Below are 87,246 nucleotides of genomic sequence, written 5' to 3' on the forward strand. Positions count from 1 at the left end.
GGTGAGCTGCCGGCGGTATACCTCGCCAACCTCCTGTTTGACGACCGGATGCGTCTTGCCCCATACGACGTACAGCGCGTCCGGATGGCGGGACACGACGCTGCTCATGGCCTCGATGGCGTATTCGATGCCTTTGCCCGGGCTCAGGAAGCCGAACGTGGACACGATCTGCCTTCCGGCGTAGCCGTACCGGCTTTTGAGCGAATCACGCGATTCGGCGGACAGGCGAGGTACGCCGTGATGATACATACGGATCTTGTCTGCAGGAATGCCGTATATATGGCGAAGATCGGCCACCGTGCTCTGCGCCATCGTGACCGAGCGATCGCTCCATTCGCCCAGCAGCGAGACGATGCGGCGTTGGGCGGGGCTCGGAGCGGTCAGCACGGTATGGAAAATGACGATAAAAGGGATCGTCAGCCGCTTCGCCAGCTCCAAAACGTATTCTCCGCACTCGCCGCCATAGATGCCGAATTCATGCTGGATGACGAGAAGGTCGACATCCGAACGATTGAGTTCGTGCGCGATTCGGGCATATTCGCTTTTGTTCTCTTGCTCGAAGCTCATCATCACGTTTTTGCCATACGCATAAGCGGAATTGTTGTTGACCGCAATGACGCGCGGCGCACTAAAATCTTCTAATAGACCGAATTCGTGGATGAGGTCATGGGTGAAGGTTGCAAGACCGCATTCACGCGGAAGATACGTTCCCAGAAAAGCCACGTTGATGTTTTTGTTCGTTTTATTTTGCAAACAATTACCTCCTGATTTAATAATTAATTCCAAAAAATGAGCAATAAAAAAAGAAATAAAGATGGTCTTCATTTCTCGACGTAATGAAATATAAGATTGAGGGGGAGGGGTCAGAGGAAGTGGTTGATTTTCGGTTAACGACATGATATCATAAAATATTTTGGAAAATTGTTCTCCTATCAACAATAGCATCGTAAAGTGTATCTGTCAATTCGGGCGTCGCGGCTTCATTGACATGACATTTGTCACATCGCATCATGACGCTTGTGACTTATAGTGCCTCCCCTCCGGCGTTTACAATGAATATAACGTCGCGGCACTCCTGTCCGTCGGACGTTCACCGAGGGGGAATTGTGCATATGAAACACGCAAGCGAGATCGCCGAACTCAAAAAAAGCATGCTTCCTTTTGAAAAAACGGACGCGAAGTCCAGCATCCGGCAGCTGATCAATACGCTGGGACCGCTGCTTTTGCTATGGTACGCCGGCTATGCCAGTCTTGCCGTATCTTATTGGCTCGCCCTTCCGATCCTGATCGTCGCATCGGGATTCGTCATACGCACCTTTATCTTGTTCCACGACTGCTGTCACGGCTCATTCTTCAAGAGCAAGCGGGCGAACGACATCCTGGGCACGCTGCTGGGCGTGTTGACGCTGGTACCGTACCGGCAGTGGAAAAACAGCCATGCGAAGCATCACGCCACAAGCGGCAACCTCGACAAAAGAGGGGACGGCGACATCTGGATCCTCACCGTGGACGAATATGCTTCGGCTCCTTTGTGGAAGCGCCTGGCCTACCGTTTTTACCGCAATCCGGTCGTCATGTTCGGGCTCGGACCGGTCTTCGTCTTCATGCTGCAATATCGCTTTAATGCGAAAGGCGCGCGGCGCAAGGAGCGCCTGAACACTTATCTGACCAATGCGCTCATCGTCTCGCTCTATGCGGGCATGATCTGGGCGATCGGCTGGGAAGCGTTCGTCCTCGTGCAGGGGCCGATCTTCTTCTTCTCGGGATTGCTCGGCATCTGGCTCTTCTACGTGCAGCATCAGTTCGAGGATTCTTACTTTGAAAACGATCCGGACTGGAGCTACGTGCAAGCGGCCGTCGAAGGCAGCTCGTATTACAAGCTTCCCCGCGTCCTGCAATGGATCACGGGCAGCATCGGGTTTCATCATGTGCATCACCTGAATCCCAAGGTTCCCAACTACAATCTCGAAAAGGCGCATCTGGCCACGCCGCCGCTTCAGCGCGCCGCCACGCTTACGTTGGCGACCAGCCTGGAATCGTTGCGATTCCGCCTGTGGGACGAGGAGAACAAGACGTTCGTCGGCTATCGCAAGATCAAGCGGCCGGCCGTCGGCTTGCATGCTTCCGGCGCGGTATTGAAGAAGCCGGCCAGAGCCGGGGGTAAATAATTTTTGCATCCGGCCGGATTAGGCTACAATGAGAGGACGACGAACAACGAGGGAGGAGCGGGGTCCGTGCAAAAGTGGTATCACATTTTCCAGCGGAGCACGGGGCTCAGCCCGTATATATGGGTCGTCTTTTACATCCTCCCTTTTTATTTCGTGTTCCGCTCCTCGACGATGTACCACGCGCTGATCGGCATTTTTATGATCGTCGCGTTTTTTGTTTGTTATTTGCTATCGTTCAGTTCGAAGGGCTGGCTCGTTTATTTTTGGACCTCCGTGCAAATTTTATTTTCGATCGCGATGACGATGATGTTCGGATACGTCTATTTTTCCATTTTTACCGCCTTTTTCATCGGCAATATGCAGCGGAAGGCCGGCTTCATCACGCTGTACACGGTCCATTTGGCGATGACGCTGCTGTCGGTCTACGTCGGCTATATGCATGCCAACGCGGTGTTGATCGAGCAGGCGCCGTTCGTGTTCGTCTGCCTGATCGCGGCGACGCTGCTGCCGGTAACGACCTACAACCGCAACAAAAGCGAGCTCCTGCAGGGAGAACTCAACGACGCGAACAAGCGGATCTCCGAGCTCGTGAAGCTGGAGGAGCGCCAGCGCATCGCGCGGGACCTGCACGACACGCTCGGGCAGAAGCTCGCCCTGATCGGGCTCAAGAGCGATCTGATCGCCAAGCTGATCCGCAAAAACCCGGACCGGGCGGAAGCCGAAATCGACGACGTCCGGCATACGGCCCGCAACGTGCTTAAGGAGCTTCGGGAACTGGTGACGCAAATGCGCGGCACGCACGTGGAGGAAGAGATCTTCCGCCTGCGGCAGATTCTGATGGCGGCGGACATCGAATTCACGTTGACGGGCGATCCGAAGCTGGCGAATACTTCGCTGCTCAACGAGAACGTGGCGTGCATGTGCCTCAAGGAAGCCGTGACAAACATCGTCAAGCACAGCAGGGCTACCGCCTGCGCCATCGAGATCGAGCAGACGGCGGCCGAGCTGCGCATCCGCGTGCGGGACAACGGCGTAGGTCTCGGCACCGGCGCATCCTTTCATAGAGGGAACGGGCTTCGGGGAATGAAGGAAAGGCTTGAATTCGTGAACGGGTCTCTGGAGATCGCGTCGCGGGAAGGTACGGAGGTCGTCATCAAGGTGCCGAACATCTTGATTCAGGCGAAAGGGGAGGCGCAGCCATGATTCGAATCGTCATCGCCGAAGACCAGCGGCTGCTGCTCGGCGCGCTGGCGTCCGTGCTCGATCTCGAGGAAGACATGGAGGTAGTCGGCAAGGCGGAGAACGGCGTGGAAGCGCTGCGGCTCGTCAAGCTCTATCAGCCGGACCTGTGCGTCATGGACATCGAGATGCCGCTCAAGAGCGGATTGGAGGCCGCGGAGGAGCTGAAGGGCTCCGGGTGCAAAATCGTCATCCTGACCACGTTCGCCCGGGCGGGCTACTTCGAGCGGGCGGTGAAGGCGGGCGCGCACGGCTACCTGCTCAAGGACAGCCCGAGCGACGAGCTGGCCGATTCCCTGCGGACGATCATGTCAGGCCGCCGAATCTACGCCGCCGAGCTGGTCGACGAAGCGTACAACGAAGAAAACCCGCTCACGGAGCGGGAAAAAGAAGTTATCGGATTGATGGCCGACGGCAAAAACACGAAGGAAATCGCGAGCGAGCTGTTTCTGTCGAACGGCACCGTCCGCAACTATATCTCCGTCATCCTCGACAAGCTCGACGTCAGCAACCGGATCGAGGCGATCAAGCGGTTCAGGGAGAAGGGCTGGTTCAAGTGACTTGAGCCTGGCAAGAAGATACGAGCCCCCGGCCGCCTCTCTCGGTCCTTCTCAGTCCTGCTCCTCGCTTGCGACCGCCGCGTCCCGGATCTGCTCGAACGTGAGCGGCGTATAGTCCCAGTGCTCGACGCAAACGTTGAAGTAATTTTTACCCTCGTACTTCTGGCCGTGGATATGCCCGTGGACGTTGACGTACGGCATATGCTTGTTCATGTACATCGGCTCGTGCGAGAGGAAGAAGAAGTCTTTGTAAATGATCGGATACTCGCTTACCTGCTCGAATCCCGCCTCCAGCCACCAGCTCCGCGACCGCCCCCGGTCGTGATTGCCCAGGATCAGCGTCTTGCGGCCAAGCAGCCGGGACACGATCTCTCGCGTCCGTTCCAAATTCAAAAACGAAAAATCCCCCAAATGAAAGACCGCATCATCCTTGCCCACCGCGGCATTCCATCGTTCGATCATGACTTCCGTCATCTCCTCGGCGTCCGCGAAGGGCCGGGACTCGAAGTCGATAATGTTGCGGTGTCCGAAGTGATGATCGGAAATAAAAAATGTTTGGGTCATCGGCAGCCCCTCCCCTTCCTCAACGATTCGACGATCCTTTAACGATTCAAGGCTTTTTTCCGCTTTTCGTCCGCAAGCCGCTTCGCGATCCAATCCCGAATCGCGGCCAGCACGGGCTCGCGCGCCAGTTCGTTGTGCAGCTCGTGCTTGTAGCCGTGCCATTCCCGGTAATCGCAGAGGGGGCCTGCCCTTTCCGCGAACTGCCGGCTGGCCGCGACCGAGGTGACCCGGTCGTCGTCCCCGTGCATGAGCAGGGTGGGCACGCTTAGCTCGTCGGCGTGCTGGATCGCCCACGGTCCAGCGCGCTGTACGCCGAAGAAGAAACGCGCCGTGATGTGGCCATGGCCGAGCGGATCGCTGCGATATCGCTCAGCCATGGCGGGATCGGTCGTCAGGTGTTCGACTTTCATCGGCCGTTTGTTCGTGAAGCCCGGGTAGAGCCGCTCGACCAGCCGTCCGATGACGACCTGCGCCTGCGGCGGCGCGAACGCCAGCCTAAGCCAGGGGCTGCCGATGACCGCGCCGACGACGTTCGGTTTACGCCGCAGCAGGTAGTTCAGCGCCACGTTGCCGCCCATGCTGTGCCCGTACAAAATGACGGGGACGCCCGGATATCGCCGCGCAGCTTCGGCGAACAGCAGATTCACGCCTTCGAGCAGCCCCTCGTAGCTGGGCGTATGGCCGCGCTTGCCGGCGGTCCGGCCATGTCCGCGCTGGTCGAAGCCGAGCGCCGCGTATCCCGCTTCGTTCAACATTGCCGCGACGTGATCGTAGCGCCCCATATGCTCGCCCATGCCGTGCACGAGCAGCACGACGGCGGATGGCGCCTGCGCTTCCGTTCGTTCTGTGGCGCCTCGTTCGTTTGTTCCGCCTGCCGTCCACTCGCCGGCCGCCATGACGGTTCCGTCGGACAATGTCCTGGAGAAAGGTTGAAAGGTCACGGAGAGTCGCTCCTTCGCTCAAAAGTCGCCGGTGCATTTGTTCTATTATATGCCGACGCATGCCCGGGAAGGAAGCGGTTCGTCAATCGTGCCGGATTCTAGAAGAGGGCTCGCCTCGCTAGAGTACGCACCAAAGAAGCGAAACAGCGTTAGAGCGCCGCTGTTTCGCTTCCAAAGGGAGCCAGGCTTCCAAGAATAACGCTTAAGATTGGAGGGGCTATCCCGCCCGGGAGACCTCGGCCTGACCCTCGTTTAAACGAGGCGCCGGCGCGCGCACGCCGCGCAGCTTGTCCAGGCGCATCCATGCATAGGTGAGCGCCGCGCATTGCGCCAACGCGAGGCAGGATAGCAGTACCTCTTGCAGGACTACCGGGTTTGCGTTGGTCCATCCGAATACGAGCAGGTCTAGCTTGATTAGCAGCGTATGGCCGAAAAAGGTCACGAGACTGAACCGGTTGAGCAGACGGTGATGCCGCCTGACCGCATCCCACCGTATGCGCGCGATGCCATAGAACATCAGGATCGAGGCCGGCAGCGTCGAAAAGGCAAGCCTGTAATCGTCGCTCCAGTCGGCCGTTTCCCATAAAAAAGCCGTCTCCGCTGCGGCCAGCAAGCCGGTCAGCGCGAGCAGCGGACGAACCGGCAGCCTTTTGAACGCTTCCTCACGTCTTGCGAGCAGCACGCCGGCACCGACGAAGACGAGTCCGAAGCCGCCGTAGTTGACGAGCGCCTTCGCCGCCATATGCGCGCTTTCAGATCCGAACAAGTCCGGCCAAGCCGCTCTGACCAACCCGCTCGGCGTGCCGGCGAGGCATTCCGCTGCCGCAAGCGACAGCGCGGCGTACCCGATCAGCTGCCGTTCGCGCCCGGCGGAGACGAGGGCATAGGATACGAGCATGCCGAAGATCAGCGGCGGGATAAACCAAAGCTGCTGGTAAGCCCCTTCGACGAAAATCCGCAGCGCGACCCTTTTTCCCAAGGCCAGCAGTCCGCTCGCGCTCGTATCGCCGTGCAAAATCGCGCCCGCGATCTGTCGCCCCGTGTTGAGCAGGCACAATAGCCCGTAAACGATCGCGATCCGCGACACGTACCGTTTTACGTAAATGCCCGCATGCGCCGCCCGCGTCCAGCCTTGATAGGCGAGGAAGCCTGCGATGAGGTAGAACCCCGGCACGACGGTGCCGAACGATAGGCCGGCAAACGACAATTGCCGGTTGTCCAGCGTCGACATGAGGGGCAGAAACAGCTCGTGGGAGAAAACGACGAGGATGCAGCCCAGCACTTTGAACAGCGTGATGCCGGGATAATAATTACGCATTGAGCCTGCTCTCCGCTGGTTCTCCGAGTTGGGCGAGCGCAAGGCCGCGTACGTCCGCCACCGCGACCTTGCCCGTAGGCGACATCGGCAGGCTGGGCACGAAAAGGAAGTGCGCGGGAATCTTGAAGGCCGACAGCATGCCGGCGAGGTCATGCCTGATCTTCTCGGCGACGAGCGTCGCGTCGCGGCGAGGCACGATGCAGGCGCAGATCCGCTCGCCGTATTTATCGTCCGGCACGCCTACGACGAACGCCGCTTCGATGCCGGGGAGCTTCAGCAACGCATGCTCGATCTCGACGGGCGATATCTTTTCCCCGCCGCGGGAGATGATGCGCTTGATTCGTCCGGTGACGATCAGGTGGCCGTTCGCGTCCAGATAGCCGAGATCGCCGGAGCGGAACCATCCGTCCGCCGAAGGCCCGGCGTCCTCCGCATCCGACAGCCCTGCGTAACGCATGACCCGGTGGCTCCGGATGCGGATCTCTCCTTGTTCCCCGAGAGGCATCCGAACGCCTGTCGCGGCATCCACGATCGCCACCTCGACGTTTTTGTCCACCTTGCCGGCCAGGCTGTATTCGCACGCCATGAATTGCTGCAGGCCGATGAACCCGCTCACCAGCTTCGATTGCATGAACAGGCCGTAGAGCGGCGACAGAATCGGATGCGGCTTGCGGTCCGTCACGCATACGCCGTTCGCGACGGCGCCCGCTTCTGTCGAGCCATAGCTGACCATGAAAAAGTAGATATGCAGCTCGCGCGCGATGCGCTCGAGGACGCGGCGGTCGACGGCGGACGACGTGAAGACGAGCCCGAGCAGGCTGCGCAAGTCGTGCTTGTCCCTCGCTTCGGACGAGAGCATCTGCTCGATCATGAACGGCGTGCCGATGAGGACCCGGCATTTGAAGCGTTCGACGAAGGCGAGCGCGCTGTTCGGGCTGTAGTGGCTGAGCATGACGATGCGGATCGAACAGGCCTTCAAGGCGGTGAAGATCGTCCCGAACCCGCCCATATGGTACAGGGGCAGCAGGCTCATGACGCACAGCTTGCGCGTCAACCGGTCCGTCACGCGGATCAGCGCGGCGGAGGCAAGGCCTGTCCGCTTGGGCGATCGGGCGGCGGTCAAAAAGGATGCGGTGGAGCGGAGCACGCCCTTGGGTTTGCCGGAGGTGCCGGACGTATACAGCAGCACGAGCGGGTCGCGGATGTCGCGCCCGGCGGCGGCATCCCTGAACGCCTGCGGTCCGGCCTTCGGCGCTTCGTCGGCCATCTCGGAGTAGGCGCGGAAGGGCGCGCGGACTTCGGCCCGATCCGTGAGCACGAACAGATGCCGCGGGACCGGGCATTCGGCTTGGTTGCCTTGCGCGCCTCCCGTCTCCGCAAGCAGCTCGGCGACCATCGTTATGTAGGATTGGCGCTGGCCCTCTTTGTCCATCAACAAAGCAGCCGGTTTGCAGTCGGCGAGCAGCGCGCGGAGCTCTTCTTTTTTGCTGTATGTATTCAGCGGGACGGCGACGGCCCCGATGCAGGCGGAAGCGAAGATCAGAAGCACGAGCTCGATGCGTCCCTGCATGAGCAGGGCGATTCTGTCTCCCGGACGTATGCCGAGCGCGAGCAAACCCTCGGACAACCGTTGGACTTCCTCGCGGATCGTCCGCCAGTCGTAATGCTGGTCGAAGCTCGGGAAGCTGAACGCGATGTCGTTCGGCGAGCGTCTGGCGCGGCTTTGCAGCAATTCGGGAACCGTGTCGCGCGGCGCCGCCCATGCCCTGTCCTTCATAGGGCGTCCTCCTCATCGTTTGTGATACGAATAGTATACATAACGTTACAATTGGTTGATATAGGAAAATGAAGATGTGCCGGCATCCGACGGAATCTCCGTCTAACGGCGCGGAAACGACAAAAAAAGCCGGGACGGCCGTTGGGCAACGGTTCGTCTTCGGCTTATAGCGGGCTGGCACGGGTCAGGCGAGCGCGGTGCTGCCTCGAAGGGCGGAGGGAGAGACGCCGCAATAGCTCTTGAACAATCGGCTGAAATAGTAGATATCGCTAAAGCCGTGCTCGAGCGCGATCTCCGATACCGTCTTGTTCGTATATCGCAGGTCCTGCGCGCAGCGGCCGATCCGCACGAAGTTTACGTAGTCGGTGACCGAGCGGCTGGTAAGCTCCTTGAAGACGCGGCTGAAGTGATAGCGGCTCATGCCGGCGATGCCGGACAGCGTCTCCACGTCGAGCCGCTTGGCATAGTTCTCTTCGATATGCTGCAGCACGGGCTCGATGCGGGTCAGCCGCCGGATGCGGGAGGCGAGCTCGCCTTCGGGCATGCTTTCCGCGACGTGTCCGCGCAGCATGACCGCGAGCAGGCGGTACAGGCAGGACTTCACCGAGAGCTCATAAGCGATATCCTTTTTTTGAAATTCGCTGATCAGCTCGTCGAGGCTCTCCTTGATGGCCGAATCGCCGGCGATCAGGTTCGCGAAGCGGATGCGGGAGCGGACGATCGGCGTGATGAACTTCGTCTCGGCCGAGTCCAGCCGGTGGCTATGCAGCAGATCGGGGTCGAAAATAACCGCATAATAAGTCAAACGGTCCGACATGCACACGCCTTGATGCAGATCGGCGCAGTTCACGACGATCAGGTCTCCCGGACCGACGTCGTAGCTGTTGGCGTTGCACGTGATGCGCGCCGAGCCTTCGATGATATATAGGAATTCCATATGCTCGTGCCAATGCGGATAAAAAGCGGGCGTGCCCACGCGCTCGTATCGGCAGATATGGAGCTTGAGCGGAAATTGGGGATCGGGCATATCCATCGGCTCCAGCAGATCGGGATTGCGGTCCATGCGGCGGCACCTCCGTATCGCACAATATTACAAATCGCCAGCATAGCTATTCATGGCTGGCCTGCTCTATTCATTTTATAGTACAGGTAGACAAATGAGTAGAGGGAGGCAATACCTGTGAAAAAGCTGGGCATCGGCGTTATCGGCACGGGCTCGATCTCCGAATCGCACTTGAATGCATACGCGGCCAACAAGGACGCGACGATCGTCGCGGTCTGCGACCTGAACCGGGAGCGCGCGGACAAGGCGGCGGCCAAATACGGCGCTTCGAGCGTCTATACGAATTATCATGACCTGCTGGCGAATCCGGAAGTGGAAGCCGTCAGCATTTGCACATGGAATCATACGCATGCGGAGATCGCGATCGCCGCGGTCAAGGCGGGCAAGCACGTGCTCGTGGAAAAGCCGCTTAGCATGACGGTTGAAGAAGCCGAAGCCGTGCGCGAAGCGGTCCGGTCGACCGACCGCATTTTGCAGGTAGGCTTCGTCCGCCGCTACGATGCTAACGCCCAACTGGCCAAGCGCTTCACGGAGCAGGGAGAGTTCGGCGAGCTTTATTACGCGAAGGCTTCGCTCATCCGGCGTCTCGGCAATCCGGGCGGCTGGTTCGCGGACAAGGACCGCTCCGGCGGCGGCCCGCTGATCGATATCGGCGTCCACGTCATCGATCTGTCCTGGTATCTGATGGGCCGTCCGAAGGTGAAGTCGGTTAGCGGCAACGTATACAACAAGCTCGGCAACCGTTCGAACGTCAAGGGACTGTCCTTCTACCAGGCGGCCGACTACGACGCTTCGCGCAATACGGTCGAGGATCTGGCGAACGCGCTCATCCGGTTCGAGAACGGCGCGTCCCTGCTCGTCGAAGTAAGTTACGCGCTGCACGCCAAGAGCGACGAGTCCGCGGTCCGGCTGTACGGCACCAAGGGCGGGTTCGAGATCGATCCGGAGCTGACGATCGTCTCGGAGCGGCATGACACGATCCTGAACGTGACGCCGCAGGTCGACAGCCTAAAGTTTAATTTCCAGCAAGCGTTCCAGTCGGAAATCGACAGCTTCGTCGCTTCGGCGACCACGGGCACGGAGCCGCTGAGCCCGGTCGAGGATGGTCTCACAATGATGCGGATCCTGCGCGCGATCTACGAATCGGCTGAGCAGGGTAAAGAGATCGAGCTTTGATTCGCGCGATTGCGGGCGGCAACATGCATATGAAGGAGCGAATGAAATGAAGCTTGGACTCAGCACGTATAGTTTGTACCGCGCGATCGAATCGGGCGAGTTGACGGTGACGGGCGCGATCGACTGGATGGCGGAGCAGGGCTGCGAGCACGTCGAGATCGTGCCGATCGGCTTCGACATCCGGACGCCCGGATTGATCGACGAGATCGTCAGCCGCGCCGCGGCCGCGGGGCTCGAGATCTCGAACTACGCGGTGGGCGCGAACTTCGCGGTCGACGAAGACGAAGCGTACGAAGCGGAGATCGAGCGCGTCAAGGGCGAGGTCGATATCGCGCGCGCGCTCGGCGTGAAGAAGATGCGGCATGACGTCGCGTCCCGCCAAGGCGCGTCGGTGGGCCAATTCTGGCGCGAGCTGCCGAGACTCGCGGATGCTTGCCGCCGCGTCGCGGAATATGCGGCATCGGTCGGCGTCGTGACGAGCGTGGAAAATCACGGCTACTACATGCAGTCGAGCGAGCGGGTGCTGGGCCTGCTGGCGGAGACGAATCATCCGAACTTCCGCCTCACGCTCGACGTCGGCAACTTCATGTGCCTGGACGAGGATCCGGCGGCGGCCGTCCGGCGGTCGATCGGCGAAGCTTCCATCGTGCACCTGAAGGACTTTTACCTGCGGCGCGGCGACCAAGATCCGGGCGAAGGCTGGTTTAAGACGGCGGCCGGCAACTACCTGCGCGGCTCGATCTTCGGCCAGGGCGACATCGACGTGCGCGAGGTGCTGCGCGTCGTGAAGGCGTCCGGCTACGACGGCTATCTGTCGCTGGAGTTCGAGGGCATGGAAGAGTGCAAGCAGGGCTCGCGCATCGGTCTCGCCAACGCGCGGCGCATCTGGTCGGAAGTATAGGCTCGAAGGGTAAGGCAACTTGAAAGAGAAAGGGGACATACACGCATGGTGCAAATCGCGAATCCGATCGGCGTCATCGTCGACAGCTTCCGGGTCGGCGTGCGCGCCGGGCTGCTGAAGGCGAAGGAAATCGGCGCCGAGGGCGTGCAGATCTACGCGGTGGAAGGCGAGATGGATCCGGACAAGCTGGATGCGGCTGCGAGAACGGAGCTGCGCGCGTACGTAGACTCGCTCGGCCTGCGCATCTCCGCGCTGGTCGGGGATCTTGCCGGACATGGCTTCCAGGATCGGCGCGAGAACGGCTGGAAGGTCGAGAAGTCCAAGCGGATCCTCGACCTGGCGCTGGACCTCGGCACGAACGTGGTGACGACGCATATCGGCATCGTGCCCGAGGACGAGACGAGCGACGTGTACGCCGCGATGCACGATGCGGTCGAGGAGCTTGGCCGCTACGCGAGCGAGCGGGGCGCCTTTTTCGCGATCGAGACCGGTCCCGAGACTTCGGCGCGTCTGAAGGGTTTCCTCGACAAGATGAGCACGAAGGGCGTTTCGGTTAATTTCGATCCGGCCAACATGGTCATGGTGACCGGCGACGATCCGGTGCAGGGCGTCTATAACCTGCGCGAGTATATCGTGCATACGCACGCCAAGGACGGCATCAGACTTCAGGAGACCGATCCTCGCAACATCTACGGCGCGCTCGGCTACGAAGCGATGTCGCACGAGAAGCTGGCGGAGCAGGGCGAGTCGGGCGAATACTTCCGCGAGGTGCCGCTCGGCGAGGGCGGCGTGGATTGGCCCGCCTACCTGCAGGCGCTGCAGGATATCGGCTACGAGGGCTTCCTGACGATCGAGCGCGAGGTCGGCGCGAGTCCGGAGCGCGATATCAAGCTGGCGGTCGACTTTTTGAAGCAGTATCGCCGGTCGAACTGATCAAGGAAGCCGCCCATACGAGCAGGGGCAGCAAGAAACCGGTCGTCAAAGCATAAAAGGGCCATATCTCGGAAGCGAAGATTCTGAAGTAGACGATATTCGGATAAACCACGATCGACACCATGAGCACGATCATGGCGCATGGCACGATCAGGGGACGGTACGAATTCATTTTGAGCAGCTGTGCCAATCCTAACAGCGAGGCGTAAAAGCACAGCACGAGCTTGAAAAAAATCGTCAAAAACCAGATGATCGCGACCAAGACTTCGATTCGCTGCAGAAATTCGCCGACTTGAATTTTCTTGGCCAAGGTGTAGCTGGGAAAGGTATGTCTGGACGTGAAATCCCAGCCAAGGACGAAGACGCATAGCATGGTAATCAAAACGAGGACGGTGCCGCCGATCAATGCCCCTTTGATCATGGCGGCCCCTCTTCGATCCGGCTTGCCGACGTAAGGATAAATCATCAGAAAGACGACCAACTCCAAATAGGGAATGCTGATCACGGACAGACTTCCGCGAACGATCGTTTTTACGCCCGATTCGAACACGGGCTGGATGCGGTCCATTTCGATTTGCGGAAAAAGAAAGACGATTAGAAAGAAGAGAAGCATCAGCACCCACGGCAGAAAGATTTCCGCCGATCGGGCGATGACTTCCAAACCCAAGCCGACGCCCATCGCGATCGCGATCAGCAAGATGAAGTGCACGGATTCAATCGGAGTCTCCGGCATCACGATGGTCGTAATGAAGTCGCCCACGTTGCGAAGAACGAGCGCGGACAAGAGCAAAAAGAAAGAAAAGAACAGCAGCCCGACGATTTTTCCGACCCATTTACCAAGCAGGCGTTCGGTATACTCGATAAGGGTCAGATCGGGATGCCGAGACCCGAGCGCGTTGTAAAAAGCCAGAAGCGGGATGCCGGCGGCAACGCCGACGATGGCGGAAATCCAACCGTCCTGCATCGCCGCGGCGGTCAGCGCGGACGGTACGATCAGAATCGCGCTTCCCAGGCTGAAGAGCAAGGTTAAAATCGAAAATTGACGCGCGTTGATTTTTCCCTTTTCGATCATCCGCGGACCTCTCCTTTCGTCTTCCTAAGATAGCGCGGACAAGATGAACTTGCTCGCGGGCTTATACACGGCGCCGATCCAATCCAAGGGGTCCGGAATCGGCACGTGCGCGCTTCTGAGGATAAATAAAGTCGCGGCAAAACCGAGCAAGCACGCGGAGATGGACAGATCTTTGAACTGTTTTCGGCGATAGAGCCTGACATATTCGAAGCGGACGACGCAGGCAGCCGCGGCAAGCACGATCCAGACCAATTCAGGAATCCTCCATTCGTTCAAGAAACGATTCGACCACGGAGCCTGTACGGCGAATCTTCGCGTTAACGGTGACGTGGACGGGAAGATGAACGAATTCTTCGTCCCAGCGGTCCTTCAGCCGACTCCAAGTCCTGAAGTCCGCGCGATGAATGGCCGCTCCGAATCCGAAGATGTCCGACTTGTAATCTTTAGCCCGCGCGATTGTCGCTTCCATGCTTTCCTCGATCGCATCGCTTAGTTCTTTCTCCAGGCGGGGAATCGCGCGAGGCGTATTCAAGTTCATCGCGCACTCCACTTCGCCGATATTTCCCTCCGCGTTCAACCGCACGTCGATCTCGGGCTTTCCGTCTCTGATTTTCCCTTTGATGCGATGGCTCGTACGGATGAGTTCTACCGCGAGCTCGCCGCCTTTCGGACAAGGGAGCCGGACAATGGTGCTTTTGAGGCTGCCCCGAATGTAGTTGTAGCCTTTGCTTTGTTCGTCGTCCAGCCAGCCGACGAGTTTGTCTTTGCGGAACACGGCAAGGCCATGATACTTCAGCGTGGCGGGCGGGCGGACCGTTTGCAGATTCGCGTCCGTTCCTCCGATATTTTCGTTTCCTTCGATGACGATACCGGCCAACACGGGGTCTTTTCCTTTATCGACTAGGTCGTAGATCAATTGATGCAGATCGACCCGGGCGGTGATTCCCCAATTGCGCTGGGAAGCTTGGAGGGAAGAGAACATTTTGTCCGTCGGAATCTTCTCGAGCGGCGTCAACACCTGGAGGATCTCGCTCGCCGTTCGTTCGCGGGCTACGATGATATAAAAATCGGTTCTCAATTCATGGTCTCTGGATAGACCGTCCAGGAGCTTCGCGATTCCTGCCCGCGCCAAGTCTTCTCCGATGACGAGAATGCGCAGATGGGACGAATAAATTTTTCTGGGCGTGGTGGTCGTTAAAGCGCGAATCGATTCGAATAGCGTATTTCCGGTGGCCTGCTGAACCGTCACGACCGGCACCCGCCCCCCGCCTCCTTGTTTGTCGGCGATCTCGCCGGCGTTAACCAATTGTACGGACACGCGGTACCGGTCTCCGCGCGCGTCGAATCCGAAGGCGGTGGCGATCGAGAGCTCATTCAATTCTTTTCGATTCCAGCATCCCGGCAAAGCCAGGAGCGCCGCGGCCAGAAGCAGCAGCTTCAACCCCTTGTTCAGCGTGGTGTTCATGCCGGCATCGCACCTCCGATCGTTAAGTCGCGTCAAGGAGCCGGTTTCCGCGGCGGTCGATCCTTTTCCCGCACGAGATTGCCGTCGCTGGAATAGCGCGGACGGGTGAGCATCGCCCAACGCGGGAATCGAAAAATATTGTCCTTCTGATCTTCGACGATAAAAGGGGCGAACGGCGCCATGTAGGGAACGCCGAACGAACGCAAGCTGCATAAATGCAACACCATGACGATGGCGCCTACGAGAATGCCGTACAGGCCGAAAGAGGCGGCGAGAATCATGAACGGGAATCGGATCATACGGATCGATATTCCCATGTTGTAGGAAGGGATAACGAAATTCGAAATGGCCGTAATGGACACGACGATGACCATCGCGGGTCCCACCAGTCCGGCTTCCACCGCGGATTGCCCGATGACGAGCGCCCCGACGATGGATACGGCTTGACCGACCGTCCTCGGCATCCGTACGCCGGCTTCCCGGAGGATTTCGAACGTAATCTCCATCAGGAGCGCTTCTACGAACGCCGGAAAAGGGATGCCTTCCCGCGCCGCGATGACGCTAAGGAGCAGCGGAGTCGGAATCATCTCCTGGTGGAACGTCGTCACGGCGATGTAAGCGGCAGGTCCGAATAAGGCGATGAACAAGCACACGTAGCGCAGGATGCGAAGCAAGCTGCTGATATCCGCGCGCTGATAATAATCCTCCGGCGTCTGGAGAAAATGCGTAAACAAAGCCGGAACGACGAGGACGAAAGGGGTGCCGTCCACCAAAATGGCAATGCGGCCTTCAAGCAGCCCGCCGGCTACCGCGTCGGGCCGCTCCGTATTGAATATGGTCGGGAAAGGGGTATAGGTCTCGTCTTGAATCAGTTCTTCGATATAACCGCTCTCGAGAATCGAATCGATCCGAATCCGATCCAGCCGCATCCTGACTTCGTTAACGGTTTTGTCGTTTGCGATGCCCTTGATATACATGATCGCGACATCGGTCTTGGTGACTTCGCCGATCCGCCTGGTCTCCATCCACAGGTTGGGATTTTTGATTTTCCGCCGAACGAGCGCCGTGTTCGTCCGCAGCGTCTCCGCGAATCCTTCGCGTGGTCCTCTCAGCACGGCCTGCGAAGCAGGCTCCGATATGTTTCTATCCTTGGCGGCGCCGGTGCCGGCGGCGATCGCTTCGGACGCGCCGTTCAACAAGATGCAGGTATCTCCGGATAATATCGCGTGATAGAGCGTGCTGAGATCGGAGACGCCGTTGATCTGGCCGATCTTCAACAGATACTGGCGAATGAGCTGCACAGGCTCGACGTCTTCGGCGGATTGCAGGATCTCCTGCATGTCGCCGCTGTCCGCGAGCAGAGATTCCAGGAGCTCTTTGGGATCCGCCAGTCCGTCTATATATACGATCGCAGCCGGGTGCGGACGGCGGTTCATCATGATCGCGAATCTTCGAATCACGAGATCCGCGCTGCCGCCGAGCGCGTTTTTTACGGTCCGCAGGGTATCGTCGAGACTGCGGGACAAGGGAGCGGGCGGCTTGCCGCCGTCGCCCGCCGGTCTACGGGAACCGAGCCCCTTTTTAAGCAGCTTTTTGATCGGGTATAAGAAAGAGACCATGCGCACCGCCCGTTAGATGTTTTTACTAATATCTCCACAATCTTTTTTTTAAAACGCGATTAGATCCGCTGTCCGCGGCTTGCCGGATGATGGCTCCGGGGGTTGCGATTCCGAAGGAAAAGGAGATAATAAGAGAATCGAAAGGGTTCGCATAGATGGGAGAGTCGGAATGGGCGCAAGCGCAGAGCAGCCGATCATCCGCTTCGAGCGGGTGAGCAAACGGTACGAGGACGGGGAGACCGTCCTGAAGGAAGTGAGCTTCGAGATCCGGCGGGGGCAATTCTATACGCTGCTCGGGCCGTCGGGCTGCGGCAAGACGACGATTCTGCGGCTCATCGCGGGGTTTCAGGAGCCGTCCGCGGGCGAGATTTATTTTGACGGGAAAGTGATCAACCGCGTGCCCGCCAACGAGCGGCAGGTGAACACGGTGTTCCAGGATTACGCGCTGTTCCCGCACCTCGACGTGTTCGAGAACGTCGCGTTCGGTTTGCGCATCAAGCGCATGAAGCAGGCGGACGTCGAAGCCAAGGTGCTCGAGGCGCTTCGCTTCGTCAACCTGAAGGGCTACGAGAAGCGGCAGATCACCGAGCTGTCCGGCGGCCAGCGGCAGCGGGTGGCGATCGCGCGCGCGATCGTGAACGAGCCGCAAGTGCTGCTGCTGGACGAGCCGCTGTCGGCGCTCGACCTCAAGCTGCGCACCGAGATGCAGTACGAGCTGCGCGAGCTGCAGCGGCGGCTGGGCATCACGTTCATCTTCGTCACGCACGACCAGGAGGAAGCGCTGGCGATGTCGGACGAGATCTTCGTCATGAAGGAAGGCACGATCCAGCAGAGCGGCACGCCGACGGACATCTACGACGAGCCGATCAACCGCTTCGTGGCGGACTTCATCGGGGAGTCGAATATCGTGGCGGGCCAGATGGTGCGCGACTACGAAGTCCGCTTCGCGGGACGCACGTTCGAATGCGTGGACGGCGGCTTCCGGCCGGACGAGCCGGTGGAGATCGTCATCCGTCCCGAGGATCTCGAGATTACGCCGCCTGAAGCCGGCAAGCTGGTCGTGAAGGTCGACTCGCAGCTGTTCCGCGGGGTTCACTACGAGATCATCGGCTACGACGACGCGGGCAACGAATGGATGGTGCATTCGACGAAGCGCGCGACGGTCGGGGACCGGGTCGGACTCGGCTTCGATCCGGAGGCGATCCACGTCATGCGCTTCGGCGAGACCGAGGAAGAGTTCGACCGGCGGCTGCTCGCGTATGAGGAGAGCGCCAATGAACGCTAAGCGCAACGTCTACCTGGCGCCGTACCTGGCCTGGATGGCGCTGTTCATCGTCATTCCGATCGCCCTTATCGTCTACGATTCCTTCTTCGACATCGACGGCGGCTTCACGTTCGGCAACTACGAGAAGTTTCTGACGCCGATTTATTTGAAAATGACGGTCAGCTCGATCTGGTACGCCTTCCTGATCACGGCGTTCTCGCTGCTGATCGCCTACCCGGCCGCCTACGCGCTCACCAAGATGAAGCATAAGCAGCTGTGGCTGCTGCTGCTCATCCTGCCGAGCTGGGTCAATCTGCTGCTGAAGGTGTATGCCTTCCTCGGCATCTTCGGCACGTACGGCTTCGTCAACGGCGCCCTAGAGGCGCTCGGAATCGGCCGCCAGCAGATCCTGTTTACCGACTTCAGCTTCGTGTTCGTGTCCGTGTACATTTTTATCCCGTTCATGATCCTGCCGGTCTACAATGCGCTCGAGGACCTGAATCCGTCGCTCGTATTCGCGGCGCGGGATCTGGGGGCGTCCGGCTGGACGACGTTCCGCAAGGTCGTCTTCCCGCTGACGACGGACGGCGTCAAGGCAGGCTGCCAGGCCGTGTTCATCCCCGCGCTGTCGCTGTTTATGATCACGCGGCTCGTCGCGGGCAACCGGGTCATCACGCTCGGCACCGCGATCGAGCAGCATTTTCTGGTCACGCAGGACTGGGGAATGGGTGCGGCCATCGCCGTGTTCCTGATCATCGCCATGGTCGTCATCATGCTGCTGACCGGGACCGGCCAGGCGGGGAGGGTGAGACGATGAGGGCGGCAAAACGCTGGCAGTCGGCCTATCTGATCGTCGTGTTCGCGGTGCTGTACGCGCCGATCGCTTACATGATTTTTTACTCGTTCAACAGCGGCGGCACGATGCACGGATTTGAAGGCTTTACGCTCGAATATTACGGCGAAGTGTTCCAGGACGCGCGCCTGCTCATCATCGTGCTGAACACGGTCGTCATCGCGCTGCTGTCGTCGACGATCTCGACGATTCTCGGCGTGGTCGGGGCGCTTGCCATCATGCGGACGCGGACGAGGCGCTCGCGCAACGCGCTGCTGTCGATGAACAACGTGCTCATCGTCAGCCCGGACGTCATCATCGGCGCGTCGCTGCTCGTCATGTTCACGATGGCCGGCATCCGACTCGGCTTCACGTCCGTACTGCTGTCGCACATCGCGTTCAGCGTGCCGATCGTCGTGCTCATGGTGCTGCCCAAGCTGCAGGAGATGAGCCCGACGCTCATCGACGCGGCGCGCGACCTGGGCGCGACCGGCTGGCAGGTGCTGTTGCGGGTCGTCGTGCCGTTTATCAAGCCGGGTATCTTCGCCGGATTTTTCATGGCGCTGACGTACTCGCTCGACGACTTCGCGGTCACCTTTTTCGTCACCGGCAACGGCTTTTCCACGCTGTCCGTCGAGATCTACTCGCGCGCGCGGCAGGGCGTCTCCCTGTCGATCAACGCGCTGTCGGCGCTCATCTTCCTGTTCACGCTGCTCATCGTGCTCGGCTACTACGTGATGAACCGCCGCAGCGCGAAGCGCCTCGGAACGGGGGTGCCGAGATGAACAGCCTGGTCCGGACGTTCATCGCCGTCCTCGTCATCGCGGGCGGCCTGCTATTCGCGATCAACAGGCTCAATTCTTCGCAGGGTTACTCGGGCGCGGATACGCTGACCGTGTACAACTGGGGCGATTATATCGATCCCGATCTGCTGGACAAATTCAAGGAAGAAACGGGCATCAAGGTCATCTACCAGACGTTCGACTCGAACGAGGCGATGATGACCAAGATCGAGCAGGGCGGCACGACGTTCGACATCGCCGTTCCGTCCGACTACGCCATCGGCAAAATGCGCGAGGAAAACCTGCTGCTGCCGATCGACCATGCCAAGCTGCCGAATCTTGCCAATATCGATCCCCGTTTCCTGGACCAGTCGTTCGATCCGGGCAACGTCTACTCGATCCCCTACTTCTGGGGAACAGTAGGCATCGTGTACAATCCGGAGCTGGTCGGCGACCTGACGTTCGACAGCTGGGACGATCTGTGGGACCCGTCGCTTCGCAACAATATCCTGCTCGTCGACAGCGCGCGCGAGGTCATCGGGATGGGGCTCAACAGCCTGGGCTATTCACTGAACGATACGAATGAGACACATCTGCAGGAGGCGCTCGCCAAACTCAAGAAGCTGACGCCGAACGTGAAGGCGCTCGTCGGGGACGAGATCAAGATGCTGCTCGCGGGCGAAGAGGCGGCGGTCGGCCTCGTCTGGTCGGGGGACGCTTCGGAGATCATGGACGAGAACGACAAGCTCGACTACGTCATTCCGAAGGACGGCTCGAACCTGTGGTTCGACAACATGGTCATCCCGAAGACGGCCCGCAACCTGGATGGCGCGCTCAAGTTCATGAACTTCATGCTCGACCCGGAAAACGCGGCGCAGAACGCCGAATACGTCGGTTACGCGACCCCGAACGCCAAGGCCATCCCGGTCCTGCCGGCGGAGATTGCTGAGGACAAGCGGTTCTATCCGGAGCCCGCATTGACGGACAAGCTTGAAGTATACGATAATTTGGGCAAGCGGATGCTCGCCCACTACAACGAGCTGTTCCTCGAATTTAAAATGCACAAAAAGTAAAGAATTGGGTATAAAAAGAAACGCGGAACCCTACGCGGAAGGAGCGGATGATCGATATGAGCGAAAAGTTGGAAAAAGCGACGTTTGCAGGAGGCTGCTTCTGGTGCATGGTGACGCCGTTCGACGAGCTCCCGGGCATTCACGGGATCGTATCCGGCTATACGGGCGGCCATATGCCGAACCCGACCTACGAGCAGGTGTGCTCGGAAACGACGGGACATCAGGAGGCCGTGCAAATCACGTTCGATCCGGATCTATTCCCGTATCGCAAGCTGCTCGGCATCTATTGGCAATCGGTGGACCCGACGGACGGCGGCGGCCAGTTTTTCGACCGCGGGGAGTCTTATCGTCCGGTCATTTTCTACCATAACGAGGAGCAGCGGCAAGCTGCCGAGGAGACGAAGGCCGAGCTGGACGCCAGCGGGCGCTTCGACAAGCCGATCGCGGTGACGATCGAGCCCGCCTCCGAATTTTACCCGGCCGAGGACTACCACCAGGATTACCATAAGAAAAATCCGCTCCGGTACAAGATGTACCGCAAGGGCTCCGGCCGCGACGCCTACATCAAGCGGCACTGGAACACGGACAAGGATAAGGAGGCGCTGCGGTCGCGCCTCACGCCGCTGCAGTTCGAGGTGACGCAGAACAACGCGACGGAGCATCCGTTCCGCAACGAGTTCTGGGACAATCACCGCGAGGGGCTGTACGTGGACATCGTGTCCGGCGTGCCGCTCTTCAGCTCGAAGGACAAGTTCGATTCCGGCTGCGGCTGGCCGAGCTTCGCGAAGCCGCTCGAGTCGGGCGGCGTCCGCGAGGAAGAGGACCTCACGCACGGCATGGTCCGCACGGAGGTGCGCAGCCGCGAGGCGGACTCGCACCTCGGCCACGTGTTCAACGACGGCCCGCGCGAGCTTGGCGGCCTGCGCTATTGCATTAATTCCGCCGCGCTGCGCTTCATTCCCGTCGAGGACCTCGAGAAAGAGGGCTACGGGCGGTACAAGAGCGTGTTCGGCCAAGCGTGATCCGCTGTCTGCGCATGATCGGGACCGTTAAGCAGTTTTCGCTGCCTAACGGTTCTTTTGTTTAGAAAAACTTTATAAATCCTTCAGCTAAATTACAAGCTTGAGCGACGGGGCTTTTTTTATACTAGAAGCTAAACGGATAAAAGGGGAATGCCGGATGAATGCCGCTCAAATTCTGATCGCGGACGACGACCGGGAGATCGCGGACCTGATCGCCATCTATCTGCTGAACGAGGGCTATCGCGTGCTGAAGGCGGCGGACGGCCGCGAAGCGCTGTCGCTGATCCGGTCGGAATCGGTCCAGCTCGTCATCCTCGACGTGATGATGCCGGAGATGGACGGGCTCGAGGTTTGCCGCGCGGTGCGCGCCGACGACGCGGTGCCGATCTTGATGCTTAGCGCGAAGGCCGAGGACATGGACAAGATCATGGGGCTCATGACCGGGGCCGACGACTATATGGTCAAGCCGTTTAACCCGCTGGAGCTCGTCGCCCGGGTCAAGTCGCTGCTCCGCCGGTCGTTCGGATTGAACGCCAGGCTGCGGCAGAGCCGCGAGGACGACGATATCCAGATCCAGTCGCTTCGAATCAACAAGAATACCCACACCGTCATGGCAGAGGACAAGCATATCAATCTGACCTCGACGGAGTTCGATATTTTGCATCTGCTGGCCAGCCACCCGGGGCAAGTGTTCAGCGCCGAGGCGATCTTCGAGGCGGTCTGGAAGGACAAGTTCCTGGAGTCCAACAACACCGTCATGGTGCACATCAGCAATCTGCGGGACAAGCTGGAGCACGCGCTGGACGGCGCCAAGCCGATCCGGACGGTGTGGGGAGTAGGTTATAAAATTGAACCCTAACCCGCTGTTCGGGCTGCGCTTCAAGCTGCTGATCCTGGTCGCGCTCAGTCTCGGGTTCGCGGGCGGTACTGCGATGCTGCTGTACGTCCTTGCCGTCCAATTCGATATTACGATCCTGAATGCGCTGGCATGGTGGTTTTACGAACGCTTTGGCAGGTCGATCACGCTCGCGTTGGCGATTCTCGCGCTGTTTATCGTCTATTTGTTCGTCTTCAGCCATGGCACCATCCGTTATCTGCTGCGGATCACGCAAGGGGTGGGCGAGATCGCCGAAGGTAAATTCGACAGCCGCATCCCCGTCCGGACGGGCGACGAGCTCGGCGTGCTGGCGGATCGCATCAACCGCATGAGCGAGCAGCTTAAGCGCTCTATCGAGGAAGAACGGCGGACGGAGCGGGCCAAGACGGAGCTCGTTACCAACGTCTCCCACGATCTGCGAACGCCGCTCACCTCGATCGTCGGCTATCTGGGACTGATCGAGCAGGACCGCTATCGCGACGAGGTCGAGCTGCGCCACTACACGGGCATCGCTTACGACAAGGCGCTGCGGCTGCAGGGACTGATCAACGACCTGTTCGAATATACCCGCACGAGCGGCGGGATGCCGCTCCGGCTCGCGCCGCTTAACCTGGTCGAGATGCTGGGGCAGCTGGCCGTTCAGTTCCGGCTTCAATTCGAGCAGGCGGGGGTCGAAGGCGCTGCGACGTTCGCGGAGAAGGAGCTGACCGTGGCGGCGGACGGCGACAAGCTGGTACGGGTGTTCGAAAATCTGATCGACAACGCGATCCGTTACGGCAGGGATGGCGGCAGGATCGACATTCGGGCGCGGCGAGAAGGAACGGAGGCGGTGGCGGAGATCGTGAATTACGGCGAGCCGCTGCCAGCCTCGGCAATCCCGCTGCTGTTCGACCGTTTTTACCGGCTGGAGCAGTCCCGTTCGCGGCATACCGGCGGATCGGGCCTCGGGCTCGCGATCGCCAAAAACATCGTCGAGCTGCACGGCGGCTCGATCGCGGCTTCCAGCGGCGAGGGGGGCACGATTTTTGCGGTTCGGCTGCCCTTGATGAGGTAGGTGCAAAGTGAAGGATTAGGTTGGTACTAGCAGCGCCGGGTCGAAGTTGACCCGGCGTTTTTTCGGTTCCGGAAAAGCGCCGTTCACAAGGCTTTGTTTTCGGTTGATTGCTCCTTTTGACTCCGATAAGCGCCGAATTGAACGAATCGACGCAAATTGAAGTGTACATGAACGCGGGAGGAGGCTAAATTAAGGCTGCAGCGGTCGCATAAGCATCGCTCCCCGTCGTCCTCGGGACGCGGGACGCGCAGCATTCGTTACAAAGGAGATTGCAGGATGAAGAAGCTGAAAGTCGGGATTATCGGCGTTGGAGAGATCGCCCAAATCATTCATTTACCGATCTTGCAATCGCTGCCCGAGCTGTACGAGATCGTCGCCTTATGCGATATCTCTCAGCGGCTGTTAGACGTAATGGGGGAGAAGCACAGCGTGAAAAACTTGTACACAAACGCTTCGGATATGCTCGACCAAACCGGGTTGGATGCCGTATTCGTACTGAACAACATGGAGTATCATACGGAATGCACGGTCGCGGCGCTCCAAAGGAATCTTCATGTATTCGTGGAAAAACCCATGTGCGTAACCGAAGCGGAAGCTCGCGACATCATCCGGGCGCGGAACGCGTCGAGTGCGCAGGTGATGGTCGGCTATATGCGAAGGTTCGCGCCGGCTTACCTGCGCGCGCTGGAGGAGGTACGGGCACTGGGTCAGATCAATTATGCGCGCGTACGCGACATGATCGGGCCGAACGCGTACTTCACCGGTCAGTCGGGCATTCATGTATACCGGTTCGGCGATATTCCCGCCGAAGCCGTCAAGGATCGCAAGGAGAGAAATACAAGGCTGATGCAGGAAGCGATCGGCGAAGCCTCCAATGAAGACTATGCCGCGTACGGTCTGCTTCTTGGCTTGAACAGCCACGATATATCCGCGATGCGCGAGATGCTCGGCATGCCGATACGCGTGAAGGCGGCTTCTTCCCGGCAAGGCGGCAGATTCAAGAATGCCATCCTGGAATACGACGGCTTCGATGTCATGTTCGAGACCGGCGTGGACCAGCAGGGACGTTTTGATGCCCATATTGAAGTGTACGGCGAGCGCCGATCGGTTCTGGTTCAGTACGATACGCCGTATTTGCGCCAATTGCCGACGACGCTGCGGATTCGGGATACGATCGGGGATGCGCTGGAGGAGACGGTCGTCCGCCCGACGTACAAGGACGCATATACGTGCGAGCTCGAATACTTCCATGAGGTTGTCGCGAATGGCTTGGCTCCGAAAACGACGCCGGAGGACTATCTGCAGGATCTGACGATTATCAAAATGATCGCGGATGCGGTCCGGCGAGGTGCGGAGCGATGAGAGAGACGGGGGCGCGCGACGCCCGGCAGATGGATTCGAATATGAGAATCGGCGGGGGCGTCGCGCCGGACCTGGACTGGCTGGCCGTACCCGGCGCGCCCTTCCGCGTGACCGGATTGCCATGGCTGGAACAGGACGGCGTCTTCCGGAGGCTGCCGGTCCGGCCGAGCCATGCGATCCGTCCGGAAGTGGACCGGCTGGCGAATTTTACGACAGGGGTGCAGGTCCGGTTCAGGACGGATTCCCCGAGGCTGTACGTGCGGGCGAAGCTGGCGGACAAGTACAGCATGTACCAGCTGGCGGCGACGGGCCAATGCGGGATCGATTGTTATATCGGCGGGCTTGGCGATCAAAAATACATCAACACGACGCGCTTCGACTTCACCCAAACCGAGTATGTCTCCGTCCTGTTCGATGCTCTTCCGCGCGAACTGCGGGACATAACGCTCAATCTGCCTCTGTATCAAGGCGTGGAAGCGTTGTGGATCGGCGTTGAACCCGCTTCGAAGATGGCCGAATTCCCGGGCTTCCCCACTGACAAAAAGGTGCTGCTCTATGGCACCTCGATTACGCACGGCGCCTGCGCGACCCGTCCCGGCATGGCCTACCCTAATATTTTAAGCCGGATGTTCCCGCTTGAATTCGTCAATCTCGGTTTTTCCGGCAATGCGCAGGGAGAGCCCGAGCTCGCCCATCTCATCAGTCAGATCGCGTCTCCGGCCATGCTCGTTCTGGACTACGAGGCGAATACGCCGAGTACGGAGCGGCTAAGGGAATCGCTGCCTGAATTCATCCGGATTTACCGCAGCCGCCATCCCGCAGTGCCGATTCTCGTACTGTCGCAGATTCGCTTGGCTATGGAGTCGTTCGACGTCGCCGTGGCTTCCCGCCGCGACGAGCGCAGGCGGATTCAGCGAGAAGAGGTCGAGCGGCGCCGGCTGGCGGGAGACGGTCACATTCATTTTGTCGACGGCACGGATCTGCTCGGAGAGGCGGATCAGGACTGTACGACGGACGGCATCCACCCTTCGGATCTGGGTTACGACCGCATCGCAAGCAGACTTCGGCCCGTACTGGCCGGGCTGCTCCATCCAATCGTTGAAGCATAAAAGGAAGGGGCTGCTGTTATGAGCCGGTCCGAGACAATCAAGAGACTCCGGCGGGTTACGCTCGAAATGAGCTTAAAGCCATTCACAAGCATGGCGCTGCCGGCGATCGAAGCGGTATGCGAAGAAGCGATCCGTCAATGGCTGCCGCTGATCGACATGGCGGACGGCTGCTCGGTGCTGCTATGGGTTGCCGACGGCAGCGAGATTTTGGAGTGGGACGGCAACGGGGAGCGCGCGATCGAGTGGGGGCGCTATATCGGCTTTGCGAACGAGGACCGGTTCGGGCATATCCAACCGAACGATCCCCGGATCGCCAAGCTTTACCGGCCCGACGCCTGCGAGATTACGTACGATAACTTGCGGACGATCGTGGCGGCGTTCAAGCGGATCGCCCGCGACCGGTTCGGCGTCTCGATGGAAGTGGGCGCCACCTTCGACGCCGGGCCCGAGTTCGCCTACTCCGACTTTAAGTATACGCGGCATCCGGAGATCAACCGCGCGAAGCTGGGGGGCAAGGAGATCGCGCTCAAGGCCGATTATACGGTCGTCTGCACGTGGTCGGAGCTTTGCGGGGATTCGGTCGCCTATGCCGCCTATCCGGACGGCATTCCCGAAGGCACCCCGTTCGGCGAATTTCTCGGCCGGCAATGCGCGAGCTTCCTCCCCGCGCTCGGGTTCGACTATATTTGGTTCTCGAACGGCTTCGGGTTTTCCTATTTTCCTTGGACGTACCTGGGAGCGAACTACGACGGCACGTCGATGCCGACGGCGGACTACCGCGAACTGGCGGACCAAACGCTGTCGTTCTGGGAACATTTCAAGCGGGAATGCCCGGGTTATCGCACGGAAGTACGTGGCACCAACTTCGGAACGGGGATGGATCTGGCCAAGGACTTCATTCCGCTGCAGGAGATGTACCGCAGAAATTATATCGAGCTGCCGCCTCCGAATTCGCCGTGGGGCGCGCTCAACTTCGATTTCGGCCTGGAGATCGCGTCCTATATGTCCCGCATCGCGGTATTGCCGGGCGAGACCTACCCTTATCGCTTCTATCCGAACGATCCCTGGTTCTGGCAAAATCCCTGGTGGGATCTGTACGACCGGGAGCCGCACGACATTTATTGCCCCATGTCGGTCGCCCGGATGAATAGCGACGGCGAGCTGGAGAATCCGGGCATCGTCGAGCTGCTGACGATCGATACGGAGAAAGGCGAACTGAACGCGGATTGTCCGGCGGAGGTCATTCCCCACTTGCGCAGGGCGATCAAGGACTATCCCGATCAAGCCGGCATTCTCGCCTGGCTGTATCCGTTCAGCGAGTACCATGCCTCCGTCGAGCGATCGGCGGAAGCCGCCAAGTCGATCTTCTTCGAGGAATGGTTCGTGCGCAACGCGGTGAACGAGGGAATGCCGCTCAATACGGTACTCAGCACGGACGACTTGGCGGCGATGCAGGACGGGGCGCTGGGAAAGCTGCGGGATACGATCTTATGGACGCCGGCCTCCTGGCTGACGGGGGCGAACGCCGCAAGCCTGGCCGCTTTCATCCGGGAGGGCGGCAGAGCGATCGTTTACGGCAGCGTCGTAGACCCGGAGCTCCAGCAGCTGCTGAATCTCCGGCAGGATGCGGGAATCCAGGGCGAGATCGCGCTCTCCTGCGCGCTGCCGCAGGATCGATTGTCCGAGACGACCGAGTCGACCGCCGTTTTCCTGCACGATCCGCAGATCGGCGGAGGCGCGCTAGGCGAGGTACTGAACGATGCGGACGATCCCGGCACGAAGGTATGCGCGACCGGCATTCAAGGCGATCAGGTGCGCGTCCTGGCGCTGACGCGTGAACTGCCGGCGTGGAACGGCGGCAAGATCGGATGGGTTCGCGGCTCCTTGCCCTTCGAATCGGGCGCCGTATCCCATCTGCCGAACCGGCAGCCCGAGCGGTTCAAGGACATCTCGGTGCTGGCAAGGCAGCTGCTTGCCGAGTTCGGGTATGAACTGCAGCAGGTCAAGCAGTCGGAAGCGGATAAGCCGGCGCTCTTGTTCGTGACGCGCAGCGACAATGGCTTTTGGTTTACGGGCTGCCGTCAGGACACGTCCGTGACCCTTCGCCTGCGCTTTCCCGAAGGGGTACCGGCGATTATCGGGCAGACGACGAGGGCGGGGGAAGGCGCCGCGCCTTATGCGCCGGACCGCACCTTCCACGACGAATGCCGCGTCTTCGTCAAGCAGCGCGAGACGACCTCCGTCTCCTGCCGGGAGCTCGCGCCGGGACCGACGCCGAAGAAGAGCTCGGAGCGGATGCTCTTCGTCGCCGGTCTGCGGGAAGCGCAGGTGACGATCTACCCGCCGCTGGCAAACCTTCGTGCAGGAAGCGTAGAAGTGCGGGGAGAGTCTGCGTATCTGGATCTTACGGACTGCATCCGGGGCGATCGGCTCGTGTTGACGAATATCAGCGGCGCGATCGAGATCACATGGTAGAACTGGTAGAGATAATAGATATAGCAGAGAAGGGGGAAATCGAGTGAAGCACAAGTTTGCGGTGCAGCTGTACACGCTGCGCAAGGAATGCGAGCGGGATTTTCCCGAGACGCTTCGAACGCTCGGCCAGATGGGCTGGGCCGGCGTTGAAACGGCCGGTTTGCACGGCCATGACGCAGCGGAGATCGCGGAGGTGCTGAGAGAAGCGGGACTGAAAACGGCGGGCATGCATATTTCCGTCGAGCGTCTGCGCGCCGAGCCGGACAGCGTCAAGGCGGAGGCGAGACAGCTCGGCACCAACCGGCTGATCTGCCCGTCCGTGCCGCATGAATGGCGCGACGAGCAGGGCTATATCCGGTTGCGCGAGGAATTGAACGCGGCTGCGCGCGAGCTGCGGGACGAGGGGTTCACGGTCGCGTTTCACAACCACGCCTTCGAATTCGAGACGCGCGTCGGAACGACGGACGCCCTGTCTTATCTGCTCGATCCTGCGGCGGACAACGCCATATTGGCCGAGATTGATGTATACTGGGTGAGCAAAGCCGGAAAAGACCCGGCCGCATTCGTGGCGCCGTATCGCGGTCGCATGCCGACGATGCACCTGAAGGACATGACCGCCGACGAACGCAGAACGTACGCCGAGATCGGAACGGGCCTGATCGACTTCGAGCCCTTGCTTCTATGGGGGGAGCGCAGCGGCGTGGAATGGTATGTCGTCGAGCAGGATATCTGCGAGGGCGACGCGCTGGACAGCGTGCGGATCAGCCTGGACAACCTGCATGCGCTGGCCGACAGGCTGGGCGTCTAGACCGTTATATTAGATCAAAAGCAAGGGGCTGGCGGATGCCGGTCCTCTTCGGCATTTGGCACGCAAGGCAGCGAAGACGATCACCCCTGCCTCGAAGAAGGAGAGGAGATTCCCGCATGAAGCGATTCGGGGCTAAGGCTTACTATATCAAAATGCTGCTATGGATCAGCATGGCGATTCTGCTCATCGTCGTCGTGCTGTCCGCCGTCGTCTACATCAACGCCCAGAAGCTGCTCGTCAAAAACGAGTATGCCTCCAATCAGAAAATACTGTATCAAGTCAAATACAATATGGAATTCATGGATCAGACGATAGCGAGCCTGTGCCAGTCGCTTTATTTGAACAGCGACGTAGCCGCGGTCATGTACGCCAGACAGGAGAATATGGTCGAGGTTGCCAACAGGCTGAACAAAGTCACCAGCTCCGTCACCTCGGCCAATCCGTATATTCATTCGCTCACGATCTACAACCGGAATCTGGATCAGACGTACAATGCGGGGAGACCTTTGTTTTTTGAAGACCGGCTGCTAGGCGAGCTGTACGATTCGGACCGGCTGCTGCCCAAGATGAAGCCGATTTTCCGCAACATTCAGAAGCTCGTGAACGGGAAGACCGAGCCTGAGTACGTATTCTCCTATATGATGTACGAGACATCGGCGAGCGATCAGAAGCCGGACGGCGTCATCGTGGTCAATGTCCGGTCCGAATGGCTGCTCGACAACATCGGCGAGATCAACATGATCGACAAGCGCAAGGGCGACAATATATTCATTATGGACCAGGCCGGCGAGTACCTGGACGACGGTACGGGCGACCGGGAGATCATGAAGTGGCTGAAAAGCGACTTTGCGGCCTACCAAGCCGCGCATCCCGACGCCGATTCGGAAGGTTTTTTTCAGCGCAAGCACGGGGGCAAGCCGTATTTGATCACGTATTCGAACGTCGACGGCGCCGGCATGACGCTGCTCAAGACGCAGCCGGTCCTTGAAGTTTATCAATCGATCGACAGACTCCGGACCAGCATTCTGCTCATTACGCTGATCGCTTTGCTGCTGGCGTTCGTCGTCTCCATCCTGATCTCCCGGACCATTTACCGGCCGATCGGCAATCTGGTGAACGCGGTGAAGCAGAACAGGCCGGGCAGAGCGGTCGAGGCCGAGGTCGGCGACGAGATCTCTTATTTGAATACCGTTTATCGGCAATCGATGGAGGAGTTGAATCTTTTTTACAAGGAAAAAGATCAGTACAAGGATGTCATGAAGCATTATTGGCTGAGCCGGCTGCTCGCCGAGCGCTTTTCGATCCCGGAGCCCGAGCTGGCTTCCTTGTTCAGGGAGATGAGGATCTCCTTGCCGCCATCGGGCGCGTATGCAGTCTGTTTATTGAAAATCGACAACTACAAGGAATTCCAGCAGTTTTTCTCCGCTCGGGACAAGGAAACGATCCGGTTCGCCCTGATCAATATCGCCTCGGAGATCGTGGCCGGCAAGTATGCGAACGAAGGCATCGACATGAAGGAAGATCATGTTCTGCTGATCGTGAGCGTACCGGAGGAGAGCCCGGACTGGCAATCCGGACTCGCAGCGCTGATGGCCGAGGCGCAGGACAATTTCTCCCGTTTTTTCAAGGTGACGTTCACCGCTTCGATCAGCGGCAAGGCCGAGGCGCTCGGCGGATTGCACGCGCAGTATACGCAAGCGATGGACCAGTCGATGTACCGTCTGCAGTTGGGCCATGGCTCCGTCATCACGCAGGAGCGCCTCCGGGGATGCGCCGACAACAAAAAAACGGGTTACTCCAAGGAATTGGAAGATTGGCTGATGGAGACGATCAAGTCGGGCAACGTCGCCGCGATGCGGGACGTGCTGGCGAACCTGTTCGAGGAGATGGCGGCGCTGAATTATCACAACGCCCTGATCTCGATTCTCCGCCTGGCGGATGCCGTGATCGAAGGGCTGGACAAGGCAAAGGTGACGGCAGCTCCCTCTCTGCAGAAGGCATCGATCGGCAGGCATATCCTGGAGAAGGAGACGATGGCCGAGATCGAGCGTATCGTCTGGAGCGGCTTGCAGGACTCGTTCAATAAGGAGACGGCCGAGGATGCCGAAGCGCTCAACTACTTTGTCGTGGACGCCGTGACGGAATACGTCCATCGCAATTATCAGGATCCCTCCCTGAGCCTGTCCTCGATCGCTTCGATGATGAAGATCTCCTCGCGAAGCTTAAGCAAGATCTACAAGGAAGCGACCCAGCTGTCGATCGCGGATCTGATCAACGGCGTGCGCCTGACCAAAGCGGCGGAGCTTCTGATTCAGGAAGACTTGAGCGTGTACGAGATCGTGCAGAAGGTGGGCATCACGAACGAGACGTATTTTTTCAGCCTCTTCAAGAAGAAATACAAGATGACCCCCAAGGAATACGCGCTGCAGCGCAACGCGAACCAGATCAACTAGTCATGGCGTCATTTGGAGTTCTACTGAAAAAAATCCGCTTGAAAAGCAAGGTACAGTCCCATGGGAAGCTCAGGGACCGTACCTTTTTTGCATGGCATTCAAAGCTTGCGGGACCGGTCGATGCCACGCCTCTATAAAAGAAATCCGATAAGATGGTCTTTGGGGAGATTAGAAAGTATGAATATGGGCGGCAATTGCGGAATGTTAAACGCGACACGCTTTCGGCGTACCGCGGCTTTATGGAGGGGGCGGGCTAAAAAACTGCATCTGTACATGTATTTTCTAACGGCTCGCGCCACTCGATGGAATGCCTGCTAATGTGCAGGTAAATGCAATGCGCAAGCAATAAATCCGGAAGGTGGAAGGAAATAACTGCATTTTTGCATCTATCCCATACAAAGGACGCGAAGTTGGCGAAAAAAGATGTATTTTTGCAGGCATTGCGGCGAAAGAACGACGCTGGCAGCGATACGCTGGTCCGTTGAAAGGCAGTCGAAGCCATCGTTAGGCGTTCCGCGCGCGGTTCTACAGCGACCACCGCACCTCCGCGACCACCGCACCTCCGCGACCACCGCACCTCCGCGACCACCGCACCTCCGCGACCACCATCTTGCACCGCATTCCTTTTGCTTGAGGCTTCGGGAAAACGCATATTGCTCCGATCGGAGGCTTCAACGCCGGTTTTTATAGGAAAATGCCGTTTTTAAAATATACATTCCCGCCTTCCGCGCCTAAAGTTGGCTTATCACGACAAGCAATGCGAAAAGGAAGTGCAGGACGCATGATCAGGGCGATCAAAAAGAACTTCGGATTATCGATGTTGGCGCTGCCGGGATTTCTGCTCATTATTCTCTTTAACTACGTGCCCCTGTACGGCATGCTGCTGCCCTTCAAGAGCTACCGCTACAATCTGGGCATCTGGAACAGCCCCTGGGTCGGCTTCGAAAATTTCGGCTTCCTGTTCAACGGGGACGTGCTCTACCGGGTGCTAAGGAATACGCTCCTCTACAATATGACCTTTATCGTGCTGGGCACCACGCTGTCGGTGACGATCGCGCTGCTGCTGTACGAGCTCAGCCGCAGATTCGTCAAAGCGTATCAGACCATTCTGTTTATCCCTTACTTTATCTCCTGGGTCGTGGCGGGATTCGCCTTCCGCTCGCTCTTCGATATGGATTACGGCGTGATCAACAGGCTCCTGGTCACCTTGGGCAAAGAACCGATCCTCTGGTACAGCGATCCCAAGTACTGGCCTTACATTCTAGTGGCAGCCGCCGTATGGAAGGGACTCGGATACGGTTCGGTCATCTACTACGCCGCGCTGATGGGAATCGATTCGGAGTATTACGACGCGGCCAAGATCGACGGGGCGAGCAAGTTCCGGCAGGCGATCTCGATCTCGGTGCCGATGATCAAGCCGATCGTCATCATGATGGTCATCCTGCAAATCGGCAGCATCTGCTACAGCGACTTCGGGCTGTTCTACAACGTGACGCTCAATTCGTCGCTGCTCTACAAGACGACGGATGTCATCGATACGTTCGTCTACCGGTCGCTGATCGACATGGGCGACATCGGGATGGCATCGGCGGCGGGCTTTTTCCAATCCATCGTCGGCTTCTGCCTCGTGCTCACGACCAATTATATCGTCAAAAAAATCAATCCGGAAAATTCTCTTTTTTAAGGAGTGCAGCCATGAACGGTTCCGTATCGGCCCTCAAGCGGAGTCAACCGACCGCCGGGAAAATGTTTATTCATCTCGTCTTTATCCTTTTGTGCGTGGCCAGCCTGTTTCCGTTTCTCGTCATCATCGGCACGTCGTTTCAGAGCGAGAACGACATCGTCAAATTCGGGTATTCCGTCATTCCGAAAAACTTCACGTTCGACGCTTACCGCGTCATCCTGCACGAGCCCAAGGTGCTGTTCCAATCTTACTTCGTCACGATCGCGACGACCGTCATCGGCTCGATCGTCGGGATGTGGGTCACGACGACGTACGCCTACGCCATCTCGCGCAAAGACTACCGCTTCCGGTCGTTCCTCGCCTTCTTCATCTTTTTTACGATGCTGTTCCACGGCGGGATGGTGCCTTCGTACATTCTGATGGTCAAGTGGCTGGGACTGAAGAACAACATCCTCGCGCTCATCTTGCCCTATCTGATCAGCGGCTGGTTCGTGCTGCTGATGAAGGGATTTCTCCAGACGATCCCGGAGGCGGTCATCGAATCGGCGAAGATCGACGGCGCCGGCGAGCTGCGCATCTTCGCGCAGATCGTCATTCCGATCTCCAAGCCGGCCTTGGCGACGTTGGGCTTGTTCTTCGCCCTCCAATATTGGAACGACTGGTGGCTGACGCTGCTCTACGTCGAGCATGACAACCTGATGAAGCTGCAATATTTGCTCATCCGCGTTTTGAAAAATATGGAGTACTTGAACTCTGCTGAAGCCATTCAATACGGACTCGTCAAACCGGGCATGCTCGTGCCTTCCTTAAGCGCAAGAATGGCGATGTGTATTTTGGCTGCCGGTCCGATGCTGCTCGTGTTCCCGCTTTTTCAGAAATATTTCGTGCAGGGCTTGACGGTAGGCTCGGTTAAAGGGTGATAATTACAGCCGTAGAAGATGGGATGCTACGGCTGCTGATTATAAATGAAAGGCAATAGACAAGGGAGGCAATCCGAGTGAGTCCGACAAACCTGAAGAAAGCAAAATGGCTTGGAACGAGTACTTCCGCCATGCTGGCGGCGGCGATTATCGTAAGCGGTTGCAGTTCGAAGGAAGAGGGATCTTCAAGCCCCTCCGCAAGTTCGAGCGCAGGGGAGAGCGCCAGCCCGAGCGCCAGTCCGAGCGGCAGCACGCCTGCTTCGCAGCCGGCGGACACCGGCGGCGATACCAAGGACTTCGTCAAGCTCAGCTGGTATATGCCGAAGCCGATCGACAACATGAAGGATCAAGCGGACGTCGAAGCGGAAGCCAACAAGATCATCAAGGAGAAGCTGAACGCCGAGCTTCATCTCAATCTGATCGACAATGCCGGCTGGGAAGACAAGATGAAGCTGATCTCCGCGGCGGGCGAGCCTTACGACATCGTATTCTCCACGTTTTCCTCCAATCGCATCAGCGACAATGTGCAAAAGGGCGCCTTCCTGCCCCTGGATGAGCTGCTGCAAAAGTACGGCCAAAACATCCTGGCGAAGGTCGACCCTCGCGCCTGGAAAGCGGTCACCTACAAAGGCAAGATCATGGCGATCCCCGCACAGACGCCCTATGCGCCAGCCGGCGCGCACGTTTTCAAGAAGGATATGGTGGAGAAGTACAAATTCGACTACAAGAGCGTCAAGAGCATCAAGGATCTGGAGCCGTTCCTGGCCGAGATCAAGAAAAACGAGCCGAACATGATCCCGCTCCTGGCTACGGCCAACGGTACCGCGGCGGGCGTCAGCTTGTACGATTATACGACGATTACGCCCGGCATCTCCTACAGCGAGAAGGACGGAAAGATCGTCAAGATTCTGGACGTTCCCGAGAACAAGGAGAACTACCGGACGATCAACGATTTCTACAAAAAAGGCTATATTGCCAAGGACGCGGCCATCAAGACGGACTACCTGGCCGAGGCCAAATCGGGCAAGTATGCGGTCATGCGCGACTCGGGCGGTTATACGGAGGACGGCTCGAAGTCGACGGCGACGTACGGCTTCCCGACGGTGGAGACGCTGGCAGGCTATCCGACGATCTCGACCAACTCGATGACTTCCGCCGCGACGGCGATCAGCGCTACCTCCAAGAACCCCGAGCGGGCGATGATGCTGCTCAACGAGATCTGGGGCGACAAGTACCTGCTGAATACGCTGGCCTACGGGGTCGAGGGCAAAAACTATACGGTCAAGTCCGGCACCGTGAAGGACGACAATCCGACGATCGAGGCGACGACCGGCGCGGACCAGACTTGGGCGATCTGGCACAACTGGCTTGGACCGCTGTGGGATCAATGGGATTCGAACTGGAACTCCACCGCCGCGCTCGAAGCGATGAAGAAAAACAACGACAACGGCAAGGCGTCGGGCATCCTCGGCTTCATCTTCAACTCGGAGCCCGTCAAGACGGAGATCGCCCAGGTGAGCGCCATCCAGAAGGAGTCGAATCCGATCCTGACGACCGGCTCGATGCCTGACTTCGAGAAGTACTATACCGATCTGCAGCAGCGTCTGAACGAAGCGGGCATGGACAAGATCATGGCCGAAGCGCAGAAGCAGTTCGATGCCTGGAAGGCGGAAAACAGCTAAACGGAACAATACGGAACGGAACGGTTAGGCAAGGCGGCCCTGCTTCAAGCAAGTCGGGCCGCCTTTTTTATAAGCGCCTGTGCTTCTAATCGAATGCAAAGGGGAATCGATGTTGATGAATCCATGGAGAAACGGATGGACGGCTTTCTGCGCGGCACTGCTTGTATGCGTTTTCTTAATTGTCGCTGCACCTCGTTCCGCGTCGGCGAATACCGCGCCGGAGGGGGCCGCTTACCTGGTGGACGAGGATTTTGCGTTTCTCTCGAACCTGGTGCCGGGGGAGAGCCAGCCGTCCGGCTGGGACATCCGCGCTGCGGGCGGCGCGCTGACGAGCATTTATAACAACACGTTAAAAATCAGCGATGCCAGTACGAAGCTTCCCGTATCGATGAGCCGCAAGTTCCCGGCCCAGAGCGAAGGGACGCTGACGATGGAGTTTCGTTTCAGGCCGTTCAGCGTCATGGGCGGCTTGCATTGCCAGCTGCTCGGCGACAACACGCCCGGCGTCAGCATCGCGACCAGCGCCAGCGGGAGCAATCTCGTGCTGGAGACGTCCGGAGGCGGTACGGTGACCTTGCAGGCGTATGAAGCCAATAAAGAATATGGCGTCAAGGTCATTGCGAATCTGTCCACGCAAAAGGCGGATGTCTACGTCAACGGCATCCTGCGGGCGAGCGCCCAAAATTTTGCGAACGCGGTGTCCGCGCTGAACCGCTTCCAGCTGACGACGGGCGTCGCTTCGACGGGCGACTTCTTCTTTACGCCGCTTCATATCTATAAAGGCTACGCGGTCAACGAAAGGCTGCTGTCGGTGACCCCTGAATCGGGTAACTTGCCGCAGGATTGGACGGCCGCCCTTAACGGAGGCACGATTAAGGTCGCCGAGATGCTCAGCGCCCCGAAGCCGGACGTCAATAGCTTGAAGATCGATGCGTCCGCCTCGACCGGCAGCATGACGCTTGGGAAGAGCTTCGCCGCCATCTCGGGCGATCTGACCGCGGAATACAAGATTTTTATTCCCGCGAAAACGGACGGCCTCGCGGCCGAGCTCAGAAGCGGAAGTACGACGGCGCTCAAGCTGTTCACCTCCAACGGGAAGCTGTCGTACGAAGCCGCAGCGGGAACGCCCGTGGAGCTGTACGACTACAAGGCGAATCTGTGGTATCGCCTTAAGGTGGTTCTGAAGCCGGCCGCGCACAAGGCCGACCTGTACATCAACGGTAAATTGCAGGCAACGGACGTGAATATCGCGGCCGGCATCGCTTCCGTCGACGGTATCCGGTTCTCCACCTCCGCCGCGAACAAGGGCTTGATGTGGATCGACGATATCCTTGTTTATGCGAATACGCCGGAGCCTGCGGATTATGTGCCCGCGCCGGCAGTCGTGAGCACCGGCGATCAGCTCGTCGGGGTGCAGAGCTGCCCGATGTGGCGGGAAGGGCATCATCTGGGCTGGGACGTGATCAATCCGTTCCCGGACCGGACGCCGTATCTGGGCTTCTACGACGAAGGCAATCCGGAGACGGCGGACTGGGAGATCAAGTGGATGCTCGAGCACGGCATCGACTTCCAGATGTCCTGCTGGTTCAGGCCGATCGGGGGAGAAGGCGCGCCGATCAAGGATTCCTACCTGTCCGATGCGCTGGACGACGGCTACTTTAATGCCAAGTACAGCAATATGGCGCACTTTGCCATCATGTGGGAGAACCTGAACTCGGCGGCGAAGGACATCGCCGATTTCCGCGACAATCTGGTCCCCTACTGGATTGAATATTACTTTAAGGACCCCCGGTACTTGAAGGTTGACGAAAAGCCGGTGTTCACCATCTATAACTACGATCAATTCGTCAAACTGGCAGGCGGCACCAAAGAGCTAGCAAAGGATTTGATGGATGATCTGCGGGACGCGGCGCGCGATGCCGGCGTCGGCGAGTTAACCATTCTGAACGTATACAACGGTACGAACGCCCAGGATCTGCAGAACCGCAAGGCCGCGGGCTTCGACGGCGTCTACGCCTATTCGTGGGGCTCCTTCGGCGGGCATCCCGATTTTCAGAAGCTCAAGCTGACGCTGGAAAACAACGCCGGCGTGATGGACGTCATCCCCGGCCTCAGCATGGGCAGGGACGATACCGCCTGGGGGCTGAGCTCGGGGTATTATGCGACCCCGGCCGAATTCAAGTCGCTGGCGCAGTGGACGAAGGACACCTATATTCCGTCGCTGTCGGCGGGCAATCTAGGCAAGAAGCTCGTCATGCTGGACAACTGGAACGAATTCGGGGAAGGCCATTTCATCATGCCGGCAGGGCTCGCGGGCTTCGGCTACGTGGATGCGATCCGCGACGTATTCGCGGGCGTCAGTACCCATACGGATGCCGTGCCGACCGCAACGCAGAAGGCGCGAATCAACGTCCTGTATCCGGAAGGACGCGTCGTGCAGAACCGTACCTTGACGCCTCCGGCGATATCGAGCAATTCGGTCGCCTCGTGGGAATTCAACACGCCGGGCGACAGCGAGGGTTGGAGCGTGCTGAAGCAGATCGACGCGGTGAGCGTCGCGGGCGGCACCTTCACCGGTACCACCAACAACACGGACCCGGGCATCATCTCGGCGGACCATCTGGGGATTAAGGCGGAGGACGCGCCTTATCTCAAGATCCGGATGAAGAACAGCGCGAACGACATCGACGGCAGAGTGTTTTTCACGACGGAGCTGGACGGGGACTGGAACGAGACGAAGGCGATGGGCTTCTACGTGAAGCCGCAGGACGACGGATACACGGATTATTACGTGGAAATGTGGCGGAACAAGAGCTGGACCGGCAATATCCGGCAGATCCGGATCGATCCGATCTCGGCGATCGGCACGATCAGCATCGACTATATCCGGGCAGTCGCGGACGATTCTACGGACATCAAGCTGTATATCGACGGCAAGCGGAAAAACTTCAGCCAGCCGGCGCTCGTGCAGGACGGCGTCGTCATGGTGCCGATCAAGGATATCTGGCTGCAGCTCGGCGTCAGATCCGAGTGGGACGCGGCGAATCAGAAGTTCATCGCAGTCAAGGGAGGCAGCGTCTACGAATTAACGGTCGGCAGTACGACGGCGCTCAAGGACAATCAGTCCATCACGCTCGAACACGCGCCGGTGAAGCTGGCCAACGGAACGGTGCTCGCGCCGCTCTCGTACCTCAAGCAAGCCTTCGGGGCGACCTTGAAGTGGGACGCGGCCGCGCAGAAAATCCAAATCTATCCGGCAGGCGTCGTCTGGGACTTTGAATTCGGAGACGACTGGACGGCGAACGGGCGCATCGCCGGCGGGCAGGCGCTGGGCGGCCGATTCGGCGGCACCTCCTTGGGCGTATCCGGCGGGGTAGAACCTGCGGTCGAATCGCCGGATCAACTGGGGCTGGACGCGTCCACGATCAAGCGGGTCCGCGTGCAGCTCGGCAACCAGACGACAGGCTCGCAAGCGAAGCTCTATTATACGACGGACGCCGATCCCGTATGGAATGCGGCCAAGTCGTTCTCGACCTATATCCTGCCAAGCGATTCGACGCTCCGCGAGTACGTGTTCGATACGAGTTCCGCGGCAGCCTGGACAGGGACGATCAAGCAAATCCGGGTCGTGCCTACGCTGTCGGCCGGCAGCTTCAGCGTCGATTCCGTGCAGCTGGATACGGCAACCTCGCTGCCGATGCCGGGCGCCAACCTTGTCGCGGATCCCGGCATGGAAGGAAGCACGATTCAGGCGCGCGTGCAGAACGGCGCGCTGGGTCTGGACGTCACGCAGTATCACAGCGGCCATCAGTCGCTCAAGGTCGTCAAGGACAGCCGTTACGGCAGCGCTTCCTTCCCGATCGCCGTCACGCAAGGCCAGGAATACCATTATTCGGTCTGGGCGAAGCTCGCGAAGGCGCCGACGCTCACCGAACCGCTGCGGCTTTGCTTGCAGTATACGGTTGACGGCAATACCAAGCAGATGATCATTTACACCAGCGCCGGGCTCTCCGCCGATCAATGGACGCAGCTGCAGGGCAACTACACGATCGCGGAGACCAGTCCCATCTCCAATGTGCTGCTTTACTTTTACACGGAGATCGACGGCACCAACCACGACTACTATCTCGACGATGTCGAAGCGAGGCTCGTGACCTACTCGTCCAGTCCGACATGGACCTATGCGACGGGACTGAGTATCAACCCGACGACGACGATGAACATGGGCGAGACGAAGACGCTCGTTCCGACGTTCCAGCCCTCGAGCAGCGTCAATAACCAAGCGCTGATCTGGAACTCCGACAATCCGGACGTGGCCGTCGTAGACATCAGCGGCACGGTGTTCGCGAAGAAGACGGGAATCGCGAATATTACGGCCAAGGCCATCGACGGCGGATTCACGGCGACGACGGCGGTGACGGTGGCGCTCGGTTCCGGGCAGCCCGCCGGGGCGGTGCTGGGAAGCAATCTCATTCTCAACCCCGACATGGAGGGTGCCGCGATTCCTTCGTCTTATTACGGCTCCAGTGCGGGCGTAGCCTTGACGACGTCGGAGCATCGCCTGGGGACGCAGTCTTTGCAGGTGACGAAGCTGAACAACAACAGATTCGCGTCGTTCTTCATGCCCACATCGATCGAGCAGGGGAAGACGTATTATTACTCGGCCTGGGCCAAACTGGATGCAGCACCCGCGCAGCCTGCGCTGTTCCGGATTTGCCTGCAATATAAGGTGGACGGCGTCGGGAAGCAGATATATATATTCACCAGCGCGCCGCTGCTCAGGGGGGGCTGGACGCAAGCATCGGGCTTTTGGAAAATCGATGAGCCGGGGACGGTCAGCGATGTCCGGGTATACCTGTATACGGAACAAAGCGGTCCGGTGCAAACCTTCTACGTCGACGATATCGAGGTTCGTCCGGTCCTTGCAGACAGTACCCCGCCGGTCACGACGGCCGCGCTGAATCCGTCGGCGCCCGACGGTCCGGGCGGCGCGTATAACGGCCCGGTTACGCTGACGCTTGCGGCATCGGACAGCGTGTCCAGCGTCGCGCAGACCGTGTACAGCGTCGATAACGGGACGACATGGGCCCCGTACACGGCGCCGCTGGCGTTCGGCAAACAGGGCTCGTATACGATTCTTTACAAGTCGACCGACCTGGCGGGCAATGCCGAGACGCAGCAGAGCGTAAGCTTCAGCCTGGCCGCGACGGTGACCACGGTCTCCCTGCAGGATAGCGCGGGACAGCCGCTGAGCGGCGGCACGGTCAAGTATTACGACGGCAGCTGGAAGGACTTGGGGACGACGGACGCCTCGGGGCAGGCGACGAAGGCGCTGCCGGAGCGGAGCTATATTTTCTCCGTGACCTATCTAGGCACGACCAAGCAGTTGACGCAAAATACGGCGACAGGTCCCGCGTCCGTCGTCTTCCAGACGGTAAAAGCGAAGGTGCAACTCAAGGACAGTCAGGGCAATCCGCTGAACGACGCCGTCGCGAAGGTATATGCCGGAGGCAGCTGGCAGACGATCGGCACGACTGCGGGCGGCGAAACGACGAAGGAGCTGCTGTCGGGCACGTATACGTTCGGCATTACCTATGACGGCGTGTACAAGGAAAAGAGCCAGAACGTTGGCGACGATCCGGCCGTGGTATTCCAGACGGCGAGCGTTCTCATCCAACTGAAGGATGCCGGCGGCAGCCCGGTGAACGGCGGCACGGCCAAGGTGTATGCGGGCGGCAGCTGGCGGACGATCGGCAGCACGGCGGGCGGCGAGATCCGCTTGGAACTGCTGCCCGGCTCGTATACGTTCGGCATGACGTACGGAACGGCGCTCGCGAACATCGTGAAGGATATCGGGACGGATCCGACCGTCGTGTTCCAACTGCCTTAATCGTATAAGAACGCAAGAGGATGCTCCCGCCGGACCCTGGCCATGCGCGTCGGTCCGCGTCGGAGAGCATCCTCTTTTTGGGGAGGAAGATTGAAAATGAGAAGATCGATAGAGCTGACAGGCGCTTGGCAACTGAAAGGCGAAGGCATAGACCCTTCGGGAAAGGAAGCGAGCATCGCGATCGATGCGCAGATTCCCGGTCATGTGCACCAGGATCTGCTCGCGGCGGGCCTGATCGCGGATCCGGGTTACCGCAAGCAGGCGGACGATTGCCAGTGGGTGGAGCATTGGCGGTGGACGTACAGCCGGACGTTCGAGCTTGAGCGATTGGAGCCGGGACGTCCCCTGCTGGAATTCGAAGGGCTGGATACGTTCGCGGAAATCGAGGTGAACGGCGTCCGGCTCGCCCGGACCGACAACATGTTCGTCCGCTACCATTTCGACGTGTCGGGGCTGCTGCGGGAAGGCACGAACGAGCTCGTGGTGCGGTTCCGGACGGTCGCGGAAGGGCTTGCGGGCAAGTCGTACGCCGGTCTCGGCGCAGCCTTCACGAACGAGCGGCTGTTCGTCAGGCGCATGCAATGCACGTTCGGCTGGGACTGGGTGGGGCGCCTCGTCAGCTACGGCATATGGCGGCCGGTTCGTCTCGTGTTCGAAGACGTGGCGGCGATCGACGATCTCTTCGTGTACACGAACGCTTTGGACGCGCGAGGCGCGTCCCTTGCCGTCGCGGTCGAGACGCGCAGCCGCGCCGAAGAGCCGCTGCGGCTGTCGCTTGCGATAGAGGGTCCGTCCGGCGGAATCGTCTGGCAGGCCGAGCGCCGGCTGAACGGCGGCAAGCTGGAGCTGACGGCCGATCTGACGGAGCCGGAGCTGTGGTGGCCGGCGGGGTACGGCGGCCAGCCGCTGTATACGCTCGTCGCAAAGCTGTACGACAAGTCGGGATTGCTCGACGAGCGTTCTCGCGCGTTCGGCATCCGGACGGTGCGCATCGAGCAGCTCGCGGACCGGACGGGAAGCGCAGAGGCGCGGATGACCGAAAAGATTCGCTCGCAAGTCATGATAGGGGATGCGAACGCCGACAATCCGGACGGCATGGTCTGGGAGGCGAACGGCGACCGCCCTGGCAGCGGCTTCCGTTTGCTGGTCAACGGCGTTCCCGTCTTTTGCAAGGGAGCCAATTGGGTGCCGTGCGATCCCTTCCCCTCGCGCGTTCCGGACTCGCGGTACGAGCACCTGCTCCGGCTCGCCCGAGATGCCGGCATGACGATGCTCCGCTGCTGGGGCGGCGGCATCTACGAGCCGGAGCCGTTCTGGGACTGGTGCGACCGGCTCGGGATCGTCGTCGTCCAGGACTTTATGATGGCATGCGGGACTTATCCCGAGTCGGACCGGGATTGGAAGGCATCGCTGACGGTCGAGATCGAGGGCGTCATCCGTTCGCTGCGGAATCGTCCCAGTCTCGTCTGGTGGAACGGCGACAATGAAAACGGCATGTTCGCAGCCGAGGATGACTCGGATTATCCGGGTCGGAGCATCGCCGAACGAATCACGGGCCGGCTGTGCGCCGCGCTCGATCCGTCCAGACTGTTTCAACCCACGAGTCCTTTCGGCGGCAGCACCAACAATTCGTTTACGATCGGCACCGCGCACTATACGGGGGCGTTATTCGAGATGTTCGACGTGTTCCGCAATACGGATTTGCGCGACTACCGCTCTTACTTTGCCGGCCTGTTAAGTCGATTCTGTCCGGAGTTTCCGATGTTCGGCACGCCGGAGGTTCATACGCTGCGGCGGATGATGAACGACGAGGATCTGGCCGATCCGGCGTATGACATGCTCGAATACCATACGAAGAATCATCCGGGGCTAAAGGATTTCTCGCTCTTCCGTGCGCTCGAGACGCTGGCCGACAAGCTTGCCCCGCCCGCCGCGTCGAATGTCGAGCAGATCCAGCGCATGTCGTTCGTTCAGCACGAGCTTACCCGGCTGATCTTGGAGGCCTACAGGCGCAACCGGCATTACGCGGGGGGCATCCTGTTCTGGATGTATAACGATTGCTGGCCGGCGAGCGGCTGGAGCCTGGTCGATTATTACGGGTACCCGAAGGGCGGGTATTACGGATTCCGAAAAGCGGCCCGGCCGGTGATCGCTTCGATCGAAAAAAACGCGGCGGCCGGGACGTACGATTGTTGGGTATGCAGCGACAAGCCCGAGGAGATCCGGGGAACGGGGATGCTGCGCGTGCTGAAGCTTGACGGCTCGGCCGAAGACGCCGAGGTCTGGTCCAGGACGTTCGACTTCGGGGTGGAGGCGGGCGCTTCGGCAGTTGCTGCGGGGATTCCGGCGGCTGAGATGGATGCGCTGCTCGATCATCGCCACGTGCTGGTCATGGATATAGCCGGCGACTTTGGCGGCGATCGCTGCATCTATTTCGCGGGACTGCCGGCGGAAATGAAGCTCGCGCCTTCCGGTTTGCGGATCGCGTCCCGTGCAGGCGGGCCTGAGGCCGGAAGCGTGACCGTCGCGGCGGACCGCTATGCCAAAGCCGTACTCCTGCATGGCGCGTTCGTCTTTTCGGACAATTACTTCGATCTGCTGCCGGGAGAAAGCAGGACGATCGAGTACCGTAGTCTGAAGGCAGCGACCTATGCCGACGAACCGGGAGCCAAAGCAGGAGACGCGGGCGCGGGAGCCGAAGCGGGTGAGGAATCGGCAATCGAAGCGGGAGACGCGGGAGTCGAAGCAGGCGAGAAATCGACAATCGAAGCGGGCGAAGCGCCGGCGATCGAGCTGATCGCCTGGAACTGATTCGGCGCCGAAGCGGCGATACAAGGGCTATCGCGCAAAAGTACACGATCGAGAGCCGCACCTGTTCGTCGTTCCGCCTATCGCGCAAAAGTGCAGGATTTTTACCCGAAACACCCGGGTTCTCGCTTAAAGAAACGAGCTACCGTGCACTTTTGCGCGATAGATCGCAAAAATACGCCATACCGGCCTTGGATGATGCATTTTTGCAGGATAGCACTAGTGCCGGATCGATACCGATCCGGTTTTTTTGGCGCGATGACGCATGGCGGTCCGAATCGTTCGTAAGGTAGGGAAGCGGACGGCAACGGCCGCCATCGCGATGGAAAACGCGCAAACCGCGGCGAAGTGAATGAGGCTGTTGCCGATCAGCCATGGCTGCAGCCCCGTCGCTTTGGCGGCGCCGCGCACGAGCACGATGGCGAGCGGATGCAGGACGTAGATCCACGCGCGTCCCTCCCGAAGCGTACGGTTCGCCGGCCCTTTATAAGGGAGAGCCAGCAAGAGTAGAAAATAGGCGGCAGGCACCGCAAAAACGTACATGCTGTCGTGCCGCGGAATGTCGCCCGCGCGCAGCCAGACCGCCTCCGCGAGCATCGCGGACAGCGAAGCAAGGAACAAGATCGCATGCGCGAGCGGGCGTCTGACCGTTCGCGGTCGCCTTGCGACGGAGGCGCCCAGCGCCAGGTAGATCGGCGCGAAAAACAGGCCGTTGCGCGTATAGTCGAACGCGCGGAACATTCCGTTATACCATCCCGTCAGGACATCGCTGCCTGCGAGGAAGCTGTAATAGCTGTCGCCGAACAGTCCGACGGCATACAGCAAGCAAGCGACGGTAATGACCGCGGCCGGCTTCAGCGCGCGGTACAGTCCGTGCAGCATGGCGATGCCGATCATCAGCGCAGGCAAGTACCAGAGGTGGTAGAAGGTGCCGTCGAACGCAAGGTCCCGCAGCAACGAAAGCGTGCCGAACTTTGGGGAAGAGAAGTAACCATTGTATACGTTGAGCGGCACATAGAGCAGGATGGCGATCGCGTACAGTCTGGCGATGCTGCCGAGATAGCGCCGAAGATGGCGCCGGTCGGCGAGCGGGTCGCCCGTCAGCTTGCGGAAGTAGAAGAAGCCGGAGGTCATGAAAAAGATCGGTACGGCGATGCGGGTGAGCGCGCCGTCGACCAGAAAGTCCGCGGACGGGCCAAAGACGGCGAATGGGCCCGTATGGTTGGCGATGACGAGCAAGGCGGCGACGAACTTCAGCCATGACAGTCCGAGGAAATCCGTTTTGGCGGAAGTAGCCGATGTAGCCGATGTAGCCGATGTAGCCGATTTAGCCGACAAGGGACCGCCGCCTTTTGCCGCTGAAAGCCGTCACGATCAGGCCGCCCGCGTTGTCGCCGGACAGACGGTAATAATCGCAATCCGGAATCGGTACCTCGATAAAGCTGCCGTCGCCGATGGGGACGTAATAGATTTCGACGCGCTCGCGTTCGTCTTCGATGGCGAGCCGTTCTCCGCCGAACGAATATCGACGCAGCCGCTCGATGTATTCTTCGAGGCACAGATTCTCCCGTTCCATAAGCTCGGCGTGCGGGGCCCCGACGTAGCGGAAATGCCATGGCTCGCAGGCGATGCCGGTGAGGGCCTCCTTGCCCGCGCGGTATCGCTGGACGAAGCCGTGCTGCGCGGCGAGCCGCTTGAAGTCCAGGCAGGCGCCGCTATCGGGGAAGTCCGGCGCGATGAAGTCGAGCTCGCCGCCGCCCGCAAAGCCGACGTCCACGGCGAGTCCGGTCTGGTGCTCGCTGCAGCCGGGCCAGGCGACATACGCGGCCGTATACTGCGGCCCGTTGTCCCGAAGCGACGATTCGTAAATTTCAGTCTGCTCGGCCGCCGTCCGATACGCGCTCACCGCCACGATATCCGCCGTGCCGCGGCAGGCCGCCAGCAGCTCGCTTAGCCGGGCGAGCGCCGTCGTTTCCAGAAGCATTCCCGGCGCGAGCGCGCGCATCGCGGGATACGCGTCCAGATCCGCCAGCTTGTCCGCGGGGACCGGCTCGCGTACCGGATGCTGCCGATTGACGAGGATGAGATGGCCTTCGCGGACGGCCGCGACATCCACTCTAATCAGGTGATGATTGCGAACCTGCAGCTCCGTCAGATCACGGTCGGCTCCTGCCGCTGCGGTTGAAAATAAGCGTTGTTCCATGGACAGCGAACCTCCTTTGCGCTTGCGTATATTTTGGCGACGCGCTCCGTCAGCGCCGTCGTGATCGCTTGCGACGGGCCGTCGATATGGGCGGCCAGCTCGGCGAACGAGACGCGCTCGCCGCCCTGGCGACCGATCAGCGTCACCCGGTCCCCGGGCGCGCAAGGTCCGGGCAGCCGGAGCATCAGCTGATCCATGGAGATCTTGCCGACGATCTCGGCGCGCTGTCCGCGCACCAAGGCGGCGGCGCCCTGCATCCGCTGCGACCAACCGTCCGCATAGCCGATCGGGACCGTGCCGATCCATTCGTCGGCGTCGGCGCGGTAGGCGTTGTCGTAGCCGATATAGTCGCCCCGCCGCACGCGCTTCGCCTGCATGAGCGTACTGTGCAGGCTGAGCGCCGGCTCCAGTTCGACGGGCGGCGCGAGATGTCCCGGATAAAAGCCGTACATCGCGGCGCCGATCCGCACCATGTCGAGCGCCAGGCCGGGGAACCGCAGCGCCGCGACGCTGCCCGCGCAGTGATAGTGACGAATGGCGATGCCGCTAGCCTTGCTGCGCTCCATGAGCGCCGCGAATTGACGGGCTTGCCGCTCCAAGTATGCCGTATCCGCTTGCCCTGCCGTCGCGAAGTGCGTATAGAAGCCGTCGACGTCGATGTCCGGGGCGGCGAGCCACGGGACCAGCGCGTCCCACTCCGCCTCCGTCCGGAAGCCGATCCGGCCGAGCCCGGTGTCCGCCTTGACGTGGACGCGCAGCTTGCGGCCGGCCAACGAAGGCACTTGCCTTCGAAGCTCCCGGAACCATTCCGCGCCCGTGACAGTGAGCATGAGATCCTGCGCCAGCGCCAGCTCGACCTGCTCCGGGCGGATCGGCGTCAGCAGCAGGATCGGGAGCGTAGCGCCTCCGGCCCGCAGGCGCAGCGCTTCCTCGAGAAAGGCCACCGCCAAATAATCCGCTCCCGCCTGTCTCGCAGCCTCGGCGGTCTCAAGATCGCCGTGTCCGTAGCCGTTCGCCTTGACGACGGCCATCAGCTTCACGCCCGCGGGCAGCGTGCCGCGAATGGCTCGCAGGTTGTCCGCGATGCGGCCGGGCTCGATCTCCGCCCACGTCTCCCTCAGCATGTGCTTTTCCTCACGTATTGGAGCGTTTGCCTGGCTTCGTGTCGAGCGAACGCATAATCGATCAGCCGCTCGATCAGCGCCGCGTATGTCGTGCCGTCCGTCCGCTCCCACATGACTGGATACATGCTGGCGGACGTGAAGCCGGGCAGCGCGTTGATCTCGTTCAGATAGAACAGGCCGTCCCGGTCCAGGAAAAAGTCCACGCGGGCAAGCCCTTCGCAGCCGAGCGCCCGGTAAGCTTGCAGCGCCAACGACCGGACTTGTCCGATCAGCGCTTCGCTCACTTCGGCCGGAATCGACATGCGCAGCTTCGGATCCGAATACTTGGACGCGAAGTCGAAAAAGCGGTGATCGTGAATGAACTCGCCCGGAAGAGAGGCGATCGGCTCTTCGTTTCCCATGACCGCCACCTGAATCTCCCGTCCTTGCAGCTCGCGTTCAACGACCAGCTTGGCATCGTACCGGAAGGCCTCCGCGATGCCGGCCAGCAGCTCGCTCCGATTGTCGCAGCGGCTGATGCCGATGCTCGAGCCAAGCGATGCCGGCTTAACGTAGCAAGGATAGCCGATCTCATCCTCGAGCATGCCGATGCAGCCTTGCTCGTCCGCCAGCCATTGTCCGCGCAGAACGACCCGATGGTCGACCTGGCGGATGCCTGCCTGCGCGAGGACCTCCTTCGACATCGCCTTGTCCAGCGTGAGCGCCGCGGACAGCACGCCGTTTCCTACGTACGGCACGTTCAGCATTTCAAGCAGACCTTGCAGCGTTCCGTCTTCGCCGAAGGATCCGTGAATCAAAGGCAGGACGACCTTTTTGCCGGGCAGCGACAGCTTGCGGAGCAGGATGTCGCCGATCGAGGCGGCTTCGCTGTCGTGGGACGGCTCGGCGAGGAGACGCTCCGCCGCTTCGATGCCCGAGAGGCCCTGCGCGTCCGGCGCGCACCAGCGTCCATCCCTGGCGATATAGATCGGATGCAGCTCGAACTTGGATTCGTCGACCGCGCCGAGGACGGTGCGGGCGGTTTTTAGCGAAATCTCGTGTTCGACGGACTTGCCGCCATACAAGACGTACAGTTTGGTTTTCATCAGATGACCTCCGGTTCGCGATTTTCTTCGATGTCTACAAGATAACCGCCAACTTTTAAAAAGGTTGAAACGAAAGTTTAAGGATTGCTTAAGATTGCTTGAAGCGGGGACCTTTCTTTAAGTTGGATTCGCGGCGTGCGCGCGCTGTATAATAGGGAGGTTGGCGCCGCTTGACGCGTTCAAGCCGCGCCCCGAATCCAATCGCTAACGGAGGTTTGCCGCTCCATGAACAATTTTGAATTGTACAATCCAACGAAGCTGGTGTTCGGCAAGGATACGGTCTCGAAGCTGGGATCGCTGGTCGAGCCGTACGGCAAGAAGATCCTGCTCGTCTACGGCGGCGGCAGCATCAAGAAGTCGGGACTTTACGACCGCGTGCTGTCCGAGCTTGCGGCCATCGGCGCGACGGTGCATGAGTTGCCGGGCGTCGAGCCCAATCCGCGCCTGTCCACGGTACATAAAGGCGTCGACATCGTTCGCGCCGAAGGGATCGAGTTCATCCTCGCCGTCGGCGGAGGCAGCGTCATCGACGCGGCCAAGGCGGTGGCGGCGGGCGCGAAGTACGCGGGCGATCCGTGGGACTTCACGATCGGCAAGGCCAGGATCGAGGACGCGCTGCCGCTCGGCACGGTGCTGACGCTGGCGGCGACGGGCTCCGAGATGAACGGCAACGCCGTCATTTCCAATTGGGAGACGAAGCAGAAGCGCGGACTGGGGAGCAAGCTCGTCTATCCGCGCTTTTCCATCCTGGATCCGCAGTTGACCTATTCGGTCCCGCGCGATCAGACCGTGAACGGGATCGTCGATATCATGTCGCACGTGTTCGAGCAATACTTCACGTTGACGGACGGCGTGCCGCTTCAATCGCGTTTCGCGGAATCCGTGCTGTTGACGGTCATCGAGAACGGCGAGAAGGCGTTGGCGAACGGCGAGGACTACGAGGCGCGCGCCAACCTGCTGCTGGCCGGTACTTACGCGCTCAACGGCACGCTGCCGAACGGCGTCGTCACCGACTGGGCGACCCACGGCATCGAGCACGAGGTCAGCGCCATCTACGACATCGCGCACGGCGCCGGTCTCGCGATCGTTTTCCCGAACTGGATGAAGTACGTGTACGACGCCAAGCCCGAGCGGTTCGCGAAGTTCGCCGAGCGGGTATGGGGCATCGATCCGTCGGGCAAGTCGGCGGATGAGCTCGCGCTGGCCGGCATCCAGGCGACCCGCGACTACTTCACGCGCATCGGCGCGCCGGCTACGCTCGGCGAGCTCGGCATCGGCGCAGAGCAGCTGGACCGCATGGCGGACGAGGCGGTGCAGTTCGGACCGATCGGCTCCTTCAAGAAGCTCGAGAAGGCGGACGTGAAACGAATTCTCGAGATGAGTCTGTAGGAGGCTGCGGCATGGCGTTGAAGTGGGACGGACATACGCATACGAAATTTTGTTATCACGGCAGTCCCGCTGAGTCGGACGCGTATCTGGATCGCGCGATCGCGCTCGGCTTCGTCCGCTATACGCTGAGCGAGCATCCGCCGCTGCCGGACCGGTACGTGGACAATCCGAAGCTGATGGCGGAACTCGCGATGCCCGAGCGAGAGCTGCCTGAATATATGGCATACGCCGCCGAGGTCAAGGCGCGCTACGAGGGCCGCATCGAGGTCGCCGTCGGACTCGAGATGGACTATCTGCCGGGGATGACGGACTATTCCGACCGGCTGCTCGCGCCGTGGCTCGGCGAGCTGGAGGATATCGTCGTGTCCGTGCACTATTTGCCGGGCAAGGGCGGGATGCGCTGCATCGACTTTACGCCTGCGGACTTTGCCGACGCGTTCCTGGCGCATTACGGCTCGATGGATGCCGTCGCGGACGCTTATTACGATGCGGTGGAGGGCGCGATCGGCTGGGCTGCGACGCTGCCGAAGTCGATCCGCAGGCGTATCGGCCACGTCAACCTGATCCGCAAGTTCCATCGCGAGCTGCCGCCGATGGACGAGGATCGCGCGCGGGCGCGGCTTACGGCGCTGCTGCCGAAGCTGAAGGCGGCCGATCTCGCCCTCGACGTGAACGTGGCGGGCTTCCGCAAGCCGACCTGCGGCGAATCGTACGTGCCCGAGTGGCTCATCGATCGCTGCATCGCCGAAGGCGTCGGGCTGGTGTACGGCTCGGATACGCACAAGCCGGAAGAGGTCGGCGCGGATTGGGAATGGTTCGAGCGGGCGGTCGCCAAGGGCGGCGCACGTTGAGCGATTAACTAACGAAGGACGCGAATCCGCGAGGGTTCGCGTCTTTTTTACCGGATACGTTTCAAATGAGCTAAAGCCGTTAAACCTGGCGTAAACGGTTGAACTACAAGCCGTCAATCGATTATGATGGTTCCAAATCCCGGACGGAGTGTTGCGCATGAACCCAGAGACAGGCGGAGACCGGCTGGCCCGCATGATCGACACGGCGAAGATGTATTACGAACTGAATTACAGCCAGCAGGAGATTGCCGAGCGGCTCGGGATCTCGCGGCCGACGGTGTCCCGTTTCCTGCAACAGGCAAAGGACGAAGGCTACGTCCGCATTCAGATCGTCGATCCGCGCGAGAGCAACGACTCGCTCGCCGTCGGGCTGGAGCGCAAGTTCAAGCTTCGCAAGGCGGTCATCGTACCCGTGCCCCAATACGAGGATAACGTCGTTAAAAAGTACCTTGGCGAAGCGACGGCCGCCTATTTGCACGAGACGCTGGAGGACGGCGACACTATCGGCGTGACCTGGGGGACGACGCTCTACGAGGTCGCTTGCCGGCTGCGGGACCGGCAGCTTAAGGACGTGCGGGTCGTGCAGCTTAACGGCGGCGTCAGCCATTCGGAAACGAACACCTACGCGTACGAGATCGTCCAATTGTTCGGCAAGGCTTTTCACACGGTGCCGTACTTCATTCATCTGCCCGCTATCGTCGACCATGCGATCGTGCGGCATACGATCGAGGCGGATCGGCACATCGGCCGCATCCTGGCGCTGGGCAAGCAGGCGAATATCGCCGTAATCACCGTTGGTTCGCCGACCGACGATTCGGTGCTGATCAAGGCGAACTATTTTACGGAAAACGACTTGGCCCTGATCAAGGAGCGAGGCGCCGGCGACCTATGCTCCCGTTATATCGATCGCGAAGGCAATCTCTGTTCGGAGGAGTTGAACCAGCGGACGATCGGGATCGAGCTCGAGGACCTGAAGCACAAGGAGTGCTCGGTGCTCGTCGCGGGCGGTCGCAAAAAGGCCGAGGGCATTTACGGCGCTTTGCGGGGAGAATATGCCAACGTGCTGATTACGGATCAATATACGGCCCAATACTTGTTGGAGAGATAATACGAAGGAGATGGACTGACATGACGATGAACGGGACAAATAGGGCGAACCCATCCTCCGATTCGCTAGCCGCTTATATCGACCATACCGCGCTCAAGCCGGAAACGAGCCGCGACGATATCGTTCGACTGTGCGAGGAAGCGAAGCAGTATCGGTTCGCGACCGTCTGCGTGAACCCTTATTGGGTCAAGACTGCGGCCGCTCTGCTGGCCGGATCGGGCGTAGGAATCACGACGGTGATCGGATTCCCCCTGGGGGCGACCAGCACGTTCGCGAAAGCTGCGGAGGCCCGGGACGCCATCGCCGCGGGCGCGACCGAGATCGACATGGTGCTGAACGTCGGCGCGCTGAAGTCCGGGCTTTACGAGGAAGTCGAACGCGACATCGCACGCGTGGCCGAGGCTTGCGAAGGCGCGGCTGTGCTTAAAGTTATTCTTGAGACCGGCCTCCTGGCGGACGAGGAAAAAGTAAAAGCGTGCGAGCTTTGCGTCGCGGCGGGCGCGGACTTCGTCAAGACGTCGACGGGCTTCGGTCCGGGCGGCGCGACCGCGGACGATATCGCCCTGATGCGGCGAACCGTCGGGCCCGATATCGGCGTGAAAGCGTCCGGCGGCGTGCGCGATGCCGCGACGGCACGCGCGATGATCGCGGCCGGCGCCACTCGCATCGGCGCGAGCGCCAGCATCGCGATCGTATCCGGCGGCACGGGCGGAGGGTACTGAGAACGAGGCGTGCGGATCGATTTGATCGAATCCGCCGAACGTTATGATGGAGCACGGAATCGCCGCATTGGAGCGGAGATTCCGTGTTTTCTGTTTTCGTTATTTATTTCGTATGGTAATGTTGTATGCGAGTTCCATTTTCTGTTTGAGAACTGGGAATAGGAGGCGATTATGATGAATAATGCGGCCTACAAGGTAGAGATCGAGTTGTTTTTGACGGAGACGGAGAGTTTGAAGGCGCAGATACATAGCCTCAGGACGGAGAATAATATTCTAAAAGCCGAGAAGGACCGGCTTCTATCGGAGATTGAGCACCTGAAATCGGAAAAGGAACAAATGCATGCCCGGCTGCTGGAGAGTGGACGTAGGCTGCTGCTTAGTGGCATAGATGCAGCGGAGGTTGCGCGCATTACGGGCTTGTCGCCGGACGAGCTGGAAGCTTAGTTCGTCACGATCGTTTGTTATAGCGTCATTCGACAGGCTGCTCAGGCAGCCTTTTGCTGTTCAGTGTCATCGGCAACCACGGACACCTGTTGTCGGACCTAGGATCCGCTATTTTCGGATTTATCGACTTACTCCTGGGCTAACGGACCGTACGTCCGTTAAATAGCTTAAAACGACCTCTGACGCCCCGTTTTTCCTCAAATAGCGGCGCCTCTGTCCGCAATAACTGTTTTTTGCCCACTTCCGGCGCAAATAGCGGCTCCTCGGTCCAAGATAACCGCCACCTTTCCAGTCATACCGATGCCAAAGTTCACCTTAAACGCCTCACATCCGCGTTTTTCGTAGTTAACGCCTCCCCTGCTCGCCTTACCCGCCCCCAACAAGCATAGACGACCCGCCAAGCCTGCATATACAATGGCATCAGGCCTTCTTCATGTGCGTTATTACGCAAATCGTGCGCCGTCCCACGGACTTTTCGCAAACGCATACACGGGGACGAGGCCGATCCGCCATACTGGAGGAGCCGACAGACGACGGGAGGTCCCGCATTGAAGCTTCATCTGAAGAATCCGCTCACGAGAATGAAGGTCAAGCAGCAGCTGATCCTGCTGTTCCTGCTGCTGGTCAGCCCCGTGTTCGCGCTGAACTGGTACGCCAACGCGAGAGCCGAGGACATTCTGAAGCAGCATGTGACGAGCGCGTACGCGGAGCTGAACAAGCAGAACCTCGCGCTCATGAACCGCGACATGGACACGGTCAGCCGCGTGATGACGACGCTGATCCAGCATTCGGTCATCCAGTCGCTGAACCCGATGAGCGGCGATACCGCCGACCGAGTGCGGCAGTACGCCGACGCCGACAAGCTGCTCTCCTCCTATTCGATGGGGATGAACGGCGGAGAGGCCGTCTATTATTACTTATACGCCTACGATCCGAACAACCGTTACGAATTCGCGCCGACGCCTTCCTCGAAGTTCAAGGCGGTGGGCGGCGTCTACTTTTATAACGATCAACAGAAGCCCGAATGGATCGACGAGATTTTGAGCAAACGGGGCAAAGGTTATCTTCGCATCATGAAGGATCTGGGCTCTTCCTCCAGGCCGGATACGCTCGCTTACGTGCGAGCCGTGTACAGTACGAGTCAGGGCAACCAGGTCGTCGGCGTGCTCGTCGCCACGAACATCAACCGCAAGCTGGTCGAGTCGATGCGGACGGTCTCGCTGCCCGACAAGGGCGAGATTTACTTGACCGATTACGAGGACAGAGTGCTGGCTTCATCGACCGGTCCCATCGGGGATCGGCTCGCGCTGCCGGCGGAGCTTCGCGCGGGAGATGACGTCGAAGGGCAGTCCAACGTGATTACGGACGGCTATATCTATGTGCAGAGCTATCAATATTTGACGCAGCAGAAGCTGATCTACAAGATCCCGACGCGCTCGCTGCTCCAGCAGCAGAATGAGTTGAAGTTCGTCATCCAGCTGATCTCCATCGTCTACTTCGTCTTTTGCATCGTCGTCATGGCGTATTTCTGGCGCTCGCTCCTGACGCCGCTTCAGCGGCTCGCCGTGTTCACGCGGTCGTACGTGCCGGGCAAAAGGGTACCCGAGCAGGCGGCGATCGACCGCAACGACGAGGTGGGCGTGCTCATGCACTCGGTGTACGGGATGGCGGGGAGGCTCAACTCGCTCATCGAGGACCGCTACCTGATGGAGATCAAGCAGAAGGAGGCGCAGTTGCAGCTGCTCTACCAGCAGATTAATCCGCATCTGCTATACAATACGCTCGAGAGCATCTATTGGAAAAGCACGCTCGAGGGGCAGTCCGAATCCGGCGAAATGATCAAGGAGCTGGCCCAATTAATGCGAATCGGGCTGAGCCGCGGACGCGACCTGATCACGCTCGAGGAGGAGCTGGCGCATGCGAAGGCGTATACGAGCCTGCAGCAAAAACGCTACGAATACGGCTTTTCCGTGACCTGGGATATCGACGAGCGGACGCTCGCCGACCTGATCCCGAAGATCGTGATCCAGCCGTTGATCGAGAACGCGATCCTTCACGGCGTGCGGAATATGGGGGAGGACGGCGAGATCGCGATCAGTGCGAGATTGGCCGATGGCGATGTCGAGATCAGCGTCGAGGACAACGGCTACAAAGAGACCGACTACGAAGCGATCGCCCGCCTGCTCGAAGGCGATAACGGGAGCGAGGGAGCCGGCTACGGCATCCGCAACGTGCAGCAGCGCATTCGCCTGCAGTTCGGCGCCGAATACGGGTTGGCTTACCGGCCTCGCGAAGGCGGCGGTACGGTCGCGAGCATCGTGCTGCCGGCTAAGCGCGAGTTATAGAAGGGGGAACGGGGATGTACAACATCTTGATCGTCGACGACGAGCCGCTCATTTGCAAAGGCCTCGGCAACCTGCTGCTGTCGTCGGGATTGAACATCAAGGAGATCTTCTTGGCGGGCAGCGGCCACGAAGCGCTCGATTACTTGCGAATGGAAAATATCGATCTGCTGATCACGGACATTCAGATGGGCGCGATGAACGGCATCGAGCTTATGCACCAGGCGAAGATCATCAAGCCTTGGGTGCAGGCGATCGTCATATCCGCGCACGAGACGTTCCAATACGCGCAGCTCGCCATTAAGCTGGGCGCCAAGGATTATATCATCAAGCCGATCAAAAGCGAACAGTTCCTCGATTCCGTGCGCGAGGTGCTGCTTCATATGGATAAGCCGCTTCCCGCGGAAGGGGACCTGCTTTCCCAGCTTCGCGAGCATTTTCGCATGGAGGCACCCGGTCCCCATCGGACGGAACGGCTGAACGCCGTTTTATCCGGCGTGGAGGCGGTTCCCGAAGAGGCGGAGCTGGCGCGGCTTGGGCTTGCGGGACCATACTTCGCCGTCGTCAAGGTCAAGCTCGATCCCGATCGCGAGCAATCCGGCCGCCGCTACGGCGAAGGAGACGAGCCGCTGCTTCAATATGCCGCGCTCAACATCGTCAGCGAGCTCCTCGGCAAGGATTGGAGCTACGACGCCTTTTATACGCCCGGGATCGAAGTCTCCGTACTGATCCAATGGGACGACGAGAGCTTCGGCGACTCCAGCGTCGACAAGATCAACCAGCTCGAGCTGATCGGCCGCAGCCTCCACCACAACATTTCCAAGTACCTGAACCTGCCCTGCGTCGTCGGCATCAGCCAGATTCTTAAGGGAGCCGCCTTCCTGCCCGCGCTCGGGGAGCAAGCCCGCAAGGCGATCTTGTGGAACCGCGAGCACAAGGACCATCACGTGTTTTACTACGGGGACTTCAAGTGGAGCCTATTCGGCAAGGAGCCGACCGAGGAAGAGTGGACGGAGCAGAACAATCAGATCGTGGAAAAGGCAATGGCCTACATCCAGCAAAATTTCGCGCAAAAGGGCCTGACCCTGCATGAGGTGGCACAGCGGAATCACGTCAGTCCGAACTACTTAAGCTACCTTTTCAAGAAAAACACCGGCTTCAACCTATGGGAATACGTCATCAAGCTCCGGATGGAGGAAAGCAAGCGCCTGCTGCAGCAGACCGATCTGCGCCGCTACGAGATCGCCGAGCGGGTGGGCTACGAATCGCCGGAACATTTTAGCAAAATATTCAAGAAATACTATGGAATCTCGCCGAGCGAGCTGAAGAAGTAAGATCACTCACGATCCGAATAGATACGCACATATTCAGCGGGGGGCCCTTTTTCTACAATAAGGAGGAGGCACAAAAAGAAAGAGGGAGACCGTATGAATCAGACAACCGCCGTAGCCAGCCCGCTGAACGCGGATACGACCAAGCCGCGGGGCCGATGGAGGAAGCATGCGTGGGGATATGCCTTCGTGCTGCCGGCCGTCGCGATTTTTCTGCTGTTCCTGTGGCTGCCGATCGTCAAGGGGATCGTGTTCAGCTTTTACCACATCGACTTCGTGAAGGGCAATTCCTACGTCGGACTCGACAATTACAAGCTGATCTTCAAGGACCCCGACGTCGGGACCGCCGTGAAGAACACGCTGTATTATATGTTTTTGTGCATCGTCATCGGCTTCTGGGTGCCGATCCTGTTCGCCATCTCGATCTCCGAGCTGCGCCGCTTCCAGGGATTCGCGCGCATCGCCGCCTATCTCCCTTACGTCGTGCCGGTCGTCGTACTCTATGGCTTGTGGCGCTGGCTGTACGATCCGGTCGGCCCGTTTAACGCGGCGCTCGAGAAGGTCGGCATCACCCCGATCAGCTTCATGACCGACAAGAGCTGGTCGATGATCTCCATCGTCATCATGGAAACGTGGCAGCAGTTCGGATCCGCGATGCTGATCTATCTGGCCGCGATTCTGAGCATTCCCCGGGACTGGTACGAGGCGGCCGAGATCGACGGCGCCGGCGTCTGGCGCCGCATCTGGCATATCGCGCTGCCGTCCATCCGCAACCAGATCGGGCTCATGCTGCTGCTGCAGCTGATCGGCACGTCCCAAGGCTACCAGTCCCAGCTCGCCATGCTCGACGGAGGCCCGAACAACGCCACGCTGACTTACGCGCTCTACATCGTCAAATATGCGTTCAATAGCTTCAATTACGGCGTCGCATCGGCGCTCGGGGTGCTCATGTTCCTTGTCCTCGGCGTGCTGGCCGTCATCCAGCACCGGCTGTCCGCCAAAGGAGGGAATGCGGCATGAAAAGCGCTGAACGCGGCATCATCTCCAGCTACGACATGAAAAAGCCGCTGAACAAGGCGGTCTACATCCTGATGTGCATCGTCGTCGCCGTCATGTGTATAAGCATGCTGTACCCGATCGCGACCGCGCTCTTCAACGGGCTTAAGGCCAACGTCGAGGTCAACTCCTTTCCGCCGCACTTCCTGCCGCAGGAATGGCACTTCGATAATTATAAGAAGGGCTGGAGCTTCATCGATCTCCCGCTCTATCTGAGAAATACGATGCTCATCTTCGTCGGCAACATGGTCGTCACGGTCGTCGTCATCGGATTCGCGGCGTTCAGCCTGTCGCGGCTGGATTGGCCGTACCGCAAAGCCGTCTATTACTTCTTTCTGGCGACGCTGTTCATCCCGCCGACGACGTACATCATCCCGAACTTCATCAATCTGCGCGACCTGCATCTGATGAACACGTTCTGGGCATTCTGGCTGCCCGCCGGCGCAAACGCGTTTTACCTACTGCTGCTCAAGAGCTTTTTCGACGGCATCAACCAGGAGCTGTTCGAGGCGTTCCGCGTGGACGGCGCATCCGAGCCGCGCGTCTTCTGGCAGCTCGCCTTCCCGCTGTCCCTGCCGATCTTCGCGACGCTGGCCATTTTCGTCTTCGCCACGTCGTGGAACGACTGGTTCTGGCCGAGCATGGTCATGGGGGGAGAGCACTATCCGCTTGCGACCGCGATCAAGAAGTTCGTCATCGACGCCCGGCGGCTCGACCTGAACATCCGGTTCGCCATTCTGACGATGATCATGATCCCGCCGATCGCCATCTTCCTGATCTTCCAGCGCTTTATCGTGCGGGGCTTGCACCTGGGCGGCGTCAAGGGGTAAGCGATGCGTTGGAAAGCGTATGCTTGGAGCCCGATCCGCGGGCGTTATGCATCCGTCGGCTAAGGGCGCGATTTAGGCGGATGCGAGGCGCGTATGTGCGGTTCTACGCAGGGCGAATGTGCGATTTTACGCACATCGCCGGATCGTAAACCTGCACACGATCGAAGTAGGAATGCACATCGCGCCGGTGCAAACGCCTCCATTATGATGAGCGTGTAACCAATTCATACCTATCGAAAAGGGGAGTTACCATGCGCAAGACTTCAATGACCCTGGCCACGCTGGCCGCCTCGGCGCTGCTGCTGTCCGCGTGCGGCGGCAATAACAACAACAATGCTTCGAGTTCCTCGTCCGCCGCGCCGGCATCGTCTTCGGCCGCGCCGACCGCCGAAGCCAGCGGCAGCGCGAGCGCCGCGCCCGCCGACGATCTTACGCAAAAGAAAGTGACGATCAGCATCTACTACCCGACGCCGGACCTCGTGGAGAAGCGCGCGCTTGAAGACGACAAGATCAAGCGTTTTAACGAAGTGTACCCGAACGTCACGATCGTCAAGAGCGACTGGCAGTACAACCCCAACGAGATCGGCATGAAGATGGGCGCGGGCGAAGCGCCGACGCTGTTCAACACGTACGCCACCGAAGGCAAGTTCCTCGCCGAAAAGGGCTGGGCGGCCGACATCACCGACCTGTTTAACGGCTATCAGTACAAGGACCAGATGAATCCGATCCTGCAGGATCAGTTCATACTCGGCGACAAAGTGTACGGCATCGCGCAGCAAGGCTACGTGACCGGCACCGTCGTCAACAAGAAGCTGCTCGACGGCAAGGGCGTCGCTGTACCGTCCTACGATTGGACTTGGGACGACATGCTGAAGACGGCGCAGGCCGTCGCCGATCCGGCCAAGGGCATCGCGGGCATCGCGCCGATGGGCAAGGGCAACGAGGCCGGCTGGAACTGGACCAACTTCCTGTTCGAAGCGGGCGGCGAGATCCAGAACGTCGCGGACGGCAAGGTCACTTCGGCGTTCAATAGCGACGCGGGCGTCAAGGCGATGGACTTCTATAATAAGCTGGCATGGGAAGCCAAAGCGATTCCGAAGGATTGGGCGCTCGGATGGGGCGACGCCGTAGGCGCATTCGCCCAAGGACGCTCCGCTATGGTCATCGCCGGTCCGGACGGTCCCGTCGACCAGGCGCTGAACCAAGGCGGCATGAAGCCTGAGGACGTGCTCGTGTACCCGATGCCGGCGGCCGAAGCCGGCGGCAAGCACACCGGCGTGCTCGGCGGCGACTTCCTCGTCATCAACCCGAACGCCACCAAGGACGAGCAAGCGATCGCGTTCCAATACGCCGTGTTCGACTACTTCTCCGACAAGGGCCTCGCCTCCGTCGAAGAGAACATCCAGGCGCGCAAGAAGGACAACAAATACTTCATCCCGCCGGTCATCCAGTACTTCAAGGACGACTCCGAGTACGGCCAGAAGGTCAAAGCCGTCTACGCCAAGTACGACAACGTGTACCAGTACAACGCCGACTCCCAGGCGCTGCTTGACGGCAAGCCGGAAGCGCAGTACAACACGCAAGACTACTACGCCACGATGACTAACGTCATCCAGGAAGTGTTCTCCAAGAAGGGCACCGACGTCAAAGGCCAACTCGACGTCGCCGCCAAGACGATGCAGTCCAAGTTCTACGACGCCATCAAAGTCGAATAGTCGGTGAGACCATGCGCCGCGCGGGCCTATGCCTGCGCGGCGTTTTCTGCCCTTTGCGCGTGCTGGCTCCGCGGCCAAAGTAACGTTCAGCAGCGTCAAATCAGCTCCGGACCCCGGTTCCGCGGCCCAAGTACCGTTCAGCAGCGTCGCATTAGCTCTAGCCCTCGGCTCCACAGCCCAAGTAACGTTGTGCAGCGTCACATTAACACCGTTCCCCAGTTCCGCGGCCCAAGTAACGTTATTCAGCGTCAAATCAGCTCCGTTCACCGGCTCCCTGGCCCAAGTAACGTTCAGCAGCGTCACATTAGCTCTAGCCCTCGGTTCCGCAGCCCAAGTAACGTTGTGCAGCGTCACATCAACTCCGTTCCCCGGATCTGCGGCCCAAGTAACGTTCAGCAGCGTCACATCAACTCCGGTGCACGGTTCCGCAGCCCAAGTAACGTTGTGCAGCGTCAAATCAGCTCCGTTCACCGGCTCCCTGGCCCAAGTAACGTTCAGCAGCGTCACATCCGAAAAACAACTTGAACTCTTTCGCAAACTGCTTTATTCTTTCAATTAAAGAGGAAAGCAAAGCCTGAAGCACAGGCCGTTCGTACCGGGTTTAACCGGGCGGGCGGCCTTTTTTATTACTTTGGCGAGGGGCGATAGGATGGTTATCGATTCGGTATTCGAAGCGGCCTATGACGAGATGATGTCGCGAGCCGTTCAGACGAGTAGCGGGGAAAGGAGGAGAAGATTGATCGAAGGCAGTTTTACGAACGAAAAGTTGCTGCTAAAAAGCGTGTGGTGGCCCGCCAAGGGCAATCTGAATGATCTGCATTCCGAATACGAGTTGACCGATTACAAAGACGGCCAACGATTTGCGGACTTCGCTTATATATTGCCGGGCTTCTACCGAGGGCTGCTTCTGGAAGCGGACGCTTACGGTACGCATTTGCGCGACGTGAGTCGCTATCGATACGGAGATAATTTGGAGCGACAAAACCATCTTCTCATTGACGGATGGCATCTCCTGCGTTTCAGCAGAGACGATATGCTCGAGAGACCTAAGCGGTGCCAACAAACTTTGTTAACGGCCTTGGCCGCTTGGGGTTATGGCGATTCGGCGCAGTCTGTCTCCCTGAATCTGTACGAGCATGCCATTCTTCACTGGTGCGGGAAACGAAAAGCTTCCTTCAAACCGATCGAAGCGCAATCTGCACTTAAAATCGGGTATTACACTGTCGCGCACGCGTTGCGGTCTTTGGCCTCGAAAGGTTACTTGCAGGCGAAAAGCTCCCCAAGCGGGCGATCTACGAGCTATCACGTCATGCCAAAAACAAATAAATTGCACTAACTAGACGCCCAATTCCGTAATCCTGCACATACATTGCGTAGCCTGGGTAATATCAGTTCAATACGGCTCTTGATATGATGAATTCATCTTAGAAAGGCAGAGGTGTCATGAGCATGTTGAATAGCGAACAGATTCATCCCGATCACGTGGGGACGGGCCAGACCGCGGACAAGCCGGCGCTCGTGCGCGTCGGCAAGCTGACCGCTGCCGAACCGCTTGGCCAGCAAGGCGTCGTCTTCCGCGGAGAAAACGCGAACCTTGCCCTGATCGCGACCGCGGAGGGTATTTTAAGGCTGAAGTTGTTTTTCGGCGACGGGGATCCGGCGCTGGACGCGACGCCTGCGATCCTTCCGCTCGCGCCGACCGGCGGATTCGCGCTGTCCGAAGACGCGAGCGCTTACACGGTAAAGGCCGCTGGCTTGCGCGCGGTCGTCGCCAAGGCGCCGTTCGGCATCCAGGCGTTCGACGGCGATGACCGGCCGCTCGCCAGCGTGCTCGGCATCGAATGGGACGGAAAACGCTCGCAGACGATCGCGCTGGCGATGGAGGAGAGCTCACACTTTTACGGCCTGGGGGAAAAGACGGGCTTTCTCGATAAGCGGGGCGAGCGCTACGAGATGTGGAATAGCGACGTCTACGACCCGCACGTGCCGGATATCGAAGCCCTGTACCAATCGATCCCGTGGAGCATCCATTTCAAGTACGATCGCCCCGTCTACGGCGTGCTGCTCGATAATCCGGGCCGCACGGCGTTCGATATGCGTACCCGCAGCGATCGCTATTTGATCTCGGCGGAGACCGGCGCGCTTGACCTGTACTTGCTGGCTGGACCGACGCTCAAAGACGTCGTCGCGAGGCTCGCCGACCTGACGGGCCGCACGCCGCTGCCGCCGAAGTGGGCGATCGGTTACCAGCAATCGCGTTACAGCTACATGAATCAGGAAGAAGTGCTGAAGGTGGCGAGGACGTTCCGGGAGAAAAAGATTCCCTGCGACGTCCTGTACCTGGACATTCATTATATGGACGAGTACCGCGTGTTCACCTGGGATCCCGTCGCGTTCCCGCGCCCGAAGGAGATGATGCGGGAGCTCGCGACTATGGGTTTTAATCTCGTCCCGATCGTCGATCCCGGCGTTAAGAAGGACCCGTCCTACCGGCCTTACCGCGAGGGCGTCCACAACGGTTATTTTTGCCGGAAGCTGGAGGGCGAGATCTTCGTCGGGCCGGTGTGGCCGGGCCCGAGCGCATTCCCGGACTTTACCGACGACCGCGCGTCCGCTTGGTGGGGCGACTTGCACGTCCATTATGTCGAGCACGGCATCAAGGGCATCTGGAACGACATGAACGAACCGTCCGTCTTCTGCGAGTCGAAGACGATGGATCTGGACGTCGTCCACGCGAACAACGGCAACCCCAAGACGCATGGCGAATGGCATAATCTATACGGCATGCTCATGTCGAAGGCCACGCACGAAGGCATGAAGCGTCATCTGCATGGGGAGCGGCCTTTCGTGCTGACGCGTGCCGGCTATACCGGCATTCAGCGTTATGCGACGGTGTGGACCGGCGACAACCGGGCGTATTGGGAACACCTCGCGATGAGCATTCCGATGGTGCTTAATCTGGGCCTTTCGGGCGTCGCTTTCGCGGGACCCGATATCGGCGGATTCTCTCACCATACGACGGGCGAACTGCTGGCTCGCTGGACGCAGGTAGGCGCGTTCACCCCGTTTTGCCGCAATCACAGCGCCATCGATACGATCAGGCAGGAGCCCTGGTTGTTCGGGGAAAAGGTGGAAGACATCTGCCGCAGCTATATCGGTCTACGGTATCGGCTCATGCCGACGCTGTACTCGTTGTTCTACGAGGCGTCCGTCTCGGGACTCCCGATCGTGCGGCCGCTGCTCATGGAATACCCGGACGACGCGACCGTCTATAACCTGTGCGACCAGTTCCTCTTCGGTCCGCACGTTCTGATCGCGCCGATCTTGCGTCCCGGGACGTTCTCGCGCGCCGTTTATTTGCCGGCAGGCGTCTGGTTCGACTACTGGACGGGCGAGCGCCACGTAGGCGGCCGCTGGATCCTCGCCGAAGCGCCGCTTGAGACGATGCCGATGTACGTCCGCGCGGGCGGGATCCTTGCCGAGCAGCCGCTTGCGATGTATGCGGACGACACAGCCGCGCGGTCAGAGCCGATCACGCTGACCGTATATGCGGGAGGAAACGGGCATTTCCGTCTGTACGAGGACGACGGCAGGACGTACGCATACGAGCAAGGAGCGTACCGGCTTCGCGAATTCAGTTGGTCGGAGCAAAACGGCGCCGGCACGCTGCGCTGCGAGTTGTTGCACGACGGCTCGCCGCACGACCGCGAGAAGGAGGAGTCGGGGACGAACGCTGCCAAGCGGACACTTCGGATCGTCGTGCGGCAAATGTCTTCAGCGCCTGCGCAGGCGACGGCATCGGGCGCCTCGCTGCGCGAATGGACTTACGACGCCGAAGCCCGGCAGGTTCACGCTGTCGTCGAAGGCGCGACGGACAGCTTCGAGCTGCGGTTTTTCTAAGAAACGCGGCATCTGACGAATTGGCGGTGCGTACGCTCGATATGCCGAATACATGTTAACGAACAGACGGTCTCCGGCACTTCAGCCGGAGACCGTCTTCCTTTAGGTCGGAAACTTTTGGCGTACATGCCGCGTCTATTTCTAATAACAGGATATATACGGAAAGGGTGGGATTGGATTGTCGATCGTATTAAGAGGGTTGCCGCACGCGCTGCTGGCCGCAGTGCTTCTTCTGCCTGCAGGCGGCATCGCTTCAGCCGCTGCGCCGACGACCGCCGCCTCTTTTGCCGCTTCCCCGGCGGCCGCGTCGAGCATCGCCGCAGCCAACCCGACCGCCTTCGTTCAAGTCGCGGCAGGCGAGTATTACTCGACCGCCCTGCGCGCAGACGGTACGGTCTGGGCTTGGGGACGTACGCTGTTCGGCGAGCTCGGCGCGCTGGAGTCCCGCGTCACGAGCGACATCGACAGGCCCGTCCGTCTCTTCGGGCTCCCGGCGATCGCCGCGATCTCGACGAACGGCGTCGGCACGCAGACGGGCGTCGCGACGGACGGTACCGTCTGGGAGTGGGGCTCGAGAGGCGCGATACAGGGCGGCACGACGCTGCCGACGCCAATCCCGGGCCTGCAGGACGTGAAGGCGGCCGTACCGGGATTCGCCCTCAAGAAGGACGGCACGCTCTGGAGATGGACCTACGAGCCGCAGGCAGGGGACAAGCCCAAGATCGCCGTCGCGCAGGTCGCAGGGACATATCGCTTTGCGAGCATGACCGCCAAGGGCGACCTTGTCTATGCGATCGACGGCGCAGGCGCCGTCTGGGGCTTTGGGGCAGTCCGGAAGCACGACGGCAGCGGATTTGCGCCTTTGACCCCGGCGCGCCTCGCAGGATTCCAGGCGATGAAGCAGCTGTCCGCCTATCAGGATCGGCTCGTCGGCGTCGATACGTCGGGCCGGGCGTGGCAGGCGCAGTTGGACTTCGATGCGCTGTACCAGCAGGCTAAGGCTGGACCCGTTAAGCTGAAAAGCAAGCCGACGCGTCTTGCGTTGACGCTCAAGGCCGAAGAAGCAGAGATCGCGTACTTTGGCTCCGTGCTGATCCGGACGACCGGCGGCGACGTGTGGACGACGAACGGTTGGCTGACCGGCAAGGCCGGCAAGATCGGCGGTTGGTCCGGCATTCGCGAGATCGCTGCGGGCTACCATCATGGCCTGGGGATCGATTTGCTCGGCAGGCTGTGGGGCATAGGCGGAAACCAGTGGTTCGAGGCCGGCTCCCCTAACGTGAACGACGCACGGATGCTGTACAAGCCTGCGCTAGTGTTGCCTGCGATCGGCGTACAGGTCGACGGCAAGCCGCTCGCCTCTGGCTATCCGGCGGCGATGGCGGCGGGTCGCGCCTACGTGCCGCTAAAAGATACGGTGCGCGCGCTCGGCGGGACCTTCAAAGCGGCGCAGGACGGCACGTATGAGATCGCGCTCGGCGAGGCCGCGGCGGTTTTCCGGTTCAGTGACCTGCAAGCGACGATCAACGGCTCGCCGGCGACGCTGGCGGGCAAGCCGTATACGTCCGCAGGCGCGGTCATGGTGCCGGCTTCCTTGTTCAAGCAGCTAGGGTTAGCGGTCGTCTGGAATGCCAAGTCGAGCGAGCTTAGCTTGAACAAAGCTTAATGCAACGAAAACGAAAAAGAAAAGGATCAGGCCTCCTAACGGGCCCGATCCTTTTTTAGTAACAATGTGACTAACAGGTTCCACATGGCTTCCTTACAGCTTCGTCACCGTATAACCGTCGTTTTTCATATGCGTGACGATCCCGTCGTTGCCGAGCATATGGGCCGCGCCGACGACGACCATGCGGGTGACGTGATCGTCGTCGTTCAGGTAGCCTTCGATCTTGCTCGTCATGGTCAGGTTCCGGTCGATGACCAGCGCTTTATAATACTCCTGATCTTCCGCGGACGCTTTGATCATCTCGAGGAGCGCATCCTCGTCTCCCGTGACCCACATGCGCGTGAGCGCGTCTATCGCGGCGCCTCCTTGGGAGCTTGGGAGATTATAGCCGCCGATCGCCTCCTTCAGCTGCGCTTCCTGAAGGGCCGGGGAAAAGCGGTCGAACATGTCCAGCTGGCTCTCCGCCGACTCCAGCGGGACGATCAGCTTGTTGTCCTCGGCGGCTTTCCCCATGAAGTACGCGTCGATACCGAGATTCGCCTGGTATCCATCCTCCTCGCTCTGCAAGGAAGGGAGCGTTTGAGCGACGACCCACGGCTCGTATTGATCGAACGCCGTTACATCCAACTGGTTCGCCTTCAGGATGTTCACGAGCGCTTGATAGGTCGCGGCGGAGATATGGTCCTTCAGCGTCGTGCCGTCCTTATAGACGCCTTTGTCTTCGACCAGCTTCTCCATTGCCTCCGAGTCTACTTTTGTCATATCGACCTCGACGCCAAGATAGCTCGACGCCTTGTAGGCGGCCTCGATCTCGGGGCGAAGCGGATACATCCGCGCTTGGGCGACGTGAATGGACCCGAGCAGGTAGACGACGTTGCCGTTCTTCTCCGCCTTCCACAGGAACCCCGTGCTGCCGCCGGGCTGACCGGCCTGCGCCAGCGCCACCGCGTTGTTTTTCGCGTCCCAGGTCACCTTGTAGCCAACCGCTTCGGCTACGAAGCGCAGCGGGACATAGGTCGTGCCGCGGATGACGCGCGGGACCGCGTCGAGCTCCTCGACGACGCCGTTTACGACGGCCGTGTCGTTGCCGACTTGCAGGGCGAAGGATAACCCGCTTTTCGTTCCCGTTACCGTTTGATTTTTGCCGTCCCAATAGAGATTGACGCCGAGCTTTTCAAGCAGCGGCCGAAGCGGCACGAGCGTCGTGCCGTTTTCTACCATCGGCGCGCCTTGCTTGAACTGAACGGCCGCGCCGTCCATCCAGATGCTGACAGGTTTGGTCGCGGCAGAGGCCGCTCCCGAAAAGACGCTTACCGCCAGGATGAGAGAGAGAAAGAGAGCTCCGAACTTTTTCAATTGTGCAACACTCCTGTTCGTCGAATTGGCGATTGCCGGGTTTGAAACGATCATGATAAATCTTTAATCCTATCTGAATGTATACAAAAATAGGAAATATGAAACAGAGGGCGCGGGAGTCGTCGGTCCTCGGACATGGTACGAATGTGCAGTTGCGCTCGCCGAGCCGCCGGGTAAGAGCTATTAAGCAACTCGCTGGCAACTCGCCAAGCTACCAGCCGGTCATCGCAAAAGAAGAATGCGATCGACGGCATGGACGTTAAACCACGGCAGGAGGAAACCGATATGCAATGGCAGGGAAGAAGAGGCAGCGCGAACGTGGAGGACCGGCGGGGCATGAGCGGCGGCGGCAAGCTCGTCGGCGGCGGCATCGGCGGCATTATCGTGCTGGTGATCGCGCTGCTGTTCGGCGGCGGAGACATCGGCAGCATTCTGAATAATATGACGGGCACGACGACGAGCTCCGTCAGCGATACGCCTTATCAGGGAAGTCAGGAGGAAGATGAGCTGGCCCAGTTCGTTTCGGTCGTGCTCGCCGATACGGAGGACGTATGGACGCAGCTTTTCGCGGAAAAGGGATTAAAGTACGAGGATCCGACGCTCGTCCTGTACAACGACAGCGTACAGTCGGCTTGCGGCACGGCGGGGGCGTCGGTCGGTCCCTTCTATTGTCCGGGCGATCACAAGCTGTATATCGACCTCGGCTTCTACGACGAACTGAAGACGAAGTTCCAGGCGCCCGGCGACTTCGCCATGGCTTACGTGATCGCGCACGAAGTCGGGCACCACGTGCAGACGCTGCTCGGCACGACGAATATGGGCGCGAAGCAGAGCAACTCTCAATCCGTGCGCACCGAGCTGCAAGCGGACTACTTCGCGGGCGTGTGGGCCCATCATGCGCAGGACATGAACGTGCTGGAGCAGGGAGATCTGGAGGAAGCGATCACGGCGGCCAGCTCGGTCGGCGACGATACGCTTCAGAAAAAGGCGCAGGGCTACGTCGTGCCCGAAAGCTTCACGCACGGCACGTCCGCACAGCGCATGAGGTGGTTCCAGAAAGGTTTCGACAGCGGCACGATCGAAGGCGGGGATACGTTCAGCGCCAAAAACTTGTAGGCCGTACTTTATGAATGAAGCCGCCGGGCTATCCGGCGGCTTTCTGGCGTTGCGACGGCGCCGATAAGCGCAAATGGGCGCTAACGCCGGCTCCGAGGCGCACGCGGCTGCGCCGATAAGTGCAAATGGGCGCTAACGCCGGCTCCGAGGCGCACGCGGCTGCGCCGATAAGTGCAAATGGGCGCTAACGCCGGCTCCGAGGCGCTCGAGACGGCGCCGATAAGCGCAAATGGGCGCTAACGTCGGCTCCGAGGCGCTCGGGATTTCGCCGATAAGCGCAATAGGGCGCTAACGCCGTCCCCAGGGCGCTTTAGGCCGCGCCCGACAAACTTTCCGCGCACGCATGACCGCCAACTTCGTAGTTTTGCGCCTAGAACGCCCATAAACGCACATCGTCATGGAATCGTTTTCATTTTACGATGAGGTGGATTCCATTATATGGGGAGGCCACCAGACCATGTCCAGTTGGAAAAAATGGCTCGCGGCGTGTTTGACGGCGCTGCTGATGCTGACGTCGGTTCCTGCGTTCGCGGCGGAGATCGCGCAGCAGGAGCCGCAGGGCTTGCAGGAGGCGAACGCGGGAGGCGCAGGCGCCGCGACGCCGGCCTACATACGCATCAAGAATAAATGGCAGAGCAACTATTTATACGAAGGCTCGGACGGCATCGTTCGTTACGGGCGGACGGCGCTGGACGACGCTTCTTCACAATGGCGGCTCGAGCCGGCGCCCGATGGGACGCGCATCCGGAACCGCGCCACCGGCCACTATATCACGATCGCCGAGACGGCGAAGCGAAGGGACGCGCTCGTCGCCCGCGAGATCGGCGTCAGCACCGCTGCCGATCGGTGGCTCATCGAGGATGCGAGCCGGCCGGGCTACAAGGTGATCAAGAGCGCAACGGCCGACGCAAGCGCCAACCTTGTCATCCACGAAGAGGATCAGCTTGGCTATGCCGAAGCCAGCAATGACATCAATATTACGTACGAGAGCCCGCAATGGATGTTCGAGCCCGCAGAGACGCTGCAGCCGGTGCTCATCGTAAACGAATTCCGAGCAGGGCAGCTCCTGTACGAGACGGCCAACCCGGAGGAGGGGCGCACGAATAACGTGGTCGCCTTCGGCAAGATCGATCCGACGGATCCGAAGGCGCATTGGTACGTGGAGGTGGAGTCGGGCGAAGCCGGAGCGGCGCAGACCGTGCGTCTTCGCAACCGGGCGACGGGCGACTATATCGAGCAGTTCGACGCGGACAATTATTGGCGCAGAATCGAGACGGCCCCGGCGTCGGCGTCCGCGGCGCAGCGATGGACGATCGCGCCGGCCGCGGCGGAGAACGGCGATCCCGTGCCGGGATACGTCTCGATCTCGAGCGCGGGTCATCCCGCCTACGTGCTGAATACGCAGTTCGAGGACACGTACGCGCGGTCCAACGATTGGTCGAACGCGGGGCGGAGCAACGCGCATTGGAAAATCGCGCCCGCCTACGACGTCAAGCCGGTCCGCATCGTCAATTACGCGGCGGCGGACGTCGGCACGGACTATCTCTATGAAGGAGAGGGCGGCCTGCTGAAGCACGGCGCGCTGGCGGCTGGCAGGGAGGACGATCCGGCTTACCAGTGGATCGTAGAGGACCAGGACGGCAAGAAGCGCATCCGCAATGCGGCGACGGGCGGCTATCTGGCGTCCGGCGATCCGCTGGCGGTAAGCCCAGCCGCGTCGGTGACGTCGGCGGTGTACCAATGGCAGCTCGCGCCTTCGGACATGTACGACGACTACTTGAACATCGCCGCCGCGGACGGCTCGGGCCTGCTGCTGCTCCAGGACGGCGTGCTGCGCACTGGCGCCTCCGATCCGGATGCCGACGCCGCGCAATGGCTGTTCGAAGATCCGTCCGCGCGGACCGACGGATCGCCGCAGTACGTGCGCATCCAGAACGAGTGGAAGCCCTTCGTCTGGTACGAGGACGACGGCGGGGACTTGAAGTACGGCAATCCGCGCGCGGACGGCCGGGACCAATGGCTGATCGAGAAGTATCAGGGCCGCAAGCGAATCAAAAACCGCGCCACCAGCCATTATGTCAACCTGCAGAATATGACGGACGGCCATATCCGCGTCACCGACGTCATGGACGACTGGACGAGCGCCATTTGGGTCGTCGAATCGCTCGCAGGCGGCTCCAAGCTGATCTATAACGTGGCGGACCGGGTGAAAAACCAGGAGGTTCAGAAGCTGGTCAACCTGCAAAACCTGAACAAGTACGCCGAGTACGCCCAGATCAACCGGAACTGGGGCAGTCCGCACTGGACGCTGATCCCGGTCGACGACGCGGGCCCGACGCACCTGCGTTTTACGAACAAGCAAGGACAATCGCTCTATGAGGAAACGGAGGGCGAGGCGGCAGGCAAGGTACGCTACGAGGATCTGCCGGACGCCGACATGCGCGCCGTTTGGTACGTCGAGGATGCGGGCGGAGGGGCGAAGCGCCTGAAGAATGTCGAGACGGATCATTATATCGCGATGGAAAACATGGCGGGACACGAGTCGGAGGATGCCCCGAACCTGCCGCTCGGCACGGAAGCGGTCGTGTATGAGTCTTGGGGAAGCGCCAAGTGGTATCTGGAGGCGGCGTCCGAAAGCGGGTATACCGCGATCCGCAGCGGCTGGGCCGGACACTACATTTACGCGGACGGCGCGGGCGGCACGAAGGTGAGCAAGATCGTCAAGTCGGGCGGCGGCGACTTCGCCGACAGCGCGCTGTTCAAGGCGGATCCCGTCGAGCTGACGCCAGAGCTGCCCGAAGGCTACATTCGCATCCAGAATGAAGCGAACGGACAGTATCTTTACGAAAACCGTGGCGGCGTCGTTCTGTACGGCAGCATCGCGGACAACAACGGGTACGGCCATTGGCGGCTCGTCCGGCAGGATGGCGCGACCCGCATCGAGAACCGGGCGACCGGACACCTGATGGCGCTGACGCCGGATTACCGGTATATCGAGAGCTTGCCGGCCGCGAACACTGCGGATGCGGCCGCAGACTGGTCGATCGAGGCTTCGGCCGCGTCCGCAGGAAAATGGTTGATCCGCAATCTGGCAGCCGGCTATGACGACGAGTACGTCCATAGTGACAACGCTGCGGGCTACACGGAGCGCGGACTCGTGCCCGTCTCGTTCGGGACGGCGCGGTGGAGCTTCACGGCGGCGCCGGCGGAGTACGAGACGCCGGATGACGACGGCACGGCGAATACGGACACGGCGACGCCGGTATTCGACGATACCGCCTACACGCGGATCGGCAGCGGCGGTGCCTGGCTCGCGGAGCGCGGCGGGACGATCGCGCTTGCGAATGAGGGCGGCGCAGCCGCGCAATGGCTGCTGCAGGACTTCAACGGGCGCAAGCTGATCAAGAACCGGGCGAGCGGACGGCTGCTGGCGCTGGATCAGGCGGGACAGCCGATCGCCGCGGCGGAAGCAACGCGCGGTGAGGCAAGCTCGCAGTGGGAGGTCGTCGAGACGCAGGGGCGGCTGGAACTGCGCAGTGCCGCGGATCGCGCGGGCATGCTGCTCCATGCGGACGGCGCCGCCGTATATGGGGACGCTGAGGAGGCCGCGCAAGGGCGTTGGACTTATGAGCGCTTGCCGGGCGATGTCGTGTACGAGGCAGAAAATGCATTTATGGGCGGAGGCGTCGCTGCCCATCAAGATATGGCCGGCTATGCCGAAAACGGGTATGCATCCGGGTGGCAGGCGGACGATTCCGCGGATGCAGGCAGCCCGCACGCCAAGCTCGCCTTCACCGTCAACGCGCAGGCCGCCGGGGATTACGACGCGGTCGTACGCTACGCCAGTCCGGGCGCGTCCGCGCCGTCGACGCTCGGCGTCGCCGTCAACGGCCTCGCCGCTGCAACGCTCAGTCTATCGCCGACGGACGCAGGCTGGTCGACGGCGACGCTGCTGCTAACGCTGCGCCAAGGGCTGAACACGATCGCGCTGGCGCCGGCGGAAGGGTCCGCAGCTCCGGCAGCCGCGTTCGCCGTCGACTCGCTCACGCTGAAGAACAGCGTCGCGCCGGCGTATCGCGGCGCGACGACGCCTTACGCGACCTACGAGGCGGAGGACGCCGAGACGAACGGCGAGCTGCTGCGCGCTTCCCGGTCGTACTACGATCCCGCCTCCGAAGCATCCGGCCGCCAGGCCGTGAGGCTGAGCGAGACCGGCGACTATGTCGCGTTCACGCTGGCGCATCCGGCCAATTCGATCGTGCTGCGCTACTCGATTCCCGACAGCGCGAACGGCGCGGGCCGCACCGAGACGCTGGGGCTGTACGTGAACGGCCAGTTCAGGCAGAAGCTGACGCTGACGTCCAAGTACGCTTGGGAATACGGCAGCTATCCGTGGTCGAACGATCCGACGCAAGGCAGCGGGCACCGCTTTTTCGATGAAACGCACGCCCTGATCGGCGACGTGCCCGCAGGCGCGAAGATCGCGCTGGTCAAGGACGCCGACAGCCAATCTCCTTTTTACACGATCGATCTGGCGGACTTCGAGCAGGCGGCGGCTCCGCTGCGAATGCCCGAGGGCTACCTGTCCGTGGACGGTTACGGGGCCGCGCCGGACGACGGCATCGACGATACCGCCGCCTTCAAGCGGACGATGGAAGCCGCGAAGGCCGAAGGCAAGGGCGTCTGGTTCCCCGCCGGCGAATACGAGCTGCGGGACGGCCTGCTCGACCTGGACCGCATCCAGATCCGGGGCGCGGGCATGTGGCACACGCAGCTGACGGGCGCCAAATTCTTGGGCAGGGGCGACGATATCGGCGTCTACGACCTGCTCATCGACGGGGATATCAACGTGCGGGACGACGAGGCGATCACCAACGCGTTCCACGGCGGCTTCGGCCCGGGCTCCGTGCTGCAGAACGTATGGATCGAGCATACGAAAGCGGGGCTGTGGCTCACCAAAGTCAAAGACGGCGAGGCATATACGCACGGCCTGCATATGGTCGGCTTGCGCATGCGCAACCTGATGGCGGACGGCATCAACTTCAGCGTCGGCACGACGGACAGCATGCTCGAGCAGAGCGACGTCCGGTACCCGGGCGACGACGGGATCGCGATGTGGTCGACCGACGGGCGCTCGAGCGTGAACAACACGGCGCGTTTCAACACGGCGAGCCTGCCGTGGCTGGCCAACAACATCGCCGTTTTCGGAGGCACGGACAACCGGATTCAGGATAACGTAGCCAAGGATACGATCGTAAACGGCTCGGGCATAACGGTGTCCACGCGGTTCAACCCGCTGCCTTTCGCGGGGACGACGGTCGTCGAGCGCAATACGCTCATCCGCACGGGCAGCTACGATACGGGCCTGCAGACGAATCTGGGCGCATTTTGGCTGTTTGCCGATACGAAAAACATGACCGGCGACATCGTTCTGCGCGACAATACGGCGTTGGACAGCACGTATGCGGGCGTCGTGGTCAATGGGACCCAGGCGGTCTCGGGCGGCAGGCTCCTCCTGCAAAATCTTGTGCTCGACGGCGCCGGCACGGCCGGCGTGCAGGTCGCGCCGACCGTCACGGGCGGGGCCGAGATCGACAATGTCATCGTTCGCGGCGCGAGAATCGCGGACGTCGCGAATGCTTCTGCGGGCTTCGCCTTGCGGGAGGTCAACGAAGGCTTCGCGTCCGCGGCCAAACCGTTCGCTGCGACGGCCGAGGGCGGCTCGCTGAACGGCTTCGCCCTCACCGCCGGCGCTTCGCTGGCGATCAAGGTGACCGATGCCGCAGGCAAGGACGTTACGGCGCAGTCGACGTTCGCGACGGAGCAAGCGACAATCGCGGCCGCGGATGCCGCCGGCGCGCTGACCGGCATAGCGGAGGGCGAGACGCGCCTGCGCATCGCCTATGGCGGAGCCGAGCGGACGTACACGGTTAACGTAGCGTCCGCGCAGGCCGTCAACCCGCCGGCTAGCGGCGGGGGCGGCAACGGCGGCTCTGCCGGCAGCTCGCTCGACGCCGCGGCTGCGGCCAACGACGCCAAGCTAAAGGCTGCGACAGAGAAGGCTATCGCAGTATTCGCAGCGGCGGACGGCACCGCGCCGTTTACCGCGCAGGCGCTGCTCGCGGCGGCCGCGAGCCAACCGGACTCAGTCTTGACGATCGCGAGCGGCGACGCTACGTATCGGTTCCCGCTGTCGCTGGCAGCGAAACTCATCAAGGATCGCGGCTTCGATCAAGATCCGAAGGCGCTGTGGATTTTCGAGATCAAGACGCTCGAAGAAGCGGCTCTGCCGCCGATCCGGGAGGCGGCTGCGCTCCAGGGACTTGCGCTGGTCGCGGCGCCGGTCGAATTCGCCGTCATGCTTCGCGGCGGCGGCAAGTCCGAGACGATCGCCGACTTCGGCGGCGTCTACGTCGACCGCACGTTGAAGACGCCAAAGCGTCTTGATGAAGCGTCGGTCACGGCGGTCGTCTACCGGCCGGGCGAGGCTGGCGCCGGAACGTTCGTCTACGTGCCGGCGCTGTTCCAAGCCGACGGCGACGGGGGGACGATCGTCACGATTCGCAGCCCCGGCAACAGCGTGTACGCCGTCGCGTCCCATACGGCCTCATTCGCCGATCTGGCGAATCACTGGGCCAAGCAGGAGATCGAGCGGATGGCGTCGAAGCTTATCGTCAAAGGCATCGGCGGCGAAGCGTTCGGACCCGGTCGCAGCATCACGCGGGCCGAGTTCGCGGCGCTGCTCGTCCGGGGGCTCGGTCTCCGGGATCCCGGAGGCGACATTGGCTTTAAAGACGTGCTCGGCAACGCCTGGTACGCGGCGGAGGTGCGCACGGCAGCCGCATACGGTCTCGTTCGCGGCTTCGGGGACGGCAGCTTCCGTCCGCAGGCGACGGTCACCCGCGAAGAGATCGCGGTCATGGCGGCGCAGGCGCTGAAGCTGGCCGGCGCGTCCGCCCTGACGGACGGCGGGACGAAGCCGGCTGCCGCGTTCCAGGATGCGTCGGACGTTCATGACTGGTCGGCCGACGCGGTTCGGACCGCATCCTCGCTCGGCATCGTGAAGGGGCTGCCGGACGGCGGCTTCGCGCCGCGCGCGACGGCTACCCGGGCGGAAGCCGCCGCGATGCTGAGCCGCACGCTGCAGGCGGCCGGGCTCTCGAACGCGGCCGATTAACGGCATCGCCCGGCAACGCCGAACAACGCAAGCCGAATCGTAACAAAAACTCGAATCGCATCGTCAATTAGATTTGAACGCGGGAATGCGCGTCTTCGCTCCGAAGCGGGGATGCGCATTTTTGCCGGTTAGCGGACGACTGCGCCTTCACGGGCGCCGCGGCCGTCCGGGCGCCGCGCCGCTGGCGCGAGAACGAACAGATCGTCGGGGGGAAGCATGAGGAGAACGATAGGGGTATGGGTGTTGGCGCTGGTGATCGCCATGCTGGGCATCGCAGGCGGGTTTTCGGCCGCGCACGCGGAAGAGGCTGCGGCGCTCATTCGCAACGGCGGCGCCGAGAGCGCGGCGGGCGGGAGCGGGCAGCCGGACGGCTGGACGCAGGACGTATACGCGGCGGACGCGAACGGCACGGCGGTCAGCGCGCTGACGGTCGGACAGGACGGGGGCCATAGCGGCCAAGCCTATTTGAGCGTCTCCAGCGCAGGCGAGAACGACGCCCGCTGGATTCAGGCCGTACCGGTCGAAGCCGATTCCGTCTACAAGCTGTCCGGCTGGATTCGGGTCGCCGGCGGGCTCGCCGACCGCACGGGGGGCAACCTGTCCGTACTCGGCATCGCGGCTCCTTTCCCGGCGATCGGAGATTCCCAGGGCGAATGGCGCCAGGTCGAATGGTACGGCAAGACGGGTGCGGATCAGACGAGCATCACCGTCGCGGCCCGCCTCGGCAGCTACGGCAGTCTGAACAGCGGCCGGGCTGACTTCGACGACATCGCGCTCGAAAAGCTGGCGGAAGCCCCGGCCGGCGCCGTCGTCATTCCGCTGTGGCCCGAGGCCTACGACGGAGCGGCGGCAGGCGGCGGAGGCGCAAGCGCCGGTGGAGGCGCAGGAAGCGGGCACGGCACCTATACGGCCATGATGTTTTTGCTGGCCGCCGCGTACGCCGCCTTGGCCTGGGGGATCGTCGCCTACTTGCGCCGCGCGGGAGATGCACGGTTGCCCGGAGGCGGCAAGGCGCGCGAAGGCAAAGGCGCCGTCCTGCTGCTTTTCGCGGGCGCCTTGCTCATTCGCGCGGCTTGCGCGCCGATCATGCAAGGGCATCCGATCGACGCCCTGGACTTTTATTTTTGGGCGAATCATGCGTACGAGGCAGGGCTTCACGGCTTTTACACGGCGGATATATTCGTGGACTATCCCCCGGGCTACATCTACGTGCTCTACGTCGTCGGCCTGCTGCAGAAGCTGATGCACATCGGCTACCCGTCCGCCGGATCGTCGCTGCTCCTCAAGCTGCCGTCGATCGCGGCCGATCTCGCGGCTTCGTACGTCTTGCTCCGCATCGCGCGTCCGCGTTTCGGCGCCGCAGCGGGGACTGCGATCGCCTCGCTGTATCTTTTCAACCCGATGGTCTTCCACAATTCGGTCGTGTGGGGCCAGATCGATTCGTTCCTCGCGCTGTTCATCTTGCTGGCCGTATGGGCGATCGCGGAGGGCAAGCTTCCCTATGCGACGGCCGCCGTCGTCGCCGCCGTGCTGATCAAGCCGCAGGCGATCGTCGCCATACCGGTGCTGCTGCTGGCGCTGGCCGTTCGGCGCAGCCGCAGGGCTTGGGGCGAATCGCTGCTGTACGGCGCCGCCGTCTTCGTCCTGCTCGTACTGCCGTTCTCCATCCATCAATCCCCGGACTGGATCGCCGATCGTTACAAGGCGATGTTCGACAGCTATCCGTACGCGACGCTGAACGCCGCCAATCTATACGGCCTGCTCGGACTGAACGGCGTCAACGTATCGGCCGCGATGGCGTTCTGGAGCAATCTGTCCGTCGTGCTCATCGTCGCTTATGTCGTCTGGTTGGCCTGGCGGCATCGCAAGCTTGACGTCGCGTCGCGCTGGACGTACCTGGCGTACTTGACCTTCCTGCTCGTGTTCGCCCTCAAAACCAGCATGCACGAGCGTTACGGCTACCCGGCCGTCGCGCTTGCGCTGCTCGCGTTTATCCTACTTAAGGACCGCCGCTTGCTGTGGATGTTCCTCGGCCTTACGTTCACGCATTTCGCGGATGCGGCTTACGTGCTCTACTTCGGGCTGGACAAAAACTATTACCTGTCGGCAACGGATGGCTTTTTCCGCTTCCTGTCGCTCGTTAACCTGGCGATCTCCGCATACGCCGTCTATGTCGGCTGGACGCTGGACAAGGGCAAGGCGCTGGCAGCCGCGCCGGCCGCAACAGCGGTCTCCGCAAATAGCGGCAAAGGCGGTGCGTCTTCCAAAAATGTATCGTCCAAAATTGCGGCATCCAAATCGACGCCTGCCAAAACCGCCTTCGAGACCGCCGTGCCGGCGAAGGGCGCCAAGTTCTCCCGGCTCGACCGCCTGCTCGTCGGCGGCTTGACGCTCGTCTACGGCATCATCGCGCTCGTCAACCTCGGCACGATGCGCGCCCCCGAATCCGGCTGGACGCCGGCGGCGCCGGCTAGCGCGATCGTGTACGACTTCGGCGAGCCGCAGGCCGTCGCCTCCGTCATCTGGTTCGGCGGGACGCGCGACGAGGGGCGCGCGGAGGACAGCACGATCGAGCTGTCGCAATCCGCTGACGGTACGAACTGGACGAGCGCCCTGTCGTTCGCGCTGAACGGCGGCTCCGTTTTCCAATGGAAGGAACAGCCCGTCGCCATCAACCAGCGGTACGTGCGCGTCTCGGCATCGAATCCGGGCTGGACGCTGTACGAGCTGTCCTTCCGCGACGCGGAGGGACATGGCTTGACGCCGGCCAAGACGAGCGAAGGCGGTACCGCGCTGCTCGACGAGCCGGGCGACGTGCCGAAGAAACCGTCCTATCTCAACAGCATGTATTTCGACGAGATCTATCACGGCCGCACGGCGTACGAGTTCCTGCACCATATCGAGCCGTACGAGACGACGCACCCGCCGCTCGGCAAGGGGCTGATGGCGCTCGGCGTCTCCCTGTTCGGCATGAATCCGTTCGGCTGGCGGATCATGGGCACGCTGCTCGGCGTCGCGATGGTCCCGCTCATGTATTTGCTCGCCAATCGGATGTTCGGCCGCTCCGAGTTCGCCTTCGCGGCGGCGTTCCTGCTGACGTTCGACTTCATGCACTTCACGCAGACGCGCATCGCGACGGTCGACGTTTACGGCGTTTTCTTCATTCTGCTGATGTATTTGTACATGTACAAGTATTACGAACGGGCGCTGGCGGGAGAAAGCTTCCGCCGCGTCGCCGTGCCGCTCGCGCTGGCGGGTCTCTTCTTCGGTCTCGGGGCTGCGAGCAAGTGGATCGATATTTACGCGGGAGGCGGACTTGCGGTGTTGTTCGCGATCACGCTATGGCGGCGCCGGGCGGAGCATGCGTTCCTTATGCGCGCAGTGCTGTGGTGCGTGCCGTTTTTCCTGGTCGTGCCCGCGCTGATCTACACGGCGAGCTATATCCCGTTTTTTCTCGTACCGGGCCCGGGGCATGGCTTCCACGACATGCTGACCTATCAGAAGTTCATGTACAACTACCACGCGCATCTCGTGGCGACCCATCCGTTCGCGTCGAGCTGGTGGGCGTGGCCGCTGATGGTCAAGCCGATCTGGTATTACGGCGGCGCCGTCGAGGCGGACCAAGTGTCTAGCATCGTGGCGATGGGCAATCCGGCCGTTTGGTGGATTGGCATCGCCGCAGTCGCGGCCGCGATCTTCCTGCTCTTCAAGGGCCGGGCGCGCGACCCGCGGCTCGTCTTCCTGCTGATCGGTCTGGCCGCGCAGTACCTCCCTTGGGTCGGCGTGTCCCGCTTGACGTTTATCTATCATTTTTTCGCGAGCGTACCCTTTGTGATCCTCCTGATCGTTTACGTATTGAAAGAAGGCAGGGATCGCGGGCGGCTGACGCGCGGCCACGTCTACGGCTACCTTGGCGCAACGCTGTTGCTGTTCGTTCTGTTCTATCCCATCTTGTCCGGCATGACGGTGGACAAATCGTACGTCGTTCACGCGCTCCGCTGGTTCGATTCCTGGATTTTTAACGGTTGAGGAGGCGAGGAAGCGGATGATGACGGATAAAACGAACGGCGGGAGCGGAGACGCGGGAGGGCTATCGTACGACAGTACGGACCGCGCCCGATGCCCGCTATGCGACGGACCGAACGGCTGCGCGATCGAAGCGGGACGGGAGGCCGAGTCCTGCTGGTGCATGCGCACGGCAATCGGCGAGGACGTTCTGGCAAGCGTGCCGACGCCGCTTCGGGGCGTAGCTTGCATTTGCCAGAAGTGCGCGACGCGCAGCAGTACTCGTTGAGCCGCGGCGGCCGATCGCATTCCTGCGATTAAGCGACAGGGGGAGATCGTCATAAAGCTTTTAATCCTGGGCGGTACCGTTTTTCTAGGCAAGCATGTCGCGTTGTCCGCGCTACGGGCCGGACATGAGGTTACCTTGTTCCATCGTGGACGCAGCGCTGCCGGCGATGGCCCTGACGGGATCGAGACGTTGATCGGGGACCGAGACGGCGACTTGTCGGCGCTCGCGGGACGTAAGTGGGATGCCGTCGTGGATACCTCGGGCTATGTGCCGCGTATCGTGCGCCAGTCGGCACTGATGCTCGGCGAGTCTGTCGATCGTTATATTTTCGTTTCCAGCAAATCGGCTTATGCCGATCTGAGCCGGCCGGGCGTTAACGAGTCTTGGCCGACGCTGCGACTTCCGGAGGAGGAAGCGGACAGCGAGGACGTGCAGCGCTACTACGGCGCGCTCAAAGCGGCCTGCGAGGCGGAGCTGGAAGCGCTGATGCCGGGCAAGCTGCTCGTCGTGCGGCCGGGATTGATCGTCGGACCGGACGACCCGACGGACCGGTTTACGTACTGGCCGTCCAGAATCCGGCTTGGCGGCGAGGTGCTGGCGCCGGGCGATCCCGATGCGCGCGTCCAGTTTATCGACGTCCGCGACCTCGCCGATTGGATCGTTCGCATGGCGGAAGCGAGGGCTTCCGGCGTCTATAACGCGGCAGGTCCGGAGAGTGCGATCGGCATGATGGATTTTTTGAATGCCTGCGTTCGGACGTTGAACCGGGACGCGCGCTTGACTTGGGTGAGCGACGGCTTCTTGCTGGAACGAAGTGCGGGCCCTTGGATCGAACTGCCCCTGTGGATACCGCCCGAAGGCGAAACCGCCCCGTTCGCGCACACGATGTCGGCGGACTCCGGCAAAGCCTTCGCCGCAGGACTCGTCTGCCGTCCGATCCAAGAGACGATCCGCGATACGGCGGAATGGGATGCGTCGAGGCCGGCAGGATTAACGCGCCGCGCCGGCATGGCGCCCGAACGCGAGGCGGCGCTGCTCAAAGCCTGGAAAGACCGAGGCGCATAAAAAATGCTGTCCGGCCATGAGAATGGCCCGGACAGCATTTTTTGTTTTTAAGCCTTGCCGCCTGCTTGCTGTGCCCGCTCCTCCGCGAGCCGAAGATCCTGGGGCGGCCGATGTCCGCGCTGCAGCTCCGGGATGGACAGCCCGAAGTCCATCTGCAGGTGCGGATAATCCGGGAAGCTCTCCCAATCGCCGCCCCAGGCAAAGCCGAGCCGTTTGGCGATCCCGACGACTTCCATCCAGTCGGATTTCCCGTTGCGATTGCCGTCGTATTCCATATCCCAGAGCACGTCGCCATCCTTTGCGCGGATCGCGAAGTCGATGGCCAATCCATAGTTATGGTACGATTGGCCGCCCTTAGCATGGGTCACGATGGCGCCGGGAGCGCTCCGTCCCTTGCGATAGAGCGCGTCCTGCTCCGTCTCGCTGCGAAAGCCGTCCGTAATCGCGATTCGTATGCCTTGCGTTGCGGCCTCGGCCTTCAGCGTCTTCATCTTGGCAGAAACGAGCGGATGCAAGGCGACGACCGGAGGCACTTCGCGCCAGAGCTCGGCAGGCAGCAATAATTTAACGGCAGGCAAGTTCGCGACCACGATCAGCGCGGCGGCGATGCAAGCGGCCAGCAGCAGGCGACCTCGCCGGCGGGAGGGAGAAGCTCGCCTTCTCGCCAGCGATGCCCCGGAGGGTTCCAAGTTCATGTTTCCCTTCCTTTCGAATCTATCTTTTCTTCCTATTATTCTCCGATATGCGATTCGTAATCCTATCTTTTTATTATAGACGTGCGTAGGGATGAATCCCAGCCTTGTAAGGGGCAACTGGCATCCTATGTCCGTTATATCTACGAATACGACGGCCCGGGAGACATCAAGGTACCGCCTCACAAGCTGCGCAGAAGGGCCCGGTTTCCGGCTTTGCTGACGGTACCTTCCGCCCTCTGGCGACGATTAACAGGGCTGAGCTGGCGGCGCTCCTTGTCCGGGCAGCCGGACTGCAGGGACCATCAGATGTCGAGAGTTCTGCTCCGTCCTTTAGCGATGCGGACCAGATTCCAAAATGGGCGGTACGCTATATAGCGATCGCTGTGGATGAAGGATTGTTGCAAGGCGTGAGCTGCAATCGCTTCGACGCGACGGGTATCGTCACGAGGGCGCAAGCGGCGGCTATCATGAGGTTATTAAACGACTTTGCGTTCGCCTCGGGGCAACTTCACATCGTGCCTTACAAGGGACTTTCCAATGGTAAACATGCGACGAAAAGGGTGTCAAATCCGTTAAGATTTCATTAAGAGTACGCCGAAGAATCGGTTGCTATAATTCCTCCGATATGGAAGCGATTTGTCCATTCGATTTATTTTGATACGGCCAATTCAGCCCTGTATATCGACAACCAGCTGCTAGCAAGCGGCGACACGGCCGAGGTTAGCCTGACAGGCGCAAAAAAATCCCGACAAAAATATACCCGAAAGTAAAAAGGCTCATGTTTCTCGCGCCGCTCTCCTTCACTATGATGAGCATGAGAATTCACATACAAAGGGGAGACGACGATGACTAGATCTTTTTCGCCGCCTTCTCGGACGCTCGTTCCCGAAGGTTTCGCATCGCTCGAGCTGCAGCCGGGACAGTCGGTACGATTTGACTTCGGCTTAAAGCGGGCGGGATTGCTGCATGTGGAGCTAAGCGCGGAGACGCCGGCATGGAATCGAATCCGATATACGTATGCGAGCGACGAGAGACAATTCTCTTCGCTCTACCGGTGCTTCGAGGATGAGGGGGGGATCGCGGGCAGGTTCCCGTCGTACGTCCGCATGCGCCCCTACGGTACGATCGACATGTTCTCGGCCATCGGCAACGGTGCGCGCGTCGTGGAAAAGGATTTGACTGCACTTCGGTATTTCGAGCTGGACAAGTGCGCATTATATCGTCAACGATCGGACGACAGGCGACGGCGCGACTTTGAAAATCATGAAAAATAGCACGCAATTGTTGACAGCCTCCGTAGGATCCGCGAATTATGCGGCCGAGACAGCGAGCCATAGCGTCACAGTAAGCGTTAATGCAGGCGATGCAATTTACTTCCATGTTAATGCAAACGCCAACGTAGCCGGCGGGGAGTCGGTGTGGTGGAACCCGGCGATCTCGTACTAGGCCGTTTCAAGACTTTATGAGACATAAAAATCGCAAAAACCCGGGAGAGGCTCACTTTTGAAGTGGCTTCTCCCGGGTTTTTAAGCTCACCCGATCGGACGTATCGTAAAGCTGTACTCGTACTGCTTACAGGACTGCTACCCTTTCAAACAAAGGGAAGCTGTCCTTTTAAGCTCGTACGAGCTTCCGCTTTTCGGGAGAAATCGCCGGCAGTTGCATGATCGAATGTTCCCTTCGCACCAACCCTAAAATCTAGCAACCTTCACCTGAAATCTAGCGGATATCTTATAGGTCAGGTTTCTTCATATAATAATTATAAAGGTCGCGGACCGGTGGAAACGCTTTGCGGAAGAACATAAAGGGGGATACCCTATGGAATTGCGCCAGCTTGAATATTTTATTCAAATTTGCAAATCGGGGAGCTTCACCAAAGCGAAAGAAGAATTAGGCGTGACGCAGCCTGCGCTAAGTCAACAAATCCGGGTTTTGGAAGACGAGTACAATATTCCATTGTTCGATCGGGTGAGTAGGGGAGTTGAAGTAACGGAAGCGGGAAAAATTCTGTTGAACAAGGGTAACGCCATTATGAACCTTCTTGAAGAGGCGCGAAATGAAATATACGGCCGAAACCATAAATCCAGAGAAACGATTTCTATCGGATGCTGCCCTGCTGAACTTGAATATCTCGCTCCTTACTTCATGAGATTCCACCAAAAGTACCCGAATATTTTATTGAAAATTATCGAAGCGGAAGATGCCGGAAATGAAGTTTTGGAACAAAGCGTAGACATTGGAATCACCGCGCATCCGATACCCGCTCACGCTTCTGTCATTTCAACTCATTTATATAGACAAGATATGGCGCTATTGGTTCACGCAGACCATCCTTTGGCCGATAAATCTTCGATCCCTTTTCGATCTTTGAAGCACATGAATTCGATCATGTTCCGAGAACAAAACAAATCATTAATTGAAATGTATGGTTTCTCTTGCGGGTTTACCTTGAAGTCGATCATAGAAACGTCCTCCACATCCGTATTGATTCATTGGGTTTGTCGTGGACTAGGCGCAGCGCTTATACCGGCGTCTTTGCTCGATAGTCTAAGAGACGATTGTTTGCGTATCGTAAAAATAGAAGGCCGTGTTCCTAGCTGGGATATCTCTCTTGTATATCTTCATTCCGTTACGATGAGGTCCGCTGCACGCCTGTTCATTGAAGAGATCGATTCATATCTAAGAGAGGGTGAGGCGAATCTTTCATGTTCAGGCAATTAGCGTGTTTTATTCAAATTTGCAAAGAAGGAAGCTTTACGAAGGCTGCAGAAGTTTTAATGATTTCTCAACCTGCTTTAAGTCAACAGATCCGTTTTCTAGAGGTCGAAGTAGGAACCCCTTTGTTTGAGCGATTCGGTAGAGGGGTGAAGATTACGGCCGAGGGAGAAATCCTTTACGAAAAAGCGCTTTCCGTGATGAGGCTCGTTGAAGAATCGAAGAAAGAAACTTACGAGTTGCGCAATGCGCAGGCTCGGGAAAATAAACTTTCGATCGGCATCTCGCCTATGGACTTTTCCAGTTTAATACCCCGTTTTTTGAAATTTCATGAACAGTATCCTGATATGAAGTTGAAATTTTCTAGTTTAGAAAATACGTCACAGCAATTATTGAATAATCGTATCGATATCGGCATAACCGACAATCATGATCCGAACAAAGAAATCCATACGATGCACCTATATAAAGAAGAACAAGCGTTGGTCGTTTATGCCCATCATCCATGGGCAGATCGAACGTTTGTTTCTTTTCATGAGCTAGGAGATTTACAATCTTCCTTACTTGTTGGCGATCTAAGTATAATCGAGCATCTTCATCCATTCAGCGATAAGATCGCCAAATCCTTGCAATCAAAGTTTGAGTCAAATTCCACGGCCATTCTTCTTTCTATGGTACAGCAAAAGATGGGAGTAGCTATTTTACCTGTTTCTTTAATTGAAAACAATACGGGTCAGCCATTGAAAATGATTCGTCTTGTAGATCCAACGCCTGTTCGCGAGATCAAGCTTATTTTTAGAAAGTATCATTATAATAATCCTTCCGTTCAGAAATGTATCGATTTTTTTCTGGACCGATCATAACTAGAACCTCGTAGCAAATGAAATGGACCTCTGTCAATAAAGTAGACGCTCTCTAAGCTCACTTGTCCTTCTTGTTATAAAACTGGGTTCTGAATTGTTCTGGAGATAGGTAATCCAAAGAGCCATGAATTCTTTTACGGTTGTAGAAGAGCTCAATGTACTCAAACATCGCTTGCTGCGCCTGCGCCTTGGTCCTGAATTTCGTACAGTAAATAAACTCCTTTTTCAGCACGCTGTGGAAGGATTCAATGCAGGCATTATCGTAACAATTTCCCTTGCGGCTCATGCTCGCTTGCATGCCAAGTTGTTCTAGACGACCTCGATACGCATCGGAAGCATACTGAGAGCCTCGGTCCGAATGATGCAGTACGCTCTCGGAAGGTTGCTCGGACGCGTGAGCCTGTTCGAGTGCAGCCAGCACCAGGTCCGTCGTCATGCGGTCTGAGAGCTTCCAGCCGACGATGCGGCGGGTGTACAGGTCCATGATGCTGGCCAGATACAGACGGCCTTCCCGGCAAGGGATGTAGGTGATGTCGGCCATCCATACTTCATTCGGTAATGTCGTCTTAAACTGCTGATTCAGCACGTTAGGCGCAATCGCCAGGTCATGGTTGGAGTCCGTCGTGTTTACACGAAACTTCCTGGATACGCAGGATCTGAGGCCATGCTCACTCATGATCTGTCCCACCAGACGCTCGGAGACGATCCAGCCTTCGTTGCGCAAGATCCTCGTGATTTTAGGGCTGCCATAACGGCAATAGGAGTCGGTAAAAATCCAAGTGATACGCAGCAGAAGCGCTCTCCGGCGTTTTTGGTAGTTCGTCTCCTTGAGTTTTTCATTCATCCATTTGTAAAAACCGCTCCGAGAGACATTCAGTACGGCGCACATCTTCTCCAGTCGAAACTCGGAGCGGTGATCTTCGACAAACTGGAACCTTAGTTCCTTTCTTTGCTGAAGATGTGCATGGCTTTTTTTAAGATGGCGATCTCTTCCTTGAGATCTTCGATCTCACGCTCTTGAGAAGCAATCTGTTTTTCCTTCTGACGAATCGTTTCCCGATCCATGAGGGGCTCATTTTCAAACTTACGATGCTTGGTCATCCACTTCCTCAGCGTGCCGGCGGGGATGTCAAGTTCCTCTGCGATCTGGGGAATCGACTTCGTCTGTTCCTGAATGAACTTTACCGTTTGTTCGATGAACGCTTCGCTGTAATGTTTCCGCATCTCGCCCATGTAGGACACCTCACGTGATTTTTGTTTATTATCTCATGAGCTTAAGAGGTGTCCACTTTGTATTCTAGTTGCAAA

General features: G+C 59.9%; 62 protein-coding genes and 1 pseudogene (1 of these 63 only partly in view). 45 read left to right on the top strand and 18 right to left on the bottom strand.

Annotated features, from left to right (window positions below):
- On the bottom strand, window positions 1–753 hold the 5' portion of the coding sequence (locus tag BM235_RS09655) for a glycosyltransferase family 4 protein (RefSeq protein WP_255374265.1). It extends 432 nt beyond the left edge of the window; the window shows 753 of its 1,185 coding nt (coding positions 1–753); it begins with the start codon at window positions 751–753; the stop codon falls past the left edge of the window.
- A gap of 359 nt (window positions 754–1,112) precedes the next feature.
- On the opposite strand from BM235_RS09655, the gene BM235_RS09660 reads away from it, so the two are divergent.
- The 3 genes from BM235_RS09660 to BM235_RS09670 all read left to right on the top strand — a co-directional run bounded on the left by BM235_RS09660 (window position 1,113) and on the right by BM235_RS09670 (window position 3,967).
- Entirely contained in the window at window positions 1,113–2,168 is a 1,056-nt protein-coding gene (locus tag BM235_RS09660) for a Delta(5) desaturase DesA (RefSeq protein ID WP_090112065.1), read from the top strand.
- 66 nt (window positions 2,169–2,234) lie between these two features.
- Entirely contained in the window at window positions 2,235–3,371 is a 1,137-nt protein-coding gene (locus BM235_RS09665) for a sensor histidine kinase (RefSeq protein WP_090112290.1), read from the top strand.
- Complete coding sequence (locus tag BM235_RS09670) at window positions 3,368–3,967, top strand: response regulator transcription factor (RefSeq protein WP_090112067.1); 600 nt, start codon at window positions 3,368–3,370, stop codon at window positions 3,965–3,967. The genes BM235_RS09665 and BM235_RS09670 overlap by 4 nt, the downstream gene beginning before the upstream one ends.
- 51 nt (window positions 3,968–4,018) lie before the next feature.
- On the opposite strand, the gene BM235_RS09675 is transcribed toward BM235_RS09670, so the two are convergent.
- The 5 genes from BM235_RS09675 to BM235_RS09695 all read right to left on the bottom strand — a co-directional run bounded on the left by BM235_RS09675 (window position 4,019) and on the right by BM235_RS09695 (window position 9,630).
- A complete protein-coding gene (locus tag BM235_RS09675; RefSeq protein WP_090112068.1) occupies window positions 4,019–4,531 on the bottom strand; it encodes a metallophosphoesterase in 513 nt (170 codons plus the stop codon).
- A gap of 38 nt (window positions 4,532–4,569) precedes the next feature.
- A complete protein-coding gene (locus tag BM235_RS09680; protein ID WP_255374266.1) occupies window positions 4,570–5,472 on the bottom strand; it encodes an alpha/beta hydrolase in 903 nt (300 codons plus the stop codon).
- Between the two features lie 217 nt (window positions 5,473–5,689).
- Complete coding sequence (locus BM235_RS09685) at window positions 5,690–6,790, bottom strand: acyltransferase family protein (protein WP_090112070.1); 1,101 nt, start codon at window positions 6,788–6,790, stop codon at window positions 5,690–5,692.
- Window positions 6,783–8,567, bottom strand: a complete 1,785-nt coding sequence (locus BM235_RS09690) for a class I adenylate-forming enzyme family protein (protein WP_090112072.1) — start codon at window positions 8,565–8,567, stop codon at window positions 6,783–6,785. Before BM235_RS09690 ends, BM235_RS09685 begins: the two co-directional genes overlap by 8 nt.
- A 184-nt stretch (window positions 8,568–8,751) precedes the next feature.
- On the bottom strand, window positions 8,752–9,630 hold the full coding sequence (locus BM235_RS09695) for a helix-turn-helix transcriptional regulator (protein ID WP_090112074.1): 879 nt from the start codon (window positions 9,628–9,630) through the stop codon (window positions 8,752–8,754).
- A gap of 117 nt (window positions 9,631–9,747) precedes the next feature.
- On the opposite strand from BM235_RS09695, the gene BM235_RS09700 reads away from it, so the two are divergent.
- From BM235_RS09700 to BM235_RS09710, 3 genes are read left to right on the top strand one after another with little or no spacing between them, the layout of a single operon-like run.
- Window positions 9,748–10,806, top strand: a complete 1,059-nt coding sequence (locus BM235_RS09700; RefSeq protein ID WP_090112076.1) for a Gfo/Idh/MocA family protein — start codon at window positions 9,748–9,750, stop codon at window positions 10,804–10,806.
- Between the two features lie 46 nt (window positions 10,807–10,852).
- Entirely contained in the window at window positions 10,853–11,707 is an 855-nt protein-coding gene (locus BM235_RS09705) for a sugar phosphate isomerase/epimerase family protein (protein WP_090112078.1), read from the top strand.
- Between the two features lie 45 nt (window positions 11,708–11,752).
- A complete protein-coding gene (locus BM235_RS09710) occupies window positions 11,753–12,640 on the top strand; it encodes a sugar phosphate isomerase/epimerase family protein (protein ID WP_090112080.1) in 888 nt (295 codons plus the stop codon).
- Here the strand turns inward: BM235_RS09710 and BM235_RS09715 are convergent.
- From BM235_RS09715 to BM235_RS09730, 4 genes are read right to left on the bottom strand one after another with little or no spacing between them, the layout of a single operon-like run.
- The gene (locus tag BM235_RS09715; protein ID WP_090112082.1) at window positions 12,594–13,712 is read right to left on the bottom strand and encodes a GerAB/ArcD/ProY family transporter; all 1,119 of its coding nucleotides are present in this window, start codon (window positions 13,710–13,712) and stop codon (window positions 12,594–12,596) included. The genes BM235_RS09710 and BM235_RS09715 overlap by 47 nt on opposite strands.
- A 24-nt stretch (window positions 13,713–13,736) precedes the next feature.
- On the bottom strand, window positions 13,737–13,964 hold the full coding sequence (locus tag BM235_RS09720; protein WP_090112084.1) for a hypothetical protein: 228 nt from the start codon (window positions 13,962–13,964) through the stop codon (window positions 13,737–13,739).
- A 1-nt stretch (window position 13,965) separates the two neighbouring features.
- Window positions 13,966–15,177 carry a Ger(x)C family spore germination protein gene (locus BM235_RS09725; protein WP_090112088.1) on the bottom strand — a complete coding sequence of 404 codons (1,212 nt, stop codon included), beginning with the start codon at window positions 15,175–15,177 and terminating at the stop codon, window positions 13,966–13,968.
- Window positions 15,178–15,209: 32 nt separating this feature from the next.
- On the bottom strand, window positions 15,210–16,796 hold the full coding sequence (locus BM235_RS09730; RefSeq protein ID WP_090112090.1) for a spore germination protein: 1,587 nt from the start codon (window positions 16,794–16,796) through the stop codon (window positions 15,210–15,212).
- Between the two features lie 169 nt (window positions 16,797–16,965).
- Here BM235_RS09730 and BM235_RS09735 point away from each other — a divergent pair, with 169 nt between their 5' ends.
- The 17 genes from BM235_RS09735 (at window position 16,966) to BM235_RS09815 (ending at window position 44,894) form a co-directional block, all read left to right on the top strand.
- Complete coding sequence (locus BM235_RS09735; RefSeq protein WP_090112091.1) at window positions 16,966–18,081, top strand: ABC transporter ATP-binding protein; 1,116 nt, start codon at window positions 16,966–16,968, stop codon at window positions 18,079–18,081.
- Window positions 18,071–18,877 (top strand): ABC transporter permease, encoded by an 807-nt coding sequence (locus BM235_RS09740; RefSeq protein ID WP_090112093.1) that lies wholly within the window; start codon window positions 18,071–18,073, stop codon window positions 18,875–18,877. The genes BM235_RS09735 and BM235_RS09740 overlap by 11 nt, the downstream gene beginning before the upstream one ends.
- Window positions 18,874–19,677 (top strand): ABC transporter permease, encoded by an 804-nt coding sequence (locus BM235_RS09745; protein WP_090112095.1) that lies wholly within the window; start codon window positions 18,874–18,876, stop codon window positions 19,675–19,677. The genes BM235_RS09740 and BM235_RS09745 overlap by 4 nt, the downstream gene beginning before the upstream one ends.
- Window positions 19,674–20,747, top strand: a complete 1,074-nt coding sequence (locus BM235_RS09750) for an ABC transporter substrate-binding protein (RefSeq protein WP_090112097.1) — start codon at window positions 19,674–19,676, stop codon at window positions 20,745–20,747. Before BM235_RS09745 ends, BM235_RS09750 begins: the two co-directional genes overlap by 4 nt.
- 47 nt (window positions 20,748–20,794) lie before the next feature.
- Window positions 20,795–21,769 carry a peptide-methionine (R)-S-oxide reductase MsrB gene (gene msrB / locus BM235_RS09755; RefSeq protein ID WP_369803493.1) on the top strand — a complete coding sequence of 325 codons (975 nt, stop codon included), beginning with the start codon at window positions 20,795–20,797 and terminating at the stop codon, window positions 21,767–21,769.
- Window positions 21,770–21,926: 157 nt separating this feature from the next.
- Entirely contained in the window at window positions 21,927–22,628 is a 702-nt protein-coding gene (locus BM235_RS09760) for a response regulator transcription factor (RefSeq protein WP_090112099.1), read from the top strand.
- A complete protein-coding gene (locus tag BM235_RS09765) occupies window positions 22,618–23,700 on the top strand; it encodes a sensor histidine kinase (RefSeq protein ID WP_255374267.1) in 1,083 nt (360 codons plus the stop codon). Before BM235_RS09760 ends, BM235_RS09765 begins: the two co-directional genes overlap by 11 nt.
- A 276-nt stretch (window positions 23,701–23,976) precedes the next feature.
- The gene (locus BM235_RS09770) at window positions 23,977–25,062 is read left to right on the top strand and encodes a Gfo/Idh/MocA family oxidoreductase (protein WP_090112110.1); all 1,086 of its coding nucleotides are present in this window, start codon (window positions 23,977–23,979) and stop codon (window positions 25,060–25,062) included.
- Window positions 25,059–26,171 (top strand): SGNH/GDSL hydrolase family protein, encoded by a 1,113-nt coding sequence (locus BM235_RS09775; RefSeq protein ID WP_090112112.1) that lies wholly within the window; start codon window positions 25,059–25,061, stop codon window positions 26,169–26,171. The genes BM235_RS09770 and BM235_RS09775 overlap by 4 nt, the downstream gene beginning before the upstream one ends.
- 66 nt (window positions 26,172–26,237) lie before the next feature.
- Window positions 26,238–28,646: a hypothetical protein gene (locus tag BM235_RS09780; protein ID WP_143106658.1), complete on the top strand. Its 2,409-nt coding sequence runs from the start codon at window positions 26,238–26,240 to the stop codon at window positions 28,644–28,646.
- Window positions 28,647–28,689: 43 nt separating this feature from the next.
- On the top strand, window positions 28,690–29,454 hold the full coding sequence (locus BM235_RS09785) for a sugar phosphate isomerase/epimerase family protein (RefSeq protein WP_090112116.1): 765 nt from the start codon (window positions 28,690–28,692) through the stop codon (window positions 29,452–29,454).
- Between the two features lie 116 nt (window positions 29,455–29,570).
- A complete protein-coding gene (locus BM235_RS09790) occupies window positions 29,571–31,907 on the top strand; it encodes an AraC family transcriptional regulator (RefSeq protein WP_158543717.1) in 2,337 nt (778 codons plus the stop codon).
- A 781-nt stretch (window positions 31,908–32,688) separates the two neighbouring features.
- A complete protein-coding gene (locus BM235_RS09795) occupies window positions 32,689–33,591 on the top strand; it encodes an ABC transporter permease (protein WP_255374268.1) in 903 nt (300 codons plus the stop codon).
- An 11-nt stretch (window positions 33,592–33,602) separates the two neighbouring features.
- The gene (locus tag BM235_RS09800; RefSeq protein ID WP_255374269.1) at window positions 33,603–34,511 is read left to right on the top strand and encodes a carbohydrate ABC transporter permease; all 909 of its coding nucleotides are present in this window, start codon (window positions 33,603–33,605) and stop codon (window positions 34,509–34,511) included.
- A 77-nt stretch (window positions 34,512–34,588) separates the two neighbouring features.
- Window positions 34,589–36,193 carry an ABC transporter substrate-binding protein gene (locus BM235_RS09805; protein WP_143106660.1) on the top strand — a complete coding sequence of 535 codons (1,605 nt, stop codon included), beginning with the start codon at window positions 34,589–34,591 and terminating at the stop codon, window positions 36,191–36,193.
- A gap of 115 nt (window positions 36,194–36,308) precedes the next feature.
- Window positions 36,309–42,083 carry a carbohydrate binding domain-containing protein gene (locus tag BM235_RS09810; RefSeq protein WP_158543718.1) on the top strand — a complete coding sequence of 1,925 codons (5,775 nt, stop codon included), beginning with the start codon at window positions 36,309–36,311 and terminating at the stop codon, window positions 42,081–42,083.
- Between the two features lie 96 nt (window positions 42,084–42,179).
- Complete coding sequence (locus BM235_RS09815) at window positions 42,180–44,894, top strand: beta-mannosidase (protein WP_158543719.1); 2,715 nt, start codon at window positions 42,180–42,182, stop codon at window positions 44,892–44,894.
- A 216-nt stretch (window positions 44,895–45,110) separates the two neighbouring features.
- Here BM235_RS09815 and BM235_RS09820 read toward each other — a convergent pair whose 3' ends face one another.
- The 4 genes from BM235_RS09820 to BM235_RS09835 are packed head-to-tail and all read right to left on the bottom strand — an operon-like array spanning window position 45,111 to window position 49,303.
- On the bottom strand, window positions 45,111–46,229 hold the full coding sequence (locus BM235_RS09820) for an acyltransferase family protein (protein WP_090112127.1): 1,119 nt from the start codon (window positions 46,227–46,229) through the stop codon (window positions 45,111–45,113).
- Window positions 46,219–47,094: a D-alanyl-D-alanine carboxypeptidase family protein gene (locus BM235_RS09825; protein WP_090112129.1), complete on the bottom strand. Its 876-nt coding sequence runs from the start codon at window positions 47,092–47,094 to the stop codon at window positions 46,219–46,221. Before BM235_RS09825 ends, BM235_RS09820 begins: the two co-directional genes overlap by 11 nt.
- Complete coding sequence (gene alr / locus BM235_RS09830; protein ID WP_090112131.1) at window positions 47,043–48,218, bottom strand: alanine racemase; 1,176 nt, start codon at window positions 48,216–48,218, stop codon at window positions 47,043–47,045. The genes BM235_RS09825 and alr overlap by 52 nt, the downstream gene beginning before the upstream one ends.
- Complete coding sequence (locus tag BM235_RS09835; protein WP_090112140.1) at window positions 48,212–49,303, bottom strand: D-alanine--D-alanine ligase family protein; 1,092 nt, start codon at window positions 49,301–49,303, stop codon at window positions 48,212–48,214. Before BM235_RS09835 ends, alr begins: the two co-directional genes overlap by 7 nt.
- A gap of 225 nt (window positions 49,304–49,528) precedes the next feature.
- Between BM235_RS09835 and BM235_RS09840 the strand changes: the two genes are divergently transcribed.
- The 13 genes from BM235_RS09840 to BM235_RS09900 all read left to right on the top strand — a co-directional run bounded on the left by BM235_RS09840 (window position 49,529) and on the right by BM235_RS09900 (window position 66,657).
- A complete protein-coding gene (locus tag BM235_RS09840) occupies window positions 49,529–50,692 on the top strand; it encodes an iron-containing alcohol dehydrogenase (protein WP_090112142.1) in 1,164 nt (387 codons plus the stop codon).
- Window positions 50,693–50,703: 11 nt separating this feature from the next.
- Window positions 50,704–51,543 (top strand): histidinol-phosphatase HisJ, encoded by an 840-nt coding sequence (gene hisJ, locus BM235_RS09845; protein WP_090112144.1) that lies wholly within the window; start codon window positions 50,704–50,706, stop codon window positions 51,541–51,543.
- 157 nt (window positions 51,544–51,700) lie between these two features.
- Window positions 51,701–52,651, top strand: coding sequence for a sugar-binding transcriptional regulator (locus BM235_RS09850; RefSeq protein WP_090112146.1), 951 nt, complete (start codon window positions 51,701–51,703; stop codon window positions 52,649–52,651).
- Between the two features lie 26 nt (window positions 52,652–52,677).
- Complete coding sequence (gene deoC / locus BM235_RS09855) at window positions 52,678–53,373, top strand: deoxyribose-phosphate aldolase (protein WP_090112299.1); 696 nt, start codon at window positions 52,678–52,680, stop codon at window positions 53,371–53,373.
- A gap of 174 nt (window positions 53,374–53,547) precedes the next feature.
- Entirely contained in the window at window positions 53,548–53,817 is a 270-nt protein-coding gene (locus tag BM235_RS09860; RefSeq protein ID WP_090112148.1) for a hypothetical protein, read from the top strand.
- 548 nt (window positions 53,818–54,365) lie between these two features.
- The gene (locus tag BM235_RS09865) at window positions 54,366–56,162 is read left to right on the top strand and encodes a sensor histidine kinase (protein WP_090112150.1); all 1,797 of its coding nucleotides are present in this window, start codon (window positions 54,366–54,368) and stop codon (window positions 56,160–56,162) included.
- Window positions 56,163–56,176: 14 nt separating this feature from the next.
- Window positions 56,177–57,493 (top strand): response regulator, encoded by a 1,317-nt coding sequence (locus BM235_RS09870; protein WP_090112152.1) that lies wholly within the window; start codon window positions 56,177–56,179, stop codon window positions 57,491–57,493.
- A 93-nt stretch (window positions 57,494–57,586) separates the two neighbouring features.
- Complete coding sequence (locus BM235_RS09875; RefSeq protein WP_090112153.1) at window positions 57,587–58,510, top strand: carbohydrate ABC transporter permease; 924 nt, start codon at window positions 57,587–57,589, stop codon at window positions 58,508–58,510.
- Window positions 58,507–59,376 carry a carbohydrate ABC transporter permease gene (locus BM235_RS09880; RefSeq protein WP_090112155.1) on the top strand — a complete coding sequence of 290 codons (870 nt, stop codon included), beginning with the start codon at window positions 58,507–58,509 and terminating at the stop codon, window positions 59,374–59,376. The genes BM235_RS09875 and BM235_RS09880 overlap by 4 nt, the downstream gene beginning before the upstream one ends.
- 251 nt (window positions 59,377–59,627) lie before the next feature.
- Entirely contained in the window at window positions 59,628–61,091 is a 1,464-nt protein-coding gene (locus BM235_RS09885; protein ID WP_090112157.1) for an ABC transporter substrate-binding protein, read from the top strand.
- Window positions 61,092–61,740: 649 nt separating this feature from the next.
- Entirely contained in the window at window positions 61,741–62,427 is a 687-nt protein-coding gene (locus BM235_RS09890; protein WP_090112159.1) for a hypothetical protein, read from the top strand.
- 107 nt (window positions 62,428–62,534) lie between these two features.
- A complete protein-coding gene (locus BM235_RS09895) occupies window positions 62,535–64,991 on the top strand; it encodes a glycoside hydrolase family 31 protein (protein WP_255374270.1) in 2,457 nt (818 codons plus the stop codon).
- Between the two features lie 178 nt (window positions 64,992–65,169).
- Window positions 65,170–66,657, top strand: a complete 1,488-nt coding sequence (locus tag BM235_RS09900; protein WP_090112161.1) for a stalk domain-containing protein — start codon at window positions 65,170–65,172, stop codon at window positions 66,655–66,657.
- Between the two features lie 93 nt (window positions 66,658–66,750).
- Here the strand turns inward: BM235_RS09900 and BM235_RS09905 are convergent, their stop codons facing one another.
- Window positions 66,751–68,013: a TraB/GumN family protein gene (locus BM235_RS09905; RefSeq protein ID WP_158543720.1), complete on the bottom strand. Its 1,263-nt coding sequence runs from the start codon at window positions 68,011–68,013 to the stop codon at window positions 66,751–66,753.
- A 285-nt stretch (window positions 68,014–68,298) separates the two neighbouring features.
- Between BM235_RS09905 and BM235_RS09910 the strand changes: the two genes are divergently transcribed.
- The 5 genes from BM235_RS09910 (at window position 68,299) to BM235_RS09930 (ending at window position 81,665) form a co-directional block, all read left to right on the top strand.
- Window positions 68,299–69,129 carry a KPN_02809 family neutral zinc metallopeptidase gene (locus BM235_RS09910; protein WP_090112165.1) on the top strand — a complete coding sequence of 277 codons (831 nt, stop codon included), beginning with the start codon at window positions 68,299–68,301 and terminating at the stop codon, window positions 69,127–69,129.
- A gap of 457 nt (window positions 69,130–69,586) precedes the next feature.
- A complete protein-coding gene (locus BM235_RS09915) occupies window positions 69,587–76,306 on the top strand; it encodes an S-layer homology domain-containing protein (protein ID WP_158543721.1) in 6,720 nt (2,239 codons plus the stop codon).
- Between the two features lie 216 nt (window positions 76,307–76,522).
- Window positions 76,523–80,335, top strand: coding sequence for a phospholipid carrier-dependent glycosyltransferase (locus BM235_RS09920; protein WP_090112169.1), 3,813 nt, complete (start codon window positions 76,523–76,525; stop codon window positions 80,333–80,335).
- A 16-nt stretch (window positions 80,336–80,351) separates the two neighbouring features.
- Window positions 80,352–80,600: a cysteine-rich CWC family protein gene (locus tag BM235_RS09925; protein ID WP_199408927.1), complete on the top strand. Its 249-nt coding sequence runs from the start codon at window positions 80,352–80,354 to the stop codon at window positions 80,598–80,600.
- A 66-nt stretch (window positions 80,601–80,666) separates the two neighbouring features.
- A complete protein-coding gene (locus tag BM235_RS09930) occupies window positions 80,667–81,665 on the top strand; it encodes an NAD-dependent epimerase/dehydratase family protein (protein ID WP_369803497.1) in 999 nt (332 codons plus the stop codon).
- Between the two features lie 47 nt (window positions 81,666–81,712).
- Here BM235_RS09930 and BM235_RS09935 read toward each other — a convergent pair whose 3' ends face one another.
- Window positions 81,713–82,360 carry a M15 family metallopeptidase gene (locus tag BM235_RS09935; RefSeq protein WP_090112173.1) on the bottom strand — a complete coding sequence of 216 codons (648 nt, stop codon included), beginning with the start codon at window positions 82,358–82,360 and terminating at the stop codon, window positions 81,713–81,715.
- Between the two features lie 146 nt (window positions 82,361–82,506).
- Between BM235_RS09935 and BM235_RS32925 the strand changes: the two genes are divergently transcribed.
- From BM235_RS32925 to BM235_RS09960, 4 genes are all read left to right on the top strand, one after another.
- Window positions 82,507–82,947 (top strand): S-layer homology domain-containing protein, encoded by a 441-nt coding sequence (locus BM235_RS32925; RefSeq protein WP_143106661.1) that lies wholly within the window; start codon window positions 82,507–82,509, stop codon window positions 82,945–82,947.
- Between the two features lie 258 nt (window positions 82,948–83,205).
- Window positions 83,206–83,634, top strand: a complete 429-nt coding sequence (locus tag BM235_RS09950; RefSeq protein WP_090112177.1) for a hypothetical protein — start codon at window positions 83,206–83,208, stop codon at window positions 83,632–83,634.
- Window positions 83,635–84,178: 544 nt separating this feature from the next.
- Window positions 84,179–85,081, top strand: coding sequence for a LysR family transcriptional regulator (locus BM235_RS09955; protein WP_090112179.1), 903 nt, complete (start codon window positions 84,179–84,181; stop codon window positions 85,079–85,081).
- On the top strand, window positions 85,066–85,938 hold the full coding sequence (locus tag BM235_RS09960; RefSeq protein WP_090112181.1) for a LysR family transcriptional regulator: 873 nt from the start codon (window positions 85,066–85,068) through the stop codon (window positions 85,936–85,938). Before BM235_RS09955 ends, BM235_RS09960 begins: the two co-directional genes overlap by 16 nt.
- A gap of 58 nt (window positions 85,939–85,996) precedes the next feature.
- On the opposite strand, the pseudogene BM235_RS09965 reads toward BM235_RS09960, so the two are convergent.
- Window positions 85,997–86,860: pseudogene (locus BM235_RS09965) on the bottom strand (IS3 family transposase); the annotation flags it as partial.
- Window positions 86,861–86,874: 14 nt separating this feature from the next.
- Complete coding sequence (locus BM235_RS32330) at window positions 86,875–87,171, bottom strand: transposase (RefSeq protein WP_090110997.1); 297 nt, start codon at window positions 87,169–87,171, stop codon at window positions 86,875–86,877.
- Window positions 87,172–87,246: the final 75 nt, after the last annotated feature.

It is taken from the genome of Cohnella sp. OV330 (assembly GCF_900112065.1).
Taxonomy (GTDB): domain Bacteria; phylum Bacillota; class Bacilli; order Paenibacillales; family Paenibacillaceae; genus Cohnella.

Bases quoted from the DNA above. Each gene is read 5' to 3' on its own strand.
- BM235_RS09750 (WP_090112097.1), top strand. From the start codon at position 19,674: ATGAACAGCCTGGTCCGGACGTTCATCGCCGTCCTCGTCATCGCGGGC.
- BM235_RS09695 (WP_090112074.1), bottom strand. From the start codon at position 9,630: ATGGACCGCAATCCCGATCTGCTGGAGCCGATGGATATGCCCGATCCC.
- BM235_RS09675 (WP_090112068.1), bottom strand. From the start codon at position 4,531: ATGACCCAAACATTTTTTATTTCCGATCATCACTTCGGACACCGCAAC.
- msrB (WP_369803493.1), top strand. From the start codon at position 20,795: ATGATCGATATGAGCGAAAAGTTGGAAAAAGCGACGTTTGCAGGAGGC.
- BM235_RS09835 (WP_090112140.1), bottom strand. From the start codon at position 49,303: ATGAAAACCAAACTGTACGTCTTGTATGGCGGCAAGTCCGTCGAACAC.
- BM235_RS09885 (WP_090112157.1), top strand. From the start codon at position 59,628: ATGCGCAAGACTTCAATGACCCTGGCCACGCTGGCCGCCTCGGCGCTG.
- BM235_RS09780 (WP_143106658.1), top strand. From the start codon at position 26,238: ATGAGCTTAAAGCCATTCACAAGCATGGCGCTGCCGGCGATCGAAGCG.
- BM235_RS09825 (WP_090112129.1), bottom strand. From the start codon at position 47,094: ATGGAACAACGCTTATTTTCAACCGCAGCGGCAGGAGCCGACCGTGAT.
- BM235_RS09890 (WP_090112159.1), top strand. From the start codon at position 61,741: ATGGTTATCGATTCGGTATTCGAAGCGGCCTATGACGAGATGATGTCG.
- BM235_RS32330 (WP_090110997.1), bottom strand. From the start codon at position 87,171: ATGGGCGAGATGCGGAAACATTACAGCGAAGCGTTCATCGAACAAACG.
- BM235_RS09810 (WP_158543718.1), top strand. From the start codon at position 36,309: ATGAATCCATGGAGAAACGGATGGACGGCTTTCTGCGCGGCACTGCTT.
- BM235_RS09660 (WP_090112065.1), top strand. From the start codon at position 1,113: ATGAAACACGCAAGCGAGATCGCCGAACTCAAAAAAAGCATGCTTCCT.
- BM235_RS09705 (WP_090112078.1), top strand. From the start codon at position 10,853: ATGAAGCTTGGACTCAGCACGTATAGTTTGTACCGCGCGATCGAATCG.
- BM235_RS09795 (WP_255374268.1), top strand. From the start codon at position 32,689: ATGATCAGGGCGATCAAAAAGAACTTCGGATTATCGATGTTGGCGCTG.
- BM235_RS09895 (WP_255374270.1), top strand. From the start codon at position 62,535: ATGAGCATGTTGAATAGCGAACAGATTCATCCCGATCACGTGGGGACG.
- BM235_RS09935 (WP_090112173.1), bottom strand. From the start codon at position 82,360: ATGAACTTGGAACCCTCCGGGGCATCGCTGGCGAGAAGGCGAGCTTCT.
- BM235_RS09870 (WP_090112152.1), top strand. From the start codon at position 56,177: ATGTACAACATCTTGATCGTCGACGACGAGCCGCTCATTTGCAAAGGC.
- BM235_RS09815 (WP_158543719.1), top strand. From the start codon at position 42,180: ATGAGAAGATCGATAGAGCTGACAGGCGCTTGGCAACTGAAAGGCGAA.
- BM235_RS09880 (WP_090112155.1), top strand. From the start codon at position 58,507: ATGAAAAGCGCTGAACGCGGCATCATCTCCAGCTACGACATGAAAAAG.
- BM235_RS09670 (WP_090112067.1), top strand. From the start codon at position 3,368: ATGATTCGAATCGTCATCGCCGAAGACCAGCGGCTGCTGCTCGGCGCG.
- BM235_RS09800 (WP_255374269.1), top strand. From the start codon at position 33,603: ATGAACGGTTCCGTATCGGCCCTCAAGCGGAGTCAACCGACCGCCGGG.
- BM235_RS09950 (WP_090112177.1), top strand. From the start codon at position 83,206: ATGACTAGATCTTTTTCGCCGCCTTCTCGGACGCTCGTTCCCGAAGGT.
- BM235_RS09775 (WP_090112112.1), top strand. From the start codon at position 25,059: ATGAGAGAGACGGGGGCGCGCGACGCCCGGCAGATGGATTCGAATATG.
- BM235_RS09745 (WP_090112095.1), top strand. From the start codon at position 18,874: ATGAGGGCGGCAAAACGCTGGCAGTCGGCCTATCTGATCGTCGTGTTC.
- BM235_RS09725 (WP_090112088.1), bottom strand. From the start codon at position 15,177: ATGAACACCACGCTGAACAAGGGGTTGAAGCTGCTGCTTCTGGCCGCG.
- BM235_RS09770 (WP_090112110.1), top strand. From the start codon at position 23,977: ATGAAGAAGCTGAAAGTCGGGATTATCGGCGTTGGAGAGATCGCCCAA.
- BM235_RS09960 (WP_090112181.1), top strand. From the start codon at position 85,066: ATGTTCAGGCAATTAGCGTGTTTTATTCAAATTTGCAAAGAAGGAAGC.
- BM235_RS09735 (WP_090112091.1), top strand. From the start codon at position 16,966: ATGGGCGCAAGCGCAGAGCAGCCGATCATCCGCTTCGAGCGGGTGAGC.
- BM235_RS09860 (WP_090112148.1), top strand. From the start codon at position 53,548: ATGAATAATGCGGCCTACAAGGTAGAGATCGAGTTGTTTTTGACGGAG.
- deoC (WP_090112299.1), top strand. From the start codon at position 52,678: ATGAACGGGACAAATAGGGCGAACCCATCCTCCGATTCGCTAGCCGCT.
- BM235_RS09710 (WP_090112080.1), top strand. From the start codon at position 11,753: ATGGTGCAAATCGCGAATCCGATCGGCGTCATCGTCGACAGCTTCCGG.
- hisJ (WP_090112144.1), top strand. From the start codon at position 50,704: ATGGCGTTGAAGTGGGACGGACATACGCATACGAAATTTTGTTATCAC.
- BM235_RS09955 (WP_090112179.1), top strand. From the start codon at position 84,179: ATGGAATTGCGCCAGCTTGAATATTTTATTCAAATTTGCAAATCGGGG.
- BM235_RS09685 (WP_090112070.1), bottom strand. From the start codon at position 6,790: ATGCGTAATTATTATCCCGGCATCACGCTGTTCAAAGTGCTGGGCTGC.
- BM235_RS09760 (WP_090112099.1), top strand. From the start codon at position 21,927: ATGAATGCCGCTCAAATTCTGATCGCGGACGACGACCGGGAGATCGCG.
- BM235_RS09790 (WP_158543717.1), top strand. From the start codon at position 29,571: ATGAAGCGATTCGGGGCTAAGGCTTACTATATCAAAATGCTGCTATGG.
- BM235_RS09730 (WP_090112090.1), bottom strand. From the start codon at position 16,796: ATGGTCTCTTTCTTATACCCGATCAAAAAGCTGCTTAAAAAGGGGCTC.
- alr (WP_090112131.1), bottom strand. From the start codon at position 48,218: ATGCTGAGGGAGACGTGGGCGGAGATCGAGCCCGGCCGCATCGCGGAC.
- BM235_RS09690 (WP_090112072.1), bottom strand. From the start codon at position 8,567: ATGAAGGACAGGGCATGGGCGGCGCCGCGCGACACGGTTCCCGAATTG.
- BM235_RS09910 (WP_090112165.1), top strand. From the start codon at position 68,299: ATGCAATGGCAGGGAAGAAGAGGCAGCGCGAACGTGGAGGACCGGCGG.
- BM235_RS09740 (WP_090112093.1), top strand. From the start codon at position 18,071: ATGAACGCTAAGCGCAACGTCTACCTGGCGCCGTACCTGGCCTGGATG.
- BM235_RS09840 (WP_090112142.1), top strand. From the start codon at position 49,529: ATGAACAATTTTGAATTGTACAATCCAACGAAGCTGGTGTTCGGCAAG.
- BM235_RS09925 (WP_199408927.1), top strand. From the start codon at position 80,352: ATGATGACGGATAAAACGAACGGCGGGAGCGGAGACGCGGGAGGGCTA.
- BM235_RS09850 (WP_090112146.1), top strand. From the start codon at position 51,701: ATGAACCCAGAGACAGGCGGAGACCGGCTGGCCCGCATGATCGACACG.
- BM235_RS09920 (WP_090112169.1), top strand. From the start codon at position 76,523: ATGAGGAGAACGATAGGGGTATGGGTGTTGGCGCTGGTGATCGCCATG.
- BM235_RS09915 (WP_158543721.1), top strand. From the start codon at position 69,587: ATGTCCAGTTGGAAAAAATGGCTCGCGGCGTGTTTGACGGCGCTGCTG.
- BM235_RS09715 (WP_090112082.1), bottom strand. From the start codon at position 13,712: ATGATCGAAAAGGGAAAAATCAACGCGCGTCAATTTTCGATTTTAACC.
- BM235_RS09875 (WP_090112153.1), top strand. From the start codon at position 57,587: ATGAATCAGACAACCGCCGTAGCCAGCCCGCTGAACGCGGATACGACC.